Origin of the sequence: Tessaracoccus sp. ZS01 (assembly GCF_022342445.1) — a bacterium.
In the GTDB taxonomy this organism is placed as follows: Bacteria; Actinomycetota; Actinomycetes; order Propionibacteriales; family Propionibacteriaceae; genus Arachnia.
Window position 1 is genome coordinate 570,473 of record NZ_PQFE01000001.1, and the last position, 115,343, is coordinate 685,815.

General features: G+C 68.6%; 103 protein-coding genes (2 of these 103 running past the window's edge). 19 read left to right on the top strand and 84 right to left on the bottom strand.

The features are described from left to right. The 10 genes from mltG to C3E87_RS02825 form a co-directional block, all read right to left on the bottom strand. Positions 1–748: the 5' portion of an endolytic transglycosylase MltG gene (mltG, locus tag C3E87_RS02780; protein WP_083665345.1), read on the bottom strand. The gene continues 386 nt to the left of window position 1, outside the view; the window shows 748 of its 1,134 coding nt (coding positions 1–748); the start codon lies at positions 746–748; its stop codon lies beyond the left edge, outside the window. Then, positions 745–1,206 carry a Holliday junction resolvase RuvX gene (gene ruvX, locus C3E87_RS02785; RefSeq protein ID WP_076058963.1) on the bottom strand — a complete coding sequence of 154 codons (462 nt, stop codon included), beginning with the start codon at positions 1,204–1,206 and terminating at the stop codon, positions 745–747. The genes mltG and ruvX overlap by 4 nt, the downstream gene beginning before the upstream one ends. Then, positions 1,199–3,850 carry an alanine--tRNA ligase gene (gene alaS, locus C3E87_RS02790; RefSeq protein WP_076058965.1) on the bottom strand — a complete coding sequence of 884 codons (2,652 nt, stop codon included), beginning with the start codon at positions 3,848–3,850 and terminating at the stop codon, positions 1,199–1,201. The genes ruvX and alaS overlap by 8 nt, the downstream gene beginning before the upstream one ends. 25 nt (positions 3,851–3,875) lie before the next feature. Further along, complete coding sequence (locus tag C3E87_RS02795) at positions 3,876–4,112, bottom strand: hypothetical protein (protein ID WP_076058968.1); 237 nt, start codon at positions 4,110–4,112, stop codon at positions 3,876–3,878. After that, entirely contained in the window at positions 4,109–4,489 is a 381-nt protein-coding gene (locus C3E87_RS02800; RefSeq protein WP_233120669.1) for a DUF948 domain-containing protein, read from the bottom strand. Before C3E87_RS02800 ends, C3E87_RS02795 begins: the two co-directional genes overlap by 4 nt. 21 nt (positions 4,490–4,510) lie before the next feature. Continuing rightward, positions 4,511–5,872 carry a replication-associated recombination protein A gene (locus C3E87_RS02805; protein ID WP_076058970.1) on the bottom strand — a complete coding sequence of 454 codons (1,362 nt, stop codon included), beginning with the start codon at positions 5,870–5,872 and terminating at the stop codon, positions 4,511–4,513. A gap of 9 nt (positions 5,873–5,881) precedes the next feature. Beyond that, positions 5,882–7,693, bottom strand: coding sequence for an aspartate--tRNA ligase (gene aspS / locus C3E87_RS02810; protein WP_076058973.1), 1,812 nt, complete (start codon positions 7,691–7,693; stop codon positions 5,882–5,884). Positions 7,694–7,772: 79 nt separating this feature from the next. Further along, positions 7,773–8,396, bottom strand: a complete 624-nt coding sequence (locus tag C3E87_RS02815) for an NADPH-dependent F420 reductase (protein ID WP_076058976.1) — start codon at positions 8,394–8,396, stop codon at positions 7,773–7,775. Between the two features lie 8 nt (positions 8,397–8,404). Then, entirely contained in the window at positions 8,405–9,739 is a 1,335-nt protein-coding gene (hisS, locus tag C3E87_RS02820) for a histidine--tRNA ligase (RefSeq protein WP_076058978.1), read from the bottom strand. Positions 9,740–9,752: 13 nt separating this feature from the next. Continuing rightward, entirely contained in the window at positions 9,753–10,424 is a 672-nt protein-coding gene (locus tag C3E87_RS02825) for an MBL fold metallo-hydrolase (RefSeq protein WP_076058981.1), read from the bottom strand. Positions 10,425–10,454: 30 nt separating this feature from the next. Here C3E87_RS02825 and C3E87_RS02830 point away from each other — a divergent pair, with 30 nt between their 5' ends. After that, positions 10,455–11,699, top strand: a complete 1,245-nt coding sequence (locus C3E87_RS02830; protein WP_076058984.1) for a DUF349 domain-containing protein — start codon at positions 10,455–10,457, stop codon at positions 11,697–11,699. A gap of 93 nt (positions 11,700–11,792) precedes the next feature. Here the strand turns inward: C3E87_RS02830 and C3E87_RS02835 are convergent, their stop codons facing one another. From C3E87_RS02835 to C3E87_RS02955, 25 genes are all read right to left on the bottom strand, one after another. Beyond that, entirely contained in the window at positions 11,793–14,066 is a 2,274-nt protein-coding gene (locus C3E87_RS02835; protein WP_076058986.1) for a bifunctional (p)ppGpp synthetase/guanosine-3',5'-bis(diphosphate) 3'-pyrophosphohydrolase, read from the bottom strand. Between the two features lie 48 nt (positions 14,067–14,114). Beyond that, complete coding sequence (locus C3E87_RS02840) at positions 14,115–15,200, bottom strand: TrkA family potassium uptake protein (RefSeq protein ID WP_076058989.1); 1,086 nt, start codon at positions 15,198–15,200, stop codon at positions 14,115–14,117. 4 nt (positions 15,201–15,204) lie between these two features. Then, on the bottom strand, positions 15,205–15,753 hold the full coding sequence (locus C3E87_RS02845) for an adenine phosphoribosyltransferase (RefSeq protein WP_076058991.1): 549 nt from the start codon (positions 15,751–15,753) through the stop codon (positions 15,205–15,207). Continuing rightward, on the bottom strand, positions 15,750–16,898 hold the full coding sequence (gene secF, locus C3E87_RS02850) for a protein translocase subunit SecF (RefSeq protein ID WP_076058994.1): 1,149 nt from the start codon (positions 16,896–16,898) through the stop codon (positions 15,750–15,752). The genes C3E87_RS02845 and secF overlap by 4 nt, the downstream gene beginning before the upstream one ends. Beyond that, a complete protein-coding gene (secD, locus tag C3E87_RS02855; RefSeq protein WP_198928181.1) occupies positions 16,898–18,496 on the bottom strand; it encodes a protein translocase subunit SecD in 1,599 nt (532 codons plus the stop codon). Before secD ends, secF begins: the two co-directional genes overlap by 1 nt. Positions 18,497–18,498: 2 nt before the next feature. Beyond that, positions 18,499–18,924, bottom strand: coding sequence for a preprotein translocase subunit YajC (gene yajC / locus C3E87_RS02860; RefSeq protein WP_076058996.1), 426 nt, complete (start codon positions 18,922–18,924; stop codon positions 18,499–18,501). Between the two features lie 88 nt (positions 18,925–19,012). Further along, entirely contained in the window at positions 19,013–20,032 is a 1,020-nt protein-coding gene (ruvB, locus tag C3E87_RS02865; RefSeq protein ID WP_076058999.1) for a Holliday junction branch migration DNA helicase RuvB, read from the bottom strand. Then, a complete protein-coding gene (ruvA, locus tag C3E87_RS02870; protein WP_076059001.1) occupies positions 20,032–20,652 on the bottom strand; it encodes a Holliday junction branch migration protein RuvA in 621 nt (206 codons plus the stop codon). The genes ruvB and ruvA overlap by 1 nt, the downstream gene beginning before the upstream one ends. After that, a complete protein-coding gene (ruvC, locus tag C3E87_RS02875) occupies positions 20,649–21,161 on the bottom strand; it encodes a crossover junction endodeoxyribonuclease RuvC (protein ID WP_198928193.1) in 513 nt (170 codons plus the stop codon). The genes ruvA and ruvC overlap by 4 nt, the downstream gene beginning before the upstream one ends. 19 nt (positions 21,162–21,180) lie before the next feature. Next, positions 21,181–21,954: a YebC/PmpR family DNA-binding transcriptional regulator gene (locus tag C3E87_RS02880; protein WP_076059005.1), complete on the bottom strand. Its 774-nt coding sequence runs from the start codon at positions 21,952–21,954 to the stop codon at positions 21,181–21,183. A 61-nt stretch (positions 21,955–22,015) separates the two neighbouring features. After that, positions 22,016–22,978, bottom strand: coding sequence for a GNAT family N-acetyltransferase (locus C3E87_RS02885; RefSeq protein WP_076059007.1), 963 nt, complete (start codon positions 22,976–22,978; stop codon positions 22,016–22,018). A 1-nt stretch (position 22,979) separates the two neighbouring features. Further along, complete coding sequence (locus C3E87_RS02890) at positions 22,980–23,768, bottom strand: hypothetical protein (protein ID WP_076059010.1); 789 nt, start codon at positions 23,766–23,768, stop codon at positions 22,980–22,982. Further along, positions 23,765–25,282, bottom strand: coding sequence for a lactate racemase domain-containing protein (locus C3E87_RS02895; RefSeq protein ID WP_076059013.1), 1,518 nt, complete (start codon positions 25,280–25,282; stop codon positions 23,765–23,767). Before C3E87_RS02895 ends, C3E87_RS02890 begins: the two co-directional genes overlap by 4 nt. Positions 25,283–25,298: 16 nt before the next feature. Then, the gene (locus tag C3E87_RS02900; RefSeq protein ID WP_083665348.1) at positions 25,299–27,647 is read right to left on the bottom strand and encodes an HAD-IB family hydrolase; all 2,349 of its coding nucleotides are present in this window, start codon (positions 27,645–27,647) and stop codon (positions 25,299–25,301) included. Then, positions 27,640–28,377, bottom strand: coding sequence for a bifunctional 1-(5-phosphoribosyl)-5-((5-phosphoribosylamino)methylideneamino)imidazole-4-carboxamide isomerase/phosphoribosylanthranilate isomerase PriA (gene priA / locus C3E87_RS02905; protein ID WP_076059016.1), 738 nt, complete (start codon positions 28,375–28,377; stop codon positions 27,640–27,642). The genes C3E87_RS02900 and priA overlap by 8 nt, the downstream gene beginning before the upstream one ends. Before the next feature lie 127 nt (positions 28,378–28,504). Further along, entirely contained in the window at positions 28,505–29,122 is a 618-nt protein-coding gene (gene hisH, locus C3E87_RS02910; protein ID WP_198928194.1) for an imidazole glycerol phosphate synthase subunit HisH, read from the bottom strand. Beyond that, the gene (hisB, locus tag C3E87_RS02915; RefSeq protein ID WP_076059021.1) at positions 29,119–29,727 is read right to left on the bottom strand and encodes an imidazoleglycerol-phosphate dehydratase HisB; all 609 of its coding nucleotides are present in this window, start codon (positions 29,725–29,727) and stop codon (positions 29,119–29,121) included. The genes hisH and hisB overlap by 4 nt, the downstream gene beginning before the upstream one ends. Then, a complete protein-coding gene (locus tag C3E87_RS02920; RefSeq protein ID WP_076059023.1) occupies positions 29,724–30,806 on the bottom strand; it encodes a histidinol-phosphate transaminase in 1,083 nt (360 codons plus the stop codon). The genes hisB and C3E87_RS02920 overlap by 4 nt, the downstream gene beginning before the upstream one ends. Continuing rightward, on the bottom strand, positions 30,803–32,104 hold the full coding sequence (gene hisD, locus C3E87_RS02925) for a histidinol dehydrogenase (protein ID WP_076059025.1): 1,302 nt from the start codon (positions 32,102–32,104) through the stop codon (positions 30,803–30,805). The genes C3E87_RS02920 and hisD overlap by 4 nt, the downstream gene beginning before the upstream one ends. An 11-nt stretch (positions 32,105–32,115) precedes the next feature. Further along, the gene (locus tag C3E87_RS02930) at positions 32,116–32,685 is read right to left on the bottom strand and encodes a hypothetical protein (protein WP_076059027.1); all 570 of its coding nucleotides are present in this window, start codon (positions 32,683–32,685) and stop codon (positions 32,116–32,118) included. Continuing rightward, complete coding sequence (gene dnaE, locus C3E87_RS02935; RefSeq protein ID WP_233120685.1) at positions 32,678–36,178, bottom strand: DNA polymerase III subunit alpha; 3,501 nt, start codon at positions 36,176–36,178, stop codon at positions 32,678–32,680. The genes C3E87_RS02930 and dnaE overlap by 8 nt, the downstream gene beginning before the upstream one ends. A 129-nt stretch (positions 36,179–36,307) precedes the next feature. Continuing rightward, on the bottom strand, positions 36,308–37,891 hold the full coding sequence (locus tag C3E87_RS02940) for an aspartate:alanine exchanger family transporter (protein WP_198928195.1): 1,584 nt from the start codon (positions 37,889–37,891) through the stop codon (positions 36,308–36,310). A gap of 12 nt (positions 37,892–37,903) precedes the next feature. Next, the gene (locus tag C3E87_RS02945) at positions 37,904–39,370 is read right to left on the bottom strand and encodes a glutamate synthase subunit beta (protein WP_076059032.1); all 1,467 of its coding nucleotides are present in this window, start codon (positions 39,368–39,370) and stop codon (positions 37,904–37,906) included. After that, a complete protein-coding gene (gene gltB / locus C3E87_RS02950) occupies positions 39,363–43,892 on the bottom strand; it encodes a glutamate synthase large subunit (RefSeq protein ID WP_076059034.1) in 4,530 nt (1,509 codons plus the stop codon). Before gltB ends, C3E87_RS02945 begins: the two co-directional genes overlap by 8 nt. A gap of 168 nt (positions 43,893–44,060) precedes the next feature. After that, positions 44,061–44,558 (bottom strand): hypothetical protein, encoded by a 498-nt coding sequence (locus C3E87_RS02955; protein ID WP_076059037.1) that lies wholly within the window; start codon positions 44,556–44,558, stop codon positions 44,061–44,063. A 104-nt stretch (positions 44,559–44,662) separates the two neighbouring features. On the opposite strand from C3E87_RS02955, the gene C3E87_RS02960 reads away from it, so the two are divergent. Further along, a complete protein-coding gene (locus C3E87_RS02960) occupies positions 44,663–45,505 on the top strand; it encodes a sigma-70 family RNA polymerase sigma factor (protein ID WP_143570863.1) in 843 nt (280 codons plus the stop codon). Between the two features lie 10 nt (positions 45,506–45,515). Here the strand turns inward: C3E87_RS02960 and C3E87_RS02965 are convergent, their stop codons facing one another. The 3 genes from C3E87_RS02965 to dnaG all read right to left on the bottom strand — a co-directional run bounded on the left by C3E87_RS02965 (position 45,516) and on the right by dnaG (position 49,413). Next, complete coding sequence (locus C3E87_RS02965; RefSeq protein WP_076059042.1) at positions 45,516–47,111, bottom strand: cation acetate symporter; 1,596 nt, start codon at positions 47,109–47,111, stop codon at positions 45,516–45,518. After that, a complete protein-coding gene (locus C3E87_RS02970; protein WP_076059045.1) occupies positions 47,111–47,476 on the bottom strand; it encodes a DUF485 domain-containing protein in 366 nt (121 codons plus the stop codon). Before C3E87_RS02970 ends, C3E87_RS02965 begins: the two co-directional genes overlap by 1 nt. A 98-nt stretch (positions 47,477–47,574) precedes the next feature. Then, on the bottom strand, positions 47,575–49,413 hold the full coding sequence (dnaG, locus tag C3E87_RS02975) for a DNA primase (protein WP_076059047.1): 1,839 nt from the start codon (positions 49,411–49,413) through the stop codon (positions 47,575–47,577). A 56-nt stretch (positions 49,414–49,469) separates the two neighbouring features. Here dnaG and C3E87_RS02980 point away from each other — a divergent pair, with 56 nt between their 5' ends. After that, the gene (locus C3E87_RS02980) at positions 49,470–50,234 is read left to right on the top strand and encodes an ABC transporter permease (protein ID WP_143570864.1); all 765 of its coding nucleotides are present in this window, start codon (positions 49,470–49,472) and stop codon (positions 50,232–50,234) included. 16 nt (positions 50,235–50,250) lie between these two features. Here the strand turns inward: C3E87_RS02980 and C3E87_RS02985 are convergent, their stop codons facing one another. The 4 genes from C3E87_RS02985 to C3E87_RS03000 all read right to left on the bottom strand — a co-directional run bounded on the left by C3E87_RS02985 (position 50,251) and on the right by C3E87_RS03000 (position 54,287). Next, complete coding sequence (locus C3E87_RS02985; RefSeq protein ID WP_076059050.1) at positions 50,251–51,357, bottom strand: HD domain-containing protein; 1,107 nt, start codon at positions 51,355–51,357, stop codon at positions 50,251–50,253. Between the two features lie 39 nt (positions 51,358–51,396). Then, positions 51,397–52,695 (bottom strand): citrate synthase, encoded by a 1,299-nt coding sequence (locus tag C3E87_RS02990; protein WP_076059052.1) that lies wholly within the window; start codon positions 52,693–52,695, stop codon positions 51,397–51,399. Between the two features lie 76 nt (positions 52,696–52,771). Then, positions 52,772–53,923 carry a tRNA dihydrouridine synthase DusB gene (dusB, locus tag C3E87_RS02995; RefSeq protein WP_076059054.1) on the bottom strand — a complete coding sequence of 384 codons (1,152 nt, stop codon included), beginning with the start codon at positions 53,921–53,923 and terminating at the stop codon, positions 52,772–52,774. Between the two features lie 64 nt (positions 53,924–53,987). Next, positions 53,988–54,287 carry an antibiotic biosynthesis monooxygenase family protein gene (locus C3E87_RS03000; protein WP_076059057.1) on the bottom strand — a complete coding sequence of 100 codons (300 nt, stop codon included), beginning with the start codon at positions 54,285–54,287 and terminating at the stop codon, positions 53,988–53,990. A gap of 52 nt (positions 54,288–54,339) precedes the next feature. On the opposite strand from C3E87_RS03000, the gene C3E87_RS03005 reads away from it, so the two are divergent. From C3E87_RS03005 to C3E87_RS03020, 4 genes are read left to right on the top strand one after another with little or no spacing between them, the layout of a single operon-like run. After that, on the top strand, positions 54,340–55,269 hold the full coding sequence (locus tag C3E87_RS03005) for a metal ABC transporter substrate-binding protein (protein ID WP_233120670.1): 930 nt from the start codon (positions 54,340–54,342) through the stop codon (positions 55,267–55,269). Beyond that, positions 55,256–56,008 carry a metal ABC transporter ATP-binding protein gene (locus C3E87_RS03010; protein WP_076059062.1) on the top strand — a complete coding sequence of 251 codons (753 nt, stop codon included), beginning with the start codon at positions 55,256–55,258 and terminating at the stop codon, positions 56,006–56,008. The genes C3E87_RS03005 and C3E87_RS03010 overlap by 14 nt, the downstream gene beginning before the upstream one ends. Continuing rightward, positions 56,005–56,991 carry a metal ABC transporter permease gene (locus C3E87_RS03015; RefSeq protein ID WP_255697964.1) on the top strand — a complete coding sequence of 329 codons (987 nt, stop codon included), beginning with the start codon at positions 56,005–56,007 and terminating at the stop codon, positions 56,989–56,991. The genes C3E87_RS03010 and C3E87_RS03015 overlap by 4 nt, the downstream gene beginning before the upstream one ends. Next, positions 56,978–57,382, top strand: a complete 405-nt coding sequence (locus tag C3E87_RS03020) for a Fur family transcriptional regulator (protein ID WP_076059064.1) — start codon at positions 56,978–56,980, stop codon at positions 57,380–57,382. The genes C3E87_RS03015 and C3E87_RS03020 overlap by 14 nt, the downstream gene beginning before the upstream one ends. On the opposite strand, the gene C3E87_RS03025 is transcribed toward C3E87_RS03020, so the two are convergent. Next, on the bottom strand, positions 57,379–58,200 hold the full coding sequence (locus C3E87_RS03025) for a Cof-type HAD-IIB family hydrolase (protein ID WP_076059067.1): 822 nt from the start codon (positions 58,198–58,200) through the stop codon (positions 57,379–57,381). The genes C3E87_RS03020 and C3E87_RS03025 overlap by 4 nt on opposite strands. Before the next feature lie 10 nt (positions 58,201–58,210). After that, on the bottom strand, positions 58,211–58,933 hold the full coding sequence (recO, locus tag C3E87_RS03030) for a DNA repair protein RecO (protein WP_076059069.1): 723 nt from the start codon (positions 58,931–58,933) through the stop codon (positions 58,211–58,213). A 25-nt stretch (positions 58,934–58,958) separates the two neighbouring features. On the opposite strand from recO, the gene C3E87_RS03035 reads away from it, so the two are divergent. Continuing rightward, on the top strand, positions 58,959–59,729 hold the full coding sequence (locus tag C3E87_RS03035) for an isoprenyl transferase (RefSeq protein ID WP_076059072.1): 771 nt from the start codon (positions 58,959–58,961) through the stop codon (positions 59,727–59,729). A 3-nt stretch (positions 59,730–59,732) separates the two neighbouring features. Here C3E87_RS03035 and C3E87_RS03040 read toward each other — a convergent pair whose 3' ends face one another. The 14 genes from C3E87_RS03040 to C3E87_RS03105 all read right to left on the bottom strand — a co-directional run bounded on the left by C3E87_RS03040 (position 59,733) and on the right by C3E87_RS03105 (position 76,843). Then, on the bottom strand, positions 59,733–60,695 hold the full coding sequence (locus tag C3E87_RS03040; RefSeq protein ID WP_076059074.1) for an acyl-CoA thioesterase: 963 nt from the start codon (positions 60,693–60,695) through the stop codon (positions 59,733–59,735). A gap of 40 nt (positions 60,696–60,735) precedes the next feature. Next, positions 60,736–63,285, bottom strand: coding sequence for an RNA helicase (locus tag C3E87_RS03045; protein WP_076059076.1), 2,550 nt, complete (start codon positions 63,283–63,285; stop codon positions 60,736–60,738). 80 nt (positions 63,286–63,365) lie between these two features. Beyond that, a complete protein-coding gene (leuA, locus tag C3E87_RS03050; RefSeq protein WP_076059078.1) occupies positions 63,366–65,105 on the bottom strand; it encodes a 2-isopropylmalate synthase in 1,740 nt (579 codons plus the stop codon). 186 nt (positions 65,106–65,291) lie between these two features. After that, positions 65,292–66,881 (bottom strand): ABC transporter permease, encoded by a 1,590-nt coding sequence (locus tag C3E87_RS03055; protein WP_076059080.1) that lies wholly within the window; start codon positions 66,879–66,881, stop codon positions 65,292–65,294. After that, positions 66,878–67,780: an ABC transporter ATP-binding protein gene (locus C3E87_RS03060; RefSeq protein WP_076059082.1), complete on the bottom strand. Its 903-nt coding sequence runs from the start codon at positions 67,778–67,780 to the stop codon at positions 66,878–66,880. Before C3E87_RS03060 ends, C3E87_RS03055 begins: the two co-directional genes overlap by 4 nt. Positions 67,781–67,914: 134 nt before the next feature. Further along, positions 67,915–68,778, bottom strand: coding sequence for a carbohydrate ABC transporter permease (locus tag C3E87_RS03065; RefSeq protein ID WP_083665350.1), 864 nt, complete (start codon positions 68,776–68,778; stop codon positions 67,915–67,917). A 3-nt stretch (positions 68,779–68,781) separates the two neighbouring features. Next, positions 68,782–69,732 carry a carbohydrate ABC transporter permease gene (locus C3E87_RS03070; protein WP_233120671.1) on the bottom strand — a complete coding sequence of 317 codons (951 nt, stop codon included), beginning with the start codon at positions 69,730–69,732 and terminating at the stop codon, positions 68,782–68,784. 91 nt (positions 69,733–69,823) lie between these two features. Beyond that, positions 69,824–71,107 (bottom strand): extracellular solute-binding protein, encoded by a 1,284-nt coding sequence (locus C3E87_RS03075; RefSeq protein ID WP_083665351.1) that lies wholly within the window; start codon positions 71,105–71,107, stop codon positions 69,824–69,826. Between the two features lie 217 nt (positions 71,108–71,324). Continuing rightward, positions 71,325–72,251 (bottom strand): GTPase Era, encoded by a 927-nt coding sequence (gene era / locus C3E87_RS03080; RefSeq protein ID WP_076059089.1) that lies wholly within the window; start codon positions 72,249–72,251, stop codon positions 71,325–71,327. Further along, complete coding sequence (locus C3E87_RS03085) at positions 72,244–73,554, bottom strand: hemolysin family protein (protein WP_076059091.1); 1,311 nt, start codon at positions 73,552–73,554, stop codon at positions 72,244–72,246. The genes era and C3E87_RS03085 overlap by 8 nt, the downstream gene beginning before the upstream one ends. 51 nt (positions 73,555–73,605) lie before the next feature. Continuing rightward, complete coding sequence (locus tag C3E87_RS03090; RefSeq protein WP_076059093.1) at positions 73,606–74,859, bottom strand: APC family permease; 1,254 nt, start codon at positions 74,857–74,859, stop codon at positions 73,606–73,608. Between the two features lie 45 nt (positions 74,860–74,904). Next, positions 74,905–75,366, bottom strand: a complete 462-nt coding sequence (gene ybeY, locus C3E87_RS03095) for an rRNA maturation RNase YbeY (protein WP_076059096.1) — start codon at positions 75,364–75,366, stop codon at positions 74,905–74,907. After that, positions 75,363–76,367 carry a PhoH family protein gene (locus C3E87_RS03100; protein WP_076059098.1) on the bottom strand — a complete coding sequence of 335 codons (1,005 nt, stop codon included), beginning with the start codon at positions 76,365–76,367 and terminating at the stop codon, positions 75,363–75,365. Before C3E87_RS03100 ends, ybeY begins: the two co-directional genes overlap by 4 nt. 41 nt (positions 76,368–76,408) lie before the next feature. Beyond that, entirely contained in the window at positions 76,409–76,843 is a 435-nt protein-coding gene (locus tag C3E87_RS03105) for a DUF5709 domain-containing protein (protein WP_076059101.1), read from the bottom strand. Between the two features lie 65 nt (positions 76,844–76,908). On the opposite strand from C3E87_RS03105, the gene C3E87_RS03110 reads away from it, so the two are divergent. Further along, positions 76,909–77,625: a queuosine precursor transporter gene (locus tag C3E87_RS03110; protein WP_233120672.1), complete on the top strand. Its 717-nt coding sequence runs from the start codon at positions 76,909–76,911 to the stop codon at positions 77,623–77,625. 15 nt (positions 77,626–77,640) lie between these two features. Here the strand turns inward: C3E87_RS03110 and tgt are convergent, their stop codons facing one another. The 4 genes from tgt to hrcA are packed head-to-tail and all read right to left on the bottom strand — an operon-like array spanning position 77,641 to position 81,783. Beyond that, on the bottom strand, positions 77,641–78,861 hold the full coding sequence (gene tgt / locus C3E87_RS03115; protein WP_076059107.1) for a tRNA guanosine(34) transglycosylase Tgt: 1,221 nt from the start codon (positions 78,859–78,861) through the stop codon (positions 77,641–77,643). Then, on the bottom strand, positions 78,858–79,589 hold the full coding sequence (locus C3E87_RS03120; protein ID WP_076059110.1) for a 16S rRNA (uracil(1498)-N(3))-methyltransferase: 732 nt from the start codon (positions 79,587–79,589) through the stop codon (positions 78,858–78,860). Before C3E87_RS03120 ends, tgt begins: the two co-directional genes overlap by 4 nt. After that, positions 79,586–80,758 carry a molecular chaperone DnaJ gene (gene dnaJ / locus C3E87_RS03125; protein ID WP_076059112.1) on the bottom strand — a complete coding sequence of 391 codons (1,173 nt, stop codon included), beginning with the start codon at positions 80,756–80,758 and terminating at the stop codon, positions 79,586–79,588. Before dnaJ ends, C3E87_RS03120 begins: the two co-directional genes overlap by 4 nt. Before the next feature lie 11 nt (positions 80,759–80,769). Continuing rightward, positions 80,770–81,783 carry a heat-inducible transcriptional repressor HrcA gene (gene hrcA / locus C3E87_RS03130; protein WP_076059544.1) on the bottom strand — a complete coding sequence of 338 codons (1,014 nt, stop codon included), beginning with the start codon at positions 81,781–81,783 and terminating at the stop codon, positions 80,770–80,772. A gap of 88 nt (positions 81,784–81,871) precedes the next feature. On the opposite strand from hrcA, the gene C3E87_RS03135 reads away from it, so the two are divergent. After that, complete coding sequence (locus C3E87_RS03135; RefSeq protein WP_158069034.1) at positions 81,872–82,636, top strand: MBL fold metallo-hydrolase; 765 nt, start codon at positions 81,872–81,874, stop codon at positions 82,634–82,636. Positions 82,637–82,645: 9 nt separating this feature from the next. On the opposite strand, the gene C3E87_RS03140 is transcribed toward C3E87_RS03135, so the two are convergent. The 6 genes from C3E87_RS03140 to C3E87_RS03165 all read right to left on the bottom strand — a co-directional run bounded on the left by C3E87_RS03140 (position 82,646) and on the right by C3E87_RS03165 (position 86,870). Continuing rightward, positions 82,646–83,422, bottom strand: coding sequence for an inositol monophosphatase (locus C3E87_RS03140; RefSeq protein ID WP_076059117.1), 777 nt, complete (start codon positions 83,420–83,422; stop codon positions 82,646–82,648). A gap of 27 nt (positions 83,423–83,449) precedes the next feature. Beyond that, positions 83,450–84,292, bottom strand: coding sequence for a DUF3097 domain-containing protein (locus tag C3E87_RS03145; protein WP_083665378.1), 843 nt, complete (start codon positions 84,290–84,292; stop codon positions 83,450–83,452). 14 nt (positions 84,293–84,306) lie between these two features. Further along, positions 84,307–85,122 (bottom strand): hypothetical protein, encoded by an 816-nt coding sequence (locus tag C3E87_RS03150; RefSeq protein WP_076059120.1) that lies wholly within the window; start codon positions 85,120–85,122, stop codon positions 84,307–84,309. Further along, the gene (locus C3E87_RS03155) at positions 85,107–85,817 is read right to left on the bottom strand and encodes an ABC transporter ATP-binding protein (protein WP_076059122.1); all 711 of its coding nucleotides are present in this window, start codon (positions 85,815–85,817) and stop codon (positions 85,107–85,109) included. The genes C3E87_RS03150 and C3E87_RS03155 overlap by 16 nt, the downstream gene beginning before the upstream one ends. Beyond that, positions 85,814–86,191 carry a GntR family transcriptional regulator gene (locus C3E87_RS03160; protein ID WP_076059124.1) on the bottom strand — a complete coding sequence of 126 codons (378 nt, stop codon included), beginning with the start codon at positions 86,189–86,191 and terminating at the stop codon, positions 85,814–85,816. Before C3E87_RS03160 ends, C3E87_RS03155 begins: the two co-directional genes overlap by 4 nt. 106 nt (positions 86,192–86,297) lie before the next feature. Continuing rightward, positions 86,298–86,870: a CDP-alcohol phosphatidyltransferase family protein gene (locus tag C3E87_RS03165; protein WP_076059126.1), complete on the bottom strand. Its 573-nt coding sequence runs from the start codon at positions 86,868–86,870 to the stop codon at positions 86,298–86,300. Positions 86,871–86,942: 72 nt separating this feature from the next. On the opposite strand from C3E87_RS03165, the gene C3E87_RS03170 reads away from it, so the two are divergent. After that, entirely contained in the window at positions 86,943–87,962 is a 1,020-nt protein-coding gene (locus C3E87_RS03170) for a glycosyltransferase family 4 protein (protein WP_076059128.1), read from the top strand. 1 nt (position 87,963) lies between these two features. Here the strand turns inward: C3E87_RS03170 and C3E87_RS03175 are convergent, their stop codons facing one another. From C3E87_RS03175 to hemW, 4 genes are read right to left on the bottom strand one after another with little or no spacing between them, the layout of a single operon-like run. Beyond that, entirely contained in the window at positions 87,964–89,544 is a 1,581-nt protein-coding gene (locus tag C3E87_RS03175) for an ABC transporter permease (RefSeq protein WP_076059130.1), read from the bottom strand. A gap of 4 nt (positions 89,545–89,548) precedes the next feature. After that, on the bottom strand, positions 89,549–90,340 hold the full coding sequence (locus C3E87_RS03180) for an ABC transporter ATP-binding protein (RefSeq protein ID WP_076059133.1): 792 nt from the start codon (positions 90,338–90,340) through the stop codon (positions 89,549–89,551). After that, positions 90,337–91,362, bottom strand: a complete 1,026-nt coding sequence (locus C3E87_RS03185) for an ABC transporter substrate-binding protein (protein WP_076059135.1) — start codon at positions 91,360–91,362, stop codon at positions 90,337–90,339. The genes C3E87_RS03180 and C3E87_RS03185 overlap by 4 nt, the downstream gene beginning before the upstream one ends. 20 nt (positions 91,363–91,382) lie before the next feature. Beyond that, positions 91,383–92,576 carry a radical SAM family heme chaperone HemW gene (gene hemW, locus C3E87_RS03190; RefSeq protein ID WP_076059137.1) on the bottom strand — a complete coding sequence of 398 codons (1,194 nt, stop codon included), beginning with the start codon at positions 92,574–92,576 and terminating at the stop codon, positions 91,383–91,385. A gap of 35 nt (positions 92,577–92,611) precedes the next feature. On the opposite strand from hemW, the gene hrpB reads away from it, so the two are divergent. Next, a complete protein-coding gene (hrpB, locus tag C3E87_RS03195; protein WP_076059139.1) occupies positions 92,612–95,098 on the top strand; it encodes an ATP-dependent helicase HrpB in 2,487 nt (828 codons plus the stop codon). Between the two features lie 48 nt (positions 95,099–95,146). Here hrpB and lepA read toward each other — a convergent pair whose 3' ends face one another. Next, positions 95,147–96,976: a translation elongation factor 4 gene (gene lepA, locus C3E87_RS03200; protein ID WP_076059142.1), complete on the bottom strand. Its 1,830-nt coding sequence runs from the start codon at positions 96,974–96,976 to the stop codon at positions 95,147–95,149. Between the two features lie 167 nt (positions 96,977–97,143). Between lepA and rpsT the strand changes: the two genes are divergently transcribed. After that, positions 97,144–97,404, top strand: a complete 261-nt coding sequence (rpsT, locus tag C3E87_RS03205; RefSeq protein WP_076059144.1) for a 30S ribosomal protein S20 — start codon at positions 97,144–97,146, stop codon at positions 97,402–97,404. A 92-nt stretch (positions 97,405–97,496) separates the two neighbouring features. On the opposite strand, the gene holA is transcribed toward rpsT, so the two are convergent. Beyond that, positions 97,497–98,465, bottom strand: a complete 969-nt coding sequence (gene holA, locus C3E87_RS03210) for a DNA polymerase III subunit delta (RefSeq protein ID WP_076059146.1) — start codon at positions 98,463–98,465, stop codon at positions 97,497–97,499. A 97-nt stretch (positions 98,466–98,562) separates the two neighbouring features. On the opposite strand from holA, the gene C3E87_RS03215 reads away from it, so the two are divergent. Beyond that, positions 98,563–99,558, top strand: a complete 996-nt coding sequence (locus tag C3E87_RS03215) for a Gfo/Idh/MocA family protein (RefSeq protein ID WP_076059148.1) — start codon at positions 98,563–98,565, stop codon at positions 99,556–99,558. Between the two features lie 10 nt (positions 99,559–99,568). On the opposite strand, the gene C3E87_RS03220 is transcribed toward C3E87_RS03215, so the two are convergent. From C3E87_RS03220 to C3E87_RS03235, 4 genes are all read right to left on the bottom strand, one after another. Next, the gene (locus C3E87_RS03220) at positions 99,569–101,872 is read right to left on the bottom strand and encodes a ComEC/Rec2 family competence protein (protein ID WP_158069035.1); all 2,304 of its coding nucleotides are present in this window, start codon (positions 101,870–101,872) and stop codon (positions 99,569–99,571) included. Between the two features lie 22 nt (positions 101,873–101,894). Next, the gene (locus C3E87_RS03225; RefSeq protein WP_143570866.1) at positions 101,895–102,710 is read right to left on the bottom strand and encodes a helix-hairpin-helix domain-containing protein; all 816 of its coding nucleotides are present in this window, start codon (positions 102,708–102,710) and stop codon (positions 101,895–101,897) included. A gap of 121 nt (positions 102,711–102,831) precedes the next feature. Then, positions 102,832–105,300, bottom strand: coding sequence for a leucine--tRNA ligase (leuS, locus tag C3E87_RS03230; protein ID WP_076059150.1), 2,469 nt, complete (start codon positions 105,298–105,300; stop codon positions 102,832–102,834). 54 nt (positions 105,301–105,354) lie between these two features. Further along, positions 105,355–106,278: a carbohydrate kinase gene (locus C3E87_RS03235; RefSeq protein ID WP_076059152.1), complete on the bottom strand. Its 924-nt coding sequence runs from the start codon at positions 106,276–106,278 to the stop codon at positions 105,355–105,357. A gap of 113 nt (positions 106,279–106,391) precedes the next feature. Here C3E87_RS03235 and C3E87_RS03240 point away from each other — a divergent pair, with 113 nt between their 5' ends. After that, positions 106,392–107,291: a DUF4192 domain-containing protein gene (locus C3E87_RS03240; RefSeq protein WP_076059154.1), complete on the top strand. Its 900-nt coding sequence runs from the start codon at positions 106,392–106,394 to the stop codon at positions 107,289–107,291. Between the two features lie 28 nt (positions 107,292–107,319). Further along, positions 107,320–107,958, top strand: a complete 639-nt coding sequence (locus C3E87_RS03245; protein ID WP_076059157.1) for a hypothetical protein — start codon at positions 107,320–107,322, stop codon at positions 107,956–107,958. On the opposite strand, the gene C3E87_RS03250 is transcribed toward C3E87_RS03245, so the two are convergent. The 4 genes from C3E87_RS03250 to C3E87_RS03265 form a co-directional block, all read right to left on the bottom strand. Further along, positions 107,933–108,862, bottom strand: a complete 930-nt coding sequence (locus C3E87_RS03250; protein ID WP_076059159.1) for a hypothetical protein — start codon at positions 108,860–108,862, stop codon at positions 107,933–107,935. The two genes, C3E87_RS03245 and C3E87_RS03250, sit on opposite strands and share 26 nt — an antisense overlap. A gap of 32 nt (positions 108,863–108,894) precedes the next feature. Further along, positions 108,895–110,133 (bottom strand): L,D-transpeptidase family protein, encoded by a 1,239-nt coding sequence (locus C3E87_RS03255; RefSeq protein WP_083665381.1) that lies wholly within the window; start codon positions 110,131–110,133, stop codon positions 108,895–108,897. Positions 110,134–110,294: 161 nt separating this feature from the next. Then, complete coding sequence (locus C3E87_RS03260) at positions 110,295–111,152, bottom strand: 3-methyladenine DNA glycosylase (protein ID WP_198928182.1); 858 nt, start codon at positions 111,150–111,152, stop codon at positions 110,295–110,297. After that, positions 111,149–111,844 (bottom strand): M48 family metallopeptidase, encoded by a 696-nt coding sequence (locus tag C3E87_RS03265; RefSeq protein ID WP_076059165.1) that lies wholly within the window; start codon positions 111,842–111,844, stop codon positions 111,149–111,151. Before C3E87_RS03265 ends, C3E87_RS03260 begins: the two co-directional genes overlap by 4 nt. A gap of 158 nt (positions 111,845–112,002) precedes the next feature. Here C3E87_RS03265 and C3E87_RS03270 point away from each other — a divergent pair, with 158 nt between their 5' ends. From C3E87_RS03270 to C3E87_RS03280, 3 genes are read left to right on the top strand one after another with little or no spacing between them, the layout of a single operon-like run. Then, positions 112,003–113,247, top strand: a complete 1,245-nt coding sequence (locus C3E87_RS03270) for an inorganic phosphate transporter (protein ID WP_076059167.1) — start codon at positions 112,003–112,005, stop codon at positions 113,245–113,247. Next, entirely contained in the window at positions 113,244–113,534 is a 291-nt protein-coding gene (locus tag C3E87_RS03275) for a hypothetical protein (protein WP_076059170.1), read from the top strand. The genes C3E87_RS03270 and C3E87_RS03275 overlap by 4 nt, the downstream gene beginning before the upstream one ends. A 53-nt stretch (positions 113,535–113,587) precedes the next feature. Next, positions 113,588–114,493, top strand: coding sequence for an SDR family oxidoreductase (locus tag C3E87_RS03280; RefSeq protein WP_076059172.1), 906 nt, complete (start codon positions 113,588–113,590; stop codon positions 114,491–114,493). Here the strand turns inward: C3E87_RS03280 and C3E87_RS03285 are convergent. Further along, positions 114,490–114,978 carry a hypothetical protein gene (locus tag C3E87_RS03285; protein WP_076059175.1) on the bottom strand — a complete coding sequence of 163 codons (489 nt, stop codon included), beginning with the start codon at positions 114,976–114,978 and terminating at the stop codon, positions 114,490–114,492. The genes C3E87_RS03280 and C3E87_RS03285 overlap by 4 nt on opposite strands. Further along, positions 114,975–115,343, bottom strand: partial view of a thioredoxin gene (gene trxA, locus C3E87_RS03290; RefSeq protein WP_076059177.1) — the 3' portion only. 9 nt of this gene lie beyond the right edge of the window; only the last 369 of its 378 coding nucleotides appear in the window; the start codon falls outside the window, past its right edge; it ends in the stop codon at positions 114,975–114,977. Before trxA ends, C3E87_RS03285 begins: the two co-directional genes overlap by 4 nt.

The window sequence follows — 115,343 nt, forward strand, 5'->3', positions numbered from 1 at the left end:
CTGCGGCGATGATCGACGCGGTGGTGACGATGTTGCGAGGGGTGACGCCCAGCGCCTGCGCGCCCTCCTCCAGCTTGATCTTGTCCGCCACGCGGTTGAACTGCGACACCTGGGTGGCGATCAGGTACGAGGCGACCGCCGGCTCCCCCACCTGGTAGGTGGACGGGAACAGGAAGCCCTCCAACTGGCCGTTGGCATAACCGGGCAGCGGGTAGATGGTGGGATCTGCTGCCGCGGCCTCCATGTCGGCGTAGGTCAACCCGATCACGGAGTTGGCCGGCCGTTCCATGATCTGCCACTGCCTGACGGACACGGTGCCTTCGGGGAAGGTCACCATCAGGCGCTCCACGTTCTCCGGATCCAGCAGCATCCTGAACGCCGTCTCAGCCGGCAGTTCCTTCTTCAGGTTGAAGCGCCCTGCCTGGAGCTGGTCCGACTCGCCGCTGCGCGTGGCCACCTGGCGGAAGGTGCGGGTGGACTTGATGACACCGGCCTCGCGCAGGATCTCGCCGATCTGGGTGATGCTCGCGCCTCGGGGGATGACGATCTGGACGTCGTCCTTGCCCTCCCCCATGTAATCCTCGGCGGTGCGCCAGGACACGTAGGCGTCGTTGGCCTTCGAGTACACGAACCACCCGCCGCCGATGAGCACCGCCAGCGACAGCAGCACCGCAAAGGCGCTGCGCGCCGTGTAACCCAGGCGGCGCCAATTGAGACGACCGTCGTTATCGGTGAACTTCGCGTTCACTCTGCCTCCAGCTCTACAGATTCTCCGACCGGGTGTCCCGTTCGCCCTTCGGCGTCGAGGGCCCGCTGCAGGATCTCCACGGCCGCAGCCTGGTCGATGACCCTGCGCTGCTGCTTGGCGCGACGACCTGCGTCGCCCAGACTACGGGATGCCGACGCGGTGCTCATTCTCTCGTCGACGAGCAGCACCGGTGTCGCCGGGATCACCCGGGCGAGCTGAACTGCCTTCTCCACGACGAACTGCGCGGCGAAGCTGCGCTCACCGGCGAGGGTGAGAGGGAGCCCCACGTAGACGACCCCGGGCTCGTACTCCGCCACGATGGCCGCCAGTCGCTGCATCTCGCCGGGGCCGGCCGGCACGGTCTCGACCGGGTAGGCGAAGGAGACCCCGGCGTTGCACGCCGCGACCCCGATCCTCGCCTTGCCCCAGTCGATCCCGAGGCGCGCACCCTCAGGCACGCTCCTCCAGCGCCGTGCGGACAGCAGCGATGGCCTGCGGGCCGGCGGATGCGTCGGTTCCGCCGCCCTGGGCCAGGTCGTCCTTGCCGCCGCCCTTGCCGCCCATTGCTGCGCACGCGACCGAGATCAGGCGACCGGCGCCGAGCCCCAGACCGCGAGCGGCCTCATTGGTGGCCACGATCGCCGTCGGCTTGTCTGCGCCACCGATCAGCGCGACCACGCCTGGCCCGCTCCCGAGCCGCTCGCGCAGGTCGAGCGCCAGGGTGCGCAGCTCGTTGCCGCCCACCCCGGGCGTCTCCACGCCGAGGTAACGGACGCCGTTGACATCCACCGCCCGGTCCACGAGCGAGGCGGCGCCGGCGAGCAACTTCTCGGACTGGAGCTTGGCGATCGCCTTCTCCGCATCCTTGAGTTGGGCCACCATCTTCTCGACCCGCTCCACGAGGTTGTCCGGGCGCACCCGCAGGGCGTCGGTCAGCTGGTTGACGAGCGCGCGCTCAGCCGCGAACTTGGCGAACGCATCCGTGCTCACCAGCGCCTCGACGCGGCGCACCCCCGAGCCGATCGACGACTCGCTGAGCAGGTTGAGCACACCGATCTCCGCGGTGTTGGCGACGTGGGTGCCACCGCACAGTTCACGCGACCACGGCCCCGCGAGCTCGACCATGCGGACGACCGGCGGGTACTTCTCGCCGAACATCGCCATGGCACCGAGCGCCTTGGCGTCCTCCAGCTTCATCTCCTGGGCGCTCACGGCGTAGTTGGCGATGATCGCCTCGTTGGCCTTGGCCTCCACCTCCGCCTTGAGCTGGTCCGACAAGCCCTTCGGCGACGAGAAGTCGAAGCGCATGTAGCCGGGCTTGTTGTACGAGCCCGCCTGCGTCGCGTTGGAGCCCACCAGTTCGCGCAGGGCGGCGTGCACGATGTGCGTGGCGGTGTGCGCCTGGCAGGCACCGTGGCGCGCTGCGGCGTCGACGCGGGCATCAACCTGCGCACCGAGCGGGAGTTCGCCCAGCACCTCTACCCGGTGCACGACCAGGCCGGGCACGGGACGCTGCACATCGATCACGTCCAGCGAGAAACCGTCGCCGACGATGGTGCCGCGGTCTGCATCCTGGCCGCCGGCCTCCGCGTAGAACGGGGTCTCCTTCAGCACGATCTCGACGGTGGTGCCGTCCGTGGCCCGGTCCACGTTCACGCCGTCGACGATGATGCCGCGCACACTGGTGGCCACGGAGAGGTCCGTGTAGCCGAGGAAGGGCACCTCACCCTTCTCGCGGAGCTGGCGGTAGGCCTCGACCGAGGCGGCCCCGCCCTTCTTCGCCTTGGAATCCGCGCGGGCGCGTTCCTTCTGCTCCTTCATGAGCTCGTCGAACTTGGCGCGGTCCACAGAGAGGCCGGCCTCACTGGCCATCTCCATGGTGAGGTCGATCGGGAAACCGTACGTGTCGTGCAGCTGGAAGGCCTTGTCACCGGGCAGCGTGGTGACGGCGGACTTCTTCACCTCGCCGACGGCGGTGTCGAACATGACCGTGCCGGACTGCAGGGTGCGACGGAAGGACTCCTCCTCCGCGTAGGCGGACTGGGACACGCGGCCCCATGCCTCTTCGATCTCCGGGAAGGACCCGAGCATGGCGGCCTTGGACACGGGCAGCAGTTCCTGCAGCACCGGGTCACCCACGCCGAGGAGGCGCATGGCGCGCACGACGCGGCGCAGGAGGCGACGCAGCACGTAGCCGCGCGCCTCGTTGCCGGGGGTCACGCCGTCGGTCATCAGCATGAGGCCGGAGCGCACGTGGTCTGCCACGACGCGGAACCGGACGTCGTCCACGTCCGAAGCGCCATAGGCCTTGCCTGAGAGCTCGGCCGCCTTGGCGATGACGGGGTACACCTCGTCGATCTCGTACATGTTCGCCACCCCCTGTTTCAGGTAGGCGACGCGTTCGAGGCCGGAGCCGGTGTCGATGTTGCGGTGTGGCAAGGGTCGCAGGACGTCGAAGTCGTCCTTGCGGCGCACCGCGGAGAGCTCCTCCTGCTGGAACACGAGGTTCCAGATCTCGAGGAAGCGGTCCTCGTCTGCCTCGGGGCCGCCGTCGGGGCCGAACTCCGGCCCGCGGTCGATGTAGATCTCCGAGCAAGGCCCACCGGGGCCGGGAACGCCCATGTGCCAGTAGTTGTCCTTGAGCCCGCGCTCCTGGATGTGTTCGCGCGGGATGCCCACCTCGCGCCAGAGGTCGATGGTCTCCTGGTCACCGTAGAGCGCGGTCACCCATACCTTGTCCGGGTCGAAGCCCCATCCGCCGTCGGCCTCGGAGCCCGTCACCAGGTCCCACGCGTACCGGATGGCGCCTTCCTTGAAGTAGTCGCCGAACGCGAAGTTGCCCAGCATCTGGAAGAAGGTGCCGTGCCGGGTGGTCTTGCCCACCTCGTCGATGTCGAGCGTGCGCACGCACTTCTGCGAGCTCACGGCGCGCTTGTACGGCGCGGGCTCGTCGCCCAGGAAGTAGGGCTTGAACGGCACCATGCCCGCGTTCACGAACAGCAGTGTGGGGTCGTTGTACAACAGCGATGCGCTGGGGACCTTGGTGTGGTCCCGCGCCGCGAAGAAGTCGACGAACCGGCTCCGGATATCGGAGGTCTTCATAAGTGTGGTTCCTTGAAAGTGGAGATCAGTTGGAAGGTGTTTCGGGGAGGTCGAGCTCGCGACGCAACTCGGCTTCGCGCTCGGCCATGGCGCGGCGGAAAGTGGCCATGAAGTCGCCGAAGCCGGCGGCCGTCTCGTGCCCCTTCTTCTCGACCTGCTCGGCCATCCCGCGCGGCGTGAGCTTGTGCAGCAGTTCCCGGCCCCGCAGCATCACGAAGATGGTCAGGCCGATCCCCAGGAGCATCCAGAAGAGCCGGCTCACTTCCTGCGCCCCTTGAGTGCCTTCCGCACGCCGTAGCTGAACGCGGCGGTCTTCACCAGTGGGCCGCCCAGGGTGGCGGCGAACAGCGTCGACAGCTGCGCGGCGTTTTCGCTCACGACGGTGGCGTGCCCGGTGACCTTGGCGGCGTCCTCCGTCACGACCCCGAGCTTCAGCAGCTCGGTGTTCGTGGTGGCCACGGTGCTCTTGAGTTCCTGCAGCACCGGCACGGAGTTGTGCCCGATGTCGCGGACGGCGAGACGCACCTCGTCGAGGGCGCGCCCGGCCTTGAGCAGCGGTACTGCGGCCAGGGCCACGAATACGCAGGCCGCGATCGCCGCGATCAGGCCTGCAACCTCTCCAACAGTCATGAGCGTCATGGGCGTAACTCTAGCCGACCATCATCCTTCGCCCAGCAGCGCGCGCAGCGCAGCGACGCGCTCGGCGATGGCAGCCTCCTGGCCGTGGTCCGTGGGGTGGTAGTACTCGGTTCCGACGAGGTCCTCCGGCAGGTAGACCTGAGGCGCCACGCCGTGCGGGTAGTCATGGGCGTACTTGTAACCCTTGCCGTGGCCGAGCTTCTCAGCGCCGGCGTAGTGCGCGTCGCGCAGATGGGGCGGCACGAGACCGCCCTTGCCCTGCCTGATGTCGGCGATGGCGGCGTTGATCGCCGCGTACGCCGCGTTCGACTTGGGCGCCGTGGCGGCCGCGACGGTGGCGTGGGCCAGCGTGATGCGCGCCTCGGGCATGCCGAGCAGTTGCACTGCCTGGGCCGCGGCCACGCAGGTCTGCAGCACCCCGCTGGCGGCCATGCCGATGTCCTCGCTGGCCGAGATCATCAGGCGTCGCGCGATGAAGCGGGGGTCCTCCCCCGCCTCGAGCATCCGCGCCAGGTAGTGCAGGGCAGCGTCCACGTCGGAGCCGCGGACGGACTTGATGAACGCCGAGATGATGTCGTAGTGCTGGTCGCCGTCCTTGTCGTAGCGCACCGCGGCGCGGTCGGCCGACGACTCCACCGAGGCCACGTCGATCAGCGCCCCACCCTTCGCGTCTGCTGCCGCAGCGGATTCCTCGAGGTAGGTGAGCGCGCGGCGGGCGTCGCCACCGGCGAGACGCAGGATGAGGTCGCGGGCGTCGTCCGCCAGTTCGAACAGGTCGCCGTTGGCGCGCGCCAGGCCGCGCTCGTCCGTGAGGGCGCGGTCCACGAGCGCGGAGAGGTCCGCCTCGTCGAGCGGCTGCAGGCGCAGCAGGAGCGAGCGCGACAGCAGCGGAGAGATCACCGAGAAGCTGGGGTTCTCCGTGGTGGCCGCGATCAGCGTGACCAGGCGGTTCTCGACGGCGGGCAGCAGGACGTCCTGCTGGGCCTTGGAGAATCGGTGCACCTCGTCGACGAACAGGACCGTGGCGTTGCCGCGCGCCAGCTCCCGCTTGGCCTCGGCCAGTTCGGCCCGCACCTCCCTGACCCCGGCCGTGACGGCCGAGAGCTCCACGAAGCGCCGGCGGGTGGCCTGCGACACGACCGAGGCGATGGTGGTCTTGCCGACGCCGGGGGGCCCCCAGAGGAACACCGACATCGGCTGGCCCTCGGCGAGCCGGCGGAGCGGTGAGCCGGGGGCCAGGAGGTGCTGCTGCCCGACGATCTCGTCGAGCGAGCGCGGCCGCAGGCGCACCGCGAGGGGCGCCTGCGGGTTCATCGCGTCGCTCAGCGACCCGCCCCTGGCCGTGGGCTCGGGGTCAGGGTTGCCGAAAAGGTCGTAGCTCATGGCAGTGGCTCAGGAAGCGCCTTCTGCCGCCTTGGCGTCTTTGGCGTCCTTGGGCTCCGGCTTGTAGTCCACGCCGGCCTCCTTGCGCTGCTTCGGGTCGATCGCGGCAGGGGCCTCGGTCAACGGGTCGAAGCCGCCGCCGCTCTTCGGGAAGGCGATGACGTCGCGGATGGTGTCGAAGCCACCGAGCAGCATGACGAGGCGGTCCAGCCCGAACGCGATGCCGCCGTGCGGCGGGGCGCCGAAGCTGAAGGCGTCGAGCAGGAAGCCGAACTTCTCCTGGGCCTCGTCGTCGCCGATGCCCATGACCTTGAACACCCGCTCCTGCACGTCGCGGCGGTGGATACGGATGGATCCGCCGCCCACCTCGTTGCCGTTGCAGACGAAGTCGTAGCCGTAGCTGAGCGCCGAGCCGGGGTCAGTATCGAACGTGTCCAGGCACTCCGGGGTCGGCGAGGTGAAGGCGTGGTGGACCGCGGTCCACTTACCCTCGCCCACCGCGACGTCACCGGCGGCCTGAGCGTCCTCCGTCGACTTGAACATGGGTGCGTCGACCACCCAGACGAAGCTCCACTCGTCCTCGTTGATGAGGCCGGTGCGGCGACCGATCTCGAGGCGGGCGGCGCCCAGGAGTTCCTGGGACTGCTCGCGGCGGCCGGCGGCGAAGAAGATGGCGTCGCCCGGCTGGGCGTCCATGATCCCGGCGATGCCGTCGCGCTCCACGTCGGACAGGTTCTTGGCCACCGGGCCACCGAGCGTACCGTCCTCACCGATGGTGATGTAGGCCAGCCCACGGGCACCGCGCTGCTTCGCCCATTCCTGCCAGGCGTCGAACTGACGACGAGGCAGCGAGGCGCCACCGGGCATCACGACGCCGCCGACGTACTCGTTCTGGAACACGCGGAACGCGGTGTCCTTGAAGAACTCGGTGAGCTCGCGGATCTTGAGGTCGAAGCGGAGGTCGGGCTTGTCCGAGCCGTAGTTGTTCATGGCGTCGTGCCAGGTGATCCGCGGCAGCGGCAGCGGCATCTCGACACCGATCAGACGCCAGCAGGCGGCCATGACCTCTTCGGAGAGGGCGATGACGTCGTCCTGGTCCACGAAGCTCATCTCGATGTCGAGCTGGGTGAACTCCGGCTGGCGGTCCGCGCGGAAGTCCTCGTCGCGGTAGCAGCGGGCGATCTGGTAGTACCGCTCCATGCCGCCCACCATGAGCAACTGCTTGAACAGCTGCGGGCTCTGGGGCAGGGCGTACCACTTGCCCGGGTGAAGGCGCGCAGGCACGATGAAGTCGCGGGCACCCTCCGGAGTGGAGCGCGTCAGGGTGGGGGTCTCCACGTCGTAGAAGCGGTGTCTGGCCAGCACCTCACGGATGGTGTGGGTCACGTTGGAGCGCAGCACCATGGCCTCGTGCTGCCGCGGGCGGCGCAGATCCAGGTAACGGTACTTCAGGCGCACGTCCTCGCCGACGGTGGTGCGCTCGTCGATCTGGAAGGGCAGCGGCGCGGCGGGGTTCAGCACCTCGAGCTCGCGGATGACCACCTCGACCTCGCCGGTGGGGATGTTGGGGTTGACGTTGCCGTCCTCGCGCTTGTCCACCAGGCCGGTGACCCGGATGCAGAACTCATTGCGCAGGTCGTGGATGCCGGCGGATTCGAGGTACTCGTCGCGCACGACGATCTGGCAGATGCCCGATGCATCCCGCAGGTCGATGAAGGCGACGCCGCCGTGGTCGCGGCGCTTGGCCACCCATCCGGCGAGAACGACTTCCTGGCCCACGTGCTCGGCACGCAACGTGCCGGCCTCAAAGGTGCGAATCACTTCACTTGTCCTATCTTCGGCTGCATAGACGGTGCAGCTCGTCCGGCCATCGTAACGAGACTCTGGCGTGGGGCGACAATCAGAGGCCGAGGGCCTCGCGGAGCTCTGCCGCGGACACCGGCCTCCCGAAGACCGGGGAATCCGGTTCCAGGCAGCGCGACGCGGCCGTGGGGGCCTCCACCGGGTCGAACCCCAGGGAGTCGACGACGGAGGCGACGACGGCGCGGGCCTCCTCGTCGTCGGAGATGACGGCGATCGCCCTTCGCAGCGGATGCCCGGCCTCCCGTGCGTCTCCCGTGAGGTCCAGGTATCCGAGGTGGTTGAGCGACTTCACCAAACGCATCTCAGGGTTGCGCATCCTGATGAGCGACGACGTGGTGCCGCCGTGCTCCTCGTCGAGGTGACCGCCGGCCGCCTCCCAGGCATTCATCGCGTCGACGACGATCTTGCCGCCCAGCGCGTCGAAATTCACGGAATGCGCCTTGCCGAACGGGATGGCGAGGACGACCAGGTCCGACTGCGCGACCACGTCCGCCTCAGGCAGCAGCTGGGCTCCGGGGAGCACCGTGCCGATGACGAGCTCGAGCATGGCCTGGCGCGGTGAACCGGAGATCCTCACCTCGTAGCCGGCGTCGAGGGCCAGCCGGGCGAGCGCCGTGCCGAGCTTGCCCGCGCCGATGACACCGATGCGCTGCACGTCCATGGTGGGCGTCAGAGCGCCGACCCGACGGAGACCCGGAGGTCTTCGGCCGGGGGCAGCCATTCCAGCGGCGAGGCCGGGACCTGCTCGCCGGTGCGGATGTCCTTGACCGAGTCGTCGTGACCGGCGCCGAACCAGACGAACGGGATACCGCGACGCTCGGCGTAGCGGATCTGCTTGCCGAACTTGTCCGCCTTGGGGGCGACCTCGACCGGGATGTTTCGGCTGCGCAGGGCGGCAGCGACGGCGATGGCCTGCTCGCGGGTCTCCTCGTTGTCCACGGCCACGAGGACCGCGCTGGGGACGGAGCGCGACGCAGTGAGCTTCTTCTGCCCGATCAGGGGGGCGAGGATGCGGGTGATGCCGAACGAGTAGCCGACGCCGGGGAAGGTGGTCTTCCCATCGCTGGCGAGGGAGTCGTAGCGCCCGCCGGAGGCGACCGAGCCGAGCTTCTCCGAGCCCACCAGCGAGGTCTCGTAGACCGTGCCGGTGTAGTAATCCAGCCCGCGGGCGATCTTGAGGTCCGCCACCACGCGGTCCGGCACTGAGCGACCGGCCACGCGGATCAGCGCGGAGAGCTCCTCCAGGCCCGTGTCCAGCAGTTCGTGGGTGACGCCCAGCGCCCGCACGTCGTCGACGAACGACTCGTCCGTGGCGGCGATGCCGGCCAGCGACACGCAGGCCTTGGCCTGCGCGCTGCTGAGGCCGAGCTCGTTGACGAGCAGTTCGGCGACCGCATCGGGGCCGATCTTGTCGAACTTGTCGACGCGCTGCAGCACCGCCGCGGTGTCGTCGATGCCGAGACCGCGGTAGAAACCCTCGGAGAGCTTGCGGTTGTTCACGTGCAGGCTCACCGGGGGCAGGCCTAGATCCGTGTGGAGCTTCTCGAACACGTCCAGGGCCACGAGCGGGATCTCGACGTCGTGGTGGGCAGCGAGGTTTCCCTGCCCGACGATGTCGATGTCGGCCTGCGTGAACTCGCGGTAGCGGCCCTCCTGGGGGCGCTCACCGCGCCAGACCTTCTGGATCTGGTAGCGGCGGAACGGGAAGACCAGGTGCCCGGCGTTCTCCAGCACGTAGCGGGCGAACGGCACCGTCAGGTCGAAGTGCAGACCCAGCTCGTCGGCATCCCCGGCTTCCGCGTGGAGGCGGCGGACGACGTAGATCTCCTTGTCGATCTCGCCCTTGCGCGCGAGTTGGTCGAGCGGCTCGACGGCCCGTGTCTCAATGGGGGCGAAACCGTGCAGCTCGAACGTGGTGCGCACCACGTCGAGGACGCGGTTCTCCACGAAACGACCGGCGGGCAGGAACTCGGGGAAGCCGCTGAGCGGCCTGGGGCGGGACAAGGTGGCGGTACCTCTACACGTTTCCGGGCTGCAGGTATGGGTTGGTGGCGAGCTCCTGGGCCAGGCTGGTGGGCTGGCCGTGCCCCGGCAGCAGAGGGGTCTGCGCCGGGAAGTGCTCGACGATGCGCCGCAGCGAGTCACGCATCTCGGCCATGTTACCGCCGGGCAGATCGGTGCGCCCGATCGTGCCCGCGAAGAGTACGTCGCCGCTGAACACCACGGTGGTGCGCGACGAGGTGACGCGCAGCAGCGTGGAACCCCTGGTGTGTCCGGGCGCCGCGAAGGCCTCGACGGTGAGGCCGGCCACGGTGAACGGCTCGTCGTAGTCGCGCACGTCGTCGATGGCGGGCAGCGTCTCTGAGCCGGTGAGTTGCCGCAGCATCGCTGCGCCGCTGGGCCCAAGACCATCGGCTGGACGGGTGAGGAGGTGCTGGTCCGCGGCCGCCAGGTAGACGGGCACGCCCCAGCGCGCGGCGAGCAGATGGGCGTCGCCCACGTGGTCCAGGTGGCCATGCGTGGCGAGGATGGCCATGGGGCTCAGCCCCCGCTCGAGGATGACCGATTCGACCGGCTCATCGGCGGTGATCCCGGGGTCCACGATGACGCACTCCGACACGGCCTCGGAAGCGCTCACCACATAACAATTTGCTTGCCAAGGGGATACAGGTATGGGCTGGACGAGCACACACCCACCCTATCCCGCTAGATTGGGCCCATGAGCGAACAGCAAGCGCCCGCAGATTTCGGCCGCGTCGATGCAGACGGCACGGTGTACGTCATCACGGGTGACACAGAACGAAGTGTCGGGCAGATTCCCGATTCCACCCCCGAGGAAGCCATGGCTTTCTACGTCCGCCGCTACGAGAACCTGGCTGCGGAGGTGACCCTCCTGGAATCACGCGTGAAGGCCCAGGCCATGTCGCCCGAAGAGGCACGCACAGCGATCGAAACTGCGAAGAAGAACGTGGCCGAGGCCAACGCCGTGGGCGACCTACCGGCGTTGACCGCCCGTCTCGAGGCCGTCAGCGAACTCCTGCCCGCCCAGATCGAGGCGCGGAAGGCCCAGCGTGCCGAGCAGAACGCGGTCACCGTCGCCGCGAAGGAAGCGATGGTCGTGGAGGCCGAGCAACTCGCCGCCGGCAACGACTGGCGCGGTGGCGTGGACCGCTTCCGCACCCTGCTGGACGAGTGGAAGGCACTCCCCCGCATCGACCGCGCCACGGACAACGAACTGTGGCACCGGTTCTCGTCGGCGCGCACCCAGTACACCCGTCGCCGCAAGGCGCACTTCTCTGAGCTGAATTCGCACCGCGACGACGCGAAGGCCGCCAAGGAAGCGATCATCGCGGAGGCCGAGCCGCTCGCCACGTCCACAGACTGGGGCGCCACCTCTGCCGCCTTCCGTGACCTGATGACGCGCTGGAAGGCAGCGGGCAGCGCCCGTCGCGCAGATGACGACAAGCTATGGGCACGCTTCCGGGGCATCCAGGACGAGTTCTTCAACGCCCGCTCCGAAGCGCAGAACGCTGCCGACGGCGAGCAGTCGGAGAACCTGGCCGCGAAGCAGGCGCTGGTGGAGAAGGTCGAGAAGGACCTCGAGGGTGTGACCGACATCGAGGCCGCCAAGAGCATCCACCGCGACTTCCTCGCCCAGTTCAACGAGATCGGTCATGTGCCCCGCAACGCCATGCGCGATATGGACAACCGGGTCCGCACCTTGGGCGAGAAGGTTTCCGAACTCGAGGCCGAGGAATGGCGTCGCACGGATCCCGAGGCACGCGAGCGCGCCGAGAGCACCGTGAAGATGTTCGAGGACCAGATCGCGAAGTTGGAGCAGGACCTCGCCCAGGCGCAGGAACGCGGCGACGACAAGAAGGCCAAGGACGCGCAGAAGTCGATCGAGACATACACCAGCTGGCTGGAGCAGGCTCGGGAGACGCTCGCAGATTTCACCAAGTAACCGGTCCGGGAACCTCGAGGGAGATTCCTGCCACATCGGCGCCCTAGGGCGTCATGTGGCAGGATTCTCCCTCTTTTTTGTGGCCGGGTGCGCTCAGCCGGCGACGCGGAAGACGTCGTAGACGCCTGGCACGCGCCGGATCAGGTTCATCACGTGCTGCAGATGGGTGGGATCTGCGGATTCGAAGGTCATCTTGCCCGTGAACTGGCGCTGCTTGTTGGTGGTGATGTTCACCGCGAGGATGTCGAGGTGCTGCTCTGAGAGCACCGACGACACATCGGAGAGCAGGCGCGCGCGGTCGATGCCCTCGATCTGGATGGTCACGCTGTACGACGCGCCCTCCTGGCTGTCGGACCAGGACACGGGCACGACGCGCTCGGGTTCCTTCATCAGCGACGGCACGTTGCTGCAGTCGCGGCGGTGGACCGAGACGCCGTCGCCCTTGGTGACGAAGCCCATGATGTCGTCGCCCGGCAGGGGGTAACAGCACTTGGCGTACTTGGCGATGACGGAGTCGTCGCCGTCCACGAGGATCCGCGCACTGTCGGTGATCGGCCTGCGGTGCTGTTTGACCACCAGGTCTTCCGTGACGGTGTCGACGGTCTCGTCCTCGCCGCCGTGCAACTGGACGAGCTTCTCGACCACGCCTTGCGGGCCGATGTGGCCCTCGCCGATGGCCACGTAGAGACTGGGCACGTCGTTGTAGCCCAGCGCGTTGGCGACGGCCGTGAGGTTCTCGAGGGTCAGCAGCCTCTGTAGCGGCACGCCGGCGCGCCGGAGGTCCTTCGCGAGCATGTCCTTGCCCTGCTCCATCGCGACGTCGCGACGTTCGCGGGAGAAGTGCTGGCGGATCTTCTGCCGGGCCCGGGAGCTGACGACGAAACCCAGCCAGTCGCGGCTGGGGCCCGCGCCTTCGGCCTTGGACGTGAGGACCTCGACCTTGTCGCCCTGCTGCAGCGGCGTGCTGAGCGCCACCAGGCGGCCGTTGACCCGCGCCCCGATGGTGCGGTAGCCGACCTCCGTGTGGACGGCGAAGGCGAAGTCGACGGGCGTGGCGCCGACGGGCAGCGCCATGACCTCACCCTTCGGCGTGAACACGTAGATCTCGTCCGCGTTGATCTCGAACAGCACAGAGTCGAGGAACTCGCTGGGGTCCTCGGTCTCCTTGCTCATGACGCCCAGTTGGTGCATGGCCCGCAGACCCGCCTCCTCCGGTGACACGCCTTCGCGGAGGTCCGCCTTGTACTTCCAGTGCGCCGCGACACCGTACTCGGCGCGGCGGTGCATCTCGTGCGTGCGGATCTGGAACTCGACCGGTTCGTTGTTGGCGCCCAGCACCGTGGTGTGCAACGACTGGTACATGTTGAATTTCGGGCCGGCGATGTAGTCCTTGAACCGGCCGGGGATGGGCTTCCACCCCGCGTGCGCCACACCCAGCACCGCGTAGCAGTCCTTGATGTCGTGGACGAGGACCCGCAGCCCGATGAGGTCGTAGATGTCCTTGAAGTCTCGCCCGCGCACCATCATCTTCTGGTAGATCGAGTAGTAGTGCTTCGGCCGGCCGTAGACCGTCGCGTCGATCTTGGACTCGACGAGCAGCTTCTGGAACTGGGCGATCAGCTCGCGCAGGTAGCGTTCGCGGCCGGGCGCCTGCTGAGCCACCATGTCGACGATCTCGGCGTAGACCTTGGGCTCGATCGTGGCGAACGAGAGGTCTTCCAGTTCCCACTTGATCGTGTTCATGCCCAGGCGGTGGGCCAGCGGGGCGAAGATGTTCAGGGTCTCGGTGGCGATCCGCACCCGCTTGTCGGGCCTCAGGTAGCCCAGCGTGCGCATGTTGTGCAGCCGGTCCGCCAGCTTGATGACGAGGACCCGGACCTCTTCGCTGGTGGCCATGATCATCTTGCGGATGGTCTCGGCCTTGGCGGTCTCGCCGTACGTGAGCTTGTCCAGCTTGGTGACGCCGTCGACCATGTGGGCGACTTCCTCACCGAACTCCACCTGCAGTTGGTCCAGCGAGTAGTCGGTGTCCTCCACCGTGTCATGCAGCAACGCCGCGACGAGGACCGGCTCAGTCATACCCAGTTCAGCCAGGATGGTGGCCACGGCCAGCGGGTGCGTGATGTACGGGTCCCCGGACTTGCGGGTCTGCCCCTCGTGGTAATGCTCAGCGACCCGGTAGGCCCGCTCGATGACCGACAGATCCGCGCGCGGATGGTTGGACCGGACGATGCGGTTCAGCGGATCGAGGATGGCCGATTTGGGCCGCACGGCACCCAGCCGGGCCAGCCGGTGCCGCATTCGGAGACGCGGCTGTTCCGGCCCGGTCACCAACCGGGAGGTACCGCCGAGGGGCTCATCCGTCATGCTGGCCAAGTGTAGTGCGTGTGCGCACAGTGACGCGGACGACGTGGATCAGAGGTCGTCGTCATCGACCGCGCGCAGCACGTCCTTCGACGCGGGCGGCGCGGCCCGGCGCACGACGATGAGTTCGTCGCCTGTCTCGATGCGGGTGGCGGTCTGGTCGTAGAAACGGCGCAGGGTGCCGTTGCGGATCAGGCCGATGACCCGCTCCCCCAGCACGGACGACGGCGGCTTGCCCACTTCCTCGATCTCCGCGAGGCGCTGGTGGACCTCGAGGCCCTCGGCGCCGGTGAGCATGTCCTGCATGATCGTGCCGAGTTCGGGGCCGATCGCCGACAGACCCAGGAGCCTGCCGACCGTCTCGGAACTGGTCACCACCGACGAGGCCCCGGATTGGCGCACCAGCATCACATTGTCCTGCTCCCGCACCGACACGATGACGCCGGCCGTGGGGTTGATCTGCCGCACGTTGAGCGTGGTCAGGATGGCCGCGTCGTCGCGGTCCAGGGAGATGATCACCTGCCGCGCCTTCGCCACCTCCGCCCGGCGCAACAGCGAACGTCGCGTGGCGTCTCCCTGGAACGCGGCCAGCCCGTCGAGGTTGGCCTCGTTGACGGCCGCTGCCGAGCTGTCGATGACGACGATGCGGTCCGGCTTCTGGCCCTGCCTGCGAAGTGTGTTGACGGCGCTTCGCCCCTTGGTGCCGTAGCCGATGACGACGACGTGGTTACGCATGGTTCTTCTCCACAGGTTGTCCTTGATGCTGCGGCTGCCCTCGTTCGCGAGCACCTCGATGGTGGTGCCGACCAACAGCACCAGGAAGCCGATGCGCAGCGGCGTGATGACCAGCGCGTTGATCAGGCGGGCGTGGGTCGCCACCGGGGTGATGTCGCCGTAGCCGGTGGTGGTGACCGTGACCGTCGAGTAGTAGATGGCATCGATGAAGCTGACGCCGTCCTGCGCGGTGTTGTCGCGGTACGCATCATTGTCGAGCCACACCAGCATGGTGGAAATCAGCAGCAGAATCAGCGCGAGGGCGCCGCGGCGCGCCAGTTCCTTGAAGGGGGAACTGGTGATGCGGGGCAGACTGACCAGGGACAGGACCCCGCCGCGCCCCCCGGGCTGCAGTTTGGCCATGGCCTCAGACTGTCACCAAGGCCGTGCAATTGTCGATGCCACGCTCGATGAGTCGCTCACGACCCCCGAGGAAACTGAGTTCCATCACGACGGAGACGTGGACCAGGTCCGCGCCCATCTGCTTGAGGAGCTCAGCGGTGGCCCCGACCGTGCCGCCGGTGGCGAGCACGTCGTCGACCACGAGGACACGGGCCCCGGGACGGATGGCGTCGCGGTGCATCGTGAGGGTCTCGAAGCCGTACTCCAGTTCGTAGGAGTGGCTGATGATCTCGCCGGGCAGCTTGCCGGGCTTGCGCACCGGCACGAAGCCGGCACCGAGCGCGAGGGCGACGGGGGCCGCGAAGATGAATCCCCGGGCCTCCATCCCCACCACGATGTCGATGTGCTTCGGGGCGGTGGTCACCAACTCGGTGATCGCGGCCTGGAAGCCCTTCGCCGATGCCAGCAGCGGTGTGATGTCCTTGAACACCACCCCCGGCTTCGGGAAGTCGGGGACGTCAGCGATCAGTTCGCCGACGAGGGCGCGCCGAGCGGCCGACTCGTCCTGGGTCACTTCCCCTTCTTCCGGTCGGCCCTGGTACCGCCCGTGCGACGCACGCGGCGCTCCGCGGGGGTGACGGGGGAAACGGGCGCGTGATCGTCCGCGACAACGGCACCGGAGTGCACGAGGTTCTCCTCGGCGACGTGGTGACGGTGCGCCGACTTCGCCTCCGCACGCGCCTTGCGACGCTCGATCCGCTCGCGGTGTTCGACCATGGCGGGTTCGCGCTCCCGCAGCATCGCCAGGATGGGCGAGGCGATGAACAGCGAGGAGTACGCGCCCGCCACCATGCCGACCAGCAGCGCCAGGCCGAGGTCTGCCAGCGGACCACTGTCCAGGAGCGTGCCCGCCGAGAACAGCGCCAGCACCGGCAGGATGCCGATGATGGTGGTGTTGAGCGAGCGGACGATCACCTGGTTCGTCGCGAGGTTCGCCCGCTCCGAGTAGGTCCAGTTGGTCTCTTCGATGTTCCTGGTGTTCTCACGGATCTTGTCGAACACCACGACGGTGTCGTAGAGGGAATAGCCCAGGATGGTGAGCACACCGATGACCGTCGACGGGGTGACCGTGAAGCCGACGGCCGCGTACACACCCACGGTCAACAGCAGGTCGTGGAACACGGCCACGATCGCCGCGATCGACATCTTCCAGTCGCGGAAGTACACAGCGATCAGCAGCATGACGAGCACGGTGAAGACCACGAGTGCGATGACGCCCTGGCGGGAGATCTCCTTGCCCCACGAGGCGCCGATGGCGTTGTACGTGACCTCGTCCGAGGCCACGCCCGCCAGCTCGGCGATCTCGGCGCGGGTGGTGGTCGTCTCCTCCGGCGACAGCGTGCGCGTCTGGATGCGGATCTGCTTGTCGCCCAGCGAGAAGACCTGGGGTTCGAGCTCCTCGACGCTGAACTCGTTCACCTGGCTGCGCACGTCGTCCACCGTGGTGGAGGTGACCTGCATCGGCACCTGGAAATCGGTGCCGCCGCGGAACTCGATGCCGAGCGTCAGGCCCCTGATCAACAGCACCAGGATGGTGAGCACCAGCAGGACGCCGGAGATCATGAACCACAGCTTGCGGTGCCGGATGAAGTCGTAGGAGATCTGGCCCGTGTAGAGACGGTGGGCAAATCCCAGCTTCTTGTCAGTCGTCTCGGACATCACGCCTCCTGCAGGGTGGTCGAGGGGGCAGCGGTGCTGCGACGGAACCGGCGGCCGAGCAGTGAGTCACGGGACACGCCCATGTGCGCGGCGTCGAGCCCCGACCACTTGTGGCCCTGCCCGAAGAACTTGGTGCGGCCGAGCAGCTCCACCAGGGGTTTGGTGAAGAAGAACACGACGAGGAGGTCGATCACCGTCGTCAGTCCCAGCATGAACGCAAAGCCCTTGACGCTGCCGACGGCCAGGATGAAGAGCACCACGGCGGACAGCAGCTGGACGGCGTCGGAGATCACGATGGTGCCGCGAGCCTTGGCCCAGCCCGACAACAACGACGACTTCAGCGACTTGCCGTCGCGGATCTCGTCCCGGATGCGTTCGAAGTAGATGACGAACGAGTCTGCCGTCATGGCGATACCGACGATGGCGCCTGCGATACCGGGGAGGTTCAGGGCCACTCCCATGGTCTGACCCAGCAGCACCAGCATGGAGTAGGTTGCGGCCGCGGCCGCAAGGAGGGACAGCACCACGGCGATGCCCATCGCCCGGTAGTAGATGAATGAATACAGCGCAACGATGATGAGGCCGATCAGGCCGGCGATGATGCCGACCCGCAACTGCTCACCACCGAGGGTGGCCGACACGGTCTCGACCTGCGACGGCTCGAAGCTGACCGGCAGCGCACCGAACTTCAGCACGTTGGCGAGTGCCGCGGACGACTCCGCGGTGAAACCGCCACGGATGATCGCCTCGCCGTTGACGATGCGGTCCTGCGCGGTGGCGGCGGACTCCACGACGCCGTCGAGGACGATGGCGAACATGTTGTTGGGTTCGGGTTGGCCCACGAGGGCGCCGGTGAGTTCCGACATCTGGCGCGTGCCGGTGTCGTTGAAGGCGAGCGTCACGGCGTACTGCAGTTCGCCCTGCGGGATCCCGAAGGATGCCGTGGACAGCTCCTGGCCGCGGATGACCGTGGGGCCGAGCAGGTATTTCTGCGAACCCGTGGAATCACAGGCGGCCAGCGCGCGGGTGGGGTCCTCGTGGGTGTCGTCGCCGCAGGCGAAGGACTCGAAGTAGGAGAGATCCTCCGGGGTGGGCTGGTAGTTGATCGCCTCGGGCGTGCCCAGCTGCTGCGGGTCCTCGCCGTCGGCGGTCTCCGGAGTGGGCGCAACCGGCAGCCCCGGGAGGGCGGTGCCGTCCTCCGTGGCCGAGTCCGGCGACTCACCGGTGCCCACGCCGACGTTCAGGATGCGGCGGAACGCGAGCTGCGCGGTGGCGCCGACCAGGTCGACGAGGTCGTCGCGGGACACGTTCGGGGCGGACACGACGACGTGCCGCTCACCCTGAACGGCGACGCTGGCCTCGCCCACACCCAGGCCGTCGACGCGCTGGCGGATGATGTCGCGGGCCAGTTCGAGCGACTCGAGGGTCACGGTCTTGTTGGTGGCCGTGAGCGTGATGGTCTGGCCACCCTGCAGATCGAGACCGAGCTTCGGCCCCCAGGTCTTGGTGGCGGCCATGATGGTGAAGAGTCCTGCCAGGATCAGCAGAAAGACGATGAGGACGACTCCTGGTCGTGACCTCTTAGCTTGCGTTGCCACGGTTACTTGGGATCCTCGTTGCGGTTCGGGTCCGTCACGTCGTGGGACGGTTCGGTGTCGGCCTGCTCGTCAGAGCCGTACATGGCCTGGAACTCCTCGTCGGTGATGACCGGCTCGGTGCTCAGGACATCCGCCGGTGCGTCGTCGAACTCGAACTCCTCCTCATCGGGGTTGGCCGTACGGGCCACGTTCCCCTTGAGGACGGTGACTTCGGCGCCGGGGGCGAGCTCGACGATGAGCTGACGCTCGCCGACATGCACGACGGTGCCGAACATGCCGGAGGTCAGCAGCACCCGGGCGCCGGGCACCAACTGCTGCTGCATCTCCTGATGCTGCTGCATGCGCTTGCGCTGCGGGCGGATGATCATGAAGTAGAACAGGGCGATCATCGCCACGATCATGATGATCAGGTCAAATCCGGGTGGCATGGAGCTTCTCCCTACGTTGGTGGCCGTCGCTCAGAATAGCGGAGGCCGGTCAGAAGTCAGTACCAGAGGTGCCGGTACCGTGAAATGGTCAATCGAAGAGTACGGGGTTCTGTGCGGGCGGCCTCATGCCGAGGTGCGCATAGCCGGCCCGGGTGGCCACCCGGCCACGGGGTGTGCGCACCAGGAGCCCCTCGCGGATGAGGAACGGTTCTGCCACCTCGGAGACTGTTTCGATCTCCTCCCCCACGCTCAGCGCGAGGGTGGAGAGCCCGACGGGACCGCCGTCGAAGAGGTTGCAGAGCGCCGCCAGCACGCCACGGTCGAGCCTGTCGAGACCCCGCTCATCCACTTCGTACAGTTCCAGCGCGGCGCGGGCGACGCCACGATCTGCCACGGGATGTCCCTTGACCTGGGCGAAGTCGCGCACGCGCCGCAGCAGGCGGTTGGCGATGCGGGGTGTGCCACGGGACCGACGGGCGATCTCGTCCGTGGCGTCGGGATGAATCGAGACGCCCAGCTTGCCCGCGGAGTTGACCACGATGCCCGCCAGGTCCGCCGGGTCGTAAAAGTCGAGCTGCGCCGTGAACCCGAAACGGTCACGCAGCGGGCCGGGCAACATGCCGGCCCGGGTGGTGGCGCCCACCAGGGTGAACGGGGGCAGCTCGATGGGGATGGCGGTGGCGCCAGGGCCTTTGCCGACGATGACGTCGACGCGGAAATCCTCCATCGCGAGGTAGAGCATCTCCTCCGCGGGACGCGACAGGCGGTGGATCTCGTCGAGGAAGAGCACCTCCCCCTCGTCGAGGCCCGAGAGGATGGCGGCGAGGTCGCCGGCGTGCTGGATGGCCGGGCCGGAGGAGATCCGCAGCGCAACGCCCATCTCCTCGGCGATGATCATGGCCAGCGTGGTCTTCCCCAGCCCGGGCGGGCCGGACAGCAACACGTGGTCCGGCGTCGTGCCCCGGTGGCGGGCCGCGTCGAGCACCAGACCCAACTGCTCGCGGACGCGGGGCTGTCCCTCGAACTCCGTGAGGGTCTTGGGCCGAAGCGCCGCCTCGTAGTCGCGTTCCTCGACCTGGGCGTAGGGATCCGTCTCTGCGTGCTCCACTATCGCCTCGCGAGCGAATTGAGCGCGGCGCGCAGGAGCTTGCCGATGGGCATGGCAGGATCCTCCTCGACGAGGGGGGCCACGTTGTCGCAGGCGGAATCGGCGTCGCGCGCGGACCAGCCGAGCGACTGCAACCCCTCGCTGACCTGGTGGCGCCACTGTTCCTCGCCACTTCCCGCGACCGGCGCACTTTCCTGTCCGTCCCGGTCGTCGAGGCCGAGGGCCACGACCTTGTCCTTGAGTTCGATGATGAGCTTCTGGGCACCCTTGGTGCCGATGCCCGGCACCGAGGTCAACCGGCGGATGTCCTCCGTCTGGACGGCGCGGCGCAACTCCGCTGGCCCGAGCACCGAGACGATGGCCAGCGCAAGCTTGGGCCCCACTCCCGAGGCGACCTGGGACACGATGAACGCCTCACGCTCGCCAGGCCCGTTGAAGCCGTAGAGCGTCATGGCGTCCTCGCGCACCACCAGCGACGTATGGAGAGTGGTGACCTCCCCCGGGCGCAGGGCCGCGGCCGTCGACGGCGTGATGAAGACCAGGTAGCCGACGCCCCCGACGTCGAGCACACATTCGGTGGCGCCGGCCCTGAGCACGGTGCCGGTGAGTTGAGCGATCATCGCTTCCCCTTGGCTGCCGCGACTGCCGCGGCGTAACGGTTCGTGCCGGTGCCACGCCACACGTGGGTCACGGCGATGGCCAACGCGTCTGCCGCGTCGGCGGGTTTGGGGGCCTCTGACAGCTTGAGGATGCGGGTGACCATGAGTGTCACCTGCGCCTTGTCCGCGGTGCCGGACCCTGTCACCGCCGCCTTGACCTCCGACGGCGTGTGAAAGGTGACCGTCAGGCCCCGCCTGGCGGCGCTCAGCGCCGCGACTCCGGAGGCCTGGGCCGTGTCCATCACGGAGGCGAGGTTGTGCTGCGCGAAGACACGCTCGATGGCGGCGGCCTCCGGCTGGTACTCCTCGAACCAGACGGAGAGCCCCTCCTCGAGCGCCAGAAGGCGCCGGGCGACATCGAGGGTTGCGGGCGTGCGGACGACACCGACGGCGACCAGCCGGGGCGGCCGACCGACGGTGCCGTCGACGATGCCGATACCGCACCGGGTCAGGCCGGGGTCGATGCCGATGACTCGCATGCCCGTGCGGTCACTCCTCGTCTTCGAGTGCCGCGGCCACCTCAGGCGTCAGATCCAGGTTCGAGTAGACGTTCTGCACGTCGTCGCAGTCCTCCAGAGCGTCGATGATGCGGAACACGCGGTTGGCGACGTCCACGTTGTCGACGGGCGTCTCGAAGGACGCGACGAACTGCACTTCGGCGACGTCCCAGTCGAACCCGGCGCCCTCCACGGCCTTGCGCACCTCATCGAGGTCGTTGGGGTCGCAGCGCGCCTCCCAGTTGTCGCCGTCGTCGACGACCTCCTCCAGCCCGGCGTCGAGGGCGGCTTCGAGGACCTCGTCCTCAGAAACCTCCTTGCCACCCTGCTGCTTGGGGACGTCGATGACACCCATGCGGGAGAAGCCCCGCTGGACCGAGCCGATGTCCGCCATGGTGCCGCCGTTGCGGGTGACCGCGACGCGGACCTCGGAGGCGGAGCGGTTGCGGTTGTCCGTGAGGCACTCGATCAGGAGGCCGACGCCCGCGGAGCCGTAGGCCTCATACATGATCGTCTCGTAGTCCGCAGCACCCGACTCGGCGCCGGACCCGCGCTTGACGGCGCGGTCGATGTTGTCATTGGGGACCGAAGACTTCTTCGCCTTCTGGATGGCCAGCTCGAGTGCCGGGTTACCTGAAGGGTCGGCGCCGCCCAGCCGTGCAGCCACTTCGATGCCCTTGACGAGCTTGGCGAAGAGCTTGCCGCGCTTGGCGTCGATGACTGCCTTCTTGTGCTTCGTCGTCGCCCATTTGGAATGCCCCGACATCGGACCCCACTCTCTCTATGCTCTGGAAATTCTGTGCTCAGCGAAGCTTACCGTGGCCTGCTCACTCCACCACGGTGGACAGCAGTGCGACGGCGTCGCGTGTCGCGTAGCCCAGATCTGTCGCGAAGCGCTTGATGCCTTCACCGTCGACGGTGTCGACGCCGATGCCTGCCTCCGTGCAGCCCGAATCGCGCATGGCGTTGAGGCAGTGCTCCATGAGGGCCAGCGAGATACCGCGGCCCCGGTAGTCCGGATGGACCCCGAACCGCTCCGTCCACCCGCCGAGCGCCTCATCGGTGTCACCCTCCTGGTCGACACCGCTCATGGCATAACCGACGACGCGCTCACCGTCGAGGGCGACGAAGGACCAGTCGTAGCGGAAGGTGGCATCGCAGAGGCGGTGCCGCCAGTCCACCTTGGTGACCTCGGAACCGCCGAGTGGGGCGAAGCACGTGTTGTGGAGCACCCGCACGTCCTCCTCCAACGCATCCGTCAATCGCGTGACGGTGATGCCCGGCACGTCGTGGTGGCGGACCGGGTGGCGCAGCGAGCGTTGCAGATCGTAGTAGAAGCGTTCGGGGGTGAACCCCAGCTTGCGGGCGACCTTCTCAGTCCCTGGGCGGTCCAGTTCCGCGTAACAGCCCAGCCACAGCGGCTGCCCCGGATGGTGTTCATCGCGCCAGGCGATGGCCCGGTTCATCTGCCACCGGAACAGCGCGGTACCGATGGACTGGTGCCTGTGGACGGGGTGCACGCCGCCCATGAGGTAGATCCGCGGCGGGTCCACCTCGGCCACGTAGCTGATGCCGAAGGCGGACAGCGACGAGTAGGCGTCCCACCCCCCGACGGCCATCCCCTCCGCCATCTGCATGCCGGAGTCCGTGATCGACGTGGCCACGCCGGACAGGACGGAGTTGTCCAGGGCCTCGAGCTGCTGGCGGAACTCGTCGACCTCCATGGCGTCGTCCTTAGTCAGGAGCCGCCAGGTGAGGTGAGGTTCGACGTAGGCTTCCATCGCGCTCATCTCATCGCCAGATTCGATTCCGGTCTTCCGGCTTGGGGGCGGTCTGGTCCCAGAGTCGGCGCCACCGGGGGGTGGGCGTGGGCGCGGCGGGTTCGCCGTGCCCCTGGCGGCGTCGCTCCACCGTCCACCAGGTGAGTTCGCCCTCATGGACGAGTTGTTCGACGCGGAGCTGCAGCTCAGCGGTGGCCTCCGCCAGCGAGCGTCCCCGCACGTAGATGGGGGCGCCGAAGCGGATGGACACCTTGGGCTTGGTGGTGAGCGGCAACTTGAGGATGTCCTTCAACTTGAAGGTGCCGGCGAGCCCCACCGGGATGATCGCCACATTGTGCTGGTTGGCCAGTTCCGCGGCCACGGTGCTGAAGTCGCCCACGAGCCGCCCATGCGGGGGGTCGTCCGTGAAGCTCACGACGTTGCGGCCCCGCACCAGGGCGCGGGACAGGCCGACGTTGGTGGGGCGCATCCGGGACGGCAACGCCATCCGCAGGATCTGGTAGTCCAGCACGCCCTGCTCGTTGACGGCGAACACCAGGGGCTGGCGCAGCCCGTTGAGCGTGTCGATGCCCACCAGCTCGATGTCGAAACGCAGCGACAGCAGGCTGAGCGTCACGTGACCCTGCGGCCACTGCATCCGGCTGGCCAGTTCCAGGCCGGTCCGCTCCTGCTTCGGAGCACCGGCCGGGCGACGACCGGGCACGGACTGGAAGAGCCGGATCAGATCCGTGACGAGGGTGAGTTTCGGTTTCGGCTTGGAGCGTCGGGGCTGGGCCCAGGACGGGAGATGACGCTTCATCGCACGTCGCCCAGCGCCAGACCGGGGCCTCGTAGGAACGTGATGGCCGGCTGCCTCCCCACCGCGTCTGCGGCGATCTCGAGGGCGTCGGCGTAGGTGCTGGCGGCACGGTGGCCGAGCAGCGCGGCGCTGCGCCGGTCCGCGCCCGCCCAGATCACGTCGGACAGGTCCTGGGTGGCGGCCGCGGTGCGGTACCACTGGTGGAACGCGCGCAGCGGATGGTGGGCGAACTGCTTGCGGTACAGGTTGATGTACCAGTCGTCGCTGATCGCCCGGGGCTCGAACTCCGCCGCGATCTCAGCCGGATCGGTGCTGGCGGGCAACACCTTCGCGAAGAAGTCGGCGCCGGCCGACTGGCGGCGGTTGGAGAACTTGTTCGGCAGGGGGTGGAACGCGATGACCACTCCCCCGGGGCGCACATAGGGGCTGCCGAGGTGCGAACCGGCAGCCGTCACGAGCGCATGGTGGGCGGCGTCGAGCGGCGACCCGATGGGGCCCTCCTCGATGGCGGCGCCCCACACGGGGACGACCAGCACGTCTGCCGCGCCCTGGACCTCGACGGAGTTGCCTGCCTGCCACACCAGCGACGCATCGTGGCGCACCGCGGCGGGTTCGCCGGCCACGACATCGATGATGGCGTAGTCGGCCGACATGCGGTTGTGCACCAGGGAGGCGCCGTTGCGGGGCAGGGCGCCGATGACCTGGCGGGCCCCGGCGTAGGCCAGCTTGTCGCCGAGGTTCCATTCCCATTCACGCTTCGAGACGAAACGCATGGTGCTGCTGAGTAGGGGCTGGCCGAGGACGGCCACCAACGCGAACGCGTCGACCTTCTGCTGCACGAGCTCTTCGACGGCGGCGCGGGCCTCGTCGGTGGCGTTGGCGCCGGCCATCCGGTTGACGGTGCCGAGGTCCGTGAGGCCCTCCGACAGGGGGCAACCGGAGGAGAAGCCGGAGGCCAGCGCGATGACCACGACCAGGTCTGATTCGGCGACGCGGCGGTTGAGCCTCACGGTCCCTCCGGCAGCTTCGCCGATGGTGACCAGGTCGTCGCTGGTCACGTCGTGGCTGGTGATCAGTCCGTCGGGGAGGAAGCTGCTGGCCACGCGGTCGCCGAGGACGGCCGTGATCTGCGTGGGCGACCAGCGCTGACGCAGCCCGTTGGCGACGACGAGTTCGACGTCGTCGACACCGGCGCGCGCGGCGGTTTCCAGCACCCGCTCCACGAGGGTCCGGCGGGGGTCGAACTGGGGCCGCGGCAGCGGCAGGCCACCGTCGGCGACCACGATGGTGAGCTTGGTGTCCTCACGCAGCCGCGAGGCCAGCGCCTCCGCGTTCAGCGGTGCGGTCAGCGCAGAATCGATCAGCGCCGCCGGATCGCTCGAGGGCACCGCGTCCGCCGGGTAGACGACCCTGGTGCCGATGCCGAGCCGCTCGAGGCGGAGCTCAGCGCCGGCCGGGGCCATGATGGGCGGGGTCTTGTCGTCGACCTCGAGTACAAAACCGGGACGAGCCATCAGTGATCCTTTCCGTTCACGACATCTTCCAGCGCGGCAGCGGAGACATCTCCGGCCATTCGACGATCGACCAGCCCTTGGACCTGGCCGCCCGCATGAGGCCGATGTCGGGGCTGACGGCCACGGGGTTGCCCACGGTGCTGAGCATGGGCAGGTCGACATGGCTGTCGGCGTAACCGTAACTTGCGCCCAGATCGAAGTCGTGCAGTTTGGCATAGTGGTTGAGCCAGGCGGAGCGGGACTCGCCGACCATCGGTGGGCCGCTCAGGAATCCTGTGCAGCGACCATGCTCATCGGTGGCGAGTTCGGCCGCGACGATCCTGTCGAACAGCCCTTCGAACGGCCTGGTGAGCGGACGGACCGCACCCGTCATGAGGATGGTGGTGTGCCCAGCGTCGCGGTGCTCGCGGATGCGGCGGATGGCGTCCGGGGACATCCGGTCGAGGATCAGCGGCGCCAGTTTCTCGTCGACGTAGGCCTCGAGGGCCTCCAGGTCCGCCCCGGCGTACCGGCGGTAGATCGACCGGAGGAAGACACCGCGGTCTCTGCGTTCGGCACCCAGGTAGAGCGGCAGCTGCATGGCGATGCTGGCCATTTCGCCGAGCCGGCGCACGGGGCTGAGCTCCGGCAGCCGCGCCCAGAGGTAGGTCTCCACGACGTTGGTGGCCATGACGGTGCCGTCGAGGTCGAAGGCGGCGAGCACGGTGCCCGGCTCCGCGGGCTTCAGTTCCTTGAACGTGGCGGCCCGTGCCTGACGACGCTTGCGCACTGCTTCGAGGCGGCGGACCGGATCTGTGATGGCCGGGATGTGCACCTCCTCCATGTAGTGCGTCCAGTCGAAGGAGGCGGAATCGAAGCCGAAGCGCTCCTTGTCGTCCTCGTGCAGCGAGTGGTGCAGCGCCAGGGTGTTGTCGTCGACGAAGTGCAGCTCCGACTGGAGGTACTCGCCGTAGAGGCTGAGGTATTTGCCCAGGAAGTCCAGCGTCTTCGACGTCTTGTCGAGGCTGGCGGCCATGGCCCGGGTCCGCTTGCCACGCGGCGCGTAGCTCAGCAGCTTGTTGCCCACCTTGAGGCCCGTGTCCGCCACGCGCATGAGCTTCTCGATGGGCTCAGCCCCCGGGAAGTTCCAGGTGGACAACGGTGTGGAGCCCTGCCCGGAGGTGTACGGGTGCTTGCTGAAGTAGCTGCGCACGTGCTCGTAGATCCCGCGGAACGTCAGCGGGTTACGGGCGCCCGATGCGCCGTGATAGTACTCCGGCTCACCGACGGTGGGCTGGGTGGCGCACACGGCCACCAGGCCGTTGACGATGAAGTCGCAGGGGATGACGTCGATCACGGCATCCGGTGAGGCGGGGAACTCCGGCACCTGGCCACGGCCGTAGGCCAAGATGAGGGGATCTGCCATCTTGAAGCCCTCGATCCAGCCCGGGTAGGGGTACCGGAGCGATGATTCGACGATGGCGGGCCGGAAGATGGACACCTGCATGTCGTGGGTGAGGTCTGCCACGACGCGCTCCCCCATCGCCTTGGCGAAGGTGTAGACGTCGGTCCAGCCCAGTGACCGGGCCCGCTCGGTGCCGGCGGAGACGAGTTCCTTCTTGACCCATTCCAGGCGGCGGCGCTCGGTGTCCTGCGAGGTGGTGAGGTAGCCAGCCTGGCGGTGGAGCGCCTCCGCCTCCTTGCGCAGGACCGTCAGCTGCTCGGCGCTGCGGGAACGGGCCTCGATGTGCTCGGCCATGGCCAGCGCGGCGGCCGTCTCGGTCTCGTAGTCGATGGTGTGGACGTGCGCGGCTTCGGGGATGGCGCCCCGGCGACGACCGGCGGTGTACGCCGTCGAGACATGCACGTAGTGCGGCACGCGGACCAGGTTGCCGTCCGCATCCGAGCAGGCTTCACGCAGCTTGCCCAGCAGCGCCTTGGTGCCCACCACGTTGGTCATGAAGGCCTGGTCGATGGGCGGGTCGAAGGACACGTCGCCGGCGCAGTGCACCAGCACGTCGATATCGCGCGGCAGGTCCGGCACGCGGGGCAGGTCACCCTCGATCACCTGGACGCGGGCGGCCATGAGCTCGGCGACTCCACCGGCCTGCTCCACGACGTCCTTGAAGATCTTCTTCTTCAGCAGCGACACGACGCGGCTCTCCGCCGTGATCGACCCCTTGCGGCGCACCAGGACCGCCGTGGCGGTCTCCGGGCACTCAGTGAGGACCTTCCAGAGGAGTTGCTCGCCGATGAACCCGGTGACACCGGTCATGGCGATCTTCTTGCCCGCCAGGAGGTCCTTGATACGGCCCGTCAGCAGCGGGGGCACATGCCCGTGCGCGGGATCAACAGCACCGAACGTGCTGGCCGGAGGCCTAACCATCGATGGCGCCCTCTGCGACGGCGAGCGCCTCGCCGATCGTGAACCGGCCGACGTAGAGCGCGGTGCCGACGATGGCACCCTCCACGCCGCGGTCCACGTGGCGGCGCAGGGCACGCAGGTCGTCGAGCGTGGCGATCCCGCCGGAGGCGATCACCTTCTGGCCGCTGCGTTCGGCGACCTCGAGGAGGAGATCCGTGTTGGGGCCGGTCAGCATGCCGTCGGCGTTCACGTCTGTGACGACGAAGCGTTCGCAGCCTGCCGCCGTCAGGCGGTCCACCACCTCGTGCCATGGGCCACCCTCGGTGGTCCAGCCGCGGGCCGCGAGGTTCTCGCCGCGTACGTCGATGCCGATGGCGATCCTGTCGCCGTAGCGGGCGAGGATCCGCTCGCACCATTCGGGGTTCTCCAGGGCGGCGGTGCCGATGTTGACGCGACGGCAGCCGGTGGCCAGTGCGCGCTCCAGCGACTCGTCGTCACGGATACCGCCGGACATCTCGACCGACATGTCGAGCTTGCCGACGATGTCCTTCAGCAGGTCACCGTTGTTGCCACGGCCGAACGCCGCATCGAGGTCCACCAGATGGAGCCATTCGGCACCGCCTTCCTGCCAGCGCAGCGCGGCCTCGAGGGGATCGCCGAATTCCTTCTGGGTGCCGGCTATGCCCTGCACCAGTTGAACGGCCTGGCCGTTCTGGACGTCGACGGCGGGCAACAGTTGAAGCTTCTCCACGACGCACAACCCTACCCGGTCAGGCCCCGGCCGGGAGACCACGCGCCGGGGCTCGGTCACCATGCCTTGTCTCCGGTGCGCAGAGCGCGACGAGGCCGTCTGCGCCGTCCTGGACAGCGGGGCCTGCTCAGCCTGAGAAGGCGGCGAGCCAGTTCCCGATGAGTCGGGCGCCCGCGGCGCCCGACTTTTCGGGGTGGAACTGGGTGGACGACACGACACCGCGCTCGACGGCCGCGACGAAGCTGACGTCCTCATGCTGAGCCGTGGTGACGAGGCCGTCGCCCGGTGCCGTCCGTGCGGCGTAGCTGTGCACGAAGTAGAAGCGCTCCTCTGCGAGACCCTCGAAGAGGCGCGAACCCTGCGCGGCGCTGACCGTGTTCCAGCCCATGTGCGGCAGGCGGTGCGTCTCCAAGGCCGTGACCTCTCCGTCGTAGAGCCCGATGCCCTCGGCGCGGATGCCGTGCTCGTGGCCTGCGGAGAAGAGGATCTGGTGGCCGACGCAGATCCCCAGGAGGGGACGCTCGGCCGCGGCCCAGTCCCGGATAAGGTCGTCGCCGCCCACCGCCGTGAGCCCGTTCATGCAGGTGGCGAAGGCACCGACTCCCGGCACGACGAGGCCGTCCTGCCGGAGGAGTTCGGAGTGGTCCGCGGACACGACGACCTCAGCCCCCGCGTTACGGAACGCGCGGGCTGCTGAGTGCAGGTTGCCCGAGCCGTAGTCGAGCAGGCCGACCCGGCGAATCAGAGTGCACCCTTCGTGCTCGGGATGCCCTGCCGACGGGGGTCGATCTCGACCGCGTCGCGCAGTGCCCGCGCCAGGGCCTTGAACTCGGCCTCCACGATGTGGTGCGGATCCCGGCCGGCGCGCAGCGTGAGGTGCAGGCAGAGGCCGGCGTTGAGCGCCAGCGACTCGAAGAAGTGGTACGTCATCGAACCGGCGTAGGGCACGCCGGAACCACCGATGCGGGCGTACACCTGGCCGTCGGGCTCCCCCTGGCAGGTGACGTACGGGCGGCCGGCCACGTCCACGACGACCTCAGCGACGGCCTCGTCGAGCGGCACGACGGCGGAGGCGTAGCGGCGGATGCCGGACTTGTCGCCCAGCGCCTCCTTCAGCGCCTGCCCGATGCAGATGGCGGTGTCCTCGATGGTGTGGTGCCCGTCGATGTGCAGGTCGCCCTCCGCCTCGACGGTGAGGTCGATCAGCGAGTGCTTGGACAGCGCAGTGAGCATGTGGTCGTAGAAGCCGATGCCCGTGGAGATCTGCGAAGTGCCGCTGCCGTCCAGGTCGAGGGTGACCTTGATGGACGACTCGCTGGTGATGCGTTCGACGGTGGCGGTGCGGGTCATGGCTGCCTTTCGGGCTGGAGATCTGTGAGGGCCTCTTTGAGGGCGGCCATTTCGGCCGGGGTGCCGGCGGAGACCCGCAGGAAGCCGGCCGGGCCGGTCTCCCTGATCAGGATGCCCCTGTCCAGCAGCGACTGCCAGACCTGGTGCCGGTCCGGGAAGCGTCCGATCAGCGAGAAGTTCGCCTCCGAATCGACGACGGCGTAGCCGTGCTCGCGCGCCCAGGCCTCGAAGCCGCGGGCCTCTGCGGTCAGTTCGCGCACCCGGGCGAGGAGTTCGTCGGCGTGGGCGAGCGCCACGCGCGCCACGGCCTGGGTCTGGGCACTGAGGTGGTACGGCAGGCGCACGATCCGGCAGGCGTCCACGATGGCGGAGGCCGCAGCCAGGTAGCCCACGCGGCCACCGGCCAGGGCGAAGGCCTTGCTCATGGTGCGTGACACCACCAGGCGGGGGTGCTTGTCGAGCAGCTCGAGCGCGCTGGGGCGGCTGGAGAACTCCTGGTAGGCCTCATCGGCGACCACGATGGCATCCGTGGTGGCGCACACCTCGTCGATGACCTCCAACGCGACCGTGGTACCCGTCGGGTTGTTCGGCGAGGTGATGAGGACGACGGTGGGCCGGTGCTCGGCGATGGCACCCAGGATGAGTTCGGCGTCGAGCGTGTAGTCGTCGCGACGCGGCACCGTCACGTACTCGGTGCAGGTGTTGCGCGCGTACTCCGGGTACATGGAGTACGTGGGAGTGAAGGTGAGCACCTTGCGCCCCGGCCCGCCGAACGCGGTGAGCAGGTGGCTCATGATCTCGTTGGACCCGTTGGCCGCCCAGATCCGCTCTGCCGTCAGGCCGTGGCCCAGGTAGGCGGCGAGATCGGCCCGCAGGGCGCGCGCCTCGCGGTCCGGGTAGCGGTTGAGCGTGCCGGCGGCGTTGACGATGGCCGCCGCCATCTCCTGCCGGACAGCCGGCGACGGCGGGTAGGGGTTCTCGTTGACGTTGAGCACCACAGGCACGTCCAGCTGGGGAGCACCGTAGGGCTCCTCCCCCACCAGGTCCGCACGCAGCGGGAGGTCGTCGAGCGTGATCACTGGGCCCTCCGCACCGTGATGGCCGCGGCGTGGCCCGGCAGGTCTTCGGCCAGCGCGAACTTCTCCACCCCGTCTGCGATGGCCATCAGGGCCTGCTCGGTGTAGCCGATGACGTGCACGGTGCGCATGAACGAGCGCACGTTGAGACCCGACGAGTGGCAGGCGCAGCCCGCGGTGGGCAACACATGCGTCGAACCTGCGGAGTAGTCGCCCAGCGAGACGGGGGCGAAGTCGCCGACGAAGATGGCGCCGGCGTTGCGGATACGCGCGGCCACCGCCTCCGCGTTGGCTGTCTGGATCTCCAGGTGTTCGGCGGCGTAGGCGTCCGCCACTGCGACGGCCTGGTCGAGGTCGCGCACCAGCACGACGGCGGACTGCGGGCCAGTGAGCGCGGTGCGGATCCGCTCGTGGTGCTTCTGCACCTCCACCTGCCGGGTCACCTCCGCCCGGACGGCCTCGCCCAGCGCGGCCGAGGGTGTGATGAGCACAGACGCTGCCAACGGGTCGTGTTCGGCCTGTGAGATGAGGTCTGCGGCCACGTAGGCCGGGTTCGCGGTGTCGTCGGCCACGATGGCGATCTCCGTGGGGCCGGCCTCCGAGTCGATGCCGACGAGCCCGCGGAGCAGGCGCTTGGCCGCCACCACGTAGATGTTGCCGGGGCCGGTGATCAACGAGACGGGCTCGCACAGGCCCTCGACGCCGTGGGCGAACATGGCCACGGCCTGTGCGCCACCGACGGCGTAGACCTCTTCCACGCCGAGGATGTGGCACAGCGCCAGGATGTTGGGGTGCGGCAGCCCGCCGAAGTCCTTCTGGGGCGGCGACGCGACGGCGATCGACGGCACTCCGGCCACCTGCGCCGGCACCACGTTCATGATGACCGAGGAGGCCAGCGGAGCGAGGCCGCCCGGCACGTAGAGGCCGACGCGGCCGACGGGGATGTTGCGCAGGCCCACGCGGGCGCCGTCGGCGAGGACCGCGGGGGCCGGGTTCGAGTCGAGTTCCAGGTCCTGGGCCACCTGACGGCGCCGTTGGATGGACACGGCGAAGGCCTCGGCCAGGTCCGGGTCGAGTTCTGCGGCGGCGCGGGCCAGTTCAGCAGCCGGTACGCGGAGCGACTCCGGAATCACGCCATCGAACTTCTGGGAGTACTCGCGCAGCGCCTGCTCACCGCGGGCAGCCACGTCGTCGACGATGGGCCGCACCACCTCCACCGCGGCGTCCACGTCGAACGACCCGCGGGGCAACATGGCCCGGTAGGGCCCCTGAGCCCCGGTGAAATCAAGAATGCGCAGCACGGTAAGCCATCCTACTGCGTGGGCTCAGGCTCCTCGGACTCCTGCTCATCCCCTGGTTCCGGCCAGAACGCAGCGAGCAGCATGACAGGGGTGATCGCGGTGAAGGGGGCCACCATCAGGGCGGCCAGGGACCGCAGTTGGAGGTCCACCGCGACGACATCGCCGGCCGAGGCCGAAGCCAGCCGCTGCGCGAACCCGGTGGTGCCCACGACCAGCCCCAGCCGCCACGTCATGAGCGCGGCCGCGACTGCGGCCAGGACGGATCCAACGATCACGAGCCAACCGCGGCGGTACAGGACGAACCAGCCGACGAGGCCCACGGCGGCCCCGATGATCCCGGTGATCAGCACGAAGCTGGCGTCGGCGCCGATCATGGCGGCCTGCCCGCGTTCGGAGATCAGGGCGGTGAGGTCCTCCTGGATCTGGTACGTGGGCCGGGGCGCGGTGGCGGCCCAGAGGAGACCTCCGAGGGCGCCCACCAGCACCGAGGCGGCGACGAAGACGATCAGGCGCCACCAGCTGTTGTCCCACAGTTCGGCGAGTTGGCTGCGCCGGGTGACGACGAGGAGGCCGTCAGACATCAGCGCCCCGTCCCATGCCGACGCAGGCCGGCCCCAGGACGGCCTTCAGGTCTGCGAAGAGCGCCGACGTGAGGTTCACCCGGTAACCGTCGCCGAGGCGGAAGGTCTTGATGGTGTCGCCGGTGCGGAGGCTGAGGTGCACCTCGGCCGCGCCGGGGTACAGGGCGAGGATCTCCTTCAGGCGGTTCACCAGGCCGGGGGTGCAGCGCACCGCGGGCAGGGACAGGGCGAGCGGGCCGACGTTACCTTCGGCGCTGACGTGTGGCGTGATGATCTGCTGGGCCCGCATCCGGCCGCGGTCCTCGCCGTCCTCGGCCGCGCCGCTGATGGCGATGATGGTGTCCGGCTCCAGGTACTGCGCCACCTGGTCGTAGACCCGGGGGAAGACCGTGACCTCCAGCGAGCTGGTGAGGTCCTCCACGCTGATGATGGCCCAGATGTTGCCGGCCTTGTTGACGCGGCGGGCCACCGACGTGATGAGGCCACACACCTTGGTGGGGCCGCGGTAGCCGTCCGGGGAGGCGACCGAGGAGATCGACCGCTCGGAGTTGGCCTGCAGGACGTGCTCGAGCCCGTTGAGCGGGTGGTCCGACACGTAGAGGCCCAGCATCTCGCGCTCGAAGCCGAGCTTGGTGCGGCGGTCCCACTCGTCCATCTCAGGCACCGTGTCGCGCAGCGCGGAGCTGGTGTCGTCGACCTCGGCACCGAAACCGAAGTCGAACCCGTCCTGGCCGTGCTCCGCGTTGCGCTTGAGGTCGATGACCGCGTCGACGGCGTTCTCGTAGATGCTCATCAGGGCGCGCCGGGCGTGGCCCATCTCGTCGAAGGCCCCAGCCTTGATCAGCGATTCGACCACCCGCTTGTTGCAGATCAGCAGCGGCGCCTTGTCCAGGAAGTCGTGGAAGTCCGACGCGGGGCCGAGGCGCTTGCGCTCCTCCACCCAGGCGGTGACCACCTTGTCGCCCACGTTGCGGACGGCGCCCAGGCCGAAGCGGATGTGCTCGCCCACTGGCGTGAACATGACCTCGGAGGAGTTCACGTCCGGCGGCAGCACCTCGATGCCCATGCGGCGGCATTCGGCGAGGTACTGGGCGGACTTGTCCTTGTCGTCGCGCACCGACTGGAGCAGCGCCGCCATGTATTCGACGGGGTACTTCGCCTTGAGGTAGGCCGTCCAGTAGGAGATGACGCCGTAGGCCGCGGTGTGCGCCTTGTTGAAGGCGTAGTCGGAGAACGGGATCAGGATCTCCCACAGCGCCTTGATGGCACCGTCGGAGAAGCCGTTGGCCCGCATGCCCTCGGAGAACGGCACGAACTCCGCGTCGAGGACCTCCTTCTTCTTCTTGCCCATCGCGCGGCGCAGCAGGTCTGCCTTGCCCAGCGAGTAGCCGGCGACGCGCTGGGCGATCTGCTGGACCTGCTCCTGGTAGACGATCAGGCCGTAGGTGGTGGAGAGGATGTCCGCGAGTGGTTCCTCGAGCTCCGGGTGGATCGGGACGATCTCCTGCTGGCCGGTCTTGCGCAGGGCGTAGTTGGTGTGGGACTGGGCGCCCATGGGCCCGGGCCGGTACAGGGCCAGCGCCGCGGAGATGTCCTCGAAATGGTCCGGCTGCATGAGTCGCAGCAGGGTGCGCATGCCACCGCCGTCGAGCTGGAAGATGCCCAGGGTGTCGCCGCTGGCCAGCAGGTCGTAGGCGGCCTTGTCTGTCATGTCCTCGACGAGGGCGTCCAGGTCGAGGTCGAAGTCGCGGTTCAACTTGATGTTGCGCACCGCGTCGTCGAGGACGGTGAGGTTGCGCAACCCCAGGAAGTCCATCTTGATCAGCCCGAGGGACTCGCAGCCCGGGTAATCGAACTGCGTGATGATCGCACCGTCGGCCTCGCGCTTCATGAGCGGGATGATGTCGATCAGCGAATGCGAACTCATGATCACGCCCGCGGCGTGGACGCCCCACTGGCGCTTCAGCCCTTCCAGGCCCTTGGCCGTGTCGACGACGGTGCGCACGTCCGGCGACGACTGGTACAGCTCGCGGAACTCGTTGCCCTCGGCGTAGCGCTTGTGCTGCTCGTTGAACAGGTCTGCCAGCGACACGCCCTTGCCCATGACGTCTGCCGGCATGGCCTTGGTGATCTGCTCGCCGATGGCGAACGGCATGTCGAGCACGCGCGCGGAGTCCTTCACCGCGGCCTTCGCCTTGATGGAGCCGTACGTGATGATCTGGGCGACCTTGTCGTTGCCGTACTTCTCCGACACGTACTGGATGACTTCGCCGCGGCGGCGATCATCGAAGTCGATGTCGAAGTCCGGCATCGAGACGCGTTCCGGGTTCAGGAACCGCTCGAACAGGAGGCCGTGCTGCAGCGGGCAGAGATCGGTGATGCGCAGCGCGTAGGCGCAGATGGAACCTGCACCCGAGCCACGGCCGGGGCCGACCCGGATGCCGTTCTTCTTGGCCCAGTTGATGAAGTCCGCCACCACGAGGAAGTAGCCGGTGAAGCCCATGGAGGCGATGATGCTGGTCTCGAACTCGGCGCGTTCACGCACCTCCTGGGAGATGTTGCCGTGGTAGCGCGCCTGCAGGCCGCGTTCGACCTCCTTGTGGAACCAGGAGTCCTCGGTCTCGCCCTCCGGGACGGGGTACCGGGGCATGTAGGTGCCCATGCCCTCGTCGAACTTCGTCTCGATCCGCTCCGCGATGGCGAGCGTGTTGTCGCACGCCTCCGGCAGTTCCCGGAACAGCGAGCGCATCTCCTCGGCGGACTTGAGGTAGTACCCGTTGCCGTCGAACTTGAAGCGGCTGATCTCCGCCTTCCGCGAGCCGGCCGAGACGCAGAGCAGGGTGTCGTGGGCGTCTGCATCGTGGGCGTGCACGTAGTGGAGGTCGTTGGTGGCCACGAGCGGCAGCGAGAGGTCCTTCGCCAGGCGCAGCAGGTCCTTGCGGACCCTGGTCTCGATATCGAGGCCGTGGTCCATCAGTTCGACGTAGAAGTTGCCCTCCCCGAAGATGTCGCGGAACTCCGCGGCGGCGGCGCGGGCGTTGTCGTACTGCCCCAGGCGCAGGAAGGTCTGCACCTCGCCCGACGGGCACCCCGTCGTGGCCAGCAGGCCCTTGCCGTACTGGTGGAGCAGTTCCCGGTCTGCGCGCGGCTTGTAGAAGAAGCCCTCGAGGGAGCTCCTGGTGGAGAGCCTGAAGAGGTTGTGCATGCCCTCGTTGTTGGAGGCCCACATCGTCATGTGGGTGTAGGCGCCCTTCGACGCGACGTCGTCGCCGGTACCGTCGCCGAACTGCACGCGCTTGCGCTCAGAGCGGTGGGTGCGCGGCGTCAGGTAGGCCTCGAGGCCGATGATCGGCTTGACGTCGTAGTTCTTGGAGGCCTTGTAGAACTCGTAGGCACCGTAGAGATTGCCGTGGTCTGTCATGGCGAGGGCCGGCATGCCCATCTTCTCCGCGCCCTTGAACAGGTCGTGGATGCGGGCCGCGCCATCGAGCATCGAGAACTCCGTGTGGCAGTGCAGGTGAACGAAATTCTCAGCCACAGACAACCAACCTCCACTACGGACCAACGGCTCCACAGCTTACCCTGCCACCGTCGGTCCCCCTTCTGGTGACGGCCCGCCGGGTCAGCCCATCATTGCCGCGAGCACCTGGACCGCCACGATCTTGGCGATGATGCCCAGTGCGAACAGCGCCGCGTAGCCTGCCTCGACCCTGTCGTCGTTCACGCGCTCGTTCGCGAAGGCCAGGATCGCCGGCTGGCCGATGTAGCCGGCGAAACCGCCTGCTGCCCGCGGTGCCGACAGCCCCATGGTGCGGGCTCCGGCCAGGAACGCGACAGCTGAGGCGATGACCACCGCGGCCGCCAGGGCACCGGCGCGGAGACCCGTGCCGGTCAGGGCCTGCGACGCGAACATGGGGCCGGACGCCAGCCCCACCGTCGCGAGGAACAGCAGCAGCCCGAGCTGGCGGATGGTCAGGTTCACCGACAACGGGATGGACCAGAGCAGCGGGCCGGTGCGGTGCATGGCACCCAGGATCATGCCCACGACGAGCGGGCCGGCCGCGGGGCCGAGCGAGAAGTCGATCCCTCCGGGCAGCGGGACGGTGACCGCCCCCAGCAGCAGGCCCAGCACGAGGCCCAGGCCGAGCCCCAGCGCATCCACCTCTGAGACCTTGCGCTCGGAGTCGCCGAAGAAGGAGCCCATGGCGTCGAGGTCGCGTTGGGGGCCCACCGCGAGGACCCGGTCGCCCAGTTGCAGGACGAGGTCGTCGCGCGCCAGCAGGTCCGCGTCGCCGCGGCGCACCCGCGTGATCACCCCGCCGAACCGGCTGGGGAGGTTCAGTTGCGCCACCGAGTGGCCGGCCACGTGGTTCGAGGAGACGACGAAGCGGCGGAAGTCCACGGAACCGCGGTCCGTGGTGAGTTCCTGCTCCAGCCGCGTGCCGAGGAACTCCACCGCCCGGCCCACCGCGTTGGGCGCCCCCACCACGAGGACGCGGTCCCCCGGCAGCAGTTCCTCGCCGGGCGACACGACGCGGGTGCGGCCGTCGCGCACCAGGTAGCTCATCTTGATGGCCTCATCGGCCCAACCGGGCACCAGGCGCAGCGAGGAGGTGCGGTCCACCTCCACGGATTCAGCGACGATGCCCTCGGCGTTGGCGGACGGCTCGTCCTTGCGGCCCGGCCACCGCCGGTTCACCACGAGCGCGACCACGATGATGGCCAGCACCACGCCCACCGGGTAGCCCAGCGAGTAGCCGACGGCGGCTTCGGCGCTGCCGGTCGCGGCCGTCGCCGCTGCGAGGGCGGGGGTCGACGTCAGAGCACCGGCCAACACGCCCGCGATCATGCCGGGGCCTAGCCCGAAGGCGCTGCCCAGCAGGATCGCCACCACCGTCACGACGGCGATGACGCCCACCGCGAGCCCCATGAAGGGAAGTTGCCTGCGCAGGTCGGCGAAGAACGTCTCGCCGGCGGCGACGCCCACGGTGTAGACGAACAGCGCCAGCCCGAGCGTCGACACCAGGCCCAGACCCTCCCCCAGCGCCGGTTCCAGCGCGCCGAAGAACAGGCCCACGAACAGCGCCCCCGCCGCCCCGAACCGCAACGGTCCGAACGGGATCATGCCGACGGCGGCGCCGAGCGCCACCACGAGCATGATCGTCAGGAGCGGTGAGGAGGTGAGGAGGTCGAGCACACGGGTCAGGCTACTCGCCGATCACACGAGGAGTTGCCGCACCTCCGGTCCGATGGGCCTGGGCAGCTTCGACGAGCCACTCAGGTACTTGTCGACGCCCATGGCGCAGGAGCGGCCCTCGGCGATCGCCCAGACGATCAACGACTGGCCACGGCCCGCGTCGCCACAGGCGAACACGCCCGGCACGTTCGTCGCGAAGTCCGCGTCGCGCAGGATGTTGCCGCGCGGGTCGAGCTCCAGGCCGAGCTCCTGCACCAGGCCGGTCTGCTCCGGGCCGGTGAAGCCCATGGCCAGCAGCACGAGCTGCGCGGGGATGTGGCGCTCAGTTCCCTCGACGGCCTCGAAGCGGCCGGCGTCGAAGCGCACCTCGACGATGTCGAGCCCGGCGACCCGGCCGTCGTCGTCGCCGACGAAATGCAGGGTGGAGACGGCGTACATGCGGTCGCCGCCCTCCTCGTGCGCCGACGAGACCTTGAAGGTCATGGGGTACGTGGGCCAGGGCTGACCCGCGGGCCGGACCTCCGGCGGCATCGGCATGATCTCCAACTGGGTGATGGAGCGCGCCCCCTGGCGGATGGAGGTGCCGAGACAGTCCGCGCCGGTGTCGCCGCCGCCGATGATGACGACGTCGCGGCCCTCCGCCGTGATCTGGCCCTCGACGCTCTCGCCCAGCGCGGCCCGGTTGGCCTGCGGCAGGAACTCCATCGCCTGGTGGATGCCGCCCAGTTCACGGCCGGGCACCGGCAGGTCGCGGGCAGCGGTGGCCCCGATGGCCAGGACCACGGCCTCGTACTGTTCGCGCAACTCCGCGGCGGTGATGTCGACGCCGATCTCCACGCCGGTCTTGAACTGGGTCCCCTCCAGCACCATCTGCTTCAGGCGGCGGGTGACCACCGACTTCTCCAGCTTGAACTCCGGGATGCCGTAGCGCAGCAGCCCGCCGACGGCGTCTGCCCGCTCGTACACGACGACGGTGTGCCCGGCCCTGGTCAGCTGCTGCGCGGCGGCCAGGCCCGCGGGCCCGGATCCGACCACGGCCACCGTTTTGGCGGTGTGCCACTCCGGCTGCTGCGGCACGACGCGCGAGTCGTCCCACGCCTTGTCGATGATCGCGACCTCGACGTTCTTGATCGTCACGGGGTCGCGGTTGATGCCCACGACGCAGGCCGTCTCACAGGGCGCGGGGCACAGCCGGCCGGTGAACTCGGGGAAGTTGTTGGTGGCGTGCAGACGCTCCAGGGCCGGCTGCCACTCGTCGCGCCACACGAGGTCATTCCACTCGGGGATGAGGTTGCCCAACGGGCAGCCGTTGTGGCAGAACGGGATGCCGCAGTCCATGCACCGGCCGGCCTGCTTGGTGATGATCGGCAGCAGTGCCCGTCCGGGCGTACCGGGGTACACCTCTTGCCAGTCGTGCACGCGCTCCTCGACGGGGCGGCGGGCGGCGACCTCGCGCGGGGTGGTCATGAAACCCTTGGGATCAGCCATGTGCGGCCTCCATCATCAGCTCGGTGGTCTGGTTCTCGTCGAGGCCGTCGGCCAGGGACTGCGCCTGGACGGCCATGATGCGGGCGTAGTCGCGCGGCTCCAGCTTGGTGAAGCGGCGGCCCAACTCGAAGTCGCTGAGCGCGAGCAGCCCGTCGGCCACGGCGGAGCCGGTCTCCTGGCGGTGTTCCTCCATGAGCGTGCGGATCCGGGCGAGGTCGGCGTGGCTGAGCGGGGCGGGGTCCACCAGCTCGGTGTTGAGCCGGAGCGGGTTGAGGTCGAGCACCCAGGCGACACCGCCGGACATGCCTGCGGCGAAGTTGCGCCCGGTGGGTCCGAGCACCAGCACCTCGCCGCCGGTCATGTATTCACAGCCGTGGTCGCCCACGCCCTCGACGACGGCGCTGGCCCCGGAGTTGCGCACGCAGAAGCGCTCGCCCACCCGGCCGCGCAGGAACAGCTGCCCGGACGTGGCGCCGTAGCCGATCACGTTGCCGGCGACGATCTGGTCAGCCGGGTCGAACGACACCTCCGACGGCGGGGTGACGATCAGGCGACCGCCGGACAGGCCCTTGCCGAAGTAGTCGTTGGAGTCGCCGATGAGACGCAGCGTGACCCCCCGGGGCAGGAACGCCCCGAAGCTCTGGCCACCGGTGCCGGTGAGGGTGAAGTCGATGGTGCCCGGCTCCAGGCCGATGCCTTCGGTGACCCGCGTGACGTGGTGGCCCAGCATGGTGCCCACCGTCCGGTCCACGTTGCGCACCGGCAGGGTGTGGCGCACCAGTTCCCCGTGGGTGAGGGCCGGTTCCGCCAGGCGGATCAGTTCGACATCGAGCTTGGCATCGAGGCCGTGGTCCTGCTCGACGGTGCGGTAGCGGCGGGTGCCCTCGGGGACGTCGATCTGCGCGAGGATGGGCGACAGGTCAAGGCCCTGCGTCTTCCAGTGCCCGACGGCACGGCTGACGTCGAGCAGGTCGACGCGGCCAACCGCCTCCTCGATCGAGCGCAGGCCAAGCGACGCGAGCAGTTCGCGCACCTCCTGGGCGATGAACTCGAAGAAGTTGACGACATGGTCCGGGTCGCCGTGGAACTTGCCGCGCAGTTCGGGGTTCTGCGTCGCAACGCCCACGGGGCAGGTGTCCTTGTGGCACACGCGCATCATGACGCAGCCGGACACCACCAGCGGGGCGGTGGCGAAGCCGAACTCCTCGGCGCCCAGCAGCGCGGCCACGAGCACGTCGCGGCCCGTCTTGAGCTGCCCGTCGCACTGCACGACGATGCGGTCGCGCAGGCCGTTGAGGAGCAGCGTCTGCTGCGTCTCGGCCAGGCCGAGCTCCCACGGGGCGCCGGCGTGCTTGACGGAGGTGAGCGGGGCCGCCCCGGTGCCGCCGTCGTGGCCCGAGATGAGCACGACGTCCGCCTTGGCCTTGCTGACGCCCGCGGCCACCGTGCCCACGCCGATCTCGGAGACGAGCTTCACGTGGATACGGGCAGACGGGTTGGCGCACTTCAGGTCGTGGATGAGCTGCTTGAGGTCCTCGATCGAGTAGATGTCGTGGTGCGGCGGCGGCGAGATGAGGCCGACGCCCGGCGTCGAGTGCCGCGTGCGGGCCACCCAGGGGTAGACCTTGTTGCCGGGCAGCTGGCCACCCTCGCCGGGCTTGGCGCCCTGCGCCATCTTGATCTGGATGTCGTCGGCGTAGGTGAGGTACTCGGAGGTGACGCCGAAGCGGCCGGAGGCCACCTGCTTGATGGCGGAGCGGCGCAGCGGGTCGTGCAGCCGCTCCGGGTCCTCGCCGCCCTCGCCGGTGTTGGACTTCGCGCCTAGCCGGTTCATCGCGACGGCGAGCGTCTGGTGGGCCTCCATCGAGATCGAGCCGTAGCTCATCGCGCCGGTGGAGAACCGCTTCACGATCGAACTGATCGGCTCCACCTCGTCGATGCTGATCGGCTCGGTACCGGTGAACTCCATGAGCGAGCGCAGCGTCATGATGCGTGCGGAGTTGTCGTTCACGAGCGCCGAGTACTTCTTGAACGCGTCGTAGTCGCCGGCCTGCGTCGAGTGCTGGAGGCGGAAGACCGTCTCCGGGTCGAACAGGTGGGGTTCGCCCTCGCGGCGCCACTGGTATTCGCCGCCCACCAGGAGGTCGCGGTGGGCCAGGGGGATGCCGTCGGCCGGGTAGCCCAGCTCGTGGCGGGCCATGATCTCATCGGCGACCTCGTCCAGCCCCAACCCGCCGAGGCGGCTGGTGGTGCCGGTGAAGTACCGCTCGACGACCTGCTCGCTGAGGCCGACGCACTCGAAGATCTGCGCGCCGGTGTAGGAGGCGATGGTGCTCACGCCCATCTTGCTCATCACCTTGAGCACGCCCTTGGAGAGGGCCTTGGCCACGTTGGCGATGGCCTTCTCGGGGCTGACGTCGACGTAGATCTCGCGGCGCGCGAGGTCTTCGGCCGTTTCGAAGACGAGGTAGGGGTTGACCGCCGCCGCGCCGTAGCCGAGCAGCAGCGCAACGTGGTGCACCTCGCGCACGTCTCCGGCCTCGACGACGAGCCCCACCTGGGTGCGGGTCTTCTCGCGGACGAGGTGGTGGTGCACGGCTGCGGTCAGCAGCAGCGACGGGATGGGCGCCAGCTCCGCAGTCGAATGGCGGTCCGACAGGACGATGGCGCGGGCGCCACCGCGGATGGCGGCAGACACCTCGTCGCAGATCTCCTCCAGCTTGCGGGCCAGCGCGCGGCCACCGCCGGTCACCTTGTAGAGCCCGTGCGCGACGTGGGTGGCGTACCCGGGGAGGTCGCCGTCGCGGCCGAGGCGCACGATCTTGGCCAGCTGCTCCGAGTCGAGGATGGGCCGGTTCATGATGATCATGCGGGCCGCCGCAGGCACCGGCTCGAGCAGGTTCCGCTCGGGCCCGATCTTCGCCGTGAGTGAGGTGACCAGCTCCTCGCGGATCGCGTCGAGCGGCGGGTTGGTGACCTGGGCGAAGAGTTGCTTGAAGTAGTCGAAGATCAGCCGGGGCCGCTGGCTGAGCACCGCGATGGGCGCGTCGGTGCCCATCGAGCCGATCGCCTCGACGCCGGTGTTGGCCATCGGCGCGATGATCGAGCGCAGTTCCTCGTGGGAGTAGCCGAACACCTGCTGTCGGCGCGTGACGGAGGCATGCGAGTGCACGATGTGCGCGCGGCTCGGCAACTCGTCGAGCTCGATCTTGTTGTCCGCCACCCACTGGCGGTAGGGGTGCTCGGCGGCGAGCGCACCCTTCACGTCGTCGTCGGAGACGATGGCGTGCCGGTCGAGGTCCACGAGCAGCATGCGGCCCGGCTGCAGCCGGCCCTTGCGCACCACGTCCGCGTGCGCGATGGGCAGCACGCCTGCCTCCGAGGCGAAGACGACCAGCCCGTCGCGGGTCTCCCAGTAGCGGCCGGGGCGCAGCCCGTTGCGGTCGAGGCACGCGCCGATGACGGAGCCGTCGGTGAAGGTCATACAGGCGGGACCGTCCCAGGGCTCCATGATCATGGAGTGGAACTCGTAGAACGCGCGGCGGTCCGGGTCCATCTCCGCGTGCGACTCCCAGGCCTCGGGAATCATCATGAGGACGGCGTGCGGCAGTGACCGGCCGCCCAGGTGCAGGAGTTCCAGCACCTCGTCGAAGGAGGCGGAGTCAGAGCCTTCGGGGGTGCAGATCGGGAACAGCCTGGACAGCGAGCCGGGGATCTTGTCGCTGGTGAGTAGGGCTTCGCGGGCCCGCATCCAGTTGCGGTTGCCGCGGACGGTGTTGATCTCGCCGTTGTGGGCGATCATCCGGTAGGGATGGGCCAGTTCCCAGGCCGGGAAGGTGTTGGTGGAGAAGCGCGAGTGCACCAGCGCCAGCGCCGAGGCGACCCGGTCGTCATGCAACTCGGGGAAGACTTCTTCGAGCTGGTCCGTGGTCAGCATGCCCTTGTAGACGAGCGTGCGCGATGACAGGGACGCGAAGTAGATGCCCACCTCGTGCTGCACACGACGGCGCAGGACGAACGTGAACCTGTCGAGGTCTATGCCCGACTGGTCTTCACGGCCCGCCACCACCAACTGCTCGAAGTGGGGCATCGCGCCCACGGAGATGGGCGACAACGTGTGGGTGTCGACGGGCACCTCGCGCCAGGCGAGCACGTCGAGGTCCACCTCCTCGGCGATGGCCCCGATGGCCTCCTTGGCGGCGGCACGCTCCGCCCCGTCGGTGGGAAGGAACGCCAGGCCGACGGCGTACTCCCCCGCGTCGGGCAGCTTGACGTCGAGCACGCCGCGCAGGAACGCGTCCGGCACCTGGATCAGGATGCCGGCGCCGTCGCCCGCAGCCGTGTCGGCACCGGTCGCGCCGCGGTGGTCAAGGTTCCGGAGTGCTTCCAGCCCCTTCGCGACGATGTCGTGGCGCGCCACCCCGTCGAGCTGGGCCACGAAGGCCACGCCGCACGCGTCGTGCTCGTTGACCGGATCGTAGAGGCCGACCTTCTCGCGCTGTGGGAACACACGTCTCGTCATGGCGGATCCTCCTGGATTCAGGGCGTGACACCACCAGGTGCCCGGTGGCCGGAAAGAACAGTAAGTCCGCCGCTGATCCGGCGCAACGCAATCCAGCACCATACGAAAGAGCTTAAAAAGCTTGTAACGCGACCGAAACGAAAAGAGCCCGCCGCCGCCCCTCAGCGGCTAGAAGTACTCGGTGCGCAGCCTGTCCGTCTCTGCCACCACGGCCTCGCGGGTGACCGGGTCGTTCAGGTCCGCACCGCCCGAGGGCACGGCGTACCAGTGCGTCTGCGGGACAGGGGAAAGGCTGCGCCGGCCGACGACCTGTACCTGCCCGCGCGGCCTGGCATCCACCACGGACTGGATCAGCGTCGACGCCAGCACCCGCTCCCGGAAGGCCTCCGGCACGCGGTTCTCCTCGGTCAGCGCCGCCTCGAAGCGTTCGCCGTCCATCGTGCGCCACGTGAACGTGCCTGATTCGCCGTTCCAGGAGCCGCCCGCCACCAGTTCCCACCGCCACACCTGCCACTGGCCCTCGCGGCGCAGCGCCAGTTCCTCGCGCGTGATCGCGAGGACGACATCGCCGTCGCCGATGCCGTGGGCCAGGACGTGGGGCTGCGCGCCCAGGAGGGCCGCAAGGCCTGAGAAATCGACGCGGGTGGGCCGCTTGAAGAACGCCATGGGCCCATTGTGCCCTGTGGAAAAGAAGTGTTGTCCGTCGCGTGTTGTCCACATCCCCAGCCGTGCGGGCCGACACGGCCCGTCCGCTCGGCAGGGTGGGCGACATGAAGATCCCAGAGCTCGATCTCCCCCACGTCATGCTCGCCACAGGCGAGGACGCCCAGCTGGCCAGGGCGGTGGAGGCCGGCCTGTATGCCCACCACCTGCTCGAGGAGGGGAGGCTGGACCCGCTGTTGCCGGCAGTGGTGGCGCTGGGGCGGCGGGCCGCCGAACGGTTCGCGTGGGTGGGGATCCGCATGGCCCTCAAATACGCCCGCCGTACCGCCTATCTGTCCGGCCTGCCCGAGGACGAACTCTTCCAGGACGGTTGCGTGGCGGTGGGCGAGGCGATCCGCCGCTACGACCACGCCCGCGGGATCAGGTTCTCCACGTTCGTCCACGAATACCTCATGCGCGAACTGGCGGACGGTGGCCGCCACTGGATCGGCCGGCCCACCGTCAGCCGGGCGGACAGACGGGCCGCGCGCATGGCGGTCCGCGCCATGGACGCCCGCGGCCTGGCCGACTCCGAATCCGCCGTCGACACCGTGGTGACGGCGATGGGCCTGTCCCCCACCGCCGCCCGCAGGGGCCGCATCCGGCACGTGAGTCTCGACGTCGCGCTGGAGAGCACCGGGCTTGCGCACCTGAGCTACGAGCCGTGCCACGGGCAGGGCCTGGATTTCCTGACCCTCCTCGTGCCCCGGCATCGCCGGCTCCTGCAGTTGCGCTTCGGGCTCACGGGGCAGGCCCGCACGCTGGCGGAGATTGCGCAGATCATGCAGGCCTCCCCCTCCACGGTCAGCCGGTGGGAGCGGGAGGCGCTGGAGGCCGCCCGCCTCCTCTTGGCCGGGGAACGCACGACGGCGGCGGCCGCCTACAGTGAGGCGGCCGCCGCCGTCGGGTGAAGGGCCGGGCTCAGTGCGAGATGGCCTCGCCGGCACCGGCGCCGGTCATGGAGCGGACCTCCATCTCGATGGCGAACTCGTCGTCACCGCGTGTGGGCGAGGAGATCGTGCCCAGATAGCCCGCCAGGAAGGCCAGCGGCACGCTGACCAGGGCGGGGTTCGTCAGCGGGAACCAGGAGAAGTCGATCGCCTCCCCCAGCATCGCCGTCTTGGAGCCGGAGATGGCCGGGGAGAAGACGATCAGCACGGTCGCGGAGATGAGACCGGTGTAGATCGACCAGACGGACCCGCGAGTGTTGAACCGCTTCCAGTACAGGGTGTACAGGATTGACGGCAGGTTGGCGGAGGCCGCCACGGCGAACGCCAGCGAGATGAGGAAGGCGATGTTCTGGCCGTTGGCGACGATGCCACCGAGGATGGCGAGGAAGCCCACCACCACGGAGGTGTAGCGCGCGACCTTCACCTCCTGGGCGGGATCAGCCTTGCCGTCCTTGATGATGTTGTTGTACACATCGTGGGCGAACGACGCAGACGCCGTGATGGTGAGCCCCGCGACCACCGCGAGGATGGTGGCGAAGGCCACGCCGGAGATGATGCCCATGAAGACCTCACCGCCGAGGTTGAGCGCCAGCAACGGGGCCGCGGAGTTCTGGGCGCCGGGGGCGGCCATGATGGCGTCCTGACCCACGAGCTTGGCCGCACCGAGGCCGAGGACGAGGGTGAACAGGAAGAAGATGCCCACCAGGATGATGGCCCAGACCGCCGAGCGGCGGGCCTCCTTCGCCGTCGGCACGGTGTAGAAGCGCATCAGCACGTGCGGCAGGCCCGAAGGGCCGGCGATCAGCGCGATGGACAGCGACAGGAACGACAGTTTGGTCCAGATGGACGTGCCGTACTGCTGCATGGGGGCGAGCAGGTCGTTGTTGGCCGCCGCGTCTGCGGCCATGGCCAGCTTGTCGAAGTTGAAGCCGTCGCCCATGAGCACCAGGAAGGTCATGATGGCGGCGCCCGTGACCAGCAGCACGGCCTTGATCATCTGCACCCAGGTGGTGCCCTTCATCCCGCCGATCAGCACGTAACCGACCATGAGCACGCCCACCAGGCCGATGACGACGCCCTGCATGGACTTGTCGGTCACACCCAGCAGCAGCGCGACGAGGCCACCCGCGCCGGCCATCTGCGCCAGCAGGTAGACCAGCGAGATGATCAGGGTGGACGTGGCTGCGGCGGTCCGGATGGGCTTCTGTTCCATGCGGAAGCTCAGGACGTCGGCCATGGTGTACTTGCCCGTGTTGCGCATCGGCTCTGCCACGAGGTACAGCGCCAGGAGCAGCGCGACGAAGAAGCCCACCGAGTACAGGAAGCCGTCGTAACCGTAGAGCGCGATGGCTCCGGTCACGCCGAGGAAGGCCGCGGCCGAGAGGTAGTCGCCTGTGATGGCGAGTCCGTTCTGCCGGCCGGAGAACTTGGCGCCGCCGGTGTAGAAGTCGGTCGCCTTGGTCTTCTGGCGGCTGACGACGATGACGACGGTGAGCGTCGCCAGGACGAACACGGCGAACACGGCGATGTTGATCCAGGGATTGCCGTACTGGGTCTCGAGCAGCATCACACCGCCCCCTTCTCGATGAGTTCCTGCTTGAGCTCAGCCGAGACCGGGTCCAGCTTCGTGTTGGCGTAGTTGACGTAGATGGCTGTCCAGACCCACACGAGGGCGAACTGGAAGAAGCCGATCACCAACCCGACGTTGACGCCCTCGAGGCCGAGGAACGGCGAGGACATGAAGTCAACGGCGAAGATGGACAGCACCACGAAGGTGAAGTACGAGGCCAGCCCGGCGATGGTCATCGGGAAGGCGAAGTTGCGGAAGCGCGAGCGCAGCTGCTGGAACCGCTGGGAGCGGGCCACTTCGAGGAAGACCTCACGGCTGTTGTTCTGGATCGGGGAGGGTTCGGTTGTTCGGCCTTGGGACATCGTTCTCCTGAAGGTCGGCGAGACCACATTGTCTCGACGTCAAGATAATACGCAGATGCGTTGAGCGATTGCAAGAATTTGCCTGCAACTGCCTGCTGTCAGGCTAGTCCTACATGCTGTAGTTGTTTGCGTTTCATCTCCAACTGGGTCAGGTGTGCGAACTGCGAGCGGTGCCCCGTCGGGTCCTTGACCGGGTCGGTCCGCTGCAGCTTCGACTTCACGTCGGCGATCTCGCGCGTCACCCGGGTGAGTTGCAACTGTGCAGTGTGCGCCAGTGAATAACTTTCATCGGGCTCCCGGAACAAGGGTTCCACAAGCAGCGCGACCACCAGTTGGGCCACCAGCTCATTGGGGGCCGCCGCGCGGACGCGGTCTGACCAGTTCTCGCCGTACTCCACCCCGGACAGCAGCCGGAAGACGGCGCGGTACCCGGGGTGCGTGAAATCCTCCTCCACCACGGAGTTCCAGGCCGTGTCGAAAGTGACGGGGTGTTGCAGCATCAGCTTCAGCGAATCGCGTTCGAGCCGCAGATGCGGGTCGTTCGGATTGGGCCAGCCGGGCTCGGCGGCGCGCTCCTCAGGCGCCGGGGGCGGCGGGGGTTCAACCGGCGCACCGGCATTGCGGCGGCCGAAGCGGCCGGCTTCGCGGCGCACGTCGTCGACGTCCATGCCCAGCACCCCGGCCAGCTCACGGAGGTACTGGTTGACCAGCGACTGGTCGCGGATCGCGCTGATGAGTTCGGCGCCTTCCCGTGCAGCCGCCAGCCTGCCGTCGGCCCTGTCCAGGTCGTAGCTCTTCGCGATGTTGTTCATCACGAACTGGTACAGCGGGATGCGTCGCGCCACGAGCTCGCGGACGGCCGCCTCGCCCTGCTGCAGCCGCAGGTCGCAGGGGTCGAGGCCGGTGGGTTCGACGGCGACGTAGGTCTGGGAGATGAAGTTCTGGTCGCCCTTGAAGACCTTGAGCGCAGCCGCCTGGCCCGCCTTGTCGCCGTCGAAGGTGAAGATGACCTCGCCGTGCAGGCCGCCCTGCGTGCCCATCAGCCGCTGCAGCAGGCGCGCGTGGTCGTCGCCGAAGGCCGTGCCGCACGAGGCGATGGCGGTCTCCACGCCGGCCAGGTGGGCGGCCATCACGTCGGTGTAGCCCTCGACGATCACGGCCTGCTGTTTGCGGCCGATCTCGCGGCGCGCCAGGTCGAGGCCGTACAGGACGTGCGACTTCTTGTAGACAGGGGACTCCGGGGTGTTGATGTACTTGGCCGGAAGGCGGTCGTCGTCGTAGATGCGCCGGGCACCGAAGCCGAGCACGGCCTGGGCGGAATCGCGGATGGGCCAGAGGACGCGACCGGTGAAGAAGTCCCGGCCCCCGTCGCGGATCAGACCTGCGGTCTTCAGCACGTCGTCGGTGAAGCCCTTGGCCTTGAGGGTCTGGTGCAACGCCCAGCCGTGCCGAGGGGCGTAGCCGACGGTGAAGCGCTGGGCGACGGCGCGGTCGAAGTCGCGGCCGTGTAGGAAGCGGCGGGCCTCCACCGCTTCTGCCGACTCCAACTGGTCGGCGAAGAACTCCTGCGCGGCCTCGTTGGCCTCGAGCACCCGCTTGCGGAGACCGGGCGGCTGGCCCGGGACGCCATCGTCCTCGATGCGGAGGTCGACGCCGAAGCGGTCTGCGAGCATCTGGACCGATTCCTGGAACCCGAGGTTCTGCTGGCGCATCAGGAAGTTGATGACGTCGCCGCCCTCGCCGCAACCGAAGCAGTAGTAGAAGCCGCGTGCCGGTGTGACGGTGAAGCTGGGGGTCTTCTCGTCGTGGAAGGGGCACAGGCCCTTGAAGGAACCGGAGCCGGCGTTGCGGAGCATGACGTAGTCGCGAATCACATCGTCGATCCGAGCCCGTTCCCGGACGGTTGCGATGTCCTCCTCATTGATCCGGCCAGCCACTCCGCAACTCTAGCCGCAACCCGGGAGCGATAGAGTTCGGGTGGATCGGAGGCTGGATGGAGATCGCAATCGGCTGGCCCTTGGCCATCGGCCTGGTGCTGCTCGTGGCGCTGGGAGCCGGGGTGGCGCTGTGGGGCCGTGTGTCCGTGTGGCGCACCATCCCCTGGGTCGCCCTGCGCGCGGCCGTGCAGCTGTTGCTTGTCTCGTTCCTCGTCGGTTTCGCGCTCTCCCACTGGGCGCTGGCCTTCGCCTTCGTGTTCGTCATGTTCATCGTCGGCGTCCTCACCACGGCGCAGCGCACCGACATCAAGGGGCTCCGGGGGCACCTTGCGGTGGCCGTCGCGATGGCGGCAGGCGCCGTGCCCGTCCTGACGATCATCTTCGCCACCGGCACTGCGCCCCTGACCGGCCCGTCGATCGTGCCGATCGCGGGAATCATGGTGGGCAACATGATGACCGCGCACACGCTGGCGGGCCGCCGGAACTTCGCGGAGCTGCGTAACCGCCACGATGAGTACGAGGCCTGGCTGGCGCTCGGGGTGGAGCGGGGAAGGGCCATCCGCAACGTCGTCTCCCCCACGCTCCATGAGGCGCTCATCCCCTCGCTGGACCAGACCCGGACGGTGGGACTGGTGACGCTGCCCGGCGCCTATATCGGCGTGCTGCTCGGCGGCGGTTCCGCCTGGGACGCCGCCGCGGCCCAACTGCTGGTGCTCGTGGGCATCAACGCCGGCCAGGTGTGCACTGCGGTGGCCGCGCGCTGGCTGTCGACCAGGACGTGGCTCCTGCCGCCGGACCTCGCCGTCAAGCTGCACGCCTGACCGGACGCTTACCGGGTCAGGCTCCGCGGCCGATGCCCCGGGGCAACCTGGACGGGTCCCAGCCAAGGCGACGCTGCGCCTGCTCGAAGGCGAACCGGTCCGTCATCCCGCCCACATAGGCGACGGCGCCGCGCACGAGGTCGTCCCCGTGGTACTCCTGCGGCAAGGCCCGCGGGTTCTCCAGATAGAAGTTCACAAGGTCGCGCAACACGGCCACGACCGTGCTGGACTGCGCCACGGACTCGGGCCGCGTGTAGATCCGTTCGTAGTTGAACCGCCGCAGTTCGGCGAGGGCCTCGGCCGTCGTCGCATCCATGCCGACGGTGCCGGTCTCGCCCGTGGTGACGATCACCGCGTTGATGAACGTGGCCAACTGCTCGCGCCGGGTGGTGCCCACCACGTCACGGATCACGGGAGGCAGGTCCGCGAGGTCGACGATGCCGGCGTATACGGCGTCCTCGAGATCGTGGGCGCAGTAGGCGATCCGGTCGGCCCAACTGACGATCTCCCCCTCGATGGTGGAGGGCGCCGGGCGGGACCAGGAATGGTTGCGGATGCCGTCGAGCGTCTCCAACGTCAGGTTGAGGGGTTCGAGCACCACGTCGGCGCCCCAGGGCCCGTGGTCGTAGCCGGTGGCGATGAACTCGTCGAAGGCGTCCTCTGAGGCGTGTCCCCCCGGCCCGTGCCCACAGTCGTGGCCGAGCGCGATCGCGTCCGTCAACGTCACGTTGACGCCGATCCCGCGGGCCATGGCGATGGCGCACTGAGCCACCTCGATGGCGTGCGTGAGGCGCGTGCGCTGGTGATCCGTCGGGTAGACCACCACCTGCGTCTTCCCCGCCAGCCTGCGGAAGGCGGCTGAATGCACGATGCGGTCGCGGTCGCGCTCGAAGCAGGTGCGCATCCGGTCCGGCGCCTCCGCCCGGGCGCGGTTCCCGGCGCCGGACGCGAAGGTCGCCTCCGGCACATAGAGCGCGCGTTCCAGTTCTTCCCGCTGGGCACGCTCACGCGGCGGCCGGGCGCTGATGCGGGCCGACGACGAGCTGTGCGCGGTGATCACGTCGTCGCCGTGGCCGCGCATCGTGTGCGCCCAGAGCTTCGTGCGGGGCAGGATCTCGTTCATCGGCCCCCAGCCTAACGGGCCTGGTGGGCAGCCGACCGATCAGCGCTCGTTGCGCGGCACCCACTGCGACAACTGGGGGCCGACGTAGACCTGCCGGGGCCGGTAGATCCGCTGCTTGGCGTCGTCGGTGACTTCCTTCCAGTGCGCGATCCACCCTGGCGTGCGTCCGATGGCGAACAGCACGGTGAACATGTCCACCGGGATGCCGATGGCACGCAGGATGATGCCGGAGTAGAAGTCGACGTTCGGGTACAGCCTGCGGGAGGCGAAGTACTCGTCGGTCAGCGCCGCCTGTTCCACCTCCCGGGCGATGTCCAACAGGGGGTCGTCGATGTGCATGGCGTCGAGGAGCTTGTCCGCGGCCTCCTTGAGGATCTTGGCCCGCGGGTCGAAGTTGCGGTAGACCCGATGCCCGAAGCCCATGAGTTTGATGCCGGACTTCTTGTCCTTGGCGCGGTCGACGTACTGCTTGGCCGTCCAGGACCCCTCGTTGATCTGCTCCAACATGTCGATCACGCCCATGTTGGCGCCGCCGTGCAGCGGGCCCCAGAGCGCGTTCACGCCGGCCGAGACGGCCGCGTACAGGTTGGCGCCTGAGGACGCCACCATGCGGACCGTCGACGTGGAGCAGTTCTGCTCGTGGTCCGCGTGCAGGACGAGGAACATGTTGAGCGCGTGGGCCACTTCGGGGGTGGGCTCATAGTCGCGGTACGGCACCGAGAACATCATGTGGAGGAAGTTCTCTGCGTACGGCAGATCGTAGCGGGGGTAGGCGATGGGTTGGCCGACGTGCGACTTGTAGGACGCGGCGGCGATGGTGCGGGTCTTCGCGAGCAGATTCGCGGCCGCCTCACGGAAACCGTTGCCGGTGGTGAAGCCGTGCTCCGGCATGTCGTGGGCCTGCAGGGCGTTGATCATCGACGACAGGATGCTCATCGGGTGCGCGTTGACCGGGAATCCGTCGAAGTGCTTGCGCATGTCGCGGTGCAGCGCGGAGTTCTCCGTGAGCAGCGATCGGAAGTTGGCGCGTTCGTCCTCGTCGGGGAGTTCGCCGAAGATCAGCAGTTCGGCGGTCTCGATGAAGCTCGAGCGCTCGGCCAGGTCTTCGATCGGCACGCCGCGGTAGCGCAGGATGCCCTTCTCCCCGTCGATGAAGGTGATGGCCGACTGCGCCGAGCCGGTGTTCGCGTACCCCGGGTCCAGGGTGATGAGGCCGGTGTCCTGCCTGAGGTGCGCGATGTCGATCGCGCGCTCCCCCTCTGTGCCGGTGACGATCGGCAGCCGGTGCTCGGCACCGTCGATCGTGATGGTGGCGTACTCCTGCATGGGCACCTCCATGTCCAGAGCCCCCTGGAGGAGGGCCGGGTGCGTCAAACCTACAGAAGACGCCCGTGCGGGCTCACCGGGGGTGGGACTAACCGCCTGAAACGTCCAGTTCCGCCTCGGACAGATCCAGGTCGCAACCCGAGGTGTCGTCGTACCAGCCGTGCGGGAGCACGACCTTGCCCCGGGGTGATCCCTGGCGCCCACGCGGGGTGCCGAGTTCGGCCACCGGGAACTCCGCACCGGCGTCCAGCATCCCGACCAGTTCTTCGAGTTCTGCCATCGAGGACACCATGGCGAACCGGCGGCGGAGCTCGCCCACCGGATAGCCCTTGAAGTACCACGCCATGTGCTTGCGCAAGTCGACGATGCCGCGGGGACCCATCACCCGCGTGAGCAGTTCGGCGTGCCGCAGGAGCATCTGACCCACCTCGCCCAATGAGGGACGCAGGCGCTGGCCCTCCCCGCGGAACGCGGCCGCCAGGTCGCCGAAGAGCCAGGGCCGCCCCAGGCAGCCGCGGCCGATGACCACGCCGTCGCAGCCCGTCTCGGCCATCATGCGCAGGGCGTCCTCGGCCTCCCAGATGTCGCCGTTGCCCAGCACGGGGATGTCGACCTCGTCGACGAGTTCCTTGATCCGGGCCCAGTCCGCCTCGCCCGAGTACGCCTGCTGCACCGTGCGCCCATGCAGGGCGATGGCGGCCGCTCCCTCTTCCTGTGCGATGCGGCCGGCGTCGAGGAAGGTCTCGTGGTCCTGGTCGATGCCGATGCGCGTCTTGATGGTCACCGGCACGCCGAACTCGTCCGCTGCCCTGACTGTTTCGCGGACGATGGCGCGGAGGCGGTCGCGCTTGTAGGGCAGCACTCCGCCGCCGCCCTTGCGGGTCACCTTGGGCACGGGGCAGCCGAAGTTGAGGTCGATGTGGTCCACGCTGTGCTCGTGGATCAGGACGCGCGCGGCACCGGCCATGGCGTCTGCGTCCACCCCGTAGAGCTGCACGGAGCGCGTGGTCTCCCCGGGGTCGAACTGCAGCATGTCGCGGGTCTTCTGGTCACCGACGACCAGGCCGCGGGAGGTGATCATCTCGCAGACGTACAGGCCAGCGCCCTGCTCCCGGCACAGTTGCCGGTAGGCCGCGTTGGTCACACCGGCCATCGGCGCCAGCACGACCGGCAACTCGACGACGACGGCGTCTCGTTTGCTCGGCGCATGCAGACGGAGGGGGGCGGCAGTGACGGTCATGTGGCTGGGGTCCTCGGGGTCGGCGACGGACCAGTCTAACCGCGCCCCTCCGGTCTGCCGAAAGTCAGAGGCCCCGGGGAACGTTCTCCCCCAGTTCCCCAGGCGGCAGGTACGCGCTGGGCTCGTCCAGGGCCTGCGAGAGCAGCGGCGTGAGCAGCATCTTGGCGTCGAAGCCGTTGAAGGAGCGGCGGTAGGCGCCCACCGACTCCCACCGCGAGACCAGTGCCCACAACTCAGGTTCGTCGAGGTTCTGCACCAGGTCCATGCTGAGACAGCCGGGCCGCTGGGACCACCACTCGACGGCGCCGGCGGCGTCCGCGGCAAAGGACGGGCCGGGTGACGAGAAGCGACTGATGGCGAGCATGGTGCCACCGTACCGTTTGACTCATCACCCCCCGCTGTTGATAATGGTTCTCATGAACGTGAAGCTCCGCACCTCCCTGGCTGCCGCCGCAGCCACCGCCCTCGTCCTCACCGCCTGCGGTTCGCCCTCCTCCGGCAGCGCAGGCGGTGAGGGCCCCACTGTGATCGCGGCGTTCTACCCGTTGCAGTGGGCGACGGAGCAGGTGCTGGGCGAGGCCGAAGGCACCGTCGAGGTGCTCACCAAGCCGGGTGGCGAGGCCCACGGCCTCGAACTCACGCCGCGCCAGATCGCCTCGCTGACCGAGTCCGACGTCGTGGTGTACCTCGAGGGATTCCAGCCCGAGGTCGACACCGCCGTCGCGCAGACAGGGAGCGAACGGGCACTCGACGTGACCGACGTGATCGAACTGGCCCCCATCGCCGAAGCCCATGGCCACGATGAGGCCGAGGACGAGCACGGCGACCTCGACCCCCACTTCTGGCTCGATCCCGAGCGGATGGGCACCGTCGTCGAGGCCATCGCCGAGCGCCTCGCCGAAGCATCCCCCGAACAGGCCGACACCTATCGGGCCAACGCAGCGTCCGCCGTCGAAGAACTGAAGGCCCTCGACGAGGAGTACTCGACAGGCCTGAGCGAGTGCGTTCGCCGTGAATTCATCACCACCCACGCGGCGTTCAACTACCTGGCCGAACGCTACGACCTCGAGGAGATCGGCATCTCGGGGATCAACCCCGACGGCGAGCCCTCCCCCGCACGGATCGCGGAGGTCCATGAGGAGGCGAAGCGGCACGGCGTGACCACCATCTTCTTCGAGACCCTCACCTCGGATGCCATGGCGAAGTCGATCTCCGGCGACCTCGGGTTGAAGACCGCCGTGCTGGATCCCCTCGAAGGCGTCACTGAGGAATCACCGGGCGACGACTACCCTTCCATCATGCGCGCCAATCTGGAGGCGCTGAGGAGTGCCAATGACTGCAACTGACCCTCTCGACGCACGGGGGCTCTTCGTCTCGATGGGCGGCATGCCCATCCTGCGGGACGTGAACATCCACGTGGACAGCGGCGAGGCCGTCGCGCTGCTCGGCGGCAACGGCTCCGGCAAATCCACCCTGGTCAAGACCCTGCTGGGTCTGGTCCCCTACCAGGAAGGCTCCGTCGAACTCTTCGGCGAGCACCTCCCCGGTTTCCGCGATTGGTGGCGCGTCGGCTACGTGCCGCAACACTCGGCCATCAGCGTCCCCAACGCCACGGTCCGAGAGATCGCGTCCTCCGGCCGCTTGGCGCACCGCAGGCCGTTCCAGTGGTTGACGCGCAAGGACAAGGTGGCGCTCGACGAGGCCCTCGAACTCGTGGGGCTGCAGGAGCGGATGCACTGGCCGTTCGGATCGTTGTCGGGGGGCCAGAAGCAGCGGGTTCTCATTGCCCGCGCCCTGGCATCTCATCCCGATCTGCTGGTGATGGACGAACCCCTCGCAGGGGTCGACCTCCACAGCCAGTCCGGCATGGCCTCGTTGCTGAGCCGCCTGCGCGACGACGGCTTGGCGCTCCTGGTGGTCCTGCACGAACGCGGCTACATGGAGCCCATCCTCAGCCGCTCCGTGACGCTCTGCGACGGCCGCGTCGTGGACGACGAACACCCGTCGGCCGCTGAATGCGCGCCAGACCTGGCCCCCGCCTCGGTGTTCGGCGTCGAGGACCCCCTGTCAGGAGTGCTCGCATGATCGACATCCTCTCGCTGCCGTTCATGCAGCGCGCGCTCGTCGCCGCCATGCTGAGCGGCCTCATCGCGCCCGCGATCGGCACCTTCATCGTGCAGCGCAAGATGAGCCTCCTGGGCGACGGGCTCGGCCACGTCGCCATCATGGGCGTGGGCCTCGCGCTCATGACCGGGAGCGCCCCCCTGCCCATCGCCGTGGTCACCTGCGTCATCGGTGCGATCGTCGTCGAACTGCTACGCCAGCACGGCAAGGCGTCGGGTGACCTGGCGCTGGCCATCCTGTTCTACGGCGGCCTCGCCTCCGGCGTGCTGATGGCCGGCATCGCCGGTCAGGGCGCCGCCGGCCTCTCGGGCTTCCTCTTCGGCTCGCTCACGTCCGTCAGCCAGACGGAGATCTACGTCATCATCGCGCTTGCGGTGCTCATCCTGGGCATCACCATCACGCTGGCCCCCCGGCTGTTCGCCGTGTCGGTCGACGAGAACTACGCCCAGGTGCTCGGCATCAGGGTGAAGTGGCTGAACCTGCTCGTGGTGGTCCTCGCCGCCGTCACCGTGACGGTCTCGATGCGCACCGTCGGGCTCCTCCTCATCAGCGCCCTGATGGTCATCCCCGTGGCCACGGCCCAGCAGTCGTTCGTGGGCTTCACCGCCTCCTTCTTCGGCGCGATGGGCATCGGCGCACTGGCGGCGGTGGGCGGCACCGTTGGTTCGTTCTACCTGGACACCGCCACCGGCGCCACCATCGTCGTGACCTCGATCGCGCTGCTGGGCGTGTCGTGGCTCGTGGGAGGCAAGCTCAAACGGTCCAACCGCTTCATCCCCTACGTCGAGGACCACGGCCAGCACCCGCACGAGAAGGCCGAGACCCACGACGACCGCCATGCCCGCCAGCCGGGCGTCCAGGTGATCCAGCATGGCGACCACCTGGACTTCGTCCACGACGGCCACCGCCACGCCCGCCACGGAGACCACTATGACGAGCACTGACGCCCCCCGCGCCGGCACCCGCCAGACCTGGCAGCGCGCCGCGGTGCGCGACCTCATGGAGCGCGTCGAGGAGTTCCGCACCGCTCAACAGGTGCACGACCTCCTCCGCGACGACGGCGCCAAGGTGGGCCTGGCCACCGTGTACCGGGCGTTGCAGTCGATGGCGGACGCCGACGAGGTGGACGTGCTGCGCACCCCCGAGGGCGAACTGGCCTACCGGGCCTGCTCCTCCGGTCACCACCACCACCTGGTGTGCCGCTCCTGCGGCCACTCGGTGGAGATCCAGGCCGACGAGGTGGAGGAGTGGGCGGCGCTGATGGCGCGCAAGCACGGCTTCACCGACGCCGGGCACGAACTGGAGATATTCGGCCTCTGCCGCGACTGTTCCTAGCCCCCGGCAGAGGCGAGGATCTCCTCGATCACGACGGCGACCCCGTCGTCGTCGTTGCTCAAGGTCACGTGGTCTGCAGCGGTGCGGGCCTCGGGCTCGCCGTTGGCCATGGCCACCCCCAGCCCGGCCCAGCGCAACATCTCCAGGTCGTTGATGTTGTCGCCGAAGACGACGACGTCGCTGCGGTCGATCCCCCGTGCTGCGCAGTAGCGCTCCAACGCGCTGGCCTTCGTCACGCCGTCGGGCCCTACCTCGAGGAAGGGAGCACCCGACGTCGTCGGGTGGCAGCCGGGCACCCGGAGGGCGCGTGCGGCGGCGAGCAGGTGGTCGGGCAGGATCGCGTCGTCACGCACCACCAACTTCAGTGAGGCCTCGGCCAGCACCTCCTCGCGTGGGCCGTACCAGTGGCGAACCGGCCACCGCGTCTCCCAGGCGCCGAGATCCTGGAGCCCCGGGTAGCCCTCTTCGGCCATGTACGAGTCGCCTGCCGAACGAACCGACACCAGCTTGATGCCCGGGAACAGCTCCAGCAGCCGGTCAGCGATCTCCCGCTGGGAGGAGAGTTCCATCGTCTCCTCGAAGTGCACCTCGCGTGAGTTGAGGTTCATCGCCACCGCCCCGTTGGAGCCGATCGCGTCACCGTCGAGGGCAGTGCCCTGGACGATGGCAGCGATGGAGTAGGGCTGGCGCCCCGAGATCGCGATCACCTCGAGGCCTGCGTCCTTGGCCGCGCGGAAAGCGGCGCGGGTCCGCTCGGAGATCTGGTGCGCCGTCGTGATCAGGGTGCCGTCGACGTCGGTCGCCAGGAGTCGTGCCATGGCCCAGACCCTACCGTTCGAAATACGGCAACGATCTGAGCGCACGGTCAAGGTGCCAGGTGGCGTACGCGACCACCATGCCGTCCACACTCTTGGCGGTGCCCACGTCCGTGGCCGTGGCCGTGGCCCAGTCGCCCGCGAGCAGCGCGCCCAGGTGGACGGCCGCCCCTTCCTCCAAGGGTGCTGAGCCGGACGTCCGGCACGCGGTGCACACGGCCCCGCCGCTCTGGGGCGAGAACCAGCGCACCTCGGCGTTGTCGCAGCCGGCGCAGCGCACCGTCGAGACGGCGTAACCGGCCACCGCGAGGGACCGGAGCAGATAGGAGTCCACCACCAGGGGATACGGCCGCTGGGGGTCTTCCAGCGCCCTCAGGGCACCGGCCAGCAGCCGGTACTGCTGGACGGCTGGGCTACCCTCTTCGGACACGAGCCGGTCAGCGGTCTCGACAAGGACCTCGGCCGCCGTGAAGCGCGAGTAGTCAGCCGCGAGCCTGCTGACGTGCATCGCCTCGACCTGGGTCACCACCTCCAGCGAGCCGCGGCCCTCCGCGAACTGGATGTCCACCTGGCAGTAGGGCTCCAACCGGCCACCGAAGCGGCTCGACGTCTTCCGGATGCCCTTGGCCACCGCCCGGATCTTGCCGTTGCGGCGCGTGAGGAACGTGATGATGCGGTCGGCCTCACCAAGCTGGTGGGTCCGCAGCACCACTGCTTCGTCACGGTAGGTGGGCACACCACGATGATAGGCCGGTAGTCTCGTGCCCGTGCCCGAGCCCCGCCGTCGCCCCACCCCGCATCCCAGCGGTGCCACCCCACCACAGCTGCCGAAGCAGGCCCTCCCCCGCCACGTCGCGATCGTGATGGACGGCAACGGCCGCTGGGCGAAGCAGCGCGGGCTGAAACGCACCGAGGGCCACGCGATGGGCGAGGCGTCGCTGCTGGACGTGATCCACGGCGCCATCGAGATCGGCATCCCGTACCTGTCGGCCTACGCGTTCTCCACGGAGAACTGGAAGCGCTCCCCCGACGAGGTGCGCTACCTGATGGGCTTCAACCGCGACGTCATCCACCGTCGTCGAGACGAGTTGAACGAGTTGGGGGTGCGCATCCGCTGGGCGGGGCGGCGCCCCCGGCTGTGGGGATCGGTCGTCAAAGAACTCGAGGTCGCCGAGGAGATGAGCCGGCACAACACGACGCTGACGCTGCAGTTCTGCGTCAACTACGGTGGCCGGGCCGAGATCGTCGACGCCGCCCGCGAGATCGCACGGCTGGCCCGGGACGGGAAGCTCGACCCCGACAGGCTCACCGAGGACCGGTTCCAGAAGTTCCTGGACGAGCCGGAGATCCCGGACGTCGACCTGTTCCTGCGCTCCTCCGGCGAGCAGCGGATCTCGAACTTCCTGTTGTGGCAGTCGGCCTACGCCGAGTTCATCTTCCTGGACCGCCTCTGGCCGGATTTCAGCCGCCGCGACCTCTGGGCCGCCGTCGAGCAGTACGTCTCCCGCGACCGGCGGTTCGGCAGCGCCTGAGCCTCACTCGAAGTCCGGGGGGAACTCCCTCGGGAGAGGGCGGAGCAACTGCCGGCGCAGCTCGATGACCTTCTTGGCATGCTCGTCCAGCGCGATGTCGCCGAGCAGCTTCGGCTCCCAGGACGGCACGGGCCGCTTGCGGCCCTCCGCGTCCACTCCGCAGTACACGAACGTGCAGTGTGTGGTCTCGCGCAGCTCACGGGTGCGGGGGTCGCCGGACCGCACGGAGATCGACACGTGCATGCTGGTGTTGCCGGTGTGGATGAGCCTGGCGTCGACCTCCACGAGGTCGCCGATGAACATCGGCCGGTAGAACCGGACGCCGCCGGCGTACACCGACGCCACCGGGCCGGCGTGCCAGCGCTCCGCCACGACGCGGGCCGCGGTGTCGATCCAGGCCATCACGTAGCCGCCGTGCACCTTGCCGCCCCAGTTCACATCTGTGGGAGCGGCGAGGAAGCGCAGCGTCTCGCGGCAGACCTCGGTCTCGTCGCTGTAGATCTGGGCGCGCATGTCGGCCTCGATGGCCCGTCGTGCCGCGTTGAGTTCGACGGCGCGGGCGTGCTGCTCGAGCTCCCAGTCGTCCTGGGGGAAGAACTTCGGCACGCGCACCGGCTTGTCATTCTCCATCGCCACGAACTGCAGGATGCACTGGGTGTTGAGCACCCGTTCCGCCGAGCGCGGGTCGCCGCTGGTGACGGTGCACACGATCTGCATCGACGTGGTGCCGGTGTAGACCACGCGCGCCTGCACGACGACGAGGTCGCCCACGCGGATGGGCTTCACGAAGTGGGTGTTGCCGACGTAGCCGGTGACGGCGAAGGTGCCCGCCCACCCGACGGCCGCGGCATAGCCAGCCTTGTCGATCCATTCGAGCACCTTGCCGGCGTCCATCACGCCGCGCACGTTGGCGTCGAACGGCTCCGCCAGGAAGCGCAGCGTCACACCGCGTCGTTGATCATTCATCGGCACTCCTTGTCCCGACGCTGAGCCTAGCCCTCTTCGCTCAGCCGAACCGCGCGAATTCCGTGGTGCGGACAACCGCGACACCGACGGCGTCGCTGGCGGCCAGATCCACCTCGGCAGCGATCCGCCAGTCGTGGTTGCCGTCGGGGTCATGGATGACCTGGGTCACCTTCCAGACGTCCTTGCCCTTCTCCAGCCGGAAGAGGTCCGGCCCGCGGGCGTCGCCGTCGAGCAGCACGTCGTCGTAGTCGTCCCAGTAGAGGGCGAGGGCCTCGTCCCAGTCGTCGCGGCTCATCAGGACCGGCATGGGGGGCTCCGTCAGTGCGGCGGCGGCCTCGTCGAGGCTGCCCAGCCCCTCCCAGTTGTCTGCGGCGACCAACTCGACCCGCCGGAACATCGCCGTGCGGATCATCGCGGTGAACGCGCGCTCGTTGCCCGTCACCGGACGGGGCGGGGGCGGCGGCGCACCCTGGGCGGCCAGGGCGGCCGCGGCAGCCACCTTGTCGGGGTCCGTGAGGGATTCCCATTCGTCGAGCAGCGACGAGTCCGTCTGGCGCACCGTCTCCCCCAGCCACTCAACGAGGTCGTCGAACTGCTCGGTGCGGTACTCGTCAGGCACGGTGTGGCGGAGGATCCGGTAGGCATCCGTGAGGTAGCGCAGTACCGTGCCCTCGCTGCGCTGCAGCTTGTACACGGAGATGAGCTGGGTGAAGTTCATCGCCCGCTCCCACATGTCGCGCACCACGGACTTGGGCGAAAGCCCCGTCGGGTCGACCCAGGGGTGGGCGCCGGCGTACAGCTCGAAGGCGGCCTCCAGGAGTTCGGCCAGCGGCTTGGGCCAGGTCACCTCCTCCAGGAGTTCCATGCGCTGGTCGTACTCGATGCCGTCGGCCTTCATCTGCGCGATGGCCTCGCCGCGGGCGACGTGCTGCTGCCCGAGCAGCACGTGGAACGGGTCCTCCAACACCGCCTCCATCACGGAGACGACATCCAGGTGGTAGGTGGGGGAATCCGGGTCGAGGAGTTCCAGCGAGGCGACGGCGAACGGTGCCAGCGGCTGGTTCAGCGCGAAGTTCTCGCTGACACCCTCCCCCAGCTCGCACCAATTACCCGTCGCGTCTGGCTCGGCGCGCTTGACGAGCACGCCGGAGTTCAGCAGGCCCTTCGTCAGCACCAGGGCACGACGGCGGAGGGCCTTCTTGCGCTCGCGCCCCTCATGGCTGGACTCGATGAGGTGCACCATCGCCTCGTACCCGTTCCCCGGTCGCTGTGCGATGTTGAGGATGGTCGAATGGGTGACCTGCATGCGGGAGACGAGGTTCTCCGGCTCCGCCACGATGATCTTCTCGTAGACCTCGTCGTTCCAGCCGACGAAACCCTCAGGCGGCTTGCGGCGCACGACCCTGCGCCGCTTCTTCTCGTCGTCGCCCGCCTTGGCGAGCGCGCGCTCGTTCTCGATGACGTGCTCAGGCGCCTGGACGACGACGAACCCGACGGTGTCGAAACCGGCCCGGCCCGCGCGCCCCGCGATCTGGTGGAACTCGCGTGAGCGCAGCCTGCGGACGCGGTTGCCGTCGTATTTGCTCAACCCGGTGAACAGGACGGTGCGGATGGGCACGTTGATGCCGACGCCGAGGGTGTCGGTGCCGCAGATGACCTTGAGCAGGCCGGTCTGGGCCAGTTGCTCCACGAGGCGGCGGTACTTGGGCAGCATGCCGGCGTGGTGCACTCCGATCCCGCGCCTGACCAGCCCGGACAGGATCTTCCCGAAGCCGGGCCCGAACCGGAAGGCCCCGATCTCCTCCTGGATGCGTTCCGCCTCGTGCTTGGTGATGAAGTTGAGGCTGAGCAGGCCCTGGGCCCGTTCCAGCGCATCGGCCTGGGTGAAGTGGACGATGTACACGGGCGCCTTCTGTTCGTGCACCAGGTCTGTGACCTTCTCCTGCATGGGCGTCAGCGACCATTCGAAGATGAGGGGGACGGGGCGCTCTGCATCATCGATGATGCTGGTGCTGCGACCGGACCGCTCGGAGAGCTGCTCCATGAGCCGGTCCACGTCGCCAAGCGTGGCGCTCATCAGCAGGAACTGCGCCTGCGGCAGCTCCAGCAGCGGCACCTGCCAGGCCCATCCGCGGTCCGGCTCCGAGTAGAAGTGGAACTCGTCTGCGATGACCAGGCCGACGTCGGCGTTCCTGCCCTCACGCAGCGCGATGTTGGCCAGCACCTCAGCCGTGCAGCAGATGATGGGGGCGTCGGCGTTGACGGACGCGTCGCCGGTGACCATGCCGACGTTGTCTGCTCCGAAGACCTGGCACAGGGCGAAGAACTTCTCGCTCACCAGCGCCTTGATGGGCGCTGTGTAGAAGCTCACCCTGTCGGTGTTCAGCGCGGCGAAGTGCGCCGCGATCGCCACCAGCGATTTCCCCGAACCGGTGGGGGTGGCGAGGATGAGGTTGTTGCCGGAGAACAACTCGATCGCCGATTCCTCCTGATGCGGATACAGCGAGATGGACTGGCTCTCGGCCCAGGCCGTGAAGTGCTCGTAGAGGGAGTCGGCGTCACCGGCTACAGGGTCGGTGAGTTTCGGCATGCGTGCCAACCTACCCGATGCTCACCCTGTCCAGCTGCGCGAGGCCCGCGAACCTCGGGGGTTCGCGGGCCTCACAAGCGTCAGCGGGCGGAGCGGTTGAGGGCGCTCAGGATCGCCTTCATCGAGGCGCTCGTGATCGAGGGGTCGATCCCGACGCCCCACAGCACCTCGGCGTCGTCACCCTCGCCGATCTCGCACTCGACGTACGCGGCGGCCTGGGCGTCGCCGCCCGAATCCAGGGCGTGCTCGGTGTAGTCCAGCACCCGCACGTGGGCGCCGGCCTCGACCAGACCGTCGACGAACGCCGACACCGGGCCGTTGCCCTCGCCGGTGATCTCGACGGCGGTCCGGCCGGGGCCGTCCACCGTTGCGTGCACGACGAAGCTGCCGTTGCTCGACGTGGTGCCGGCGCTGGTCAGCCGCCACGGGCCCTCTCCGAGGTACTCGGACATGAAGATGTCGAAGATCTCCTGCGGGGTGACCTCGCTGCCGGTGGCCTCAGTGTGCTGTTGAACGGCGCGGCTGAACTCGATCTGCAGGCGACGCGGGAGGTCCAGCTTGAACTCGGACTTCATCAGGTAGGCCATGCCGCCCTTGCCCGACTGCGAGTTGACGCGGATGACCGCCTCGTACGTGCGGCCCACATCATGCGGGTCGATCGGCAGGTACGGCGCCTCCCAGGGCATCTCCGTGACCTCTTTGCCTGCTTCGTCGGCCAGGTTCTCGAGGTGCTCCAGGCCCTTCTTGATGGCGTCCTGGTGGGAGCCGGAGAACGCGGTGTAGACCAAGTCACCCGCGTAGGGGTGCCGCGGGTGCACCGGCAGGCCGGTGCAGTACTCGACGGTGCGCCGGACATGGTCGATGTCGTGCAGGTCCAGTTCCGGGTCCACGCCCTGCGTGTACAGGTTCAGGGCCAGCGTGACCAGGTCGACGTTGCCCGTGCGCTCGCCGTGGCCGAACAGGCAGCCCTCGACGCGGTCGGCGCCCGCCATCTGGCCGAGCTCCGCGGCGGCGACGGCCGTGCCGCGGTCGTTGTGCGGGTGCAGCGAGACGGCCACGTGCTCACGGTTCTTCACGTTGCGGATGAAGTACTCGATCTGGTCCGCGTACGTGTTGGGCGTGGACCGCTCGACGGTGGCCGGCAGGTTGAAGATGATCTCGCGACCCTCTCCGGGCTGCCAGACGTCCGCCACGTTGTTGCAGACCTCGACGGCGAAGTCCGTGGGCGTCTGGGTGAAGATCTCCGGCGAGTACTGGTAGCCGAACTGCACGTCGCGCAGGTACTTGTCGGCGTACTTCATCACCATCCCGGTACCGCGCCGCGCCATCTCCACGCATTCCTCTTCGGACATGCGGAAGACCACGTTGCGGAACAGCTCCGCGGTGGCGTTGTACATGTGGATGGTGGCGCGGTTGGCGCCGACCAGCGATTCAGCGGTGCGGCTGATGAGATCCTCGCGCGCCTGGGTCAGCACCGAGATGGTCACGTCCTCGGGCACGCGGTCCTCTTCGATGAGTTGCCGCACGAAGTCGAAATCCGTCTGGGAGGCCGACGGGAAACCGATCTCGATCTCCTTGTAGCCGATCTCGACCAGCAGTTCGAACATGCGCATCTTGCGCGAGGGTGTCATCGGGTCGATGAGGGCCTGGTTGCCGTCACGCAGGTCCGTGGACAGCCAGCGCGGCGCCTTATCGATCCTCTTGGACGGCCAGGTGCGGTCCGGTACGTCGACCGGCACGAAGGGGGTGTAGCGGTGCACCGGCATGCCCGTGGGCTGCTGAACAGGCTTGGGCTGCTTGCGGTGGTTGATCTCAATCATTGAAACTCTCCTGGGCTGGGGTTCAGGTGCCAGACACGACGAAGCACCGCAGCGAGGAGATCCGGCTCAGAAATTCTGGGCCTCGCTGCGGCAGCCAAGGAGGAGGGTCTGCCATGCCACGAGCGTCACAATAGCACTCCCCTGCCACAGATCAGAGAGCTTCCATTCCGCGAGTGGGACCATCCGTCACTGCACGTCGCGACGCCGGAACCCGGCGAAGCCGATTGCCAGCAACACCATCAGCACAGCGCCCAGACCCACCAGCGAGCCCCAGCCCGGATCGTCGGCCACCACGTTGGGCACGTGATAGAGCGGGCTCACCGCCATGGCCCAGTCCGGGAAGTCGAAGGTCGGTCCCAGCAGCGTGATGCCGAACGTCGCCACAATGACTCCCCAGCCCGCCATCCTGGCGGCGGGACGGGCACCCACCGCAGCGACGGAGACAGCGACCATGAGCCACACCGCCGGCACGCTGACCAGAGCCTGCAGGAGCACGTCTGTGAAGGCGATGCCGCCGTCCCCGGCCGACGCCACCAGCCCGAGGCCCGTCCCTGCCACCATGGTCGCGAGAGCGCTGACGCCCAGCGCGACGGCGACCGGACCGGCCAGGAAACACCAGCGGGTCACCGCCCCCGCCAGCAACGGTTCGACGCGATCCTCCATCTCCTCCACATAGACCCGCATGATCACCTGGGCACCCACGATGGCGGCGAGGATGCCGATGAGGTTGAGGATCGTCACCACGAAGGCGAAGCTGAGCTGCTCCACGTCGAGAGCCCCCGCCGCGATGAACTTCGCCATGGCCGGGTTCTCACCGATCACCTCGTCCACGGAGGACACGAGACTTCCCCACACCGAACCCAGGGAGCCGAGCGCCAGGAGCCAGACGATCAGCGGCGTCCGGTGGAGGCGCAGTGTCAGGTTGTCGACGGTGAGCCTCGGGGCGGAGGCCCTTCCGGGCCGCTGCGCCACGATGCCGAGGCCCAGGTCCCGGCGGTCCTGCAGGACCATCGCCACCGCCAGCAGCACCGCCGTCAACGCGAGGGCCGCCAGGAGCGGTAACGGGTCGTTGTCGGTGGACGGGCGGGTCAGCGCGAGCCAGCCGAACGGCGTCAACCACTCGGTCCAGTCGCCCGCCCCGCTCATACCGAGGTAGCCCCGCAGCACGTAGGCGCCGCCCAGCACGGCAATGGCGATGGTGCTGGCGGTGCGGGCGTCGCCGCCCAGTTGCGCCGCGACCGCCCCCACCCCGGCGAACATCAGCGCCGAGGCCGAGAACGTCGCCGACAGCAGGAGCGTGGGCACCACGTCACCGCCTGAGGCCCAGGTGAGGAGGAAGCAGACCACGAAGAGCAGCACCGACGCCACGCCGGCGATGCCCACCGCCACCGCGAGTCTCGCCCGGCGCGTGATGACACCCGATGCGATCAGCTCTGCCCGTCCGGAGTCCTCGTCCGCGCGGCTGTTGCGCACCACGATCAGGATCGCCATCAGGCCGGCGAAGAACGCCCCCAGTCCTCCCGCGCGCCACGCGTTGAAGCCATCGTTGGTCAAGAGGTCCCGAGCCTGTCCGAAGATGAGCTCCAACGCGGGATTGGCCCCCACCGCGGTGGCCAGTGCCACGCGGTCCGGCTCGTCCGGGAAGACCCAGCGGTAACCCAGGATCGAGGTGGCCGAGAGCACCGAGATCAACATCACCCAGGGTGCGAAGTTGTGGGCGTCCTGCCTCAGCGACACCTTCAGCAGCGGACGCGCCCCGGTCAGGGCCCCGTTCATGCCAGGGACTCCCCGTAGTGGCTCAGGAACAGGTCCTCCAACGAGGCCGGCGACACTTTCAGCGCCATGATCCCCATTCCCAGGAGCATCGCCATCGCGTCATTGAGGTCGGCAGGATCGACGGTGGCCGACATCCGCCCGTGCTCGTCCAGGCGCAATTCGTGCAGGATCGGCACCGCCGCGAGGTTCGCGTGCCTGCTGGCCAGGGTGGCGGTGATCGTCACCCGGTTCAGGCCCTGCAACTGGTCCAGCGTGCCGGTCTGCACCACGCGGCCCTGCCGGATGATGCTCACCCGGTCTGCCAGCGCCTCGACCTCGCTGAGGATGTGGCTGGACAGCAGGACCGTGCGTCCCTGGTCCTTGAGTGCCTGGATCTCGTCCTGGAAGACCGCCTCCATCAGTGGGTCCAGTCCGGAGGTCGGCTCGTCGAGGATGAGGAGTTCGACGTCGGCCGCGAGCGCCGCGACGATGGCCACCTTCTGGCGGTTGCCCTTCGAGTACTGGCGCCCCCGCTTCGTGGGGTCGAGTTCGAACCGCTCCAGCAGCGTCTGCCTCCGCGTCGGGTCGATGCCGCCCCGCAGGTTGCCCAGCAGGTCGATTGCCTCCCCACCGGTCAGCGCGGGCCAGAGCGAGACGTCTCCGGGGACGTAGGCGAGTCGCCGATGGAGGGAGATCACGTCGCGCCAGGGATCTCCCCCGAGCAGTTCGGCATGCCCCCCGTCGGAGGTGAGCAGGCCCAGCAGCACGCGGATGGTGGTGGACTTGCCTGAACCGTTGGGCCCGAGGAATCCGTGGACCTCACCGCGACGGACCTCGAGATCGAGGCCGTCCAGCGCAGTGAAGGCACCGAAGCGTTTGATGAGGCCTTCAATGCGGATAGCAGCATCCCCGTGACTCATGCGGTGTCCTCCCAGGTGGCCGTCGCCGGCTCAATGCCGAGCTTAGGGTCAGGCGATCCGGCCCGTGCCGCCCATGAAAAACCGCCCCCGCCGGACGATCGATCCGGCGGGGGCGGTGCCTTTGTGGGCGATGGCTACTTCACGGAACCGGCGGTGAGGCCGCCGATGAGCCTCTTCTCGATGAAGGAGAACAGGATGATCACCGGAACGATGGCGACCAGCGCAACGGTGAAGAGGTACTGCCAGTCCTGGACATAGAGACCGAGAAAGCGTGGCATCGACACCGTCAACGGCTGGAGGTCGTTCTGCCGGACCAGGATGAGGGCCGCGGCGAACTCGTTCCACGAGTTGACGAACACGAACACGATGGCCGTCACGATGCCGGGCCAGACCAGCGGCAGCGAGATGCGGAACATGGTCTGGAGCCTGCCGAGCCCGTCGATGAGGGCGGCCTCGTCGACCTCCTTGGGCACCGAGGCGAAGAAGGCCTGCATGATCCAGATGGCGAACGACAGGTTGAACGCGCCGTTGATCAGGATCAGCGCCCCCCAGACCGCGTAGCCGGACCAGCCCTTGAACTCCTGGAAGAGGCCGACGGCCAGCACTGTGGGCTGCAGCATCTGCGTGCACAACACGAGGAGGAGGAACACCATGCGACCCGGGAACCGGAAACGTGCGATGTAGTAGGCGGCCGGGGTGGCCACCAGGAGCACCAGGAGGGTGGCGCCGAGGGCGATCACCGTGGTGGACAGCAGCGACGAGGCGGGGTTGACCGACGAGGACCACACGTCGATGTAGTTCTGCCACCGCGGCTCCTCCGGGAAGTACACCGGCGGGATGTCGGTGACCTCGAGCCGTGTCTTCAGCGACGTGATGAACATCAGCGCATAGGGGAACCCGAAGAAGAGCACCACGAGGATGGAGCCGATGACGATTCCGACGAGGTTCGGCTTCTTGTTGATGCCGCCGCGGATGTGTTCAGACTTGACCTTCGCCATGGCTCAGGCCACCTCCTTCGTGGGCTGCACGATGATCAGGTAGACCGCGATGATGACGAGGCAGAACAGGAAGTTCAGCACCGAGAGGGCCGACGAGACCCCGGGGCCGAGGGCGGACTGGTACTCGTACATGAGCGTTGTGGTGATGTGGCCGTTGTGGTAGCCGGGGGTCTCCTGCAGGATCCGGAGGATCGGCAGCGAGTTGAAGACGTTGATGATGTTGATGAGCGCGGCCACCGCGATGGCGGGACGCAGCAGCGGCAGCACGATGTGCCAGTAACGCTGGGCCGAATGGGCGCCGTCGACGTGGGCGGCCTCGAGGACATCCGTGGGGACGGCCTGCAGGCCCGCGAGGATGGTGTACGTCGTGAACGGCAGCGAGACATAGATGGCCACGAAGACAGCCACCCAGAACGCAGAGCCGGGGTCCTTCGTGAAGGCCCGTGCTGTTTCGAGGATGCCGGTATCGACCAGGAGACGGTTGAACAGGCCGACGTTCTGCTGCAGCCCGTAGCGGAAGACGGTGGCCGTCATGACGACCGAGCAGGCCCACGGGAGGATGATGAACAGGCGCAGCAGCTTGCGGCCGCGGAAGGGCTTGTTCAGGAACTGCGCGAGGACGAGGCTCAACAGCACGGTGATGACCACCACGACCACGACCCAGACGACCGTGTTGGCCATGATCCGGCCGATCGGCACACCCGGGAACGTCAGGGCTCCGGCCTTACCGATGTAGTTGTCGAGGCCGACGGGGTCTGGGCTGCGCTGGATGCCCTTGTTGTTGTACTTGAAGAACGAGGTGTAGATCATCAGCGCGGCCGGGTACAGCACGACCCCGACTATCAGGATCAGGGTGGGCAGCAGCCAGGGAAGCGCACGCAGCGTCTCCCAGCCTCCGGAAATCTTCCGCTTCTTTACCTGCTCCACCATTTGGGGGGTGGCTGTCAACGACACCGCTGTCGTCCCTTCTCGTGATTGTGGGTGGTGTTCGCGTGACGCGGGGTGGCCCGGGGATTCCCGTGCCACCCCGCCTCACACGGACAGATCAGCTTTGGGCTGCGACCTGAGCTTCGATCTGCTCAAGCAGAGCGGCGGGCTCTTCGGTGCCGATCTTGTAGGCGTTGGCCTGCAGGGCGGTCTGGAGCGCATCCCACTGGGGGTTCGAGACGGGCTGGAACTTCACCACGGACAGGGCGTCGAGGAAGGCAGCTTCGTTGCCCTCGGCCTCAGCCTTGCCCTTTTCGATGGTGGAGGTGGTCACCGGGAGGAGGCCGGTGCCCTTGTACCAGGGCTCGTAGACCTCATCGGAGTAGAACACGTCGAGGTACGCGGCAGTGGCCTGCTTGCGCGCGGCATCGTCGTTGTTGAAGGCGACGATGAAGTCCGTCACGCCGATGGCCACGCCTTCGCCGTCCTTCGAGGGGATCGGGGCCAGAGCCACGTTGATGCCCTTGGCGGTGGCGTCACCGACGACCTGGCCGTGGCCGATGGCCATGGCGAGCTTGCCCGCGGCGAGGAGGTCAGTGGTGTCCTGACGATCGTCTTCGAGGTTGGGCTGCGTGTAGCCGGCGTCGTACATCTTCTTCATCTGGGTGAAGCCTTCGACGGCCACGTCGGAGTCGGCCTTCAGGTTCTCACCGTCGGTCCAGTTGCCACCGGCGCCCCACACCCAGAGGGAGGACTCGACCTGGGCCTCTTCGGCGCCCAAGGGCATGCCGTAGGCGTAGATGTCGTCACCGAGCGCGGTGATCTTCTCTGCGGCAGCCTCGAGGTCTTCCCACGTCTTCGGAGCCTCGGCCACGCCGGCCTGCTCGAAGAGGTCGGTGTTGTAGACGAGCATGCGGGCCGACGCGATGTCGGGAGCCGCCCACTGCGTGCCGTCGGGGCCTTCTCCGTTGGCCAGGAGGCCGGCGTCGATGTTGCTGATGGTCTCCTCGCTCAGGAGCTCATCGATGGGGTAGAGCAGGTCGGCCTCAGCCGACGACGAGAACGCGTTGTCGTTCAGGATGTCCGGGTAGTCGTTGGCCTGGATGCGCGACTGGACGGTCTGCGAGAAGTTCTCCCAGCCATCGATCTGCAGTTCAACTGTGACCTTCGGGTACTCCTCGTTGAACTTCTTGGTGATGGCATCCCAATCCGCCTTCGAGCTGTCCGAGTAGGACGGCGCGAGGATCTTGATGGTCGTCTCGAGATCCGCAGGTGCAACTTCACTGCCGGCGTCGTCGGCGGGGGCGTCATTGCCATTGTCGTTGCCGTTGCCACCGCAGGCAGATAGAGCGAAGACGCCGACGATGGCGGCCACGCCTAGCTTGTAAACACGCTTCGTCACGTGTGTGTCCTTTCCTTAAGGTCAAGGTCAACCGGGGCGGTTGTTTGTGTTGATACTAGGAACACCCACCCCGGCTGACCAGGCAAGACCACCACGCTGTAACCAAATAGTTACCGTTAACAGGGTAATGAGCAGGCGGCCTGCACACTTGAGCCAGGTGAACGCCCTGAATCGACGCCTGCGCCAACTTGCTCAAGGCACCCTGAGCGATTTCCGTTCAGAACCCCAGGCGATTGAGGTGTTTTGCGTCGCGTTGCCATTCCTTGAGCACTTTGACGTGCAGGTTGAGGTGCACGCGCGTGCCCAGGAGCCGGTTGATCTGTTCGCGGGCCGTGGTGCCGATCTCCTTCAACCGTGCGCCCCGATGGCCGATGATGATGCCCTTCTGGGAATCGCGTTCCACCACGATGGTGGCGAAGACATCGGTCAAGGGCTTGTCCTCGGGCCGGTCCGCCCGGGGGAGTATCTCGTCGATCGTCACGGCGATCGAGTGGGGCAGTTCCTCCCGCACCCCCTCAAGGGCCGCTTCGCGGATCAACTCCGCGATGAGTGTCTCCGTGGGCTCGTCGGTGATCTCACCGTCGGGGTAGAACTGCGGGCCCTCGGGCAGCAGTCCGAGGAGCGAGTCCCGCACGACGTCGAGCTGGTCGCCCTCCGTGGCGGAGCAGGGCACCACTTCTGCCCATTCGATGCCCAGTTCCTCGGCCACCGCGGCGATGTCGACCAGATGCGAAAGGATCCGCTGGGGATTCACGAGGTCGGTCTTGGTTGCCAGGGCCACCAGCTTCGGCTTGCGCTGGAGTTGGGCGATCTCGCCGATGATGAACTTGTCGCCGGGGCCGATGCGCTGGTCGCAGGGCAGGCAGACGCCCACGATGTCGACCGAACCCCACGTCTCGTAGACGAGGTCGTTCAGTCGCTGGCCGAGCAGCGTGCGCGGCTTGTGCAGCCCCGGGGTGTCGATCAGGATCAGCTGGCCGTCGTCACGGGTGACGATGCCGCGCACGACGTGCCTGGTGGTCTGGGGCTTGCTGGAGGCGATGGCGATCTTCTGGCCGACGAGCGCGTTGGTCAGCGTCGACTTGCCCGCGTTGGGCCGGCCCACGAAGCAGGCGAAGCCGGAGCGGAAGGTTGGGTCAGTCATCTGTGTTCTCCTGGGGAGTGTGGTGGTCCAGTTCGTCGCGGCTCAGACGGCGCACCAGCACGGTGCCGATCTGGTGGCGGCGGCCGACGGCGCGGTCGGCGACGAGTTCGAGGTCGCCGACGACGGCGCGTGAGCCGGGGATCGGGACGAGGTTCAGAAGCTTTGCCATGAGGCCGCCGGCGGTCTCGACCTCGTCGTCCTCGAGGTCCACGCCGAACAGGGCTCCGAGTTCGTCGAGCGGCAGCCGCGAGGAGATCCGGTAGCGACCCTCCCCCAGCTCAGTGACGGCTGGGGTGTCATGGTCGTATTCGTCGACGATCTCGCCGACGATCTCCTCGAGGATGTCCTCGATGGTGGCCAGGCCGGCGGTGCCGCCGAACTCGTCGATCACCAGCACGAGGTGGGAATGGCTGAGCTGCATCTCGCGCAGCAGCTCGCTGACGGGCTTGGAATCCGGGCAGAAGGCTGCGGGGCGCATGATGTCGCCCACCGTCTCCAGCCGTTCGGCGTCCGGGAAGTCGTGGATGCGCTTGGCCACGTCCTTCAGATAGGCCACGCCCAGCACGTCGTCGAGGCTCTCGCCGATGACGGGGATCCGGGAGAAGCCGGAGCGCAACGCGAGGGACAGGAGTTGGCGCAGCGTCTTGTCGCGGGTGACGAAGACGACGTCGGTGCGGGGCACCATGACTTCCTTGACGATGGTGTCGCCCAGTTCGAAGACCGAGTGGATCATCTTCGATTCGCCGGCCTCGATGAGGTCGTGGGCCTGGGCCATGTCGACGAGGTCGCGCAGCTCGGCCTCCGTGGCGAACGGACCGTCGGCGTATCCCCGGCCGGGGGTCAACGCGTTGCCGAGGTACACCATGAGTTGGGCGACGGGGCCCAGCACGGTGGTCAACGCGCTGATCGCCGGGCCGAAGGCACGCAGCGTGGCCTCGGGCTTCTGGCGACCGATGGTGCGGGGTGCCACGCCCCAGAGGATGAACGACACCACCAGCATGATCGCGATCGTGGCCAGCGCCCGCTGCCAGTCCACCTCGAACTGGGTGAACATGACGATGGTGGCCACCACGATGGAGCTGATCTCCAGCGCCATCCGCGCGAACATGACGGCGTTGATGGTGGGGGCCGGATCCTGGGTGATGAGGAGGATGCGGTCGCCGCCGCGCACGTCGTCTTCCACGAGCCGCTCGGCCCGCGACTTGGTGATGACGCCCAACGCGGTCTCAACCGCAGCCAGCAGCGACGCGCCGATAGCGCAGAGGAGGGCAATGCCCAGTTCAATCCATTCGGACTGCGTCACGGGATTCGATCAACTCGCTCACTCGGAAGACAATTCATGGTGCGTTGGAGTCTAACGCAGCGCTCGTGGTCGCAGCAGACGCCACATCGCTCCGACAGCCAGCACGACCAACCCGCCCAGCACGGACGGCCACGGCAACGTGGCCACCAGCACCAGGCAGAGCAGCGCCCCCACGGCCTGCCAGGCCCGGCGGTACCGGCGGTGCTCGGCATCCTGCGTGTAGGCGGAGACGTTCGCGACGAAGTAGTAGAGCAGCACGCCGAACGACGAGAAGCCGATGGCGCCGCGCAGATCCGCCACCAGCACCACCACGGTGACGACGACTCCGAGCAGCAGTTCGATGCGGTCCGGCACCTTCGTGCGCGGATGCGTGTGGTCGAAGTAGCGTGGGAGGTCGCCCTCACGCGACATGGCCAGGATCGTGCGGCCGATGCCGGACAACAGCCCCAGGAGCGCCCCGGCGATGGCTGCCACCGCTCCCCCGGTGAGGATGGCCGAGGCGACGGGATGCGCGGTGGTCAGCAACGTGAGCGGCGCGCTGGAGGCCGCCAGCGCCTCCGGCCCGACCCAGGTCAGCAGCGACACGGCGACGACGGCGTAGAGCAGCAGCACGATGATGAGCGCCGTGATGATCGCCCTGCCGATGGTGCGCCGCGGGTCGCGCACCTCCTCGCCCATGGTGGCGATGCGTGCGTAGCCGGCGAAGGCGAAGAAGAGCAGGCCGGCCGCCTGCAGCACGCCGTAGGGGCTGCCGTCGATGTCCGCCCACCCGAACGTGGCCGTGCCCCGGCCTCCGAACCACGACACCCCGAGTGCGGTGAAGATGCCGATCAGTGCCAGCGAGGCGAGCACCTTGGCCACCTGGGCGGTGCGGCTCACGCCGAGGAGGTTGACGACGACGAGGGCCCAGACGGCACCCACAGCCACCGGCTTCTCCCAGCCCTGGGGCGCGAGGTACGCGGCGAAGGCGAGCGCCATGGCGGCCACAGAGGCGGTCTTGCCGATGACGAAGCTCCACCCGGCCAGGTAACCGGGCCACTCCCCGAGCCGCTCACGCCCATAGACGTAGGTGCCCCCGGCGGCCGGATACTGGGCGGCCAGTTGCGCCGACGAGGTGGCGTTGGCCCAGGCGACCACCGAAGCGATCACCAGGGAGACGAGGAGCAGGTCACCGGCCGCAGCGGCTGCGGGAGACCAGACGACGAAGACGCCGGCGCCCACCATCGACGCCACACCGATGGCGATCGCGTCCCACAGCCCCAGGCTGCGGTTCAACTCGGACCGGGCGTGAGGCCGGGTGGACATCGCTTCTCCTGCGGGTTCGGGAACGGGACGTCGGGCCCCAGCCTCTCAGGAGCGTCCGGGCCGTGCCAATTCCCAGGCGGCGATGATGCGGTCGTTGAGGCCGAACATGACAGCCTTCTCCTCCGGCTCCGCGTGGTCGTGGCCCAGGAGGTGCAGCAGGCCGTGGATGAGCAGGTACTCCGCCTCGGCGTCAGGCTCGCGTCCGTTGTCTGCAGCCTGGCGCGCCGTCACCTGGGGGCACAGCACGATGTCGCCGAGGAGGCCCAGCGGCGGTTCCTCGTCCTCATCCGGCGCCCGCAGTTCGTCCATGGGGAAGCTCATCACGTCTGTGGGGCCGGGCAGGTCCATGAACCGCTCGTGGTACTGCGCCATCGTCTCCTCATTGACGAGGACGATCGACAGGTCCGCCTGCGGATGGATCCGCAGTTTGTCCAGGGCGAAGCGGGCCAGTTCGATCAGGCCCAGTTCGTCCGCCTCGGCACCGGATTCGTTGTTCAGGTCGATCACTGCGCGCGCCTCCGCTCCGTGGCAAGGCTCTCGAACTGGTCGTAGGCCGCCACGATCCGGCCGACGAGCTTGTGGCGGACGACGTCGCGGTTGGTCAGGGTGCAGAACTCGATGTCCTCCACCCCGTCCAGGACGTGCTGGACCCCGCGGAGGCCGCTCTTGATGCCACCGGGCAGGTCCACCTGGGTGACGTCGCCGGTGACGACGATCTTCGAGTTGAAGCCGAGCCTGGTGAGGAACATCTTCATCTGTTCCATCGACGTGTTCTGGGCCTCGTCGAGGATGATGAACGCGTCGTTGAGCGTGCGGCCGCGCATGTAGGCCAGGGGGGCGACCTCGACGGTGCCGGAGGTCAACAGCTTGGGCACCGATTCGGCGTCCACCATGTCGTGGAGGGCGTCATAGAGCGGCCGCAGGTACGGGTCGATCTTGTCGTTCAGGGTTCCGGGGAGGAATCCGAGCCGCTCGCCGGCCTCGATGGCCGGGCGGGTCAGGATGATGCGGCTGACCTCTTTGGCCTGCAGCGCCTGCACGGCCTTCGCCATCGCGAGGTAGGTCTTGCCGGTACCGGCGGGCCCGATGCCGAAGACGACGGTGTGCTGGTCGATGGCGTCCACGTACCGCTTCTGGTTGAGCGTCTTGGGACGGACGGTGCGGCCACGCGAGGAGATGATGTTCTGGGTGAGCACCTCCGAGGCCGTGGCGTTGGGTTCGTCCGCCATCTGGAGGACCCGTTCGACGGTCTCCGACGTGAGGCCCTGCCCGGTGCGGAGGATGGTGACGAGTTCGGTGAGGACGTCAGCGGCCTGCGCCACGTCGACTGCCTTGCCCGACAGGGTCACCTGCCCACCCCGCACATGCAGGTCTGCGGCCAGGTTCTCCTCAAGGATCCGCAGGTACTCGTCGCGGGGGCCGAGGAGGTTGACCATGTCGATCGACGGGGGCACCCCGACGTTACGCACGGCATGCTGCTGGTCGAGAGAGTTGTTGTTCAGGGCAATTCCTTGATCCGTGGGTGCATGGGCTGGTCAGCGCCGATGCATCAGTCTACGTCCAAGGATGCGTCATCCTCGTCGTCATCGGAGATGATGTGCATCGCAGCCTCTTCGGCGCTGGCGGCGCCTCCGCTGAAGCCGACGTCGACACCGAGGGTCTCGCTGCCACCCGGCCCCTGGACCCGCATGAGCCGGCCGGCGCGTTCGCCGCCCACTTCGCGCGGTTCGTCGCCGGGGTTCCAGTGCTCGTCCTGCTCCGGCGAACTGTCCGGCAACTCCTGCTTCACCCGCATGTCGATGGTCTCGCCCTGCCGCATCTCTTCGGCGGTGTTGCCGAAGCCCATGGCGGGCGACCAGTCGTCGGGCGTGATGTAACCCTCGTCCAGAACGTCGTCGACCCCGCGGTAGATCAAGGAGTCGTCCGGCTGGAGTTGGTCCAGCTGCACTGATTCTTCAGGAACCGTCTCGGTGATGTCGTCCATGTACTGAGTTTGCCACCAGCGGGCCGGTAGCGGGCACAAACTCGCGGGCGATATATAGTTCCGGGGTGCCAGCCAGCCTCGAGGAACTGACCATGACCGCCAAGTTTGCAGCCCGCCAGCACGGCGTCTACGACATCGTCGTGGCCCTGTTCTGTGCGCTTCTGCTGATCTCCAACGTGTCCGCGGTCAAGCTCATCCAGTTCGGCCCGGACGTGGAGGTCTTCGGCTTCCCCATCCTGCCCATCATCACCGACGGGGGCGCGTTCCTGTTCCCCCTCACGTATGTGATCGGCGACGTGCTGGCCGAGGTCTACGGCATGCGGGGCGCCAAGCGGGCGATCTTCATCGGCTTCGCCGTCTCCATCCTGGCGTCGCTGACCTTCCTGGTGGTGGGGGCGGCTCCCCCGGCCGCGGACTGGGGCAACCAGGCGGCGTTCGAGGCAGTGCTGGGCTTCGTGCCGCGGATCGTGCTGGCCTCGGCCTTGGGCTACCTCGCCGGACAACTGCTCAACGCCTGGGTGCTGGTGAAGCTGAAGCAGCGCACCCGCGAGGGCGGCTTGTGGGCGAGGCTCCTGGGCTCCACGGTCGTGGGCGAGGCGGCCGACACCATCATCTTCTGCACCGTGGCCTTCGCCGGCATCATCACCGGCGGCACCCTGCTGAACTACATCCTGGTGGGCTACGTCTACAAGGTGGTGGTCGAGGTGGTCTTCCTGCCGGTGACCTACCAGGTGATCAAGCTCGTGAAGCGCCACGAACCCTCCTACGACGACGTCGCCTGAGGGTTCCGGCGGCGGTCAACGGCCGCTGTAGAACCTGCCCAGGAACTCGTCGCGGAAGGCGTGGCACGAGCCGTCCTTCAACGTCTGGCGCATCGTGTCGACCAACCGCACGGTGAACCGCTCGTTGTGGATGGTGGCCAGCGTCGAGGCCAGCATCTCCTTGGCCTTGAACAGGTGGTGCAGGTAGGCCCGGGTGTAGTGCGTGCAGGTGTAGCAGTCGCACCCGTCCTCCAGCGGGATGAACGAGCGCCGGTGGGCCGCGGTGTTGACGTTGTAGCGGCCGTCGGCGGTGTAGATGGCCGCGTTGCGGGCCACGCGCGACGGGTTGACGCAGTCGAACGTGTCGGCCCCCATCTCGACGGCGGCGAAGAGGTCGTCCGGCTCGGAGATGCCCAGCAGGTGGCGGGGCTTGCGTTCGGGGAGTTCCTCGACCATCCAGCCGATGATCTGCCCCAGGTTCTCCTTCTCGAGCGCCCCTCCGAGGCCGAAGCCGTCGAAGCCGTGGCCGTCCACCTCCAGGGCCGCCAGGCCCTGGGCGGCCCGACGTCGGAGGTCCTCGTACTGGGCACCCTGGATGACGCCGAACAGCGCCTGATAGGGCTTGTCGGCGCGTTCCCTGGTGAGCCGCGCATGTTCCGCCAGGCAGCGCACCGCCCAGGCGTGCGTGCGCGCCACGGAATCCTCCTGGTAGCCGCGCGTGTTCATCAACGTGGTCAGCTCGTCGAAGGCGAACATGATGTCGGCGCCCAGTTCGTGCTGGATGCGCATCGAGATCTCGGGGGTGAACCGGTGCATGGTGCCGTTGAGGTGCGACTTGAACGTCACGCCGTCGTCGTCGACGTGGGCGCGGCGCTCCTTGCCCTCTGCGATGACGTCGTCGTCGACCATCCCCTTGGTGTCCATGGCGAGCACCTTCTTGAAGCCGGCGCCCAGGCTCATCACCTGGAACCCGCCCGAATCCGTGAAGGTCGGCCCGGGCCAGTTCATGAACCTGCCGAGGCCGCCGGCCTCGTCGACGATGTCGGAGCCCGGCTGGAGGTACAGGTGGTAGGCGTTGGCCAGCACGGCCTGCGCGCCGGTGGCGGCGACGGATTCGGGCAGGACGGCCTTCACCGTGGCCTTGGTACCGACGGCGATGAACGCCGGGGTCTCGATGGGGCCGTGGGGAGTGTGAATGACGCCCGCCCGCCCCGGGGCACCCTCCAGGTGGTGGGTGACATCGAACGAGAAGCTCATCGGCGCGCCAGCACGTCGAGCTGGCCCAGCGCCACCGCAGCGGCGGTCGAGGTGCGCAGCACCCCGTCGCTGATCAGCACGGCCTGCGCACCGGCCGCGACGAAGGTGTCCAGTTCCTCCGGTGAGATGCCACCCTCCGGACCGACGATGACGAGGCCGATGCCCTCGGCGGGAAGTTCGACCTGGGCGATGTGCAACGCGGCGTCCTCGTGCAACACGAGGGCCAGGTCCGCCTGACGGATCGCCTCGACGACCTGTGCCGTGGAGGCCGCCTCGACCACCGGGACGGCGAAGCGGCGCGACTGCTTGGCGGCCTCGCGCGCCGTCGCCTGCCAGCGTTCGAGCGCCTTGGCTCCCCGGTCACCCTGCCAGCGGACGATCGAGCGCGACGCCTGCCACGCCAGGATGCGCCGGGTGCCCAGTTCGGTGGCCATCTGCACCGCGAGGTCGCTGCGGTCCCCCTTGGCCAGCGCTTGGACGACGCCCCACCGCAGGGCGGGAGGCTCGTCGTCGAAGACTTCGGTCACCTCGACCGTGAGCTCACGCTTGGCGGCGTCGATGACCGTGCCCCGCACCCCGAGTCCTTCGCCGTTGGCGAGGATCACGCTCTCCCCTGTCAGGATCCGCCTCACGCTGACGGCGTGGTGGGCCTCATCGCCGGTGACGACGACGCGCTGACCGGGCCGGACGGTGTCGTCGAACGTGGCGAGGAAGAGGGGATCCGTCACGAGAACCACTCGCTCAGCTTGCCGAAGACACCCGCTTTGCCGGGCTTGGCGGTGACCGCCTCCGCCCGGATCTCATCGCGGGCCTCGGCGAGCTGGTGCATCAGGTCGCGCTGGTGGTCGTCGAGCTTGGTGGGGGTCTGCACCAGCAGGGTGACGCCCAGGTCTCCCCGGCCACCGCCGCGCAGGCGCGGCACGCCGCGGCCCTTCAGCGCGATCCGGGTGCCGGACTGGGTGCCGGACGGCACCTCGAGGGAGACGGTGCGGTCCTCGACGTCGGACTTCTCCCACTCCGCCTCGAGGGTGGTGACGGCGACGGTGGTGCCGAGCGCAGCGGCGGTCATGGGGAGCTTGACGACCATCTCGAGGTTGTCGCCGTCTCGCCGGAAGCTCTCGTGGCTGTTGACGGACAGTTCCACGTAGAGGTCTCCGGCGGGGCCGCCGCCGGGCCCTACCTCGCCCTGGCCCTCGAGGTGGATCCGGATGCCCGTCGAGACACCAGCCGGGATCTTCACCTGGAGGGTGCGGGTGGTGCGCACGCGGCCCTCACCGGAGCACTCGCCGCAGGGGCGCGGGATGGTCGTGCCGTAGCCACGGCACGTCGGGCACGCCTGCGAGGTGCGGATGTCGCCGAGGAAGCTGCGCTGGATCTGGGTGATGTCGCCGTTGCCGTTACAGGTCGAGCACGTCACCGGCTCAGACCCGGGCTCGCCGCCGGAGCCGGTGCACTTCGGGCAGACGACGGCGGTGGCGACCTTCACCGGCTTGGTCACGCCGAACACTGCCTCGTGCAGATCCAGGGAGACGCGCACCAGCGCGTCCTGGCCCTGGCGCACGCGGGAACGTGGCCCACGGCTGCCGGCCTGGCCGAACATGGCGTCGACGAGGTTGGTGAAGTCGAAGCCACCGGCGAACCCGCCGCCGAAGCCCGAGAAGCCCGCACCGGCCGCACCCGCCATGGGGTCACCGCCACGGTCGAAGACCGCACGCTTGTTCGGGTCGCTCAGCACCTCGTAGGCCTCGCTGAGTTCCTTGAACTTCTCTGCGGCCTCCGCGTCCTCGTGGGCGACGTCGGGATGGACCTTCATGGCACGACGGCGGTAGGCCTTCTTGATGCCTTCAGGGGTTGCGTCGCGTTCGACACCGAGGATGGCGTAGTAATCCTTGCTCATATTTCTTGCGTTCAGCCTTCGTTGAGGAATCTGCTCACGTAACGAGCCACGGCGCGCACCGCGGCGATGGTGGACGGGTAGTCCATCCGGGTGGGTCCGACGACGCCGAGGCTCGCCCGGAAATCGGCACCGTATCCGGAGGCCACCAGTGATGTCGACTGGAACCCCTGGGCGGTGTTCTCCTGCCCGATGCGGACGGTGATGTCGTCACCGCCCGCCTCACCGAGGAGACGCATGAGGACGACCTGCTCCTCGAGGGCCTCCAACAGCGGCCGCATATTCGTCTCGAAGGCGGCGCCGGCCAGGTTCGGGACGCCGGCCACCACCACCTGCGAGGCGGGTTCGGCGGCGATGGTTTCCAGGACCGTGGCGACGACCGGCGCGGAGAACGCCCGGTCCTCCGGTGCGATGGTGTCGAGCACCCTCACCAGTGCGTCGGCGGCATCTGCGGCGGCCCGGCCCACCGTCGCGGCGACCAACTTCTGCCGCAGCCCGTGCAGGCGGGCCTCATCCAGCGCCGGGGCCTCGATGACGCTCTGGTCCACCCGCCCCGAGGACTGCACGACGATCACCATCAAACGCTCGGCCGTCAGCGAGACCAGTTCGATGTGCCGGATGACGTCGTGCTGCGCCACGGGGTACTGCACGATGGCGACCTGACGGGTCAGTTGCGCCAGGAGGCGGACGGTGCGCATCACGAGGTCGTCGATGTCAGCGGTGCCGTTCATGAACGTGGTGATGGCGGTGCGTTCCGCGCCTGACAGAGGCTTGATGCGCGCAAGCTTGTCGACGAACAGCCGGTAACCCTTGTCCGTGGGGATCCGGCCGGCGCTGGTGTGGGGTTGCGTGATGTAGCCCTCCTCCTCCAACGCGGCCATGTCGTTGCGGACGGTGGCGGCCGAGACATCGAGCTTGTGCCGCTCCACGAGGGCCTTGGAGCCCACCGGCTCGCGGCTGGCCACGTAGTCGGTCACGATGGCCTTGAGGACTTCGAGCTTGCGGTCGTCGAACTTGCGGTCGTCTATCACGTCACCTCCAACACTTGCTGCAGCAGCCTACTCATTGGCACTCTCGTTTACCGAGTGCCAGTGTACCGCCCCTACGATGGGCATCATGACACTCGACTGGACCCCCGTGACCGACCGCGTCTTCATGACCACCGTGGAACCGCACCGTGTCAACATCGGGCTGATCGTCGGCGACACCGGGGCGATGCTGATCGACACCGGCAACTCGCCCGAGCAGGGCGCGGAGGTCCTGGCGTCGGCCACCGCGCTGGCCGGCGTCCCCGTGACTCACGTCCTCCTGACCCACGACCATCACGACCACGTCAACGGCCTGGCCGGCATGGGGGAGGTCATCTCGATCGCGCATGAGAAGCTCACGGCCGTTCCGGTCTCCCGCACGTTCTCGATGGCGCTGGCGGTGGATCTCGGCAACCTGCGGGTGGAGGCGCTGCACTTCGGCGAGGGCCACACCGACAACGACGTGCTGGTCTTCCTGCCCGGTGAGAACGTCGTCTTCGCCGGCGACCTCCTGGAGGAGGGCTCGGATCCGCAGATCGACGACCGGGGCTCGCTGAGCAACTGGCCCACCGTGCTCGACGGTGTCCTGGGCGCCGCGAACGCCACGACGCGCTTCGTGCCCGGCCATGGGGCCGTCGTCGACCGCGATTACGCGTTCATCCAGCGCGCCGAGATCGGCATGCTCTACGGCCAGACCGAGATGCTGATCCACCAGGGTACGAAGCTGGAGGACGCGGCGGCGGCCACGGAGTGGCCCTTCACCGCCGAGACGCTCGCCGTCGCCCTGCCGAAGGCCTATGCCGAGCTGAGTGCCAAGGGCATCGTGCCGAAGAGGCACCTGCCCCTGATCTGAGCGCGAACCTCAGATGATGGGCCAGTTCTGCTGGGCCACCATCCAACTCAGCGTGTCGCCGGCGACCAGCAGGCCGCCGCGCGAGCGCGAGGTGAGGCTGTAGTCCATGCCGTCGATCGTGCGGCTGATGCCGCCGTTCTCCACCACCATCAACGACCCCGCGAGATGGTCCCACGGGTGGAGGCTGGAGTAGAACATGAAGTCGAACGTGCCGTCGAGCACCGCCGGGTAGTCGAAGCAGCATGCGAAGTGGCTGCGCACCACGGGGCTCAGCTTGCCGTCGGCGTCGAAGCCGCGGAGCTTGCGCTTGGACGAGGCGCCCAGCGGCGGGCGGTCATGGCGCCGGCGTTCGATGGGGCCGCCGTTGAGCTGCACCCCGCCCCCCCGCTCGGCGACATAGGCTCGGCCGGTCTGCGGCTGCCAGATCCAGCCCCGGGTGGTGACGCCGCCGCGGACCTCGGCGAGGATGACGCCGTGTTCGTCGCGACCGTGCACGAAGTTCCGGGTGCCGTCGATGGGGTCGATGATGAAGGCATGGTCCGCGTTGCCCAGGCCCTTGAGGAGCGACGGGTCCGCGAAGACGGCCTCCTCCCCCACAACGACGGCGTTCGGGAAAGCGTCCTTCAGCCGGCGGGTGAGGTACACCTCGGATTCGTGGTCTGCGACGGTGACGAGGTCTCCGGGCTTCTTCTCGTTGACGTCGGTGTCGGCCAACAGCCTGAACCGCGGGGTGATGATCTCCGCAGCGGTCTCCTTGAGCAGGCCCAGAATGCCTTCGGTGTCCATGTCGCTACCTTAGTGGTCCGTCCGGGGTCAGGCGCCGAGGTGGTCCTGCGTGACGAAATCGATGAGGGTCTCCACCTTGGTGTTCAGTTGTGGCTCGAGGTCGCGCCAGCTGCTGACCCGCGCGAGGATCGCCTGCCAGCCGCGCGCGATGTCCGCCTGGTCCGCGTGCGGCAGGTTGAGGGCCTTGAGGGTGCCGAGTTTGAAGTCGACGTCGCGGGGCACCACCGGCCAGGCTTTGCGGCCGATGCGGGCCGGGCGGACGGCCTGCCAGATGTCGATGAACTCGTGCCCCTCGATGAGGACGACGTCGCGGTGGCCGGCGCGGTAGACCTCGGCCGCGATCCGCGACTCCTTCGAGCCGGGCACCAGGTGGTCGACCAGCACGCCCAGCCGACGACCGGGCTCGGGCCCGAAGTCCTGCACGATGCGCGGCAGGTCGTCGATGCCGCCGAGGTACTCGACCACGACGCCCACGTGCCGGAGGTCCTCCCCCCACACCTTCTCGATGAGCTCCGCGTCGTGGCGGCCCTCGACGTAGATGCGGCTGGGCAGCGCGACCTTGGCCTTGACGGGCTCCTGGCTCGCCCGGGAGCCGGAGGCGGTGTACTTGGGCTTAACCGGCCCTCCCCGCAGCGGGGCCCGGAGCGCGACGGGCTCGCCCTCCAGCAGGAAGCCGGGCCCGAACGGGGCGGAGCGGCGTTTGCCGTGCCGGTCCTCCAACACCACGAGGCCGTTCTCCCAGCCGACCACCGCGCCGCAGAAGTCGTCGAACTCGACCACCTGGTCGAGTTCGACGGCCACGTCACGGGTCTGCTTCAGATGGGCCCTCTGCCAGCCCGGTGCCAAGACGTCTCGCGCGTATCTGTCCACGGCGGACGACGCTATCAGCGCAACTCCACCTTCTTGTCGAACGACACCGAGGCCCAGACAATCGCCACTGCCGACAGCACCAGCATCGCCAGGAACATTCCGACGGGCACGACGCTCTGCTCCTCGATGGTGAAGATGTTGACCAGCCGGGCCTGGAAGCCCACCATCCCTGCTTCGTCGAAGACCATCTGCAAGGGGAGGAACGCGCCGAGGATGGCGGCAACCTGGCCGGCCACGTAGAACAGGAACCACACCAGGACGGGGCCACCGATGCCCATCTTGCTGCTCCAGGCCTCGCTGCCGACGGCCGCCGCGAAGTAGTACGACGCGAGCCAGACGAAGGGCCAGACCAGGATGAGCGCGATCAGCAGGACGATCACCCAGCCCGGGAGCATCCGCCCCATCGCGTCGAGCGCACCGGCGATGGCGTCGTTGACGCCCCCCACCGATCCGCCGCCCACCAGGGCGAAGGACACCGCGGCCAGATAGCCCAGCCCTGCGGAGACCACCAGGGCGATGACGCTCAACACGTAGGCGTAGAGCAACTTCACCCAGTAGATCGTCGAGCCCTTCACGGGGATGGCCCGGGTGAGGTACCCCGTCTTCGAGTAGGACGAGCGGTAGAAGTCGAAGCCGAGCCACACGGGCACCGCGGTGGGCACGGCGAACGCGCCGATGGCCGTGAGCACGGCGAAGAGGGTGTTGACGGGGGCCGGGAGGAGGACGGCGGCAAGGGTCGCCAGACCGACGACGAGCACCGCTCCCCCGACGATGATGAGGTACCAGCGCAGGGTGCGCCGAATCTCGTGCTTGATCAGTTTGCCGACCATCGGTAGACCTCCCGGAATAGCTGGTCAATGGACATGTTGCGCTCGGCCCGCAGGTCGTCGACCGAGCCGCTGAGCAGGATCTGCCCGTAACGCATGAACGCGAAGGAATCGAGGACGGGCTCGAGATCGTGGATGAGGTGGGTGGAGATCAGGACCAACGCGTCCTCCGGGAGATCCCGGACGATGGCGGCCAACAGGACTTCCCGAGCCGCGGGATCGACGCCGGAGATGGGTTCGTCCAGGAGGAAGACCTTCGCGTCACGCGACATGGCCAGCGCCACCTGGACCTTCTCCCGCATGCCCTTGGAGAGCGTGTTGAGTTTGCGGTGGGTGTCCAGCTGGAAGAATTTGAGCAGGTCGCGGCACTTTGCCTCGCTGAAATCAGCGAAGAAGTCCTTGAACATGCCCACGCAGCCGTCGATGGTGTCGTTGTCTGCCAGGAAGCTGGCGTCGGGCAGGAAGCTCACCATTGCCTTGGTGTCCGGCCCGATGGGGACGCCGTGCACACGGACCTCGCCGTCGTATTGCGTCAGTGCCCCGGCCAACACCTTCAACAGGGTGGTCTTGCCGGAGCCGTTCTCCCCGAGCAGCCCGACGATCTGGCCGCCCTCGAGCGAGAGGTTCAGGTCGTTGAGGGCAGGGAACGCGCCGTACTTCTTGGTCACGTGGGCGATCTGGATCGCCGGTGCTGTCATTCTTGGGCTCCTTCTGCGGGGACCGACCAGCGTCGGCCCAGTAGGTCGCGGGCGGCGGTGAGGCTCATGCCGAGCCCCTGGACCCGCCGCGCAAAGTCATCTGCCGCGCCCGCCGCGAGACCGAGGCGGGCCTGCTCGATGACGGCCGGGTCGTCGGTGACGAAACGGCCGGTGGTCCTTTCGGACCTGGTCATGCCCTGCCGCTCGAGTTCGGCGAGGGCGCGTTGGACGGTGTTGGGGTTCACCTTCAGCTCGCCAGCGAGGTCGCGGACCCCGGAGATCCGGGCCCCCGCTTCCCACTGGCCGGTGACGATGCGACGGATGAACTCGTCGACCAACTGAAGCCAGATAGGGCTGCTTGCGTCGAACTCCATCTCACCTCCCGTTGTCTCACTGTATTAGGTACTTAATACAGTAGCACAGAGGAGTCTCGAGGCTCAGGCTTCCTGAGTCGGTTGCGTCCGGGGTGAGGCCGGTGGCTCAGTACGCGCGGCGGCGTTCCTGGTAGCGGATGTCGCGGGCGAAGGAGTAGGCCACGAGCGCGACGGTGAGGCCGGTGCTCCACTGCACCACCGTGACGGGGACGACCGGCACGAGGGCCGTGACGGTGACAAGGGCCTGCAGGCCGCCGATGAGCCGGCGCGACTGCCTGAACGGCAACGGGAGGAGCCACTGCGGACGGAACCTGCCGCCCAACAGGAACAGATAGCGCGCGGCGCCCATCAGCAGGATCCAGGGGGCCAGCGGCACCAGGGCGAGGCTGAGCACGAGGAGCACCGCCGAATCGACCGCCACGTCCCAGCGGGCGCCGCGCTCGGTCACGGTGTTGGTGCGGCGCGCCACGGCGCCGTCCACGGCATCCAGCAACGCCGTCGGAAGCGCGACGAGGAACAGCGCCCAACTGCGCCCCGGCAGGTATCCGAGGTAGCCGAGCGCCACCAGCACTGCGCAGACGCCGCCGAGAGCAGCCCTGCCCAGCGTGATCCGGTCCGCCGGGGTCAGCCTCAGCTCCGTCACCCAGCGGCCCAGTCGCGCGGACCCAGGCGTGCTCATCGCCTGAGCCTAGCGGCGGCGCTCTGGCGGGTGGCTGCTTATGATGCAGAGGACGTCCAAGAAGGAGGCACCGTGGCCCCGATCGCTTTCGCTCATTGGCGCAGCCCCCAGACCAGCGGCGGCAACCGCTACGACGACGAGCTCATCGCGGGCCTGCCAGCCGCCGGGGTCGACCTCCGGGTCAGACCGGTGAAGGGGGCCTGGCCACTGCCCACGGATTGCGAGCGGCGTGCCCTCCTCCAGTTGCTCGCCACCGGCGACGAGTGGTTGGTCGACAACATCGTCGGTTCCGCGGCACCCGAGGCGATCATCGACGCCGTGGCAGAGGGCCGACGGGTGACGCTGCTGATGCACTACTTCCCCGCCGATGACCCGTCCCTGTCGTTGGAGGAGCGCGCCAAGCTGGGCGCGTCCGAGGGCCTGGCGGTCCGGGCGGCCAGCCGGTTGGTGGTCCCCAGCGCGTGGGCCGCCGCCGAGGTGGCCGGGCGCTATGGGCGCGCCGACGCCGTCGTGGCCCGGCCCGGGGTTTCGACGGGACCCGGGCCTGGGAAGTCAGCCGGAGCACCGTCGCTGCTGTGGCTCTCGCGGCTCACTCCGGGCAAGGACCCCATGACGTTCATCGAGGCGCTGGCCCACCTGCCGGACCTGGAGTGGACGGCGCGCCTCGTCGGCCCCGACGATGTGGACCCCACCCTCACGCGGTTGGTCGTCGCGCGGATCGCCGAGCTCGGCCTGGCTGGGCGCGTGTCCGTCACCGGAGCACGCAACGGCCCCGCCCTCGAGGCCGTGTGGACCGGCACCGATCTGCTCGTCCACACCTCGCGCGCCGAGATGTACGGCATGGTCGTGGCGGAGGCGGCGGCCCGCGGGATCCCCTCGATCGTGAGCGGCGGCACGGGGGCTGTCGAGGCGCAGACGAGCGGCGCGCAGTTCACCCCCGGCGACAGCGTCGGCCTGGCCGCGGAACTGCGCGCCTGGCTCACCGACGCCCACGTGCGCCGGCGTTGGCGGGCAGAGGCGCTGGCCGGCCGCGCTGGGATCCAGACGTGGTCCGACACCGTGGCGACAGTGGCCGCCGCTCTGCGCAGGTGACCTACCAGCGCAGTTGCTCGGGCGCGACGCGCGCGAGCACCCGCGCTTCGACGAATTCGACCACCGTGTAGGCGAGCAGGCCGAGCACGGTCACCACCACGACGGTGGCCCACAGCGACGTGTACTGGCTAGTGGCCGCGTCCACCGCCATCCGGTTGCCCAGCCCCGAGCCCGTGGCCAGCCATTCCGCCACCGTCGCCGCCAGCAGCGCGGTGGGGGCGGCGATCCGGGCCGAGGCGAAGAAGGCCGGCGCCATGGCGGGGAGTCGTCCGAGCCACAGGGTGCGCCCAGGGGAACTGTCGAACGTGGCGAAGACATCGGCCACCTGTCCCGGCAGCTGGCTGAGGCCGTAGAGGCACGCCACCATCGTCGGGAAGAACGTCATGATGGCCACCACCACGGCAGTGCCGAAGGCACCGCGGCCGAGCGCTGCCACCAGCAGGGGCGCGATGGCGATGATGGGCACGCACCGCAACGCCACGGCGACGGGGGTCAGCGCCTCGCGGGTACGGTCCGACAGCGAGAAGACCGCGGCCAACAACACCCCGGCGGCGAGGCCGGCGAAGTAGCCGGGCACCGCGACAGTCGCCGTCTCCGCCACGGCGTCGAGCAGCCCGGCCCTGTTGGCAGGGGCCTCCGGGCCGGCCACCAGCCACTCCCACACGTGCCAGGGCCGCTTCGCGAAGTAGGGATTGAGCCCCACGGCAGCGAAGCCGGCCGCCCACCCGCCGATCACCAGCACCGCGGCCACCAGGGCTCCCCCTGTCGACTCCAGCGCCCGGCGCCACCCGGGGCGGGGGCTCGCGTTCGACGGCGCGAGCAGGACGGGCGGCGTCTCCGGCGCGATCCGCCGGGCCAGGGCCGCCACCGCCTGGTACCCCAGCAGGGACACGGCCGTGGCCAGGAGCATCAGGGCCCAGAGGCCGTCGGTGTCCAGGCTGCGCAGCGCCAGGATGGACAGGACGCCGACACCGCGCTCGGCCCCGGTGAACTCGCCCACCAGTGCACCGAGGAACGCCGCGGGCACAGACGTCTGCAGCCCCGCCATGAGGTACGGCAACGCGGCCCGGGCACGCACGGTCACCAGCGTCACCCATCGGCCTCGGCCGTAGGTGGCGGTCAGGTCGAGCCAGGCGCTCGGCAGCGCACGGAGCCCCACCAGCAACGGGACCAGCGTCAGGTAGTAGACGGCCAGGGCCGCCAGCGTGATCTGGGGGCCGTCGTTCAGCCCGAACACCAGGCGCAGCAGCGGCCCCAGCGCCACCAGCGGGAGGCAGTAGACCACCAGCGCCAGTCGCAGCACGAGCCGCTCGGACCACGGGAGCAGCACCACCAGCAGCGCCAGCAGCACAGCGGCGCCGTTGCCGAGGAGGTAGCCCCACAGCGCCTCTCCCGACGTGTAGAGCAGCCCGCGTCCGTAGACGCCGGCGTTGGCCACCAGCTTCCCGACGATGCCCGACGGGGCGCCCAGGAGGTGCCGGCCGGCCAACAGCGTGCGCGCGAGCAGCTCCCACGCGGCCACCACGGCCACCCCGATCAGCACCCGACGGGCGAGGGCAGCCGGCCGGCCTCGGTCCGCCACGACCTCAGGCCTCTCCGTCGACCGACAGCAGGGCGCCGATCTCCTCCACGAGTTCGCGGAAGCGGTCAGAGCGCAGTTGTTCCGCAGTCCGGGGCCGGGCGAGGTCGACGGTGAGGTCGGCGACGATGGAGCCGGGGCGCGGTGACATGACGAGGACCCGATCCGCCAGCAGCACTGCCTCCGTGACGGAATGCGTCACGAGCAGCGTGGTGGTGCCGGTGTCTGACCACAGCGGCGGCAGTTCGATGTTGAGCCGGCGCCGCGTGAGCTCGTCGACGGCGCCGAACGGCTCGTCGAGGAGGAGGAGCCGCGGCTCGGTGATGAGGCACCTGGCGATGGCGGCGCGCTGACGCATGCCGCCGGACAGCTGCGCGGGCCGGGAGTGCTCGAACCCTTCGAGACCCACCATCCGCAGCAGCGCCAGCACGCGTTCGGGGTCTGCGGGTTGACGGGCGAGCTTCCGGGCGAGGGCGACGTTGCCCGCTGCCGTGCGCCAGGGCAGGAGGGACGCGTCCTGGAAGGCGATGGCGAGCTCACCCCGCCGTCGGATCTGTTGGGGGGCTTCCTCGCCCACCAGCACCGCACCGCCCGGGTCCGGCTGCTCCAGGCCGCCGAGGATGCGCAGCAGCGTGGACTTCCCGCAGCCGGAGGGGCCGACCAGAGCGGTGACGGTGCCGGCGGCGAGCGTGAGGTCGGTGGCGCCGAGGGCCACCAGTTCCCCGCGCGCGGTGTGGAACGTCTTGCACACCGCCCGGCAGGTCACCTGCGGTGCCGCCAGTGCGGGTTCTACGCTCACGCCGTGGGCCCGTCCTCGTAGATATCCTCAAGCAGGGAACGGTCCCAGAGCTCTGCGGTGGCCCCCTCGATGCCGAGGCTGTCGAAAAGGGCGAGGTTGTCGGTGATCTGCTCGTCCGAGAACCAGCCGAAGCCCGATTCGTCGGTGGCCTCGGAGAACATGATGTCCAGTTGGACCTCCGCCTGCTTGCGCTGGGTCTCCAGGTCCAGGCCGGCATCGGGGTAGGCCTTGACGGTGAGTTCCGCCGCGGCCTGCGGGTCGTCGCGGTACAGCTGCCAGCCCTGGAAGTCGGCCCGGAGCAGGCGCAGGATCTGATCGCGCTTCTCGGGATCCTCCAGGTTGGAGCGCAGCACGGTGTAGGTCTGGCTCATGGGGTTGTAGCCGAAGTCGGCCAGCAACATCGAATGGCCCTCCACTCCTTGCACCGCGAGGGCGACAGGGAGGTCGTTGTAGAAGCAGAAGAGCCCGTCGACCTGGTTGGCCGTCAGCACAGCGGGGTCGTACTGGCTGGGCACGAACTCCACCTGATCAGGCGTGAGCCCGTTGGTGGTGAGGAAGGAGTTCAAGCCCGGGGTGTCGGCCCCGGCAACGCCGATCCGTGCGCCGACGAGGTCCTCCGGCCGCTTCAACGGGGCCGTCGCCAGGGACAGGATGGTGCCCGGGAACTTCTGGTACTGCGCGCCGACGATCACGAGGTCCGCGCCCTCCGCATTGGATCTCGCCACACCGTCGGCTGCCGAAATGTTGACGAGGCTGCCGCCGCTGACGGTGTTGGCGTCTCCCGCGACGTTGGGGCCACCCGCAGCGAGCTGCACGTTGAGCCCTTCGGCCTCGAACAGGCCGCGCTCGCGGGCGAGGTAGGTCCCCCCGAACTGCACGGAGTGGGTCCAGGAGAGCTGGTAGACGACCTCCTCCAGGCTGCCCGCGGCGGGTTCGTCCCCTCCACAGCCCACGGCGCCGGCCACCGTGACGGCGCCGAAGGCGCCCAGCAGCGTGCGGCGCCTGATGATGGGAAAGGTCATGGCGTCCTCCTTGACGGGCCTCAGTCCAGCAGGTCGCGGATCACGCCATCGGCCAGGAGGCGGCCCGCCTGGGTCAACCGTAGCCTGGCGCCGTCGTCAGTCGCCAGGTTCGCGGCGACTACGGCAGACACGCGCGCCAGTTCGCTGGGTCGCAACACGTCCAGGGGCAGGCCCCCCGCCAGCCGCAGTTCGAGGAGGACCCGCTCGACGCGGCGGTCCTCGTCGGTCAGCACCTCGCGGGCGAGCGCAGGCGACTCCCCCGCCGTCAGCGACGCCGCGTAGCTGCGCGGGTGCTTGCGGTTCCAGAACCTGACTCCCCCCACGTGCGAATGGGCACCGGGGCCGATGCCCCACCAGTCGGCGCCCCTCCAGTAGGCGAGGTTGTGGCGACACTCGCCGCCCGGGCGCGCCCAGTTGCTCACCTCATAGTTGGCCAGGCCCAGCGCGGTGAGGGTCTCGTCGGCCACCAGGTACTTGTCCGCCAGGTCGTCGTCATCGGGCATCGGGATGTCGCCGCGGCGCACCTGCATCGCCAGGCGGGTGCCCTCCTCCACGATCAGCGAGTAGGCGCTGACGTGGTCTACAGGGGTGGCGGTCACCGCGTCGAGGCTGGCGCGCCAGTCGTCCATGGACTCGCCCGGGGTGCCGTAGATGAGGTCCAGCGAGATGTGGTCGAAGCCGGCGTCGCGTGCCCAGTGGGCGGCGTCCAGGCCCCGACGGGGGGTGTGGGTGCGCTGCAGCACCTGCAGCACGTGGGGCACCACGGACTGGAAGCCGAGCGAGAGGCGGGTGAAGCCGCCCGCGCGGAGGGTCTCCAGGTAGGCGGGACTGAGCGTGTCGGGGTTGGCCTCGGTGGTCACCTCGGCGTCCGGCGCGAGCCCGAACCTGTCGTCGATGGCGCGGAGCAGGCCGGTCAGCGCCTCAGCGGGCAGCATGGTGGGGGTGCCGCCGCCGAAGAAGACGGTCTGGACGGGCCGGGAATCGCCCAGGATGCGCTGGGCCAGGGCGAGTTCGGCGTGCGCGGCGCCCAGGTAGGTGTCCGGTGACAGGTCGCCCAGCTCGCTGGCGGTGTAGGTGTTGAAGTCGCAGTAGCCGCAGCGGGTGCGGCAGAACGGCACGTGGACGTACAGCGACAGGGGCGCGGTGGATGCCAGTGCGGATGCGGGGAGCGAACCGTCGGCCGGAGCCTGGTCGCCGTCAGGAAGCTGTGCCACCGCTACAGCTTAGGCGGCCCCGCTAGGTTGGGCCCGTGCCAACTCTCGCCCAACTCGTCGCCGACGGCTGCGGGCTGCCCTTCGCCGCGGCTGCCGACGACCTCCGCGAGGCGGTCACGACGCGTGGGGTCGCCGTCGTGGAGGCACCACCCGGCACCGGCAAGACGACGCTGGCGCCCGCCGTCGTGGCCGGCTGTGTGCGGGGACGCGTGGTGGTCACCCAGCCCCGTCGGGTGGCGGCCCGGGCGGCCGCGCGGCGCTTGGCCTCGCTGACGGCCACCGCGGTGGGCGAGGTGGCGGGCTTCACGGTGCGCGGCGAGCGGAAGGTGTCGCCTGCCACACGCGTGGAGATGGTCACGCCGGGCGTGTTGCTGCGCCGCCTGCTGCGGGATCCCTCCCTCGAAGGAGTGGGCGCGGTGATCCTCGACGAGGTGCACGAGCGCGGCCTCGACACGGACCTCTTGACGGGCCTCCTTGCGGAGGTGCGGGAGCTGCGCGAGGACCTCGCCGTCGTGGCGATGTCGGCGACCCTCGACGCCGCCGGGCTGGCCTCGCTGTTGGGCGGCGGGTCGCCGGCTCCGGTGGTCGGTGTGCCCGCGGTGCTGCATCCGCTGGAGGTGCGGTGGGCCGCCGGGCCGATGCCGCTCGACTCGCGGGGGACGTCGCGGGACTTCCTGGGGCACGTGGCGGGCACCGCCGAGCGGGCCTTCGCCGAGCTGCCCGCCGACGGCGACCTCCTGGTCTTCCTCCCCGGGGTGTGGGAGGTGCGCACCGTCGCGGAAGCGTTGCGCGGCCGGGTGGCCGCGGAGGTGCTGGAACTGCACGGGCAGGCGGGGGCCCGGGAACAGGACCGCGCGGTGGCGGGCCGCGGGCCCGGGGATCGGCCCCGGGTGGTGGTGTCGACGAACCTGGCCGAGTCGTCGTTGACGGTCAACAGCGTGCGCGCGGTGGTCGATGCGGGCCTCTCCCGGGAGCCCCGACGCGATTCCGGCCGTGGCATGTCGGGACTGGTCACGGTGCGCTGCGCGAGGTCGTCGGCGGACCAGCGTGCCGGGCGGGCCGCGCGCCAGGGGCCGGGCGTGGTGTGGCGCTGTTACGACGAGCGGACCTACACGGGGCTACGGGCCCAGGTCACGCCGGAGTCGCAGACCTCGGACCTCACCGGAGCCCTCCTGACGCTCGCGGCCTGGGGTGCGCCCCGTGGCGAGGCGTTGTCGCTGCCCAGCGCCTTCCCGGCCCTCGCGGTGGCGGAGGACGAGCACGTGTTGCGCTCGCTCGGCGCCGTGGACGACGACGGCCGGGTCACCGCGCACGGGCGCAGGCTGGCCGACATTCCCGCCGCGCCGCGATGGGCGCGGGCGCTGGTGGACGGCGCGCCCCAGGTCGGGAGCCGGGTTGCCGCCGAAATGGTGGCGGCCGTCGCACTCGACCTGGGCGGTGACCTCACCGTCGCGCTCCGAGGGCTGCGGCGCGGGGAGGCGCCGGAGTCGCGGCGCTGGCGGGCAGAGGCGGACCGCCTGGAGCGGCTGGTCGACGCCACGCCGGGCTCCGGTGGTCTCCCGGGGGCGGTGGTCGTGTTGGCCTACCCCGAGCGTGTCGCCCGCAAGGCGGGCGCCTCGCATCTGCTGGCCTCCGGCACACGCGCGGCCGCGCCACGGGAACTGGCGGAGCAGGAATGGTTGGCCGTGGCCGAGGTCACGCGCGCCGCCGGCGCCAGCGCGGCGGGCACTGGTGCTGTCGTCCGGTCCGGGGCGCCGATCGACGAGCGGACCGCGCGGGCGGCGGCCGCCCACCTGCTGCTGGACGAAGTGCGCGGCACGCTGGTCGACGGCCGGCTGAGGGCCCGCAGGGTGACAGCGCTCGGCGCGATCGAACTCACGTCCACGCCGGTGTCCGCCGGAGAGTTGGGGCCCGAGGCCGTGCGGCAGGTGATCGAGGAGAAGGGGCTGGCTGTCATCGGCTGGTCGGAGACCGCAGACCGGCTCCGGCGGCGCCTCGCCTTCCTCCACCGGCGGTTGGGCGCAGCGTGGCCCGACGTGTCGGACGCGGCGCTGCTGACCCGCCTCGACGAATGGCTCGGCCTCGAACTGGCCGACGCCGCCCGCACCGGTCGCCTCTCGGGGATCAGCCTCACCGCCCCGCTGCGCCGGCTGGTGCCGTGGCGGGAAGCCACCCGCCTCGACGAACTCGCTCCCGAGCGGCTCGCCGTGCCGAGCGGCTCCACCATCCGGTTGGACTACCCGGCCCACGACGACGACGCGGCGGTGGTCTGCGCGGTGAAGCTCCAGGAGTGCTTCGGGTTGGCGGAGTCGCCCACGATCGCGGCAGGCCGGGCCCGCGTCCTGTTCCATCTGCTGTCCCCCGCCGGCAGGCCGCTGGCGGTCACCGACGACCTGGCGTCGTTCTGGTCCGGCCCCTACGCGCAGGTGCGCGGTGAGATGCGGGGCCGGTACCCCAAGCACCCGTGGCCGGAGGATCCGTGGACCGCCCAGGCCACGTCGCGTACGAAGCGGCGCAGCTGACGGGTGAGTGAGGTTCACTCGTTCTCCGCGAACCCTCAGGGCGCGGGCTTATTTGGCGCTGGATTCCCCGGTGGACAGTGCGGCGACGAATGCCTCCTGGGGGACCTCGACGCGACCCACCATCTTCATCCGCTTCTTGCCTTCCTTCTGCTTCTCGAGCAGCTTGCGCTTGCGCGAGATGTCGCCGCCGTAGCACTTGGCCAGGACGTCCTTGCGGATGGCGCGGATGGTTTCACGGGCGATGACGCGCGAGCCGATGGCGGCCTGGATGGGCACCTCGAACTGCTGCCTCGGGATGAGTTCCTTGAGCTTGGCCACCATGGCCAGGCCGTAGGTGTACGCCTTGTCCTTGTGCACGATCGCCGAGAAGGCGTCCACCGGGTCGCCGTGCAGCAGGATGTCGACCTTCACCAGTTCGGAGGTCTCCTCGCCGGCGGGGTCGTAGTCGAGGGACGCGTAGCCCTTGGTGCGTGACTTCAAGGCGTCGAAGAAGTCGAAGACGATCTCGGCCAGGGGCAGCTTGTAGCGCAGTTCGACGCGGTCCTCGCTGAGGTAGTCGAGGCCCAGTTGGACCCCCCGTCGGTTCTGGCACAGCTCGATGATGGTGCCCAGGTACTCGGCCGGGGTGAGGATGGTGCCGCGCACCACCGGCTCGTAGACGTCGGCGATCTTGCCCGTGGGGTATTCGGAGGGGTTGGTCACGGTGTGCTCGGACCCGTCCTCCATCACCACGCGGTAGACCACGTTGGGGGCGGTCGAGATGAGCGAGAGGTTGAACTCGCGCTCCAGCCGTTCGCGGACGATCTCCATGTGCAGCAGGCCCAGGAAGCCGATGCGGAAACCAAAGCCGAGCGCGCCGGAGGTTTCGGGCTCGTAGGTGAGGGCCGCGTCGTTGAGTTGGAGCTTCTCCAGGGCCTCGCGCAGTTCGTTGAACTCGTCGCCGTCCACCGGGTAGAGACCGGCGTAGACCATGGGGTTGGGGTGCCGGTAGCCGCCCAGGTCCTGGGTGGCGGGCCGCGCCTCGAGCGTCACGGTGTCGCCGACGCGGGATTGGCGCACGTCCTTCACGCCCGTGATGAGGTAGCCCACCTCACCGACGCCGATGGCGTCCGACTTCACGGGATCCGGCGAGATGACGCCCACCTCGAGCAGTTCGTGGGTGCCCAGGGTGGACATCATGCGGATGCGTTGACGGAAGCCGAGTTCGCCGTCGACCACCCGGACGTAGGTCACCACACCGCGGTAGGTGTCGTAGACCGAGTCGAAGATGAGGGCCCGCGCAGGAGCGTCGGGGTCGCCGACGGGGGCGGGGATCAACTCGACGACCGCGTCGAGGAGCTCGGGCACGCCCACACCGGTCTTGCCGGAAACCATGAGCACGTCAGAGGGGTCACAGCCGATGATGCCGGCGATCTCCGCGGCGTACTTCTCCGGGTTGGCGTTGGGCAGGTCGATCTTGTTCAGCACCGGGATGACCTGCAGGTCCGCCTCGATGGCCAGGTACAGGTTGGCCAGCGTCTGCGCCTCGATGCCTTGGGCGGCGTCGACCAACAGGATGGCGCCCTCGCAGGCGGCCAGCGACCGCGAGACTTCGTAGGTGAAGTCCACGTGGCCAGGGGTGTCGATCATGTTGAGGATGTACTCCTCACCATTCTTCGTCCACGGCATGCGCACGGCCTGCGACTTGATGGTGATGCCGCGCTCGCGCTCGATGTCCATGCGGTCGAGGTACTGGGCCCGCATCTGCCGGCCGTCGACGACCTTGGTCAGCTGCAGCATGCGGTCGGCCAAGGTGGACTTGCCGTGGTCGATGTGCGCGATGATGCAGAAGTTCCGGATGATTGCCGGATCGGTCTTGCCTGGTCGGGGTGCGGGCATCAACATTCCTCGTTGGTGGACAGAGACAGGCCATCATCTCACGGAGTGCGGGACGTTGAACAATGCGACCGATTTGGCCCGCGCCGCAGAACTCAGGTAGGGTTGAGCGTCGCGTGCAAACGCATGACCGAGTACACCCCCCTTTAATCCGTAAAGAGGCCTGCCCCGTGGCGAATATCAAGTCCCAGATCAAGCGCAACAAGACCAACGAGATCTCCCGTCTCCGTAACAAGGCGGTCAAGTCCGAACTGCGCACCCACCTCCGCAACGTCCGCTCCGCCGTCACCGAGGGCGAGTCTGAGAAGGCTGCCGAGCTCCTCGTCGTGGCCAACCGCGCGCTCGACCGCGCCGTGAGCAAGGGCGTCATCCACAAGAACCAGGCTGCCAACCGCAAGTCGCGCATCGCGACTGCCGTCAACGCCATCTGATCCAGCACTTCTAGCTGCTGTTTGATTCCTCAACAGCGCCTTGGCCCTCGGTCGTCAAGGCGCTGTTTTGCGTACCCTGAGGCGGTGCAGCGTCAGCGACGACGCTGCTGCAGCACGCCCAACACCATGCGCTCGAGCGCGAACGCAGCGTCCGTGGCGGCGCCCTTGACCTCCGCGTCACCGCGGGCGATGAGCCGGATGGCCTCCGCCACCCCACCCACCTGCCAGGTGTTCGACGCCCTGGCGTAATCCTTGAGCTTGAACGGGGGCACCCCGATCTCGCGGGCCAGGTCTGCGCCGCGCAGCCGGCTGTTCTGCGCATCGAGATACTTCGCCAACCCGCGGAACGAACTGGCCACCGCACTGGTGATCAGCACAGGTGCCACGCCGGTCTCCAGCGCCCAGCGCAACCGCTCCATGGCGAGGGTGGCGTTGCCGGCGACCACCGCATCGGCCACCGCGAAACCGGAGACCTCTGCCCGGCCCGCGAAGTAGCGGCGCACCAGGGCCGCGTCGATCTCGTTGGCACCCGAATCAGCGATGAGTTGATCGATGGCCGAGGCCAGGGCCCGCAGGTCATGGCCCACGGCCGCCACCAGTTCCTCGGCCGCATCAGCCTGCATCCGGATGCGCTGCCGCTTGGCTTCCGCCGCGACGAAACCGGGCACTTCCCAGGGCTTGAGGGCCGCTACCGTCTCCACCGGCACCTTGGCCTTCTTCAACTTGTCGATGAGGCCCTTGCCCTTCACACCGCCGGGGTGCAGCAGGATGAGGCAGAGTTCCTCCGGCGGGTTGGACGCGGCGGCCACCAGCTGGTCCACCACCGACGCCGGGGTGGAGCCCACGTCGTCGATCACCGCCAGCGTGTGGCTGGAGAAGAGCGAGCCGCCGATCACCTCCGAGAGCATGGAATCCTCAAGCTCCGTGGCGTGGATCTCGTTGATCCCCGCCTCAGGATGCGCGGCCAACGCCCTGGACCTGATCTCGGCCACGGCGCGCTGCGCCAGCAGCTGTTCCGGACCGGAGATGAGGATGGCCGTGCCGAACGGGGACGAAGTCATGCCTCTGATCCTGCCAGGCTCGTGCGACATTGTCGCGGTGCGGAGCTCGTCGTCATCACTAGACTCGGGTCTGTTCCGCTCAGTGAGGAGTTCTTCCATGAATCAGCCCGTCCGCTTCGGTATCTTCGGTGCCGCCGGCATCACGCCCCAGGCCCTGATCACACCGGCCCAGGCGAATCGCGACGTCGAGTTGTACGCCGTCGCAGCCCGCGACCGGGGCCGGGCTGAGAGCTTCGCCGCCGAACACCACATCGGGCACGTGCATGACTCGTACGAGGCGCTGCTGGCAGATCCCAACGTCGATGCGGTCTACATCCCGCTGCCCAACTCCGAGCACGGCAAGTGGACCGTGGCCGCGTTGGACGCCGGCAAGCACGTGCTGGTGGAGAAGCCGTTCGCGTCGAACGCCGACGAGGCGGAGGAGGTCGCCCGCCGGGCCGCAGGCTCCGACCGCGTCGTCATGGAGGGCTTCCACTACCGCTACCACCGGCTCATGGCGGAGACGCTGAAGCTCATCGCCGACGGCGCCATCGGCGACCTCGTGGAGGCCGAGGCACACTTCGACATCAATCTGCCGGACCGCTCCAACATCCGCTACAACCAGTCCCTCGCGGGGGGCGCCACGATGGATCTCGGCTGCTACAGCCTCCACTTCGTGCGCAGCGTGGTGGGCGAAGAGCCGGAGGTCGTCTCCGCGGAAGCCAGGCCGTCGGACGATCCGCGGCTCGACGAGGCACTCAGCGCGGAACTGAGGTTCCCGGGCGGCGTCACGGGCCGCATCTCCAGCTCGCTGCTGGAGGACGAGGAGCGCCAGACCTGCATCATCACCGGCACGAAGGGTGTCATCCAGGTGGAGGGCTTCGTGAAACCCCAGGACGGCAACACCCTCACGCTGACCAACGACGCGGGAGTGACGACCGTGGAGGTGCCCACCCAGCCCACGAGTTACGCGGCCCAGTTGGCCGTGTTCGTCGACGCGGTCCGCAACGGCACCCCGGTGCTGACCGGCCCAGACGATTCGGTGGCGATGATGCGGGCCATCGATGCCATGTACCGCGCCGCCGGCCTGGAGCCGCGGGAGACCACCGTCTAGGGCAACCCCCTCATCCCGCTCCCGCCGCGGTCCGGATCGTCAGCTTCTCCCCCACCAACGCCACGGCGATGGAGCCCTGGGTGTCAGTTCGGACGATCTCCATCCCGTGGGAGCGGGCCAGGTCCATGGCGCTGACGCTCGGGTGACCGTAGGAGTTGCCCTCCCCGGCGCTCGCCACCGCCAGCGCCGCACCGGAAGCCGCGAAGAAGCGCGGCTCCTGGCGGGAGGAGCCGTGATGCGGCAGCTTCAGCACGTGCGCCTCGAGGTCCACGCCGAGTTGTGCCGCTGCCCGCAGCGCGACACCCTGACCGGCCGGCTCCGCGTCCCCCGCGAGCAGCACCCGCAGGGAGCCGCTGGAGCCGACCCCGACGACGGAGGCGTCGTTCTCCGCGGAACCCTCCCCCTCGGCCTCCGCGACGGCAGCCCCAGCGGGTTCCCACACGGACGCGGTGCGCCACGTCACGTCGCCGACCTCCAGCACCTCGCCCGGCGTCGCTGAGCGCACCTCGGTGCCGGTTTCGCGCGCGATGTCCTCCAGCCACGGTGGGTGGGGACCAGAGCGGACCAGAACCAGTGACGGCCGGTAGCGGGCGATCAGCGCCTCCGCGCCCCCGACATGGTCCGCGTGGTAGTGGGTCAGGATCAGTAGGGGGATGGCCTCGACCTGCAGCGACTCCAGGCAGCTCACCGTGGCCGGCGGTTCCGGCCCGGCATCGATCACGACGGCCGCGCCTCCGCGGGCGTTGAGAACCGTGGCGTCGCCCTGGCCCACGTCGCAGAAGACCGCCTGCCATTCGCCCGGCCAGCCCAGCGGCACCGGCCGCACGAGGGCCAGCGCCACGAAGAGGCTGATGAACCCGACGCCGCCCCATCGGTGGCGGAGGGCCCGCAGCAGCACCACGGCGAGTGCGGCGGAGCCGAGCGTGATCAGAGCGACACCCAGGGCCGAGCCCTTCCATGTCCAGGATGCGGTGGGCAGAGCCGAGCCGAATTCCGCGAGCCACAGGATGGGCTGCGCGCACCAGCCGGCCAGCCAGCCGGGGCCGGCCGCCAGCCATGGCAGTGGGCACAGCAGTGCAGCGGCGAAGCCGAGGACGGTGGTGGGGCCGACGAAGGGTCCGGCCAGCACGTTGGTGAGGACCCCGACGACCGAGACCTGGTCGCTCAGCGCCGTGATGATCGGCTGCGTGGCAAGTTGGGCTGCGAGGGGCACCGCAAGCGCTTCCGCCGCCCATCGGGGAGCCCACCGCGAGATGGCCGCGACGAAGAGGGGCCCCAGCAGGACGATGCCGGCGCAGGCGGAGGCGGACAGGGCGAAGCCGATGGAACGCGCCATCCACGGGTCGAGCCACACCAGGATGAGCACCGCCACGCAGAGCGAGCGGATGGTGCGCCGGCCCGCACCCACACCGATCGCTGCCAACGCCACCAACCCCATGGCCGCGGCGCGGTAGACCGAGGGCTCCTGGCCGCAGATCAACACGAAGGCCACCACTCCGCCGAGCGCTGCCACCCGTACGCTCCACCCCCGCAGACCCAGCCCGCGCACCGCGGCGAGAACCACGCTGAGCATCAAGGTGAGGTTGGCGCCCGAGACCGCCATGAGGTGCGTCAGAGCGGTGACCTGGAACTGGTCACGCATCGCCGCGTCCACTGCCGAAGTGTCACCCACCACCAGGGACGGGACCAGCGCGCGCTGGCGGGGCGGCGAGTGCGCCACGGCGTCGCGCAACCCCTGCCGCATGGCGTTGACGGCTCTGTCGACGATGCCGGGCCCGGTCACTTCGGAGCCGATCTCACGCAGGCTGAGGACCGCAACGGCGGCGTCGTCCGGCTCCGGGGCACGCAGTCGGGCACGCACCTCGTACGTGCCGCCGGCGGTCAGCCCCAGCAACTCCTGGGACACCGCACCGCTCGCGAGGATGACGACGGGCACCTTCGACTCCACCCGCTTCTGCCTGGCCTCCGCCCAGATCAGTTCGGCGTGGCCGATCACGACGCCCTCAGCCGGCTGCGCCTCGGCAAGGAGCTTCAACCGCACCGTACCGATCGCCCCGTCGGCAGCGAGCTCAGCAACGGGCGACGCGTGCCGCTGCCAGCTCTGCACCCCGGACATCAGCAGGGTCACGGTGAAGGTCGCGATGATCATCGCTGTCCAGGCGCGACGTCCGCGCACGGCCACCACCGCCAGCAGAAGGAGACCGACGAAGGCCGCGATGACTGCTTCCCGCTCGGGCCGCCAGCCGGACGAGCCGAGCCACGCCGCCCCCCACGTGGCCAGGGCCAGCGGAGCCAGCCGCCAGTCATGAGTCACCCTCCCCAGCCCTTCCACACCGTCAGGAGCCGATGGTGACCAGCGGCTGGAGCTTCTGGAAGGTCTTCGGGCCGATGCCGCTGATCTCCTGCAGTTCCTCCACAGAAGTGAAGGGCCCATGCTCGTCACGCCAGCCGATGATTGCGCCGGCGGTCACCGGGCCGACTCCGGGAAGCGACTCGAGCTCACCAGCAGTGGCCGTGTTCAGGTCCACCACTCCCCCTGCCGCCGCACCGCCAGCAGCCCCCGCGGGCGGAGGCTCGGCGCCCACCAGGTCGCCCTTGGGCTTCCCGACGGTACCGATGACGATCTGCATTCCGTCGGACACCTGGGCGGCGAGGTTGAGTTCGGCCGGGTCAGCGTCGGCAGCCAGACCACCGGCTGCGAGGATGGCGTCCTCGACGATGGTGCCCTCCGGCAGCTCGACGACGCCGGGCTCAGCGACCGCTCCGGCAACGTGGACCCGCAGCATCTTCACCGGGGCGGGCGACGACGGTTCCACCGGGGCCGCGCTGACCGTGACGGGCGCAATGGGCACTTCCGTCGCCGCACTGCGACCGAGAGCAGCGACGGCCACCCCCACGCCGCAGAGGAGGAGCACGGCGACGACCACCAGGTGCTTGACGGTCAACGTGGGCACCCGGCTCGTGGTGGCCACCGGTGTCGGCCCGGCTGACGCGGGTGAGGTGCGCTCAGCCGGAAGCGGCGGCGACAGGAGGGGAGGCTCCGGCACCGGAGGTTCGGGGAGGCCACGCCGGGGCGCGCCAAGAGAGGGCCTGCCGGCGCTCACGTAGGCGAGCCGGGCGCGGGCCATCTCCTCCGCATCGGTGTGCTGCATACCTCCATGGTGGTCAGAACCAGGTTCGAATCACCACGGGATGTCCTCCCTGTGGACAAGTACTGCCAGAGGCCTCGAGCCCCCTGACCCGGGCGCAGCGCGCCCGGGTCAGGGGTGGGAACTACTTGCCCGGGACGAGGCTCAGCATCTTGGGCAGACGGGCGATGACCTTGACGATCTCGCGGCCGGCCAGCGAGCGCTGGACCGCATCGTCGGCGAGGGCCGAAGCGAGGGCGTCCTCCTCCGTGATGTCGGCCGGAACCTCGAGCTTGCCGCGCACCTTGCCCTGGATCTGGACCACCATCGTGACGGTGTCGTCGACGGTGAGGGCGGGATCAGCCGTGGGCCAGGCGCTGTTGGCGACCGACGGGGGCTGGCCGAGCAGCTCCCACATCTCCTCCGCCACATACGGCGACACGACGCTCAGCGCCTGGGCGACGAATTCGACGGCCTCCCGCACTGCGGGGTCAGCGCCGCCGGCGCCGGAATCGATCGTCTTGCGGGTGGCGTTGACCAGCTCCATGGTGCGCGCGACAGCCACGTTGAAGCGGCCACCGTCGAGCAGTTGGGTGATCTCCGTGATGGCCTTGTGGGTGGCCTTGCGCAGCTGCGGGTCACCCTGCGTGAAGTCGACGCCCGGCTGGGAGTCGACGTCTGCGGCCAGGCGGTACGCGCGCTGGAGGAACTTCAGGCTGGAGCCCGGCGAGACCTCGGCCCAGTCGATGTCGTCCTCCGGCGGGCCGGCGAAGATCATCGTGAGACGCACGGCGTCCACGCCGAACTCGTCGATCTGCTTACCCAGGTCGACGCCGTTGCCGAGCGACTTGCTCATCGCCCTGCCCTCGTTGATGACCTGGCCCTGGTTCAGCAGGCGCAGCATGGGCTCGTCGAACGAGACCAGCCCCATGTCGCGCAGCACCTTCGAGAAGAACCGCATGTACAGCAGGTGCAGGATGGCGTGCTCGACGCCGCCCACGTACTGCGCCACCGGCATCCACTTCGCCACGTCTTCAGGGTTGAAGGGGCCCTCGGTGTATCCGGGTGAGCAGTAGCGGAAGTAGTACCAGGACGAGTCGACGAACGTGTCCATCGTGTCGGTGTCGCGCTTCGCGGGTCCACCACAGGTGGGGCACTCGGTGTTGACCCAGTCAGTGGCCGACGCCAGCGGAGAGGTGCCCTTGGGTGCCAACGCGGAGCCGCGCAGATCCGGCAGCCGGACCGGCAGCTGCTCGTCGGGGACCGGTACCTCGCCACACTTCTCGCAGTGGATCACCGGGATGGGGCAGCCCCAGAAGCGCTGGCGCGACAGCAGCCAGTCGCGCAGGCGGAACTGGACTGTGCCGGTTCCCCTGCCCTCGGCCTCAAGCTGCTCCGTGATGCGGGCGACGCCGGAGGCCTTGTCCGTGAGACCGTTCAGCACGCCCGAGTTGAGGTAGGCCCCGTCGCCGACGGTGGCGATGCCGGTCTCTTCAGGGTTGGTGCCGTCGACATCGAGCACGGTGCGCACCGGCAGCCCGAACTTGCGCGCGAAATCGAGGTCGCGCTGGTCGTGGGCCGGCACGGCCATGATCGCGCCGGTGCCGTAATCGGCCAGCACGTAATCTGCGGCCCAGATCGGCACCTGCTCGCCGTTGACAGGGTTGATGGCGTGGACGCCGAGCCACACGCCGCTCTTCTCGTTCTCCGTGGACTGGCGCTGGATCTCCGTGGTGCGCTTCACCTGCTCGACGTACGCCTCGAACGCTGGTCGCTGCTCGTCGGTCACCAGCTCTGCGGCGAGTTCGCCGTCGGGGGCCACCACCATGAACGTCGCGCCGAACAGCGTGTCCGGACGCGTCGTGAACACGGTGATGGGCTTCTCACGACCCTCGACGGTGAAGTCGACGTGCGCGCCCTCGGATCGGCCGATCCAGTTGCGCTGCATGGCCAGCACGTGATCCGGCCAGCCGTCCTCGAGCAGCGACATGTCGTCGAGGAGTTCCTGGGCGTAGTCCGTGGTCTTGAAGTACCACTGGTTGAGCTTGCGCTTGGTGACCTCGGACTTGCAGCGCTCGCAGCGGCCGTCGATGACCTGCTCGTTGGCCAGCACCGTCTGGTCCTGCGGGCACCAGTTGACGAAGGAGTCCTTGCGGTAGGCGAGTCCCCGCTCGTAGAAGCGGTTGAACAGCCACTGCGTCCAGCGGTAGTACTCCTCGTCCGAGGTGTGGAGGCGCCGTGACCAGTCGAGGCTCAGGCCGTAGCGCTTGAAGGAGCGCACCTGGGTCTCGATGTTGTTGTACGTCCAGGTGGCGGGGTGCGCATCTGCCTTGATGGCCGCGTTCTCCGCGGGCAGCCCGAACGAGTCCCAGCCGATGGGGTGCATGACGTCGTAGCCGCGCAACCGCCAGTAGCGGGAGACGACATCGCCCATCGCATAAGCCTCGGCGTGGCCCATGTGGAGGTCGCCGGAGGGGTACGGGAACATGTCCAGGACGTAGCGACGTTCGCGGCTGCCGTCATCCAGCGGCCGGAAGGTCTCGTCCTCCTCCCAGAATGCCTGCCACTTCTCCTGGGCCTGCACCTTGTCGTACTGCACAGCCTCTTGGCTCACGACTCTCTCCTGATTGCACAACGAATTCCCGCGCCGAGACGGCGCGGAGACTCACTATATCGCCAGGAACGCATCCACCTCGGCGGCGGTCGGGGGCTGCGCGCCCTTGCGGGTGCAGACGATCGCGGCGGCGGCGGTGCCCCTGTCCAGGGCACCGGCCACGTCGTCGGGGTGGTGGGCGTAGGCGGAGAGGAAACCCGCCATGAAGGTGTCGCCCGCGCCCACGGTGTCGATGACGCCGACGGAGTGGCCCGGCACGCGTACCACTCTGCCGTCCGGCTTGACCGCGGCGGCCCCATCCGGGCCGAGCGTGACGATGAACATGGCCAGGTCGTGTTCCTCTGCCCACGCTCCCGCGTAGGCCAGCGGGTCCGAGTCGTCGTCGACCAACCAGGCGATGTCCTCGTCGCTGGCCTTGACGATGCCCCCGTTGCGCCCCACGGCCGTCATCAGGTCTGAAACCAGCCCGAAGTACTCGGCGCGGTCAGGCAGCGTGGAGGGGCGCACATTGATGTCGAAGCTGACGGCCGCCTCGGTGCCGCGCACGAAGTCGAGGACGTGCTTGGCGCCTGGGCCGATGACCGAGCCGATGGAGCCGAAGTGCAGCCAGTCCTGCGGGGCGACGGTGGGGAACTCGTCCCAGCGCCAGTTGAAGTTCGACGTCTGGTCGAAGTGGAAGAAGTAGCTGGCCTTCCCCTCCACGTCGAGGGAAACCACGGCAACCGACGTCGCTTCATCGGTGGGGACCGCCAGGTCCAGTTGCACCCCTGCCGTCTGCAGGTGGCTGCGCAGTTGGCGACCGAAGGAATCCGAACTCAGGCGACCCAGGAAGTGGACGTCCTCCCCCAGCTTGGCCAGTGCGGTGGCCGTGTTGAACGGGCCGCCACCGGACCGGGCGATCCACCGGCTCTCGGCTGGGGAAAGCTGTTCTTCCGGCATCAGATCAATGAGGGCTTCGCCACACACCACAAAACGCATGGCCGCAATCTACGCCACCGGCCACCGGGCCGTCGCGCCGACCTCAGCATTCGGTTATCCACAAGGAAGCGGGTCCGTGGTGATCCCGGAAGCCCGCTGACCACAGTGATGCCATGCACACGCTTCCTGTCCTCCGCGGCACCACCCGTGCCGACCTGCTGGCCCTCCCGTCTTTCATGTTCGGTTTCCACCCCTCTGACTCCGTCGTCCTGCTCGGGATGCAGGGGAAGGTGGTGAGCTTCTCCTCACGCCTCGAGGCGAAATGGTTCCGCACCCACTTCGACCGGGTGGCGGACCAGATGTTGAACGTCACCTCCCACATCGACGGCGTCAGGTTCATCCTGCTCGGCTATTCGAAGGATCTGGACCTGGCCTGGGCATCGGTCATGGAACTGGCAGACGTCCTCGGCGCCGAGCGGGTGGCAGAGGCCCTGGTGACCGACGGCTCGCACTACTGGTCCCTCACAGACGATGAGGGGCCCGTGGCCTACGACTTCGACGCCAGCCCGGTGGCCGCCCACGCCGTCTACAACGGCGTGAGCATCTACGCCTCGCGGGAGGAGGCGGTGGCCCCGGTCCAGACGTGGGAGCCGCCCGCTCAGAGCGAGGTCGACCGGGCCCTTGCCGAGATCGCCGGGTTCTCCGAAACCGAGGGCCTGGCCCGTCTCGAGGCACTGGCCGAAGCCCAGACCCCGTTGGAAGTGCAGGAGGGCCTGATGCTCGCCTGCCTGCTGGATGACGAGGACCGCTCCGCTGCCCTGACCACCCGGCTGAACACGTCCACCGCGGAGGTCATCTGGCACAACCTCCTCGCTGCCCGCCGCGTGACACCGAGCTTCGCCCAGCCGACGGTGGTCGCTCTGCTGGGCATCGCCTCATGGTTGTCCGGGCACGGCGCGCAGGCCACAGCGTGCATCGAGCAGATGGCCACCCTCAACCCCACCCATCCCATCGGGATGCTCCTGGCGAGCGTCCACCAGCACGGCATCCCGCCCCAGAGATGGGACGAATAGGTTTCACCCGGGCAAGTACGCTGCCCTCATGAGCAACGCGCAGTGGCCCCCGCCGCCGGGCAACGGGAACAACTCACCGTGGGCGAGCCAGGACCCGTCCTGGCGCCCGACGCAGTTCCATGATGCACAGGGCAGGGACCCCCGGCAGCCGTTCGGGCAGCAGCCGCCGGCGCCGCCGTCGTACGAAGATCTCCAGCCTCCCAAGCGCCCCCGGTCCACACTCTTCATCGTGCTGGGCGTGGTGGCCGTGATCGCGGTCGTCATCGTGGGAATGCAGTTCCTGGGAGCAGCCTCCCCGGAGAGCGGGGCCAGCCCCTCTGCGGCTGCCACGGCAGAACCCAGCCCTGAGCGCACGGGCAACTTCATCCCGTTCGAGGGCAACGGGGACGGCATCTTCGAGATCGTCGGCTACTCCTGGAACGGCGACCAGCTGGACCTGCGCATCCGCGTCGAGGTGGAGCAGGGCGACTACGCCTTCGCCATCTTCGCGTTCACGAACGAGACGAGGCTGAGCTACGACCCCGTCGACATGCGGGCCTTCAGCGCGCGGGAGGGCCAGCCCTATGAGGGCACGGTCACCTTCATCATGCCGAGAGCGGATTCCACCATCGTGTTGACCACGCCCTCCGGACGGGTGGCCCTCAACGCTCTGCCGGTGAAGGGCTGAAGTCAGCCTGGGCGCGCAGGCGTTCCTCCACCGCGTCGGGATGATCCTTCGACAACAGCGTGACACCGGAGACGGCGATGGCGCCGGTCACGATCATGCCCAGCACCGGGCCGGCGCCCATCCCGATGCCCTCGCCGAGCACCACCAGGCCGAACACGACGGCGACGAACGGGTCCACCGTCGTCATGGTGCCGACGGTGATCTCGGCCGGGCCGGAGGCGTAGCCCTGCTGGATCATCCAGGCGCCCAGGATGTAGCACAGCAGCATCATGGCGGCGGTGGCCAGGAACTGCCAGCTTCCGAAGCTCTGGTCGTGCTTCTGGATGAGGTTCATCGCGGCTTTCATGAAGCCCGAGGCCAGACCGTAGAAGATGGCGCCCACAGAGGACCACAGGATGGCCTTCGCCCAGGCCACCGCCCGGGTGGCGAAGAAGGACAGGGCCGCGCACAGCACGCAGACCACCACGAAGGACCACAGCATCGCCGGGAAGCTGAACTGCTTCTCCCCCGTCGCGTACTGCGACGAGAAGATGGTGAAGCCCACCACGCCCAGCACCGTCACACCGACGGCGCCCCACAGCTTGGCGTTGATCTTGTGCTTGTGGATCTTCGAGGCGAGCAGTACCGACCACGGCACGGCCAGGATGCCCACCGGCTGCACCACCGACACCGGGGCGAACGTCAGGGCCGTCAGGTGGATCGCCGCGCCGGCGAAGACCAGGCCCAGGCCGATGACCCATTTCGGGACGGTGAAGAGCTTCAGCAGGCCCTTCAGCGACAACCTGTTGGAGGAGGTGACCGCATCCGCGTCGAACTGGCTCTTGACCCCCAGACTCTGCAGGATGGCACCGCTGGCGAACAGGAACGAGCCGCACACCTGCATGGCGATGGCCAGGTAAATCACGAGGGTCCCTTCGGTCGGGTCAGACCTTCAGATTATCCGACGTAGACGACCACCTTGTCGCCCTCCTTGGCCGCATCGAACAGTGCCTCCACCGCGGCCCTGTCGCGCACGTTGACGCAGCCGTGGGAGGAGCCGTTGTAGCCGCGGGCGGCGAAGTCGCTGGAGTAGTGGACGGCCTGTCCCCCGCTGAAGAACAGCGCGAACGGCATCTTCGAGCCGTAGAGCTTGCTGACGTGGTTGCGCGACTTCCAGCCCACGGAGAACGTGCCCTCGCGCGTGGGCGTCAGTTCGGAGCCGAACCGCACGTCCATCGACATCTTGACCTCACCGTCGACGACCCAGGCGAGCTTCCGCTGCGTCTTGGAGATGCAGATCACCCGGCCCTGGAGGCAGCGGTCGTCCAGGGTCAGTTTGGCCTCCGCGGGGGCGGCCACCACATTGTTGAGCTGATCGACGGTGGGCTCGTGCGTCATCGACGCGAGGCGGTCCAGCGTGCGCTGGTCCACCTCACCGGTCACCGGGATCTCCCGCTTGGTCTGGAAGCCGGTGACCGCCTCGGCCGTCTTGGGCCCGTACTGGCCGTCGACGAGTCCGAGGTACCACTCGAGCTGCTTCAGGCGGGCCTGGAGGTCCTTGACCTGATCCCCGGTGCTGCCTGTCTTCAGGAGGGCTGGCCCCGGCTTCAGCACGTTGTGCATCTCGTCTGCGGTGGGCATGCGCGTCATATCGACAAGTCGATCCCATGTCACCTGGTCGACCTCTCCCGTGCCGGGGAGGCCACGCTTCACCTGGAAGCCCTCCACGGCGAGCCGCGTCGCGTCGCCGTAGTCGCTGGTGATCTTCCCCGACATCCAGTTCAGCTGGAGGAGCCGGTGCTGCAGTTCCCGCACCTGTTCCGAGTCGTCTCCGGGCGCCAGCAGGGGCGGCACCGTCGGCACCACCTCCGGCGTCTCTGAGGTCTCCGGCTCAGCGGTGGGCTGAGGGACCTCGACAGACGGCTGGGGCTCGGCGCTCGGCGCGGTGGTCGGCTCAGCGGCCGGCACGGACGGGACGACGCTCGGCTTCGCCGGGACGACGACCGGTTCCGCCGTGGGCGTCACGTCGGGCAGGACCACGGGCTCGTCGGTGACCGCGCCTGCTCCGGGATTGGCGACGGTGGGCGCCGGCCCGGCCTGGGGCGCGAGCGCTTCCGGCGCGCACGCAGCGGCGAAGAGGCTGAGGGCGGCAACGACGCCGATGGCGAAGCGCCGGGCACTGGGCACGGAGAACATGGTGAACCTCACAGGGGGAAGAGCGGTTCGTACGCGTGCATCGTATGACGCGGAGGGGCGGGTCTCGGTGTGACACGCGAAGCGGCGGTGCATGGAGTGCTCCTGTCGGACGGGTTTCTCATCCGTATTACGCCTCAGTGCGGTCGTCGGTTGCCCGCACTTCAGGATTCGAGCGACCTGATCACCCGCAGGATCTCGTGGCGGAGGGGAACCGCCCGCTCCGCGAAGCCACGCTGCACTGCCGCGTAGCGGGCCCGCCCCTCTGCCGTCTCGACGGCGATGGGCTCGTAGCCCCAGTCTGCGAGGTCGTAGGCGGAGGCCTGCATGTCCACCTCGCGGATGTCGCGCGCCAGGAGATAGGCCTCGAACAGCAGCTCGGAACCCACTGCGGGAGAGAGTTTGCCGGCCCAGCGGTAGAGGTCCATGTTCACGTGGAGGCAACCCGGTTGGTCCAGGTCAGGCTGCGTCTCACGCGTCGGTTGCAGCACGTTGAGCGGCCGGGCGGGCTCGGTGAAGAAGCGGAACGCGTCGAAATGCGTGCAGCGGCAGCCCACCTCCTCCACGATCCGGGCCACCTCCGCCGGGTCGAAGCGCAGCTTCAGATAGGGGTGCCGCGTCTGGCCCTCCTGCAGCCTGTAGACCATCGCCCACTCGTGCATCCCGAAGCACCCGAACCGGGGGGCCTTGTCCGCCGCGGCAGCCAGGAGGCGGTGGGCCGTTTCGACCGTGCCGCCCCGCTTGGCCAGGAAGGACGCTGCGTCGAGCACGGTCACCCGTCCCGTCGTTGCATAGAACTGACGCTCCGCGAAAGCCTCTCCCCCGGCCAGGCCGACGCCGGCACCCGGATGCCACTGCGCCAGGTGGCTGGGCCTCAGGTTGTAGTACTGGAACAGGAAGTCGTCGACGGGGTGCTTGAGGCCGCGTTCCCGCCGCCGCACCACCTCCGCCAGTTCGGCGGTGACGCGCCCGCGGTGGATTTCGGCGCGCTCCCGCCATTCAGCGGCCTCCAGCACCCTCACGGATGACCTTTCAGGGCCTTGCGTCGCTGACGCCATTCAGGCAGCAACCGGTCCATCCCGGCGACGAAGCGTGGGCCGTGGCCGCGTTCGACGAGGTGCATCAACTCGTGCACGACGACGTACTCCAGCGCGGTGGGGGGGTGCTCCGCGAGCGCGGTGTTGAAGGTGATGGCGGCCGTGCGGACGTTGCACGTGCCCCAGCGCGAGGTCATGCGCCGCAGCTTCACCGTGGCGTGCCGGCGTCCGACCTGCGGTTCCCAGAGTGCGAACAGGCCAGGCAGGGCGGCCCGGAGTTCGCGCCGGTAGAGGTTCTCCAGCCCTCGTCTGCGGGCGTCCTCATCCGGACCGGACAGCACGAGGACGCCGTCCTCCAACCGGGCGCCCGCCTTGGCCGACTCGTCAGTGCGCACCTCATGCCACCGGCCCCAGAGCCTGGCGCGCCCGCCATCGGTCAACGGTTCCTCCGGCGGGTGGGCGAGCCGGACCTGTTGCCTGGCCTTGAGCAGCCAACGCTCGTGGCTGCGCACGAACTCCGTGACCGTCTCCTCCGCCAACCCCAGTGGGACTGAAATCTTCACCACGCCGTCGGGAGGGACCACCCGCATCCGCAGGCTCTTGATGGGCTTGTACGTCACCTCAGCTGACACGCTGCCCACTTGGAGCAGCGAGGCGTGGGGACGTCGAGGAGTCATGCCCACATCGTAGGAGGGCGTCGGGACATTTCCTCGCACAGCACCCCGACACCCCTGTTGTCCACCGACATTTCCGCGAGACGCCACCGCGCTGGAGAGTGTGGGGATTATCCTGCCCCGATTGCGTGTTCAGGGCCAGATGGTTGCAGACTAGGGGGGTGTCCCCCGAACTCATCGTGCTAGCGCTTGTCGTTATCACCGCACTTGCCTTCGACTTCACGAACGGCTTCCACGACACGGGCAACGCGATGGCTACGTCGATCGCCACCAAGGCCCTCTCCCCCAAGGTTGCGGTTGCATTGTCGGCCGTCCTGAACCTGGTGGGAGCCTTCCTGTCCGTGGAGGTCGCCCTGACCGTCACCAACGCCGTGGTCAACATCCAGGACTCCAGCGGCGCGCCGCGCCCGGAGCTGATCGGCGACGGCGGCATGTCGCTGCTGCTGATCATCCTGGCCGGCCTGGTGGGTGCCATCGTCTGGAACCTGCTCACCTGGCTGTTGGGCCTGCCGTCGAGCTCATCGCACGCGCTGTTCGGCGGGCTGATCGGCGCCACCATGGCCGGGCTCGGCGTGAGCGGCGTCAAGTGGGCCGGCGACGGCACGAAGCTCGACGGGGTGATCGGCAAGGTCGTGTTGCCCGCCCTGTTGTCGCCGGCCATCGCCATCGCCGTCGCCTCCGTGGGCACGTGGCTCGTGTACCGCATCACCCAGGGGGTTGCGGAGAAGTACCGCGAGAGCGGGTTCCGCTGGGGACAGATCGGTTCCGCGTCGCTCGTCTCCCTGGCGCACGGCACCAATGACGCGCAGAAGACCATGGGCGTCATCACGCTGGCACTGATCGCCACCGGCACCTGGACGGACCTCACAGCGGTGCCGCTGTGGGTCAAGGTGGCGTGTGCGCTGGCCATCGCGCTGGGCACCTACATCGGCGGATGGCGCATCATCCGGACGCTCGGCAAGGGCCTGGTCGAGATCAGCGCACCTCAGGGCATGGCCGCGGAGTCGTCCTCCGCGGCGGTCATCCTGGCCTCCAGCCACCTGGGCTTCGCCCTGTCCACCACCCACGTCGCCACCGGCTCCATCCTCGGCTCCGGCCTCGGCAAGCGCGCGAAGGTCAACTGGTCGGTGGCCGGTCGCATGCTGATGGCCTGGGCCATCACGCTGCCCGCCGCGGGCATCGTCGGCGCCGCCATGTGGTTCGTCGGTCACAGTCTGGGCGGCCTGTTCGGCTCCATCGTGATCTTCCTCATCCTGGCGATCGCCTCCGGGTGGATGTACCTCCATTCCCAGAAGTCGAGGGTCGACCACAAGAACGTCAACGACGAATGGGTCGAGGACGTCACCCAGCGGCAGCTGCCTGAGCAGCCCGCCGGGCCCCACCGCCGGGTCAGGAGCAAGGCATGAACAACCTCTGGCTGGCCCTTGAGGGCGCATCGCAGGTCCTGCTCGCGGGTCTCCTGCTCGGCGCCGGTCTCCCGGCCGTCTTCTCGCTCGGCATCAGGGCCCTGTCCTACGGCGCCCACCAGAACGTGGACGACCACACACCCCACCCCCTCGCCAAAGTGGTGGCGGGATTCGCGTTCGGCGTCGTCATCGTCGCCATCGTCCTGGGGATCAGCGTGATCGTGTCGCACGGCATGGGCTACCGGCTGAGCTTCGACAACATCTACCCGATGTTCGTGCCCAAGTAGTTCCACCCCTGAGGGGGTTTGGCCCGGCGGTCGTGCGAACAAGACTGGAACGCATGAGTGATCTGCACGCAATCACCAAGGCAGCTGAGGCAAAGACGATGGACGAGGGTGCATTCCCCGCCCAGAGCCAGACACCCCCCGGGCTCACGACCGAGATGACGCCCCTCCCGGACCACGGCGAGGAGGGCTGGATCGGCCGTGACCGGTTGCATGGCCTGAAGGCCCTCATCACCGGCGGCGATTCGGGCATCGGGCGGGCCGTGGCCATCGCGTACGCCCGCGAAGGCGCCGACGTGGCGTTGAGCTACCTGCCCGAGGAGCAGTCCGATGCCGAGGACGTGAAGAAGCTGGTCGAGGACGCCGGCCGCACGTGCGTCCTGCTTCCGGGAGACATCACCGAAGAGGCGATCGCCCGCAAGGTGGTCGACGACGCCGCCCGCCAACTGGGTGGGCTCAACATCCTGGTCAACAACGCAGGCTTCCAGTGGGCCCGGCGCGACGGCGGTCTGGCAGACCTGAAGACCGACGAGATGGACCGGACCTTCAAGACCAACCTCTACGCCATGTTCTGGCTGTCCCAGCAGGCGCTGGGCTACCTCGACAAGGGCGACTGCATCATCAACGTGAGCTCCATCCAGGCCTACGACCCTTCAGTGGATCTCATCGATTACGCGGCCACCAAGGCTGCCATCAACAACTACACGGTCAACCTGGCGGCCGAGCTCGGGCCCAGGGGGATCCGCGTGAACTCTGTGGCCCCGGGCCCGATCTGGACGCCGCTGCAGCCGGCCACCAAGAAGGCCGAGGAGATGCCGAAGTTCGGGCTCAACACTCCCCTCGGGCGCCCGGGTCAGCCCTCCGAGATGGCCGGCGCCTTCGTCTTCCTGGCCAGCCCGCTCGAGGCGTCGTACGTCTCCGGGACCGTGCTGGGAGTCACGGGCGGCCGCCCCGTCTTCTAGGCGGGCAGCGGGCAGGTCCGCTCCCGGCGCACACGAAGCACCAGTGCACCGGCGAGCAGCAGGATCGAAGCACCTGCCAGGAAGCGCTGCACCGGGGCGAAGTACTGCAGGGCCCCGGTGTAGCCGAGTGCGATCAGCACCAGCTTGTTGCAGACCGGGCAGCCCACCGCGAAGAAGCTGACGAAGGCCCCGGCGGCACCCAGCTTCCCACCCCGTTCGGCGTCGGCCGAGTCCTTGCGCGCAACGTAGGTGGCGGCGACGAGTCCGGCGAGGACCGAGGTCACGAGGAGCACGGGCCAAGCCCATGCCGTCGGCGGGATCTCGCGTCCGAAGACCGGGTTCGGGATCAGAGCGGTAGGGATGGCCACGACGAGCACGGTGGCCACCGCGGTGGCCACCGCGAAGAACCACCGCCGAGCCGGCCAGGTGGCCAACTCGGCGGTGAAGGTTCGCGGCCCGCTCTGGAGCTGGAACGGGAGGGTCACTGGACCTCCGCGCCGGCCTTCTGCTTGGCGATCTCAGCCTGGACCTCGTCCATGTCGAGCGCCTCGACGGCCTCGATCAGTTCCTCGAGCGCCGCGCCGGGCAGCGCGCCAGCCTGGGAGAACACGATGACGTTGTCGCGGAAGGCCATGAGCGTGGGGATCGACATGATCTCGAAGCCGGCGGCGAGCTCGCGCTGCGCTTCGGTGTCGACCTTGCCGAAGACGATGTCGGGGTGCTTCTCCGAAGCCTCCTCGAAGATGGGGCCGAACTGGCGGCAGGGGCCGCACCAGGCAGCCCAGAAGTCGAGGAGGACGATGCCGTTGTCGGCGATGGTCTGCTCGAGGTTTTCCTTGGTGATCTCAAC

What these genes read in the sequence shown, in the direction of transcription:
- alaS (WP_076058965.1), bottom strand. Translation starts at nt 3,850, where the DNA reads ATGAAGACCTCCGATATCCGGAGCCGGTTCGTCGACTTCTTCGCGGCG.
- C3E87_RS02800 (WP_233120669.1), bottom strand. Translation starts at nt 4,489, where the DNA reads ATGACGCTCATGACTGTTGGAGAGGTTGCAGGCCTGATCGCGGCGATC.
- C3E87_RS02805 (WP_076058970.1), bottom strand. Translation starts at nt 5,872, where the DNA reads ATGAGCTACGACCTTTTCGGCAACCCTGACCCCGAGCCCACGGCCAGG.
- C3E87_RS02815 (WP_076058976.1), bottom strand. Translation starts at nt 8,396, where the DNA reads ATGGACGTGCAGCGCATCGGTGTCATCGGCGCGGGCAAGCTCGGCACG.
- C3E87_RS02830 (WP_076058984.1), top strand. Translation starts at nt 10,455, where the DNA reads ATGAGCGAACAGCAAGCGCCCGCAGATTTCGGCCGCGTCGATGCAGAC.
- C3E87_RS02835 (WP_076058986.1), bottom strand. Translation starts at nt 14,066, where the DNA reads ATGACGGATGAGCCCCTCGGCGGTACCTCCCGGTTGGTGACCGGGCCG.
- C3E87_RS02840 (WP_076058989.1), bottom strand. Translation starts at nt 15,200, where the DNA reads ATGGCCAAACTGCAGCCCGGGGGGCGCGGCGGGGTCCTGTCCCTGGTC.
- secF (WP_076058994.1), bottom strand. Translation starts at nt 16,898, where the DNA reads ATGTCCGAGACGACTGACAAGAAGCTGGGATTTGCCCACCGTCTCTAC.
- yajC (WP_076058996.1), bottom strand. Translation starts at nt 18,924, where the DNA reads ATGCCACCCGGATTTGACCTGATCATCATGATCGTGGCGATGATCGCC.
- ruvA (WP_076059001.1), bottom strand. Translation starts at nt 20,652, where the DNA reads ATGATCGCTCAACTCACCGGCACCGTGCTCAGGGCCGGCGCCACCGAA.
- C3E87_RS02880 (WP_076059005.1), bottom strand. Translation starts at nt 21,954, where the DNA reads ATGTCGGGGCATTCCAAATGGGCGACGACGAAGCACAAGAAGGCAGTC.
- C3E87_RS02885 (WP_076059007.1), bottom strand. Translation starts at nt 22,978, where the DNA reads ATGAGCGCGATGGAAGCCTACGTCGAACCTCACCTCACCTGGCGGCTC.
- C3E87_RS02890 (WP_076059010.1), bottom strand. Translation starts at nt 23,768, where the DNA reads ATGAAGCGTCATCTCCCGTCCTGGGCCCAGCCCCGACGCTCCAAGCCG.
- C3E87_RS02895 (WP_076059013.1), bottom strand. Translation starts at nt 25,282, where the DNA reads ATGGCTCGTCCCGGTTTTGTACTCGAGGTCGACGACAAGACCCCGCCC.
- C3E87_RS02900 (WP_083665348.1), bottom strand. Translation starts at nt 27,647, where the DNA reads ATGGTTAGGCCTCCGGCCAGCACGTTCGGTGCTGTTGATCCCGCGCAC.
- hisB (WP_076059021.1), bottom strand. Translation starts at nt 29,727, where the DNA reads ATGACCCGCACCGCCACCGTCGAACGCATCACCAGCGAGTCGTCCATC.
- C3E87_RS02930 (WP_076059027.1), bottom strand. Translation starts at nt 32,685, where the DNA reads ATGTCTGACGGCCTCCTCGTCGTCACCCGGCGCAGCCAACTCGCCGAA.
- dnaE (WP_233120685.1), bottom strand. Translation starts at nt 36,178, where the DNA reads ATGCTCGATGGCGCGGCCCGCATCCACGACCTGTTCAAGGGCGCGGAG.
- C3E87_RS02945 (WP_076059032.1), bottom strand. Translation starts at nt 39,370, where the DNA reads ATGGCTGATCCCAAGGGTTTCATGACCACCCCGCGCGAGGTCGCCGCC.
- gltB (WP_076059034.1), bottom strand. Translation starts at nt 43,892, where the DNA reads ATGACGAGACGTGTGTTCCCACAGCGCGAGAAGGTCGGCCTCTACGAT.
- C3E87_RS02955 (WP_076059037.1), bottom strand. Translation starts at nt 44,558, where the DNA reads ATGGCGTTCTTCAAGCGGCCCACCCGCGTCGATTTCTCAGGCCTTGCG.
- C3E87_RS02960 (WP_143570863.1), top strand. Translation starts at nt 44,663, where the DNA reads ATGAAGATCCCAGAGCTCGATCTCCCCCACGTCATGCTCGCCACAGGC.
- C3E87_RS02965 (WP_076059042.1), bottom strand. Translation starts at nt 47,111, where the DNA reads ATGCTGCTCGAGACCCAGTACGGCAATCCCTGGATCAACATCGCCGTG.
- C3E87_RS02970 (WP_076059045.1), bottom strand. Translation starts at nt 47,476, where the DNA reads ATGTCCCAAGGCCGAACAACCGAACCCTCCCCGATCCAGAACAACAGC.
- C3E87_RS02980 (WP_143570864.1), top strand. Translation starts at nt 49,470, where the DNA reads ATGGAGATCGCAATCGGCTGGCCCTTGGCCATCGGCCTGGTGCTGCTC.
- C3E87_RS02985 (WP_076059050.1), bottom strand. Translation starts at nt 51,357, where the DNA reads ATGAACGAGATCCTGCCCCGCACGAAGCTCTGGGCGCACACGATGCGC.
- C3E87_RS02990 (WP_076059052.1), bottom strand. Translation starts at nt 52,695, where the DNA reads ATGGAGGTGCCCATGCAGGAGTACGCCACCATCACGATCGACGGTGCC.
- dusB (WP_076059054.1), bottom strand. Translation starts at nt 53,923, where the DNA reads ATGACCGTCACTGCCGCCCCCCTCCGTCTGCATGCGCCGAGCAAACGA.
- C3E87_RS03000 (WP_076059057.1), bottom strand. Translation starts at nt 54,287, where the DNA reads ATGCTCGCCATCAGTCGCTTCTCGTCACCCGGCCCGTCCTTTGCCGCG.
- C3E87_RS03005 (WP_233120670.1), top strand. Translation starts at nt 54,340, where the DNA reads ATGAACGTGAAGCTCCGCACCTCCCTGGCTGCCGCCGCAGCCACCGCC.
- C3E87_RS03010 (WP_076059062.1), top strand. Translation starts at nt 55,256, where the DNA reads ATGACTGCAACTGACCCTCTCGACGCACGGGGGCTCTTCGTCTCGATG.
- C3E87_RS03015 (WP_255697964.1), top strand. Translation starts at nt 56,005, where the DNA reads ATGATCGACATCCTCTCGCTGCCGTTCATGCAGCGCGCGCTCGTCGCC.
- C3E87_RS03020 (WP_076059064.1), top strand. Translation starts at nt 56,978, where the DNA reads ATGACGAGCACTGACGCCCCCCGCGCCGGCACCCGCCAGACCTGGCAG.
- C3E87_RS03025 (WP_076059067.1), bottom strand. Translation starts at nt 58,200, where the DNA reads ATGGCACGACTCCTGGCGACCGACGTCGACGGCACCCTGATCACGACG.
- C3E87_RS03040 (WP_076059074.1), bottom strand. Translation starts at nt 60,695, where the DNA reads ATGAATGATCAACGACGCGGTGTGACGCTGCGCTTCCTGGCGGAGCCG.
- C3E87_RS03045 (WP_076059076.1), bottom strand. Translation starts at nt 63,285, where the DNA reads ATGCCGAAACTCACCGACCCTGTAGCCGGTGACGCCGACTCCCTCTAC.
- leuA (WP_076059078.1), bottom strand. Translation starts at nt 65,105, where the DNA reads ATGATTGAGATCAACCACCGCAAGCAGCCCAAGCCTGTTCAGCAGCCC.
- C3E87_RS03055 (WP_076059080.1), bottom strand. Translation starts at nt 66,881, where the DNA reads ATGAACGGGGCCCTGACCGGGGCGCGTCCGCTGCTGAAGGTGTCGCTG.
- C3E87_RS03060 (WP_076059082.1), bottom strand. Translation starts at nt 67,780, where the DNA reads ATGAGTCACGGGGATGCTGCTATCCGCATTGAAGGCCTCATCAAACGC.
- C3E87_RS03065 (WP_083665350.1), bottom strand. Translation starts at nt 68,778, where the DNA reads ATGGCGAAGGTCAAGTCTGAACACATCCGCGGCGGCATCAACAAGAAG.
- era (WP_076059089.1), bottom strand. Translation starts at nt 72,251, where the DNA reads ATGACTGACCCAACCTTCCGCTCCGGCTTCGCCTGCTTCGTGGGCCGG.
- C3E87_RS03090 (WP_076059093.1), bottom strand. Translation starts at nt 74,859, where the DNA reads ATGTCCACCCGGCCTCACGCCCGGTCCGAGTTGAACCGCAGCCTGGGG.
- C3E87_RS03105 (WP_076059101.1), bottom strand. Translation starts at nt 76,843, where the DNA reads ATGGACGACATCACCGAGACGGTTCCTGAAGAATCAGTGCAGCTGGAC.
- tgt (WP_076059107.1), bottom strand. Translation starts at nt 78,861, where the DNA reads ATGAGCTTCTCGTTCGATGTCACCCACCACCTGGAGGGTGCCCCGGGG.
- dnaJ (WP_076059112.1), bottom strand. Translation starts at nt 80,758, where the DNA reads ATGAGCAAGGATTACTACGCCATCCTCGGTGTCGAACGCGACGCAACC.
- C3E87_RS03135 (WP_158069034.1), top strand. Translation starts at nt 81,872, where the DNA reads ATGACACTCGACTGGACCCCCGTGACCGACCGCGTCTTCATGACCACC.
- C3E87_RS03140 (WP_076059117.1), bottom strand. Translation starts at nt 83,422, where the DNA reads ATGGACACCGAAGGCATTCTGGGCCTGCTCAAGGAGACCGCTGCGGAG.
- C3E87_RS03150 (WP_076059120.1), bottom strand. Translation starts at nt 85,122, where the DNA reads ATGGTCGGCAAACTGATCAAGCACGAGATTCGGCGCACCCTGCGCTGG.
- C3E87_RS03155 (WP_076059122.1), bottom strand. Translation starts at nt 85,817, where the DNA reads ATGACAGCACCGGCGATCCAGATCGCCCACGTGACCAAGAAGTACGGC.
- C3E87_RS03160 (WP_076059124.1), bottom strand. Translation starts at nt 86,191, where the DNA reads ATGGAGTTCGACGCAAGCAGCCCTATCTGGCTTCAGTTGGTCGACGAG.
- C3E87_RS03165 (WP_076059126.1), bottom strand. Translation starts at nt 86,870, where the DNA reads ATGAGCACGCCTGGGTCCGCGCGACTGGGCCGCTGGGTGACGGAGCTG.
- C3E87_RS03185 (WP_076059135.1), bottom strand. Translation starts at nt 91,362, where the DNA reads ATGACCTTTCCCATCATCAGGCGCCGCACGCTGCTGGGCGCCTTCGGC.
- lepA (WP_076059142.1), bottom strand. Translation starts at nt 96,976, where the DNA reads ATGCCCGCACCCCGACCAGGCAAGACCGATCCGGCAATCATCCGGAAC.
- holA (WP_076059146.1), bottom strand. Translation starts at nt 98,465, where the DNA reads ATGACTTCGTCCCCGTTCGGCACGGCCATCCTCATCTCCGGTCCGGAA.
- C3E87_RS03215 (WP_076059148.1), top strand. Translation starts at nt 98,563, where the DNA reads ATGAATCAGCCCGTCCGCTTCGGTATCTTCGGTGCCGCCGGCATCACG.
- C3E87_RS03225 (WP_143570866.1), bottom strand. Translation starts at nt 102,710, where the DNA reads ATGCAGCACACCGATGCGGAGGAGATGGCCCGCGCCCGGCTCGCCTAC.
- C3E87_RS03235 (WP_076059152.1), bottom strand. Translation starts at nt 106,278, where the DNA reads ATGCGTTTTGTGGTGTGTGGCGAAGCCCTCATTGATCTGATGCCGGAA.
- C3E87_RS03240 (WP_076059154.1), top strand. Translation starts at nt 106,392, where the DNA reads ATGCACACGCTTCCTGTCCTCCGCGGCACCACCCGTGCCGACCTGCTG.
- C3E87_RS03245 (WP_076059157.1), top strand. Translation starts at nt 107,320, where the DNA reads ATGAGCAACGCGCAGTGGCCCCCGCCGCCGGGCAACGGGAACAACTCA.
- C3E87_RS03255 (WP_083665381.1), bottom strand. Translation starts at nt 110,133, where the DNA reads ATGTTCTCCGTGCCCAGTGCCCGGCGCTTCGCCATCGGCGTCGTTGCC.
- C3E87_RS03265 (WP_076059165.1), bottom strand. Translation starts at nt 111,844, where the DNA reads ATGACTCCTCGACGTCCCCACGCCTCGCTGCTCCAAGTGGGCAGCGTG.
- C3E87_RS03275 (WP_076059170.1), top strand. Translation starts at nt 113,244, where the DNA reads ATGAACAACCTCTGGCTGGCCCTTGAGGGCGCATCGCAGGTCCTGCTC.
- C3E87_RS03280 (WP_076059172.1), top strand. Translation starts at nt 113,588, where the DNA reads ATGAGTGATCTGCACGCAATCACCAAGGCAGCTGAGGCAAAGACGATG.